General features: G+C 71.6%; 106 protein-coding genes and 2 pseudogenes (1 of these 108 running past the window's edge). 53 read left to right on the top strand and 55 right to left on the bottom strand.

Going from position 1 to position 115,343, the window contains the following annotated elements:
• On the top strand, positions 1 to 35 hold the final stretch of the coding sequence (locus tag LV78_RS27035; RefSeq protein WP_253848461.1) for a hypothetical protein. It extends 310 nt beyond the left edge of the window; only the last 35 of its 345 coding nucleotides appear in the window; its start codon lies beyond the left edge, outside the window; its stop codon occupies positions 33 to 35.
• A gap of 389 nt (positions 36 to 424) precedes the next feature.
• On the opposite strand, the gene LV78_RS27030 is transcribed toward LV78_RS27035, so the two are convergent.
• Entirely contained in the window at positions 425 to 1,327 is a 903-nt protein-coding gene (locus LV78_RS27030) for a hypothetical protein (RefSeq protein ID WP_253848460.1), read from the bottom strand.
• Between the two features lie 59 nt (positions 1,328 to 1,386).
• Positions 1,387 to 2,025 (bottom strand): hypothetical protein, encoded by a 639-nt coding sequence (locus LV78_RS27025; RefSeq protein ID WP_253848459.1) that lies wholly within the window; start codon positions 2,023 to 2,025, stop codon positions 1,387 to 1,389.
• A gap of 106 nt (positions 2,026 to 2,131) precedes the next feature.
• Here LV78_RS27025 and LV78_RS27020 point away from each other — a divergent pair, with 106 nt between their 5' ends.
• The 6 genes from LV78_RS27020 (at position 2,132) to LV78_RS26995 (ending at position 8,560) form a co-directional block, all read left to right on the top strand.
• The gene (locus LV78_RS27020) at positions 2,132 to 3,079 is read left to right on the top strand and encodes a hypothetical protein (protein ID WP_253848458.1); all 948 of its coding nucleotides are present in this window, start codon (positions 2,132 to 2,134) and stop codon (positions 3,077 to 3,079) included.
• Between the two features lie 127 nt (positions 3,080 to 3,206).
• The gene (locus tag LV78_RS41770; RefSeq protein ID WP_253848457.1) at positions 3,207 to 4,061 is read left to right on the top strand and encodes a DddA-like double-stranded DNA deaminase toxin; all 855 of its coding nucleotides are present in this window, start codon (positions 3,207 to 3,209) and stop codon (positions 4,059 to 4,061) included.
• A gap of 36 nt (positions 4,062 to 4,097) precedes the next feature.
• Positions 4,098 to 4,550: an Imm1 family immunity protein gene (locus LV78_RS27010; protein ID WP_253848456.1), complete on the top strand. Its 453-nt coding sequence runs from the start codon at positions 4,098 to 4,100 to the stop codon at positions 4,548 to 4,550.
• Between the two features lie 206 nt (positions 4,551 to 4,756).
• Positions 4,757 to 5,983, top strand: coding sequence for a hypothetical protein (locus LV78_RS27005; RefSeq protein ID WP_253848455.1), 1,227 nt, complete (start codon positions 4,757 to 4,759; stop codon positions 5,981 to 5,983).
• Positions 5,984 to 6,122: 139 nt separating this feature from the next.
• A complete protein-coding gene (locus LV78_RS27000) occupies positions 6,123 to 7,409 on the top strand; it encodes a hypothetical protein (protein ID WP_253848454.1) in 1,287 nt (428 codons plus the stop codon).
• The gene (locus tag LV78_RS26995; protein ID WP_253848453.1) at positions 7,406 to 8,560 is read left to right on the top strand and encodes a hypothetical protein; all 1,155 of its coding nucleotides are present in this window, start codon (positions 7,406 to 7,408) and stop codon (positions 8,558 to 8,560) included. Before LV78_RS27000 ends, LV78_RS26995 begins: the two co-directional genes overlap by 4 nt.
• A 422-nt stretch (positions 8,561 to 8,982) precedes the next feature.
• Here the strand turns inward: LV78_RS26995 and LV78_RS26990 are convergent, their stop codons facing one another.
• Entirely contained in the window at positions 8,983 to 9,198 is a 216-nt protein-coding gene (locus LV78_RS26990; protein WP_253848452.1) for a hypothetical protein, read from the bottom strand.
• Between the two features lie 211 nt (positions 9,199 to 9,409).
• A complete protein-coding gene (locus LV78_RS26985) occupies positions 9,410 to 9,559 on the bottom strand; it encodes a hypothetical protein (RefSeq protein ID WP_253848451.1) in 150 nt (49 codons plus the stop codon).
• Between the two features lie 270 nt (positions 9,560 to 9,829).
• On the opposite strand from LV78_RS26985, the gene LV78_RS26980 reads away from it, so the two are divergent.
• Both LV78_RS26980 and LV78_RS26975 read left to right on the top strand, forming a co-directional pair.
• Complete coding sequence (locus LV78_RS26980; RefSeq protein ID WP_253848450.1) at positions 9,830 to 10,165, top strand: hypothetical protein; 336 nt, start codon at positions 9,830 to 9,832, stop codon at positions 10,163 to 10,165.
• 76 nt (positions 10,166 to 10,241) lie between these two features.
• Complete coding sequence (locus tag LV78_RS26975; RefSeq protein ID WP_253848449.1) at positions 10,242 to 10,526, top strand: hypothetical protein; 285 nt, start codon at positions 10,242 to 10,244, stop codon at positions 10,524 to 10,526.
• Between the two features lie 88 nt (positions 10,527 to 10,614).
• On the opposite strand, the gene LV78_RS26970 is transcribed toward LV78_RS26975, so the two are convergent.
• Complete coding sequence (locus LV78_RS26970) at positions 10,615 to 11,349, bottom strand: YfbU family protein (protein ID WP_253848448.1); 735 nt, start codon at positions 11,347 to 11,349, stop codon at positions 10,615 to 10,617.
• Between the two features lie 480 nt (positions 11,350 to 11,829).
• On the opposite strand from LV78_RS26970, the gene LV78_RS26965 reads away from it, so the two are divergent.
• Entirely contained in the window at positions 11,830 to 13,077 is a 1,248-nt protein-coding gene (locus LV78_RS26965; protein ID WP_253848447.1) for a hypothetical protein, read from the top strand.
• 30 nt (positions 13,078 to 13,107) lie between these two features.
• Here the strand turns inward: LV78_RS26965 and LV78_RS26960 are convergent, their stop codons facing one another.
• Positions 13,108 to 13,812: a hypothetical protein gene (locus LV78_RS26960; RefSeq protein WP_253848446.1), complete on the bottom strand. Its 705-nt coding sequence runs from the start codon at positions 13,810 to 13,812 to the stop codon at positions 13,108 to 13,110.
• A 196-nt stretch (positions 13,813 to 14,008) separates the two neighbouring features.
• Between LV78_RS26960 and LV78_RS26955 the strand changes: the two genes are divergently transcribed.
• From LV78_RS26955 to LV78_RS26945, 3 genes and pseudogenes are all read left to right on the top strand, one after another.
• Positions 14,009 to 14,821, top strand: coding sequence for a hypothetical protein (locus tag LV78_RS26955; RefSeq protein ID WP_253848445.1), 813 nt, complete (start codon positions 14,009 to 14,011; stop codon positions 14,819 to 14,821).
• A gap of 18 nt (positions 14,822 to 14,839) precedes the next feature.
• Positions 14,840 to 15,187 carry a hypothetical protein gene (locus LV78_RS26950; protein WP_253848444.1) on the top strand — a complete coding sequence of 116 codons (348 nt, stop codon included), beginning with the start codon at positions 14,840 to 14,842 and terminating at the stop codon, positions 15,185 to 15,187.
• A 308-nt stretch (positions 15,188 to 15,495) separates the two neighbouring features.
• A pseudogene (locus tag LV78_RS26945) lies at positions 15,496 to 16,517 on the top strand (IS5 family transposase).
• 61 nt (positions 16,518 to 16,578) lie between these two features.
• Here the strand turns inward: LV78_RS26945 and LV78_RS26940 are convergent.
• Together LV78_RS26940 and LV78_RS26935 are read right to left on the bottom strand one after the other, a co-directional pair.
• Positions 16,579 to 17,220 (bottom strand): annotated as a pseudogene (locus LV78_RS26940) (hypothetical protein); the annotation flags it as partial.
• A 96-nt stretch (positions 17,221 to 17,316) separates the two neighbouring features.
• A complete protein-coding gene (locus tag LV78_RS26935; RefSeq protein ID WP_253848442.1) occupies positions 17,317 to 17,463 on the bottom strand; it encodes a hypothetical protein in 147 nt (48 codons plus the stop codon).
• A gap of 297 nt (positions 17,464 to 17,760) precedes the next feature.
• Here LV78_RS26935 and LV78_RS26930 point away from each other — a divergent pair, with 297 nt between their 5' ends.
• The 3 genes from LV78_RS26930 (at position 17,761) to LV78_RS26920 (ending at position 20,945) form a co-directional block, all read left to right on the top strand.
• Positions 17,761 to 18,321 carry a hypothetical protein gene (locus LV78_RS26930; protein WP_253848441.1) on the top strand — a complete coding sequence of 187 codons (561 nt, stop codon included), beginning with the start codon at positions 17,761 to 17,763 and terminating at the stop codon, positions 18,319 to 18,321.
• 320 nt (positions 18,322 to 18,641) lie between these two features.
• Entirely contained in the window at positions 18,642 to 18,890 is a 249-nt protein-coding gene (locus LV78_RS26925) for a hypothetical protein (RefSeq protein ID WP_253848440.1), read from the top strand.
• A gap of 330 nt (positions 18,891 to 19,220) precedes the next feature.
• Positions 19,221 to 20,945 (top strand): hypothetical protein, encoded by a 1,725-nt coding sequence (locus LV78_RS26920; RefSeq protein WP_253848439.1) that lies wholly within the window; start codon positions 19,221 to 19,223, stop codon positions 20,943 to 20,945.
• Positions 20,946 to 21,138: 193 nt separating this feature from the next.
• Here LV78_RS26920 and LV78_RS26915 read toward each other — a convergent pair whose 3' ends face one another.
• Positions 21,139 to 21,903, bottom strand: coding sequence for a hypothetical protein (locus LV78_RS26915; RefSeq protein ID WP_253848438.1), 765 nt, complete (start codon positions 21,901 to 21,903; stop codon positions 21,139 to 21,141).
• 266 nt (positions 21,904 to 22,169) lie between these two features.
• Here LV78_RS26915 and LV78_RS26910 point away from each other — a divergent pair, with 266 nt between their 5' ends.
• On the top strand, positions 22,170 to 23,330 hold the full coding sequence (locus LV78_RS26910) for a helix-turn-helix domain-containing protein (protein WP_253848437.1): 1,161 nt from the start codon (positions 22,170 to 22,172) through the stop codon (positions 23,328 to 23,330).
• Positions 23,331 to 23,506: 176 nt separating this feature from the next.
• On the opposite strand, the gene LV78_RS26905 is transcribed toward LV78_RS26910, so the two are convergent.
• Complete coding sequence (locus LV78_RS26905; protein ID WP_253848436.1) at positions 23,507 to 24,886, bottom strand: hypothetical protein; 1,380 nt, start codon at positions 24,884 to 24,886, stop codon at positions 23,507 to 23,509.
• A 243-nt stretch (positions 24,887 to 25,129) separates the two neighbouring features.
• On the opposite strand from LV78_RS26905, the gene LV78_RS26900 reads away from it, so the two are divergent.
• The 3 genes from LV78_RS26900 to LV78_RS26890 are packed head-to-tail and all read left to right on the top strand — an operon-like array spanning position 25,130 to position 26,272.
• On the top strand, positions 25,130 to 25,783 hold the full coding sequence (locus LV78_RS26900) for a hypothetical protein (protein WP_253848435.1): 654 nt from the start codon (positions 25,130 to 25,132) through the stop codon (positions 25,781 to 25,783).
• Between the two features lie 48 nt (positions 25,784 to 25,831).
• Complete coding sequence (locus LV78_RS26895) at positions 25,832 to 25,969, top strand: hypothetical protein (protein ID WP_253848434.1); 138 nt, start codon at positions 25,832 to 25,834, stop codon at positions 25,967 to 25,969.
• A 51-nt stretch (positions 25,970 to 26,020) separates the two neighbouring features.
• A complete protein-coding gene (locus LV78_RS26890; RefSeq protein ID WP_253848433.1) occupies positions 26,021 to 26,272 on the top strand; it encodes a hypothetical protein in 252 nt (83 codons plus the stop codon).
• A gap of 73 nt (positions 26,273 to 26,345) precedes the next feature.
• Here the strand turns inward: LV78_RS26890 and LV78_RS26885 are convergent, their stop codons facing one another.
• The 7 genes from LV78_RS26885 to LV78_RS26855 form a co-directional block, all read right to left on the bottom strand.
• Positions 26,346 to 28,238 (bottom strand): pentapeptide repeat-containing protein, encoded by a 1,893-nt coding sequence (locus LV78_RS26885; protein WP_253848432.1) that lies wholly within the window; start codon positions 28,236 to 28,238, stop codon positions 26,346 to 26,348.
• Between the two features lie 76 nt (positions 28,239 to 28,314).
• Positions 28,315 to 29,730, bottom strand: a complete 1,416-nt coding sequence (locus tag LV78_RS26880) for a hypothetical protein (RefSeq protein ID WP_253848431.1) — start codon at positions 29,728 to 29,730, stop codon at positions 28,315 to 28,317.
• A gap of 211 nt (positions 29,731 to 29,941) precedes the next feature.
• Positions 29,942 to 31,279 carry a hypothetical protein gene (locus LV78_RS26875; protein WP_253848430.1) on the bottom strand — a complete coding sequence of 446 codons (1,338 nt, stop codon included), beginning with the start codon at positions 31,277 to 31,279 and terminating at the stop codon, positions 29,942 to 29,944.
• Entirely contained in the window at positions 31,243 to 31,680 is a 438-nt protein-coding gene (locus LV78_RS26870; RefSeq protein ID WP_253848429.1) for a hypothetical protein, read from the bottom strand. Before LV78_RS26870 ends, LV78_RS26875 begins: the two co-directional genes overlap by 37 nt.
• Positions 31,681 to 31,915: 235 nt before the next feature.
• Positions 31,916 to 32,890 (bottom strand): hypothetical protein, encoded by a 975-nt coding sequence (locus LV78_RS26865; RefSeq protein ID WP_253848428.1) that lies wholly within the window; start codon positions 32,888 to 32,890, stop codon positions 31,916 to 31,918.
• Between the two features lie 467 nt (positions 32,891 to 33,357).
• A complete protein-coding gene (locus tag LV78_RS26860) occupies positions 33,358 to 33,738 on the bottom strand; it encodes a DUF6283 family protein (RefSeq protein ID WP_253848427.1) in 381 nt (126 codons plus the stop codon).
• A gap of 140 nt (positions 33,739 to 33,878) precedes the next feature.
• A complete protein-coding gene (locus LV78_RS26855; protein WP_253848426.1) occupies positions 33,879 to 34,382 on the bottom strand; it encodes a M48 family metalloprotease in 504 nt (167 codons plus the stop codon).
• Positions 34,383 to 34,483: 101 nt separating this feature from the next.
• On the opposite strand from LV78_RS26855, the gene LV78_RS41035 reads away from it, so the two are divergent.
• From LV78_RS41035 to LV78_RS26845, 3 genes are all read left to right on the top strand, one after another.
• Positions 34,484 to 34,609: a hypothetical protein gene (locus LV78_RS41035; protein WP_301307426.1), complete on the top strand. Its 126-nt coding sequence runs from the start codon at positions 34,484 to 34,486 to the stop codon at positions 34,607 to 34,609.
• A gap of 384 nt (positions 34,610 to 34,993) precedes the next feature.
• Positions 34,994 to 37,885, top strand: coding sequence for a DUF4365 domain-containing protein (locus LV78_RS26850; RefSeq protein ID WP_301307425.1), 2,892 nt, complete (start codon positions 34,994 to 34,996; stop codon positions 37,883 to 37,885).
• Between the two features lie 413 nt (positions 37,886 to 38,298).
• On the top strand, positions 38,299 to 39,885 hold the full coding sequence (locus LV78_RS26845) for a hypothetical protein (protein WP_253848424.1): 1,587 nt from the start codon (positions 38,299 to 38,301) through the stop codon (positions 39,883 to 39,885).
• 177 nt (positions 39,886 to 40,062) lie between these two features.
• On the opposite strand, the gene LV78_RS26840 is transcribed toward LV78_RS26845, so the two are convergent.
• The 14 genes from LV78_RS26840 to LV78_RS26775 form a co-directional block, all read right to left on the bottom strand.
• The gene (locus tag LV78_RS26840; RefSeq protein ID WP_253848423.1) at positions 40,063 to 41,847 is read right to left on the bottom strand and encodes a hypothetical protein; all 1,785 of its coding nucleotides are present in this window, start codon (positions 41,845 to 41,847) and stop codon (positions 40,063 to 40,065) included.
• A gap of 1,097 nt (positions 41,848 to 42,944) precedes the next feature.
• A complete protein-coding gene (locus LV78_RS26835) occupies positions 42,945 to 43,481 on the bottom strand; it encodes a hypothetical protein (protein ID WP_253848422.1) in 537 nt (178 codons plus the stop codon).
• 179 nt (positions 43,482 to 43,660) lie between these two features.
• Positions 43,661 to 44,071: an Imm1 family immunity protein gene (locus LV78_RS26830; protein WP_253848624.1), complete on the bottom strand. Its 411-nt coding sequence runs from the start codon at positions 44,069 to 44,071 to the stop codon at positions 43,661 to 43,663.
• Between the two features lie 2 nt (positions 44,072 to 44,073).
• Complete coding sequence (locus LV78_RS26825) at positions 44,074 to 44,799, bottom strand: DddA-like double-stranded DNA deaminase toxin (protein ID WP_253848421.1); 726 nt, start codon at positions 44,797 to 44,799, stop codon at positions 44,074 to 44,076.
• Between the two features lie 1,016 nt (positions 44,800 to 45,815).
• On the bottom strand, positions 45,816 to 46,526 hold the full coding sequence (locus tag LV78_RS26820) for a hypothetical protein (RefSeq protein WP_253848420.1): 711 nt from the start codon (positions 46,524 to 46,526) through the stop codon (positions 45,816 to 45,818).
• Between the two features lie 78 nt (positions 46,527 to 46,604).
• On the bottom strand, positions 46,605 to 47,393 hold the full coding sequence (locus LV78_RS26815) for a hypothetical protein (protein ID WP_253848419.1): 789 nt from the start codon (positions 47,391 to 47,393) through the stop codon (positions 46,605 to 46,607).
• A 129-nt stretch (positions 47,394 to 47,522) separates the two neighbouring features.
• Complete coding sequence (locus tag LV78_RS26810; protein WP_253848418.1) at positions 47,523 to 47,843, bottom strand: hypothetical protein; 321 nt, start codon at positions 47,841 to 47,843, stop codon at positions 47,523 to 47,525.
• A 159-nt stretch (positions 47,844 to 48,002) separates the two neighbouring features.
• A complete protein-coding gene (locus tag LV78_RS26805) occupies positions 48,003 to 48,518 on the bottom strand; it encodes a hypothetical protein (RefSeq protein WP_253848417.1) in 516 nt (171 codons plus the stop codon).
• Positions 48,519 to 49,591: 1,073 nt separating this feature from the next.
• Positions 49,592 to 50,056 carry a hypothetical protein gene (locus tag LV78_RS26800; protein WP_253848416.1) on the bottom strand — a complete coding sequence of 155 codons (465 nt, stop codon included), beginning with the start codon at positions 50,054 to 50,056 and terminating at the stop codon, positions 49,592 to 49,594.
• 137 nt (positions 50,057 to 50,193) lie between these two features.
• Positions 50,194 to 50,790, bottom strand: a complete 597-nt coding sequence (locus LV78_RS26795; protein ID WP_253848415.1) for a hypothetical protein — start codon at positions 50,788 to 50,790, stop codon at positions 50,194 to 50,196.
• Positions 50,787 to 51,107 (bottom strand): hypothetical protein, encoded by a 321-nt coding sequence (locus tag LV78_RS26790; RefSeq protein ID WP_253848414.1) that lies wholly within the window; start codon positions 51,105 to 51,107, stop codon positions 50,787 to 50,789. The genes LV78_RS26795 and LV78_RS26790 overlap by 4 nt, the downstream gene beginning before the upstream one ends.
• On the bottom strand, positions 51,104 to 51,409 hold the full coding sequence (locus tag LV78_RS26785) for a hypothetical protein (protein ID WP_253848413.1): 306 nt from the start codon (positions 51,407 to 51,409) through the stop codon (positions 51,104 to 51,106). Before LV78_RS26785 ends, LV78_RS26790 begins: the two co-directional genes overlap by 4 nt.
• A 313-nt stretch (positions 51,410 to 51,722) precedes the next feature.
• A complete protein-coding gene (locus LV78_RS26780; protein ID WP_253848412.1) occupies positions 51,723 to 52,667 on the bottom strand; it encodes a PP2C family protein-serine/threonine phosphatase in 945 nt (314 codons plus the stop codon).
• A gap of 352 nt (positions 52,668 to 53,019) precedes the next feature.
• Positions 53,020 to 53,178 (bottom strand): hypothetical protein, encoded by a 159-nt coding sequence (locus tag LV78_RS26775; protein WP_253848411.1) that lies wholly within the window; start codon positions 53,176 to 53,178, stop codon positions 53,020 to 53,022.
• 588 nt (positions 53,179 to 53,766) lie between these two features.
• Here LV78_RS26775 and LV78_RS26770 point away from each other — a divergent pair.
• Positions 53,767 to 53,904 carry a hypothetical protein gene (locus LV78_RS26770; protein ID WP_253848410.1) on the top strand — a complete coding sequence of 46 codons (138 nt, stop codon included), beginning with the start codon at positions 53,767 to 53,769 and terminating at the stop codon, positions 53,902 to 53,904.
• Positions 53,905 to 53,925: 21 nt separating this feature from the next.
• Positions 53,926 to 55,443 carry a hypothetical protein gene (locus LV78_RS26765; protein ID WP_253848409.1) on the top strand — a complete coding sequence of 506 codons (1,518 nt, stop codon included), beginning with the start codon at positions 53,926 to 53,928 and terminating at the stop codon, positions 55,441 to 55,443.
• Between the two features lie 246 nt (positions 55,444 to 55,689).
• On the opposite strand, the gene LV78_RS26760 is transcribed toward LV78_RS26765, so the two are convergent.
• From LV78_RS26760 to LV78_RS26730, 7 genes are all read right to left on the bottom strand, one after another.
• A complete protein-coding gene (locus LV78_RS26760) occupies positions 55,690 to 56,073 on the bottom strand; it encodes a hypothetical protein (protein ID WP_253848408.1) in 384 nt (127 codons plus the stop codon).
• Positions 56,074 to 56,244: 171 nt separating this feature from the next.
• Positions 56,245 to 56,550, bottom strand: a complete 306-nt coding sequence (locus LV78_RS26755) for a hypothetical protein (protein ID WP_253848407.1) — start codon at positions 56,548 to 56,550, stop codon at positions 56,245 to 56,247.
• On the bottom strand, positions 56,547 to 56,960 hold the full coding sequence (locus LV78_RS26750) for a hypothetical protein (protein ID WP_253848406.1): 414 nt from the start codon (positions 56,958 to 56,960) through the stop codon (positions 56,547 to 56,549). Before LV78_RS26750 ends, LV78_RS26755 begins: the two co-directional genes overlap by 4 nt.
• Positions 56,957 to 57,286: a hypothetical protein gene (locus LV78_RS26745; RefSeq protein ID WP_253848405.1), complete on the bottom strand. Its 330-nt coding sequence runs from the start codon at positions 57,284 to 57,286 to the stop codon at positions 56,957 to 56,959. Before LV78_RS26745 ends, LV78_RS26750 begins: the two co-directional genes overlap by 4 nt.
• Positions 57,287 to 57,394: 108 nt before the next feature.
• On the bottom strand, positions 57,395 to 58,045 hold the full coding sequence (locus tag LV78_RS26740; protein ID WP_253848404.1) for a hypothetical protein: 651 nt from the start codon (positions 58,043 to 58,045) through the stop codon (positions 57,395 to 57,397).
• Between the two features lie 137 nt (positions 58,046 to 58,182).
• Complete coding sequence (locus LV78_RS26735) at positions 58,183 to 58,689, bottom strand: BAR domain-containing protein (RefSeq protein ID WP_253848403.1); 507 nt, start codon at positions 58,687 to 58,689, stop codon at positions 58,183 to 58,185.
• A gap of 878 nt (positions 58,690 to 59,567) precedes the next feature.
• Complete coding sequence (locus LV78_RS26730; RefSeq protein WP_253848402.1) at positions 59,568 to 60,929, bottom strand: ApeA N-terminal domain 1-containing protein; 1,362 nt, start codon at positions 60,927 to 60,929, stop codon at positions 59,568 to 59,570.
• A gap of 128 nt (positions 60,930 to 61,057) precedes the next feature.
• Here LV78_RS26730 and LV78_RS26725 point away from each other — a divergent pair, with 128 nt between their 5' ends.
• The 14 genes from LV78_RS26725 to LV78_RS26660 all read left to right on the top strand — a co-directional run bounded on the left by LV78_RS26725 (position 61,058) and on the right by LV78_RS26660 (position 77,944).
• Positions 61,058 to 62,275 carry a helix-turn-helix domain-containing protein gene (locus LV78_RS26725; RefSeq protein WP_253848401.1) on the top strand — a complete coding sequence of 406 codons (1,218 nt, stop codon included), beginning with the start codon at positions 61,058 to 61,060 and terminating at the stop codon, positions 62,273 to 62,275.
• A gap of 61 nt (positions 62,276 to 62,336) precedes the next feature.
• Entirely contained in the window at positions 62,337 to 62,885 is a 549-nt protein-coding gene (locus LV78_RS26720) for a hypothetical protein (protein ID WP_253848400.1), read from the top strand.
• A 202-nt stretch (positions 62,886 to 63,087) separates the two neighbouring features.
• A complete protein-coding gene (locus tag LV78_RS26715; protein WP_253848399.1) occupies positions 63,088 to 64,719 on the top strand; it encodes a helix-turn-helix domain-containing protein in 1,632 nt (543 codons plus the stop codon).
• 281 nt (positions 64,720 to 65,000) lie between these two features.
• A complete protein-coding gene (locus LV78_RS26710) occupies positions 65,001 to 66,275 on the top strand; it encodes an aminotransferase class I/II-fold pyridoxal phosphate-dependent enzyme (RefSeq protein WP_253848398.1) in 1,275 nt (424 codons plus the stop codon).
• A gap of 54 nt (positions 66,276 to 66,329) precedes the next feature.
• On the top strand, positions 66,330 to 68,666 hold the full coding sequence (locus tag LV78_RS26705; protein ID WP_253848397.1) for a hypothetical protein: 2,337 nt from the start codon (positions 66,330 to 66,332) through the stop codon (positions 68,664 to 68,666).
• Positions 68,667 to 68,816: 150 nt separating this feature from the next.
• Entirely contained in the window at positions 68,817 to 69,047 is a 231-nt protein-coding gene (locus LV78_RS26700; RefSeq protein ID WP_372494999.1) for a helix-turn-helix domain-containing protein, read from the top strand.
• Between the two features lie 136 nt (positions 69,048 to 69,183).
• Positions 69,184 to 69,993 (top strand): HAD family hydrolase, encoded by an 810-nt coding sequence (locus tag LV78_RS26695; protein ID WP_253848396.1) that lies wholly within the window; start codon positions 69,184 to 69,186, stop codon positions 69,991 to 69,993.
• Positions 69,981 to 70,850 carry a hypothetical protein gene (locus tag LV78_RS26690; protein WP_253848395.1) on the top strand — a complete coding sequence of 290 codons (870 nt, stop codon included), beginning with the start codon at positions 69,981 to 69,983 and terminating at the stop codon, positions 70,848 to 70,850. The genes LV78_RS26695 and LV78_RS26690 overlap by 13 nt, the downstream gene beginning before the upstream one ends.
• 61 nt (positions 70,851 to 70,911) lie before the next feature.
• Positions 70,912 to 71,946, top strand: coding sequence for an alpha/beta fold hydrolase (locus tag LV78_RS26685; RefSeq protein ID WP_301307424.1), 1,035 nt, complete (start codon positions 70,912 to 70,914; stop codon positions 71,944 to 71,946).
• Positions 71,947 to 72,061: 115 nt separating this feature from the next.
• The gene (locus LV78_RS26680) at positions 72,062 to 73,306 is read left to right on the top strand and encodes a hypothetical protein (RefSeq protein ID WP_253848394.1); all 1,245 of its coding nucleotides are present in this window, start codon (positions 72,062 to 72,064) and stop codon (positions 73,304 to 73,306) included.
• Complete coding sequence (locus LV78_RS26675) at positions 73,303 to 74,451, top strand: hypothetical protein (RefSeq protein ID WP_253848629.1); 1,149 nt, start codon at positions 73,303 to 73,305, stop codon at positions 74,449 to 74,451. The genes LV78_RS26680 and LV78_RS26675 overlap by 4 nt, the downstream gene beginning before the upstream one ends.
• A 95-nt stretch (positions 74,452 to 74,546) precedes the next feature.
• On the top strand, positions 74,547 to 75,677 hold the full coding sequence (locus LV78_RS26670) for a hypothetical protein (RefSeq protein WP_253848393.1): 1,131 nt from the start codon (positions 74,547 to 74,549) through the stop codon (positions 75,675 to 75,677).
• Positions 75,678 to 75,692: 15 nt separating this feature from the next.
• Positions 75,693 to 76,148 carry a hypothetical protein gene (locus tag LV78_RS26665; protein ID WP_253848392.1) on the top strand — a complete coding sequence of 152 codons (456 nt, stop codon included), beginning with the start codon at positions 75,693 to 75,695 and terminating at the stop codon, positions 76,146 to 76,148.
• A gap of 707 nt (positions 76,149 to 76,855) precedes the next feature.
• A complete protein-coding gene (locus LV78_RS26660) occupies positions 76,856 to 77,944 on the top strand; it encodes a hypothetical protein (RefSeq protein WP_253848391.1) in 1,089 nt (362 codons plus the stop codon).
• A gap of 805 nt (positions 77,945 to 78,749) precedes the next feature.
• Here the strand turns inward: LV78_RS26660 and LV78_RS26655 are convergent.
• Entirely contained in the window at positions 78,750 to 79,337 is a 588-nt protein-coding gene (locus tag LV78_RS26655; RefSeq protein ID WP_253848390.1) for a helix-turn-helix domain-containing protein, read from the bottom strand.
• A gap of 701 nt (positions 79,338 to 80,038) precedes the next feature.
• Here LV78_RS26655 and LV78_RS26650 point away from each other — a divergent pair.
• Positions 80,039 to 80,947, top strand: coding sequence for a hypothetical protein (locus tag LV78_RS26650; protein WP_253848389.1), 909 nt, complete (start codon positions 80,039 to 80,041; stop codon positions 80,945 to 80,947).
• Between the two features lie 178 nt (positions 80,948 to 81,125).
• On the opposite strand, the gene LV78_RS26645 is transcribed toward LV78_RS26650, so the two are convergent.
• Positions 81,126 to 82,400 carry a hypothetical protein gene (locus LV78_RS26645; RefSeq protein ID WP_253848388.1) on the bottom strand — a complete coding sequence of 425 codons (1,275 nt, stop codon included), beginning with the start codon at positions 82,398 to 82,400 and terminating at the stop codon, positions 81,126 to 81,128.
• A gap of 301 nt (positions 82,401 to 82,701) precedes the next feature.
• Between LV78_RS26645 and LV78_RS26640 the strand changes: the two genes are divergently transcribed.
• The 7 genes from LV78_RS26640 to LV78_RS26610 all read left to right on the top strand — a co-directional run bounded on the left by LV78_RS26640 (position 82,702) and on the right by LV78_RS26610 (position 88,347).
• Positions 82,702 to 83,208 (top strand): HEPN domain-containing protein, encoded by a 507-nt coding sequence (locus tag LV78_RS26640; RefSeq protein WP_253848387.1) that lies wholly within the window; start codon positions 82,702 to 82,704, stop codon positions 83,206 to 83,208.
• Between the two features lie 113 nt (positions 83,209 to 83,321).
• Complete coding sequence (locus tag LV78_RS26635) at positions 83,322 to 85,940, top strand: DEAD/DEAH box helicase (RefSeq protein WP_253848386.1); 2,619 nt, start codon at positions 83,322 to 83,324, stop codon at positions 85,938 to 85,940.
• An 89-nt stretch (positions 85,941 to 86,029) separates the two neighbouring features.
• A complete protein-coding gene (locus LV78_RS26630) occupies positions 86,030 to 86,596 on the top strand; it encodes a GNAT family N-acetyltransferase (protein ID WP_253848385.1) in 567 nt (188 codons plus the stop codon).
• Between the two features lie 105 nt (positions 86,597 to 86,701).
• Positions 86,702 to 87,031, top strand: coding sequence for a PadR family transcriptional regulator (locus LV78_RS26625; protein WP_253848384.1), 330 nt, complete (start codon positions 86,702 to 86,704; stop codon positions 87,029 to 87,031).
• Positions 87,032 to 87,046: 15 nt separating this feature from the next.
• The gene (locus tag LV78_RS26620) at positions 87,047 to 87,493 is read left to right on the top strand and encodes a hypothetical protein (RefSeq protein ID WP_253848383.1); all 447 of its coding nucleotides are present in this window, start codon (positions 87,047 to 87,049) and stop codon (positions 87,491 to 87,493) included.
• 38 nt (positions 87,494 to 87,531) lie between these two features.
• Complete coding sequence (locus LV78_RS26615) at positions 87,532 to 87,777, top strand: hypothetical protein (protein WP_253848382.1); 246 nt, start codon at positions 87,532 to 87,534, stop codon at positions 87,775 to 87,777.
• A 417-nt stretch (positions 87,778 to 88,194) separates the two neighbouring features.
• Positions 88,195 to 88,347: a hypothetical protein gene (locus LV78_RS26610; protein ID WP_253848381.1), complete on the top strand. Its 153-nt coding sequence runs from the start codon at positions 88,195 to 88,197 to the stop codon at positions 88,345 to 88,347.
• A 151-nt stretch (positions 88,348 to 88,498) separates the two neighbouring features.
• On the opposite strand, the gene LV78_RS26605 is transcribed toward LV78_RS26610, so the two are convergent.
• Together LV78_RS26605 and LV78_RS26600 are read right to left on the bottom strand one after the other, a co-directional pair.
• Positions 88,499 to 89,695 (bottom strand): restriction endonuclease, encoded by a 1,197-nt coding sequence (locus LV78_RS26605; protein ID WP_253848380.1) that lies wholly within the window; start codon positions 89,693 to 89,695, stop codon positions 88,499 to 88,501.
• Positions 89,696 to 89,938: 243 nt separating this feature from the next.
• The gene (locus LV78_RS26600) at positions 89,939 to 90,490 is read right to left on the bottom strand and encodes a hypothetical protein (RefSeq protein ID WP_253848379.1); all 552 of its coding nucleotides are present in this window, start codon (positions 90,488 to 90,490) and stop codon (positions 89,939 to 89,941) included.
• A gap of 479 nt (positions 90,491 to 90,969) precedes the next feature.
• Between LV78_RS26600 and LV78_RS26595 the strand changes: the two genes are divergently transcribed.
• Entirely contained in the window at positions 90,970 to 92,934 is a 1,965-nt protein-coding gene (locus LV78_RS26595) for a hypothetical protein (RefSeq protein WP_253848378.1), read from the top strand.
• 51 nt (positions 92,935 to 92,985) lie between these two features.
• On the opposite strand, the gene LV78_RS26590 is transcribed toward LV78_RS26595, so the two are convergent.
• Positions 92,986 to 93,456 (bottom strand): hypothetical protein, encoded by a 471-nt coding sequence (locus LV78_RS26590; RefSeq protein ID WP_253848377.1) that lies wholly within the window; start codon positions 93,454 to 93,456, stop codon positions 92,986 to 92,988.
• A gap of 680 nt (positions 93,457 to 94,136) precedes the next feature.
• Between LV78_RS26590 and LV78_RS41765 the strand changes: the two genes are divergently transcribed.
• On the top strand, positions 94,137 to 94,613 hold the full coding sequence (locus LV78_RS41765; RefSeq protein ID WP_253848376.1) for an NUDIX domain-containing protein: 477 nt from the start codon (positions 94,137 to 94,139) through the stop codon (positions 94,611 to 94,613).
• Here the strand turns inward: LV78_RS41765 and LV78_RS26580 are convergent.
• From LV78_RS26580 to LV78_RS26555, 6 genes are all read right to left on the bottom strand, one after another.
• Complete coding sequence (locus tag LV78_RS26580; protein WP_253848375.1) at positions 94,592 to 95,443, bottom strand: hypothetical protein; 852 nt, start codon at positions 95,441 to 95,443, stop codon at positions 94,592 to 94,594. The two genes, LV78_RS41765 and LV78_RS26580, sit on opposite strands and share 22 nt — an antisense overlap.
• Positions 95,430 to 95,801 (bottom strand): hypothetical protein, encoded by a 372-nt coding sequence (locus LV78_RS26575; protein ID WP_253848374.1) that lies wholly within the window; start codon positions 95,799 to 95,801, stop codon positions 95,430 to 95,432. The genes LV78_RS26580 and LV78_RS26575 overlap by 14 nt, the downstream gene beginning before the upstream one ends.
• Positions 95,802 to 95,865: 64 nt before the next feature.
• Positions 95,866 to 96,873: an NAD(P)H-dependent glycerol-3-phosphate dehydrogenase gene (locus LV78_RS26570; protein ID WP_253848373.1), complete on the bottom strand. Its 1,008-nt coding sequence runs from the start codon at positions 96,871 to 96,873 to the stop codon at positions 95,866 to 95,868.
• Positions 96,870 to 97,841, bottom strand: coding sequence for a class I SAM-dependent methyltransferase (locus LV78_RS26565; protein WP_253848372.1), 972 nt, complete (start codon positions 97,839 to 97,841; stop codon positions 96,870 to 96,872). The genes LV78_RS26570 and LV78_RS26565 overlap by 4 nt, the downstream gene beginning before the upstream one ends.
• Entirely contained in the window at positions 97,838 to 99,007 is a 1,170-nt protein-coding gene (locus LV78_RS26560; protein ID WP_253848371.1) for a YcaO-like family protein, read from the bottom strand. The genes LV78_RS26565 and LV78_RS26560 overlap by 4 nt, the downstream gene beginning before the upstream one ends.
• Positions 98,997 to 100,259, bottom strand: a complete 1,263-nt coding sequence (locus LV78_RS26555; RefSeq protein ID WP_253848370.1) for a TfuA-like protein — start codon at positions 100,257 to 100,259, stop codon at positions 98,997 to 98,999. The genes LV78_RS26560 and LV78_RS26555 overlap by 11 nt, the downstream gene beginning before the upstream one ends.
• A 498-nt stretch (positions 100,260 to 100,757) precedes the next feature.
• Here LV78_RS26555 and LV78_RS26550 point away from each other — a divergent pair, with 498 nt between their 5' ends.
• The 3 genes from LV78_RS26550 (at position 100,758) to LV78_RS26540 (ending at position 106,078) form a co-directional block, all read left to right on the top strand.
• Entirely contained in the window at positions 100,758 to 102,203 is a 1,446-nt protein-coding gene (locus LV78_RS26550) for an NsdA family TPR-like regulatory protein (protein WP_253848369.1), read from the top strand.
• A 66-nt stretch (positions 102,204 to 102,269) separates the two neighbouring features.
• Positions 102,270 to 103,295: an NsdA family TPR-like regulatory protein gene (locus LV78_RS26545; protein WP_253848368.1), complete on the top strand. Its 1,026-nt coding sequence runs from the start codon at positions 102,270 to 102,272 to the stop codon at positions 103,293 to 103,295.
• A 2,279-nt stretch (positions 103,296 to 105,574) separates the two neighbouring features.
• Positions 105,575 to 106,078 (top strand): helix-turn-helix transcriptional regulator, encoded by a 504-nt coding sequence (locus LV78_RS26540; protein WP_253848367.1) that lies wholly within the window; start codon positions 105,575 to 105,577, stop codon positions 106,076 to 106,078.
• Between the two features lie 609 nt (positions 106,079 to 106,687).
• On the opposite strand, the gene LV78_RS26535 is transcribed toward LV78_RS26540, so the two are convergent.
• A complete protein-coding gene (locus LV78_RS26535) occupies positions 106,688 to 107,218 on the bottom strand; it encodes a hypothetical protein (protein WP_253848366.1) in 531 nt (176 codons plus the stop codon).
• 698 nt (positions 107,219 to 107,916) lie between these two features.
• On the opposite strand from LV78_RS26535, the gene LV78_RS26530 reads away from it, so the two are divergent.
• The gene (locus LV78_RS26530) at positions 107,917 to 108,945 is read left to right on the top strand and encodes an AcrVA2 family anti-CRISPR protein (protein ID WP_253848365.1); all 1,029 of its coding nucleotides are present in this window, start codon (positions 107,917 to 107,919) and stop codon (positions 108,943 to 108,945) included.
• Between the two features lie 254 nt (positions 108,946 to 109,199).
• On the opposite strand, the gene LV78_RS26525 is transcribed toward LV78_RS26530, so the two are convergent.
• From LV78_RS26525 to LV78_RS26505, 5 genes are all read right to left on the bottom strand, one after another.
• Positions 109,200 to 109,736: a hypothetical protein gene (locus LV78_RS26525; protein ID WP_253848364.1), complete on the bottom strand. Its 537-nt coding sequence runs from the start codon at positions 109,734 to 109,736 to the stop codon at positions 109,200 to 109,202.
• Between the two features lie 28 nt (positions 109,737 to 109,764).
• Positions 109,765 to 110,094: a hypothetical protein gene (locus LV78_RS26520; RefSeq protein ID WP_253848363.1), complete on the bottom strand. Its 330-nt coding sequence runs from the start codon at positions 110,092 to 110,094 to the stop codon at positions 109,765 to 109,767.
• Between the two features lie 490 nt (positions 110,095 to 110,584).
• The gene (locus LV78_RS26515; protein ID WP_253848362.1) at positions 110,585 to 110,809 is read right to left on the bottom strand and encodes a hypothetical protein; all 225 of its coding nucleotides are present in this window, start codon (positions 110,807 to 110,809) and stop codon (positions 110,585 to 110,587) included.
• 2,097 nt (positions 110,810 to 112,906) lie between these two features.
• The gene (locus LV78_RS26510; RefSeq protein ID WP_253848361.1) at positions 112,907 to 114,256 is read right to left on the bottom strand and encodes a hypothetical protein; all 1,350 of its coding nucleotides are present in this window, start codon (positions 114,254 to 114,256) and stop codon (positions 112,907 to 112,909) included.
• Between the two features lie 15 nt (positions 114,257 to 114,271).
• Positions 114,272 to 114,688 carry a hypothetical protein gene (locus LV78_RS26505; RefSeq protein ID WP_253848360.1) on the bottom strand — a complete coding sequence of 139 codons (417 nt, stop codon included), beginning with the start codon at positions 114,686 to 114,688 and terminating at the stop codon, positions 114,272 to 114,274.
• Positions 114,689 to 115,343: the final 655 nt, after the last annotated feature.

Raw genomic sequence — 115,343 nt, 5'->3', positions numbered from 1 at the left:
GGCTCTGGAATCGGAGGCCGCCAACGACGAAGTGACCACATCGCCGCGCCCGCCGGGCTGGCTACCCGGTCGGTCGTGCTTGCCGACGTGACGGGCGATCACTGCGGCACTGCGCGTGCGACCACGCATACGGGCACACAGCCGGCACCTCCTGGGGGCCGTCGCTCAGGCGATGGCGCAGAACCCGATGATGGCACAGCCCAGTGTTTGCACAGCGGAGGAACAGGGCACATCGGGTCTGTCCGCGCAACAGAATCGACTGACCCCGCAGGCATTGGCACGGCCTCGCATACCGCCTCAATCCCTGTCCACCGATACCCATGACGGTGTCGAACCTCCCTCTCGACGAGGTAGCAGGCTGCCGCTCGGAGCGCACTGGTCACGATGTCGACAGCCAACCTTCGAGCGCCCCCGGAAATGCTGACTAGTCGCGGGGACGACGCGGTTGCGCGGCCTCGAACACTCGCACCCTGTGCTGCGCGACGAAGACACCCAGCTGGGCAATGCCGCGTGCGTCCTCGTGGTCGGCGCTGTCAACCGCCTCCTGCTGTTGCCGTAGGCGTTCCCGCGCGATCGGCAGCTCCCGCCCGGCGCTGGACAACACCTCGTCCAGGTCCTCTCCCATGCTGTAGGCGGCCTCACGGACGGCGGCGCGCAGCGGCGGAAGCGGCCGTTCGGGATCGAGCAGCGGCAGCAGGCGCTCGTCCATCCAGTCGCGTAGGTCTGCGGTCTCACCCTCGTTGGTGACCTGCAGGTAGCCGTGGTGGCGCTCCACCATTTGCTCTAGGTCGTTGAAAGCGAACAACGCGCCCGGCACCTCGGTATAGGACAACAACACAGCCCCACTGGGCACCTCGAGGACGCAGGCCCTGAGCAGCCCGGTGGGCTCCACGAGCGGGAAGACGCGCCCTGTGTTCTCTTTCATGGCCTGGCGGGCTTCGTCCGCAGTCAGGTGCAGGCTCGGCAGGGCACAGGAGAGAGCAGCGGAGGCATCCCTTCTGAGTCGGGTGTCCTGTGGGGTGGTCACCGAGCACATCAGGCTGCCAGCCAGCTCGCGCCCGTACAGGAGGCCGAGGTGTCTGGAGTCGACCAGATCGAAAACGCGCTGGTCGCCGGGAACCCCCTCCACGGGGATGATCATGCCGTCGTACATCGCGGTGACGGCATCCCGGTTGGGGTAGTAGGCCTGCCCTTGCGGCTTGTCCTGTTTTCCCCAGGTGAGCACCACTCCGTACCCGGTCTCCACGCCGTAGGCGATCGGTACCTGCGTCGGTTGCCGGAACGCGGACATCATCAGGGTCATAAACGGCGTGCCGCCAGGTCGCATGCCGGTGAGCCTAGGGAACACGCCGCGTCGTCGGGCACGACCCGCACGACCAGCGGCGCTTACTGTTGCGAAACGTGGCTGGCGCGCACGTCCGTGACGGCGTCGTCGAGCAGGGGCAAGGCATCGACGACCGTCGCCGATGCCGGGGCCAGCCGTTCGCTCAGCAACCCCACTGCGCTCTCCAGGCCGTCCAGGTCGAGTGGAACCCGCCGGGTGCGGCCGTTGTGGCCGTGCAGGACGTCCACGGCCTCCGCCCCGTCGTAGGCGACCAGGGTCGGCAGCGGGGAGCGCCAGGTCAGCAGCACCCGGCCTTCGGGCAGTAGTATCCCGACGGCGACCTGCCCGGTACCCGACAGGCCCGACACGTCCTCTGCGCGTCGTAGTGCGAACATCTCGGCGGTTCCCGCTGCCAGGACCGTGGTGGCCGCAGCGGTCGCGGCCCGCAGCGCGGGCAGCCCACGACGCAGCAGCAGACGCGCCTGCCCAAGCCTAGGGGCGGCCTCGCCCGTGCCCGCGATGTCGGTGAGGTGGTGCCGGCCGGTACGCGCCTGAGTGGCACCGGCTTGCCCGTGCAGGGCGTCGACCGCCTCCAGGCTGGCGTACCAGCCGGTCGTGGACGTTTCCCCGGCCCAGGTCACTACCACCCCGCTGGGCGTGTGCAGGCAGTAGGCGGCGTCGCGGACCTGGTCTGTGCGCATTTCCAGCGCGCTTATCATCGAGCCCTCCGGATCGGAAATACCCCAGACTTTCCTGGGACCTGTTGGATAGTCGTCGCCACAAGGCCGTACAGGCAAGGGGCAGCTCGTGGATTTGTATTGCGCACTGATAAATCTCGAAAACGGGGCGCTGGTCAGGGGAGCTGATGACGGCGATGCGTGCCAGGCCCGTTGGTACGACTTCAGCCGTCTGCGCCGACTGTTCACCACCGCCGCGGATCAGCCTCCGCACCTGATCGCGCTCAATGAGGCGAAGGAGTACCACACCCATGGGCGGCACGCGCTCAACCACGCAGCCGAGGTGCTGAGCACCACCCTGGGGCGTCGCTATGTCGGCCTGGCTGGCTCTCTGAGCATCGGGCCGTTCGGGCCGGTGCTGTTCTACGACGCGACCGAGCTGGTCCTGGACTATTGGGGCGACACCCACGAGTCGGTGCCGCTGGACAAGCGCAACCTCGCACGCCTGCACGTGTACGGCCAGCGTGGCACGGATTTCGAGATCATGCTCGACCACTGGCCGTTCTGGTCCGGCTCGGCCCGGTTGGAGCGTGCCCGGTACCTCTCGGGTGCCGGGACCTCCGCGACGCCGCGGATGCTGGTGGGGGACAACAACGAGACCGCGTCCGGCCCCCACCTGCCCCAGCGGGACTGGTACGCCGAGGGCGTCAGACACCGTCACCACAAGGGAAAATTCGTCGACGGCCGGTGGCAGGCGCACACCGATGCCCTGGACTGCTTGATCGGTGCCTGGCGCGGTGGCTGCGACGGCTACCGAGAGGAGTCGGAAGCGGGTTTCTACGCCGCCGAGGAAGCCGCCGGCGTCACCGGCTCGCACGCCGAAGCCGCGCTCCGAGCCACCGTCAACATCGGCATAGACAAAGGCGGTCCGTTGCTGATCGACTGGGCGCTGCACAACACGGCCTGGCGCGGTGGGGTAGTGCCCGGCTCGGTGCGTGTGGAGATCCCGCCCGACGACCGGCCATTCGACTCCGACCACCGCCGCAAGACCTGGACGATGCAGCTCGATCGCGGGTAACCAGTCCTGATGTGCTGGGCATTTCTGTCACCCCGTCGTGGCAACCCAGGGTGGCAGACCTTGCGTCGTTGAGCCAGGCAGGCTGCACCTCGGAACGGCAACGACGAGCAAGGGGGACGCGGCGCCGGTGGTCTCGATCGGGAACGTCCACGCCGAACTCGACCAGGTCCTGGTGGACCTAGTCGAGCTCGGAGCCCACCTGCACAGGGCGACGCAGTGGTGGGAGGAAGCAGCCGAACTGCTGCGGCACGCCCTGGACGGCAGCGTCGATCCCGAGGCCACAGCGCTGCTGGAGGGCCTGCACCCGGCGCTGGAGGAGGCATTCGCCGCCACGCTCGCCAACTGCGGCGCGCTGAGCGCGGCCCTCGCCGCGATCATCGAGCGCGAACGCACACCCATCGGCACCGGCCCGACCACGCCCGGCGCCCCTGCGGCCGCGCCAGCCCCGCCCCACCCGACCACCCTCCCCGCCGACCTCATGGCGCGCGGCCGCGACCCGCGGTGGGCCGCGCGTCAGCAGGCGCTGCTCGCCGACCGGCCCGGCGGTGCCGGGGCCACCACCGGGCTGCTGCACACCACCGGCGGCGACGGGCTCTACCTGACCAGCGGCGGCTTCCGCCTGCCCGCCCCCACCCCGCGACAGCGCGCGGCGCGACGCGCGGCCGAGACGGCGGAGGAGCGGGCCGAACGCGACCGGATGGAGCGCGCCGACCTGGTGCTGCGCACCACCGGGCACTACCCGTGGCCGCCGCAGACCGCCACCCGCACCAGGGTCGTCGACCACGTGGAGGTCAAAGCGGCCACGCTGATGGCCGAGACCGGCCTGACCTACGGCGTTTTGTTAATAAATAACGAACTGTGCGACGGGCCCGACGGCTGTTGGCGCGCCGTGCGGGCCCTGCTGCCGCTAGGGTCGACGCTGGTCGTGTGGGAGCGCGGCAACACCACGCCGGTGGTCATCGACGGCGCCGCCACCCCCTGACCGGCAGCCGGAACACGACCGGGAAGGAACCGGGACATGACGACGCATCACGCGGTGGCCACCGTGGTCTCGGCGCTGCTGGACAACCGCTGGCACTACGCCCGCACCCCGCACCAGGTCGACGCGCTCGTCGACGACCTCGTGCGCGAGGGCCTCCCGCACCGGGGCGCCCAGCTCTACCTCGCCGAGCAGCCCGTGGACCGCCACTCGGACCCGAGCACCCGCCTGGTCGTCTCCGTCGACCCCACCCTGGGGGTGGGCGCGGTGTCCTTCCACGACTACCGGTCCGACGGTGGGGCCTGGGACAGCTTGGCCGCCACCCCGCCGGAACCCGGCGCGCCCCCCCTGGTCTACGACCCGCACGGCGGCGCAGGCTACCGACCCTCCAGCCTGCTGCCCGTGGAGCAGGTCGAACGGGCGGTGCGGGAGTTCCTGACCGATGGCGAGCGCCCGTCCTGCCTGGGCTGGCAGCAGGCCGAGGTCGTCTGACCATTCCGGGTCGGCAGCGGATGGAAGTGCGGGTTCCTGGCTTCCGCTTGGTCGTCGGTGAATGCCCGCAACAGCGCATCCCGAGGGGCCTGATCGGGGTGGTGTGGGCGTGTCCGGTTGGCGGCCGGGCCCCGATGGGGTGTGATCTCACCTCGTCCGAGGTGCCGACCGGTTGAAGCGGCGCCCGCGATCTCCCTGGAGCGCCCATGTCGTTCGCCCAGTCCCCTGCCGCCGTGGTGGAGCACCGCTTGCAGCCGGTCGTCGTCGTGGACGAGGACGTTCCGGGACCGATAGCGGAGTTCGGCCGCGCCTACTGGCGGGTAAGCGGGGTGAGCCTGCTGGAGGGCGTGCGGTGGCTGCACCGGGCACGCGAGCTGGCCCTGCCGGTCCCCGGCAAGCCCGAGCACGTCGCCGGGCTGGCCGTCCGCGCCACCGCCCCGCCGCAGCACCGGTGCGCCGAGTGCAGCGGGCCTCTGGTGCTCACCAGCCGGACGGCCTACCAGCGGGCGGTCCTCGGGACCCCGGTCACCTGTCGCGACTGCGCCCCCCGCTTCGGGCAGTTGGTGCGGCGGGTGCGGGAGCGCCTGCCCGACCTCGCCGGACCCACCGCGGCGGCACCCCCGGCGGACCCGAACCGCGCGCTGCTGCACCGTCACTACCCGTTGACGTTCACCCCCGACGCGCCGATACCCGCGGCGGACATCCGGTACGAGCTGCTGGTGCTGGGGATGCTGCGCCACAGCACCCCGCTGCCCTCCCGGCTGCTGCCCGCCGCGGGCTGGCCGATGCCAGTCGCGCCGAGCGCCCTGGCCCCGCTGTGGCTGTCCCTCGCGCGCCGGGACGGGCTGCTGCGCGTGCACCCCGACAGCAGCCTCAAGGCATTCCACGCACCAGGAGCGGGCGGACGGCCGGAGGTGTACGACGTGATGCTCGCCGAGCACTACGCGCCCTTCGGTCGAGACCTGGCCGATGCCGCGGCCACCACCGCGCGGCTGCTGACCGCGCGCTTGCGCGAGGCCGACGGCACACCAGCCTTCCGCGAGGCGATGCGGGAACTGCTGGAGCACGAGTGCCTGGACTACGCCCATGCGCTGCTGCCCGCCCCGTGGCCAGACGGGCTGGGGCTGCGCATCCGGGCCGCCCTCTCCCCGGTGCTGGAGCGCACTACCCTCGGCCACGCCTGCGCGGCGCTGTGGCAGGCCGGCACCGCCGTCAGGGACCACCTGCTCACCGAGGTGCCGGACCGGTTCGCGCCCGACCCGCTGGGCTGGGAGGCGGGGATGCGCCGCCTGGAACGGGCCGCCGACATCGCCACCCCCGGCGGGGGGCTGAAGCCCTTCGAGCAGCTGCGCGGCCACCCGCTGTCCGCGGCCACCCACGCGCTGGCGGAACTGCGCGGCGTGCCCGCGCTGCGGCTGGGCGTCGACGCCTGAGCGTCCATACCGGACACCTGGACAGCGACACGGACGTGGTGTCCTTCCAGGTTTCGGCAACACGGTCGCCTTCATCACCGATGAAGGGGTGTGGCTCGGGATACTCCGGCGTCAACGACGATCGAGTTCAGGGGTGGGCATGGACGAAAACAAGCGGGGGCGCTGGCTCAGCGCGATTGGCAAGCACATCGCGAGGTACCAGCAGGATGGTCAGGCGACCTACGTCCACGCCTCGCTGCGCACCTCTCAGGAGATCGACCTGCTGCTGCGCCTGCGCCGTCAGGATCGTGTCCCTGGGAACAGGGTCGAGCAGTTGGCCCGCGACTGCGGCCTGCCCCGGCCCGAGTGGCGTGACGTTCTCGCCGCCCAGGAGGAGGCGGGGCTGCTGGATGCGAGCGTGCGCGAGGACGGGGGCATCGACTCGGTGGTCGAGCGGATCTTCACCGAGCAGGCGGTCTACGAGTACGCCGCCCGCCGATTCGAGCAGCGCTACCCCGAGCCTGCCGAACGGGCCCTCGTGCCGCTGATGGACCTGCTTTCCCGCCTGCCTCTGGACGACGGCCAGATCATCGACCGCCTGACCCCCATGGGCTTCGCCGAGGCCGAGGTGGTGGAGGTTATCGCGCTGGCCGTGTCCTTCGGGCTGGCGCGCCGCAGGGACGTGCCCGAGTTCGGCGTCTCCCTGCTCTACAACGAGTACCTCTACTCGCACAAGCTCGACGCCGTGCAGCAGACCCTGGCGGGGCTGGGCGACCGCGACACCAACTCCATGCTGGCCCTGATGGAGGAGGTCGGCCAGGAGCAGGGCCTGCCCCTGGAAAGGCTCACCGCGGCGCCGCCCCACCTGGTCAAGATGGCGGCCACCATCGGGTTGCTCGACGCGATCTCCGTGCACACCTCGACCGGCCAGAGCAAGGCGTTCGCGTTCTCCCCCCAGTTCCACGGTCTGAACCTCGGCCAGGCCAACCCCGAGCTGGCGGGCATCTCCGACCAGGTCAAGCTGATGGTCGCCTCCATGCAGTACGGGGTGCGCTACAGCGACTGGAACCTCTACTCGCCAGCGGCGTTCCTGACCAAGCTGATCAACACCGGTGAGGCAGGGGGCAACGGGGTCACGCCGATCGGGCGGGACTACGTGCTGGTGGAGAAGTACGGAATCCTGAAGACGGAGCGCACCTACGGCGACCGGTACCGCTTCAAGCTGGTCAAGAAGGACATCGTCGTGGCCGCCCGCGACGCCCTGGAGAAGGGCTGGATGGGCGGTGGCGCATCCGGGGGCGTGCGCCAGATCGAGCAGAAGTCCTACCGCTCACCCGAGGCGGTGCGCCTGAAGCTGGCCGAGACGCCCAACTACAACCCCCTGTACGAGAATCAGTACCTGGCGGCCATCCGCCAGCGGACCAGCAGCGGATTGTGGGTGGCATGAGCGGCAAGAGCGGGCGCGCGGCCAACGAGACCGGGGCGCTGTGGGAGTACCGGTTGGCCCGGCTGCGGTTCTTCCAGGGGTACCTCGTCCGCCGGTCGATCGACATCTGGCCCGAAGGCCCCCAGGCTCAGGGCGGCCAGTTGGGCGAGCTGGACGTGGTGGCCACCGCCCTGGACCCCACGGCCCGGCGTCGCACCGAGCTGATCGAGGCCAAGAGCGGCAGGGTCAAGGAGGTCGAGCGCATCCTGTGGATGCACGGCCTGGGCGCCTACACCAGGGCGCAGGAGGTCACCCTGGCCAAGGCGCGGCTGGACCAGCGGGTACGACCGGTGGCCCGACGTGTCAAGGTCAACCTGCTCGACGAGGCCGCGGTCGACGCGGCGGAGAAGGCCCTGGGCATCGGGCCCGACGAGTGGGTCGGCCACGCCGACCCCGACCTCGGCGAAGGGCCGCTCAAGGCGGCCCGGTCGCACCTGGGCTCCAGCGAACCACTCAAGCGCGCCGGGAAGTTCCTGTTCGGCAGCTTCTGGACCACCGCGACGTTCGCCCGCATCCGGCAGTTGCACACCCTGACCGGTCTGCTGCGCGAGCACCACGCCGAGGTCGACCCCGCCGCGCTGGTGCTGGCCTGCGGCGAGGTCGTCGCGCTCACCGCCCTGACCACCTGGGAGATCACCCACTGGCGCGGGCAGTACGAGCCCGTCGAGTTCGGGAAGTTCGCCGTCGACCAGCTCAACGGGGGCCTGGCCAGCACCGACCAGTTGCACGGGCTGCTGGAGGCCATCGACACGATGAACCACGACTTCGTCGAGAAGCTACACGAGGAGTACACCGCGGCCGGGGTCGCCCGGCTCGCCCACCGCATCCCCAGGCTCCAGCACGAGATGCTGCGCCCGCCGGAATGGGCCGAGGCGTTCATGGACCTGACCGAACGGCTGCAGGAACGCGGCGGCCTGGCGATGCACGTGCTGCGCGCCCTGGACCTCCGGGTCGTCGCCCGGCTGGGCAGCACCCGCGACACCGGCAGGATCACCAGGGTGTGGGACGGGGACCGTCAGAGCGTGGAGGACACCGCCGACCTGGTCGAGCGGTTCTGCACGTCGGTGTGGGGGCTGCCCGCGCACGGGCTCCAACCGGTGCCCTCGGTCTAGGACCCCCTCGGCGTGGCCGCCGCCTCGACCACTACATGAGTCGGGGCGGCGGTTCAGCGGGCCTGGAGCGAGGCGGACCAGTCCGCGCACGTGGCGGCCAGGGCGTCGAGCGCGTCCGCGTGGGCGCGGCCCGCGCCGTCCGCGTCGGCGTAGACCTCGATCGCCATCGTGAACGCGATGACGGACCGCGTGAGGGCGCCGAGGCCGCGGTGGGCGACAGCGAGGTTGTGCAGCGCGTACCCGCGGCCCTGCGGGTGCGGCAGCCGCTCCCGGCGCTCCAGCTCCTCGCGGGCGGCCTCCAGCGCCGCGGGCCAGTCCCGCAGGGCGGCGTGGGCGCGGGAACGGTTGCCGTGGTGCAGCGCCCACTCGTGGTCGTCCTCGCCGTCGATGTGGACGGCGGCCTCGTGCAGCGCGCGCAGCTCCTAGACGTGCTGGCCTTGGGCGCGCAGGGCCAGCGCGCGGCCCGCGGCCTGCTCGTGCAGGTACCAGCGGTCCCTGCCGGAAAGCGCGACGGCCGCGACGAAGCAGGCCTGCGCGTCGGCCCAGCGCCGCTGGTGCAGGCAGGTGTGGGCGATCCGCCAGGTCAGGTACGCCTCGTAGGCCAGGTCCCCGGCCACGCGGGCGGAGTCCAGGCCCATCCACTCCGACGCCGAGCGCGCGGGCAGCAGGTGCTCGCCGACTGGGCGTAGTGCCGCGCGCCAGCGCGATCACCGTGGCGTGATCGTCGGCGTCCCACGCGGCCCGCTGCGCGGCGGGCAGCCGTTCGGGCAGCCCGGCCAGTACCACCAGCGCGCCGGCCCGGTCCATCCGCTCCTGTCCCGGTTCCGGTTCGGGCAGCGCGGGCAGCGGCTACCGGACGGGGTGCAGCGCCTGGTCGGCGCGCACGGCCAGCAGCCCGAGCGCCACCTGCTCGGCCCGTGTGCCGGGATCGCCGCCGGGCAGCGGCGGGCGCTCGGGCCTGAGCCGCTCCAGACCGGCTCGGACCTGCGACACGGTCACGGTTGTCCTCCAACGGGACGTGGGGGGCCTCCCGGTTCTACCGGCGTCGGCGGTGCCGGGAGACCGCAGGAGTGCAGTTTCGACGCGATCTGCGCTACTGCTCCCACTGCGCGTGCCCGGAGGCGGAGGCGCCGGTATCGGCGGGTACGGGTCCGAGTTCCGCCGCGAGGTCCCCTCCGAGCGCGGCCCGCCGCGGGCGGCCCCCTGATCCGTGCCGGACCCCGACAAACCACCTGGTTGGGAAACGGCTGGTCACGGCACTGTCAGAGCATGATCTACAGCGGCGGTGACGGTCTTCGCGGTGGCGGGTGGGGGCTCTACCTGGCGGCGCTGCGGATGATCGCCGACGCCGGGTGCGAGGGACTGGACGCGACCTGGGTGGGGTGCGCGCTGGTGCTGCTGGCAGCGCGGTACGCGGTGGGGCCGTGCCCGCGCGGCCGCCTGGCCGTACGGGTGGCCGCGGTGGTGTGGGACGCGGCGCTGTTGCATTGGGCGCCGCAGGCGCACCGACAGATCGAGGCGGCCGCGTGCGCGGCGGAGCTGGCCCGGATCGCGATCGGGTGCGGTCGCGGTGAACCGGGGGAGGACGGGCGCGGTACCCGATAGCGTTGCGGGCTGAGCGGTGGGTGCCCCCGCGCCTGGCGTCGTCGGATCGACCCGGAAGACCAGGAGGGGAAGCGCGGTGGACGAGGGGACCCAGGAGAGCGGGTGCGTCGGCCTGGACCGGCACGACCTGTGCCCGGACGCCGAGTGCTGCGAGTGCTGCGGCCGCACCTCGATGTTGCGCGCCACCACCTTCGGCACGAGTCTGGGGGTGTTCTGCGCGAGCGTGTGCGCCACGTGCCTTGTCGCGGGCCGCTCCCCGCGGTGGGGCGTGACGCGGGTCGTGGAGCGCGTGCTCGACCACTGCACGCACCTGGGCATCACGGTCGATCAGATGGCCGTCCTGCGCGCAGAGTGGGCCTGACTACCCCGCGCACCGGGCCCGTGCCGGTGCGCTCGCGGTGTCCGGCTCGACCTCCCCCCGGTCCGGAGCGGTCCCCGGTGGCCGCGTCCTACCCGGCCGCGACGGCGATCTCCCTCAGCTCCTCGACGGTGAACTCGTAGAGCCTGCTGCTCTGCCGGTGGGTGACTCGGCGGCGTTCCGTGACGATCTTGTAGGTGTCCAGCATCGCCTGGTACCGCCCGAGCCTGGGGGAGTGGGAGTTGCCCCGGTCGTGCCGGGCGACCTGGTCTGCCAGGGGCTTGCCCCACAGGCCGCCGGCGAGCAGGTGACGCACGTAGCCGGCCATCCGCCCCTCCCGAGGGACCTGGTAGTCGAAGCCGCCGAACTCCAGGACATCCCTGGTCTCCTCGTCGAGGTCGGCCGCGTCCTCGCCCAGGCGCGTGACCGCGTGGTGTAGCTGCTCGAACATCCCCAGGATCTCCTCGACCAGGACGCACTCGGCCAGGGGAAGTTCCTCGCGGATGCCCGTGAACTCCTCGCCGTAGGCGCCGACGAACCCCTGCTGCAACGCCTCTGCCCTGTGACGATGCTCGTCGGCATCCTCGGGAGCGAGGTGTCCCAGGACCTGGTGCAGCAGTGCGAGCGTGTGCCGCTGCACCACCGTCAGGTACTCGGGCACGGCGGTGGCGTCCGTGCCGGGCGCGGTGGCGGGTCGGTCGCCCAGCGCGACCGCCACCGCCTCCCGCAGCAGCTCGCTCACCTTCGTTCCACGCTGCTGGGCCAGCCGGTCCAGCCGCGCGCGCGTGCCCGCGTCCAGGCGCAGCGACAGGGAATCCGACGCCATCACACACCTCCGTATTACCGTACTACGATTTGCAGTACAGTAATACAACTGCGGTGTTCACGCTGGTCGAACCACCTGAGGGTCACTCCTGCGGGTGGCGCTTTCCCTGCCGCGCGACCTGCCCCCGCCCTTGGCCGGTCCCGGTCCCGGTCGTGGGCAACAGCGGAAGCGGAAGGCCACGCACGCGGCAGGACCGGCGTTCCGCTGCGCTTCCAGTCGACGGCGACCGCTGCGGGGCGTCGCCGGGAGCCCTGGGCGGGGTACCTGTGTGGGACGGGCCGCGCGGGTGGCCCGCTCACCCGCGCGGGGCTTGGTATCCACAGATCCTCCACGCGCCGCGATCGCCGATGTACGACCGGTTGGGCTGCCGGGGTGCTCTGCGCTCAAGCCGCTTCCGCTCGGCAGCCGGTCCCCGGCAGGCTTCGGCGCTGCACGGCTGCGGGACAGGGCCCGCAGCCGCAGAAGAACGGACGGAATTCCTTGCGAGGAAAGAAGAACACGCACATCGCGAGTGTCCTGCTCGGCGCGCTCGCGCTGCTGGGCTCCACCACGACCGCCGCCAGCACCACCGAGGTGGCGGTCGGGCGGGCCGCCGAGCTGCTGCCGCCGGTCGAGGCCGTGGCCGAGCGGCCGGTGGAGGTGGCGACCGCCCCGACCAAGGCCGCGGGCGCCACGTGCGCCGACCACGGCGACGGCACCAGATCCTGCGTGGACTACACGCCGGGCAACACCGGCTCCGCAGCTCCGGTGGGGGCCGAGTCGACCTGGTGCGACGCGTTCGCCGCCGGGAACTACTGGCTGACCCGGTTCGAGGGCTGCGTGCACGGCGGGGTCTACACCTACACGCTGTTCAGCAGCGGTGGTGCCGTGATCGGCACGGCCAGCTTCTCCTACCAGCAGGAGACCGCGCTCAACGCCACCAACCTCGGCTGGAGCGACGAGACGGAGCTGACCCCGACCGCGGTGAGCCCGTCGCTGACCGGGCTGACCGTGACCGCGATCGCCGGGTGCCTGGGGTGCAGCGTGGCCGCGAACTCCACCTGGGGCGACCTGGTCGTGCAGGGCGACACGATCTACGGCGGCGCGGACTTCACCGCCAACCCCGGCACGAACGGCGCGCTCTACGTCTCGACCAACTACAGCATGACCTTCCTGATGCCCGGCGCCAGCCCTTCCAGCCCGCTGGTGATCCCCGGCCCGCCGACCCTGCGCTGCGACAGCCAGGTCGGGGCCAGCGCGGGCTGCGCGTTCACCGCGGCCACGCCGGTCCTGCAGTACTCGCTCTCGGACCCGACCGTGGCGCAGGCCGCCGTCGCCTACCGGTGGGCGCAGCTGAACCTGAGCACCGGCTGGGGCCTGGCGGGCAACCCGCTGCACCGAGAGGCCGACCCGGCCACGCAGATCGCCAACCGCGCGGCCACCTGCGACAGCACCTTCGTGCGCAGCACCGTCTACAACACCCCGGACAGCTGCGACGAGTTCGCCTTCGCCGCCTCGAAGGAGTCCCCCGCCCTGAAGGGGTGGGCGGGCAGCAGCTGCGCCGAGGTCTACCCGTACAAGATGGGCACGAGCTGGTACGTGTCGGTGATCTCCGCGGGCACCAACCCGTGCGTGCGCGCCCACGTGCTGACCGCCGTCAATACCGCCGCCGGGGCCAAGATCGGCCACTTCGTGGTCAACGGGCGCGTCCTGGACAACGACCCCTACCTGGTCAACATCGCCCCCTGAGCTTCCACGGTCGGCTCCCGCGCGCGCGGGTCAGCGCGGGAGCCGACCGACCGCGTGCCCCGGCCCCACCGCCCCGCCCCGCACCGGGCGCCGGGCGGCCTCGACCTCGTCGTCACCGGCAGGGAACACCGGCACCGCCGTGCCAGCCATGCTGGGTGCGGGGCCGGGCGCGTGCTCGAACGGGCGGGTGGCCACCCGCACCGGCAGCAGCACGGCGTCCGGGGACAGCGCGTCCAGCTCCACCCCGGCCACCTCCAGCACCACCCGCAGCCCGCTGACGCTGCTCAACACCTGGGCGCCGCCGTTGTCCTGAAGCGCCCGCAGCACCCGCTGCGGCGCGGCCCCGGAGACCTGGGCGCGCTGGGTGGAGGCCGAGGCGGCGACCACGCCGTCGACGGCGTGCAGCAGCTGGGCCTGTGCCGGGGTCCCGGCCAGCGCGAGCATCCACCCGTCCCCGGCGGTCACCGCGCACGCCACTTCCGGCCGCACGCCCTCGCAGCTCCAGCTCTCCCACACCACCAGCGGCCCCGGCCCGCCGCCGGGCTGCTCCAGCCGCTGGACCCCCAACCGCGCCCACCCAGGGGGCTCCTCCTGCCCGGCCCAGGCCAGCCAGTCCGGCCGGAGCAGCTCCGGCCCGGTCTGCGCCGCCTGGCTGCCCCACTCGGCGAGCAGCCGCTCCAGCGGCACCCCGCCCACCACCGAGGCCGCCACGTGGTCGACCAGCCTCAACGACACCGGGACACCGCCTCTCGCGCTCGACGTCGCGTCACCGGCTCGTCCGGGAGCACGTCAACGCCGAGAGGACCACATAGCGCTCGTGTCACGCCATCCCCCTGTCCGGTGCGATCGCCGCACCGCTTGCGGCTCCGAACACACCGACCACCGGGCGGGTACCGCCGGAATGGTTGGGGGCTGCGGTAGAACAGCGCTCGTGGAGGACAGGAGCGAGGTAGTCAACGGCACGTTCACGGTGTTCGCCGAGGCATCGGACGACCTGGATCGTTGGCGGGTACGCGCACAGCAGCCAGAGCAGCCCGAGTCCGGCAGCGATCTGGCCCAGGACGATGCGGCTTTCCCACACCAGTTGATCAGCCAAACCGTGCACACCAGTTTGGTCTCCGCCGGCGAGCACCTGCGCTTGATCTGCGACGGATTGAAATGCGGCAACATCTACAACATGAGCCAGTACAGCGCGGCACGCACCGCCATCGTCGGCGCGACCCAGGCTGTCTGGATTCTGGCTCCGGACGATCCGGCAACCCGGCGCGAACGCGGGCACACTGTGATCACCGAAACCTACGTTCAACTGCGGAAATACCACGAACTGACTCTGCGGCAAGCACGACAGCTCCAGCTTTCTCAGGAAGCCCAGGACCGGGTACGCGAGCAGATCGAGTGGGTGCGATCCCGTGAGGACGCCGTACGGGCGCTCCGGATCTCCAAGGCGGAACTGAACGGTGCGGCGTTCATCGAATCAGCCGCGCCAGTGATCTTCCCCGGCGACGAGTTCCGCCAGGCAGGCTTGAGGCGGTCGTGGAACGTCCTCTCCTCCGATGCGCACGTGCTGATGTGGAGCTTGGCGATGAGGTCGACTTCCCTGTCCCCACCTGACAGGCGTTCGGGGCTGTCGACCGGGGTGGCCAACGGGCAAGCGATTGGTGGGCTCGCTGGTTGGTTCAGCCTCGCCATGCTCAGCCTGCGCCGTGGGTGGAGCTTGTTCGATCGCCGCTGCGAGGGCCGCTGATCAGGGCAGGGGGCCGAGTTGCGCCTGCTCCACGACCACGACCACGCCCCGGCCCTCGGTGTGGAGGGGCTGCGCGCCCAGCCCGTGCCGCTGACCGCCGACACCCTCGACGAGGCACTGCGCGCGCTCGTGCCGGACGTCGCCGCCGCGCACCTCCCCCCGACTGAGGTCGAGGCCGCGCTCTCCCAGCTGGTGGAGGCGGCCCGGCCGGTGGTCGCACTGGCGGACCTGCTGGCCTCCGCCGAGGCCGAGGTGGTCGACGCCCGCGAGATCCACGGGCGCGGCCGGGCGCGCACCTGGCCGCCCGCGCCCGGACAGACCCCGATCCAGCTGTGGCTGCTGGACACACGACCCACCGCAACCTGATGCGACAACCACATGCGAACTGCGACTTTTGTAGTGGTGCTGTCCTAGGCCACAGGGGATGATCGCCCTGTGCGGTAACCCTGTCGCGCTCGTGGCGAGTGAGCGGGGAAGCGGGGAGGGGACAGGGGTGGTAGCCCGTCCCCTCCCCGGCACGGAACGGGGCGCGTGGACGGTGCACTCCCAGGGCGGGGCGCGCTGGGCTTGGGCGAGATCCGGAGTGTCCGGCAGTTCGGTGGCCCCGCCCGTCCTAGGAGCTGTTTGAAGTTCGGATCTAGGTGGGCCGGGGGTGTGCTGGTAGAACACGGGATGTGGCGCGTTTCGATCTGACCGATGCCGAGTGGGCGTTGATCGAGCCGCATGTGCCGGTGGCGGCCACCGGACCGCTGCCGCGTGGGGTGCGGGAGCGGTTCAACGGGATCCTGTGGCGGTTCCGCACCGGGTCGGGCTGGCGGGACGTGCCCGAGCGGTACGGGCCCTGGTCCACCGTCTACTCCCGCTTCAACGCCTGGGCCAGGGCCGGGGTGTTCCAGACGCTGATGGAGGCGCTGATCGCCGAGGCCGCCGCCCGAGGCGAGGTCGGGTTGGAACTGGTCAGCGTGGACTCCACGATCGTGCGTGCGCACCACGAATCGGCCGGGCTCGCGGTCGCGGGGGAGACCCTGGACGCGCTGGAACAGGCGCTGACCGAGGAAAAAGGGGCTGCGTTGCCCACCCGGCAGAGCGTGCTGCGGGTGATGCGTCGCGGTCCGCACCGGCCGAGGCCGACGCGGGCACGTCCGCCGGTCGGGACCGTGCCGCCCTCCGGCGGCGACGGAAGGAGCGGGCGAGAGCGGCCGGGCTCGGCCGGTCCCGGGGCGGGCTGAGCAGCAGGGTCCACACCGCGGTCGACGCCGCCGGGTTGCCGTTGGCGTTCGTGCTCACCCCCGGCCAGGCCGCGGACAGCCCACAGTTCAGGACGGTGCTCGACCGGATCCGGGTTCCCGGCCCGACCGGCCGACCCCGCACCCGTCCGGGCGCGGTGGCCGCGGACAAGGCGTACTCCTCCAAGGCCAACCGGGCCTACCTGCGTCGTCGCCGGATCACCGCGGTGATCCCGGAGAAGACCGACCAGCAGGCCAACCGGAAGAGGAAAGGCTCGGCGGGAGGGCGGCCGGTGTCCTTCGATCCCACACGCTACCGGCGGCGCAACACCGTCGAACGCTGCTTCCAGAAGATCAAGACATGGCGAGGTCTGGCCACCCGCTACGACAAGACACCGCACAGCTACGAGGCCGGACTGCACCTACGAGGAGCGATCATGTGGTTGAAGACCCTCACCTCAACCACATGATCCGAACCTCAAACAGCTCCTAGTCCGTCGCCGCGTCCGCGTCGCGGCGCTTGACGATTCGCTAGACACCGCCGTGCGAGAGCCCCACCAGGGCTGCGATCTCCCGACTGGACTCCCCCCATCCCGCCAGGCGACGCACCAGGGCGTTGCGGCGCCGCTCCAGCTCGCGGTGCCGGTCGGCGACCTCGGACAACTCCTCGGCCACCCGCTCGCGTAGCACGTCGCGTTGCGCACGCAGGCGCTCCTCGCCGTCCAGGATGAGCACGGCGTCCTGCCGCACGCGTTCCTCCTCGGCGGCGGCGATCTCCCGCAGCTGCTCGTCGGTGGTGTCCGCGGTCAACTGCTCGGGCACAATGTCGTACCACTCGACCGCGTCCACCGCCCTGACCAGCTCGGCGTCGCCGCAGTAGGAGTCGATGACCTCGCCGATCTCCTTCTCGGCGCGTTCGGCGTCCTCGTCGAGGACGGCGACGTTGCTGCCCCGACTGACGTCGGGCTCCATCTCCGCGCCCGCCAGGAGGCGCTCGGCCAGGGGTGCGATCTCGTGCAGCAACTCGTTCGCGGCGCGGGCGCTCAGGCAGGGGATGTCCCACTGGCGCAGCACGCCCCGCGTCACCGACTCGTGGAGGTGCCCCCAGCCGACCTCGTCGCTCCTGACGGCCTGCAACATCGCGTTGTCCAGATCGAGCTCCACGTACCGGGGGGTCGGTCTCGTACGGACACCTCTTCGGCCAGGTCGCGGCCGAAGGCCAGGGCGGCGGGCGCGGTGGCGTCGGGGCCGGGTCCGGGCCCAGCGCGTTCAGCCGGGCCAGCAACGACTGCCAGGCGCGGGTGAGGGGGCGAACGGGTCCAGGTCCAGGCGGTGCACGGACTCAGGCAGGTGGACGGGGGCCTGGCGCAGCACCTGCCGGACGCGCTGGTCGGTCAGGCGGGCGGTGGCGGTCACGTGGACCAGACAGGCCACGGTGGCCGGATGGGTGTGCAGGCGGGCCGGTCCCAGGTCCAGGACGGCGTCGATGCAGGGGCCGGCCTGGTACCGGATGCGAGCCTGACCGCCAGCAGCGGTGAAGAGCAGGGACGGTCCGCCCCGCCGACCCGCTCACGATGGCGAGGCGCCTAACATGGACGGGCCCGCGTGGTCGCCGCGCCACGCGGGGGAACCGTGTTCCCCGCCGTCGCGGGGGTGAGAACGCCCCGCCGCGCTCCGGCGTCGGGGTTTCGCCCGCGACCACCGGAGACCCCCGTGGACCTGCCCTACCGGATGACCTACGAGCAGTTCATGCGCGAGCACGACCGCGACCCCGACGAGCACCGGGCGCTGTTCGAGCGGGCCTGCCGCGAGGGCGTGCCGGTACGCAACACCGTGTGGAAGAAGCCCTCCGACTTCCTGGAAAGCAACCGGCGCGACGACCCGCCGCAGTACATCACCAGTCACCTGCGCCTGTGGTGGAACCTGGAGGTCGTCCGGGCTCTGCGGGATTTCCTGGCCGGATGGGTCGCCCCCGGCGGCCAGGAGCCCAAGCAGGAGAACCTCGTCCTTCTCAGGCGCCGCATGAACAACCCGGGGACGCTGCGTCAGCTGCTGGAGACGATCGCGAACCGGGAGTCCCGTCTGCACGGCCGCCGCCGAGCGCCAGGCGGACTCGCCCTGCACCCCTTGCTGGACGACCCGCTGCTGCTGCACGCCCAAGACCTGCTCGCGAAGCCTGGGACGACCTCGGCAGAGCAGTTCGTCGACCAGCTCGCCGGTGCGATGGCCGGTCACGAGGTGCTGGTCGCGCTCTATCAGTCGCCGCAGACGTAGAGGGTGCGCCCGGACACGGGGTGCGTGCTTCCTGGGCCCGGCCGGTCCGGCCTTCGCGCTCTGCCCCGCCTCCGGGACCCGCTGCTCCTCACGGCAAGAGGCACCCCCGCCTACCTCCGTGGTTCGGCGAGGGCATCGGGCTTTCCCGCTGCGATCGAGAGGATGCTTTCACGCCTCCGGGGAGAAGGCCCGAGGACGACCTGGCGCAGACCACCCGGTACCGCTACGGCAGACGTGACCGGCCCTCGACGGACGCGCACACCGACTAGAACAGACTGTGGAAACGCGACCGGAACGACGAACTGTTCACCTCGCTGCGCGTGCATCTGCTGCTGGTGGCGCTGGCGCACACGCCCGCCCCGGCCAAGGCCGCGCCGTACGTCGGGCTCACCGCCGCCCACGTCTACGGCCCGATGCAGTGGGACGAGCCGCTGCGGACAGCGGTAGAGCACAGGCTGTCGATCTACTGTCCGGCCAAGCGCACGGGCCGGTGCGGTAACCAGAGCGGGTACCGCAAGGCCCTGGGCCAGCCGGGCGGCCGGGGCGGCGAGGAAGCCGTCCGGGGGTGATGACATCCAGGCCCCGCCTCCTGATCTGGCCTGCAGTCCCGCACGTGCACGAGGGGGCACCCCCGCCGCATTCCCAGTTCCGGTCTCGGCCGCAGCGGGTCCGGCACCGATGAACGGGCGTGCGCGGGATTGTCGGTAGCCTGCTCTAGAGTGCATTCGTCGCGCCGTGCACGCGCCGCACCCCCCGAGTGGGGGTGACCACTTCCCCGCCTTCTGCGGGGGCCGCGTCAGCAGCACGACCACCGTGGTCGTGAGGATTCCAACGCCCTGAGGGCGCATTGCCCCTTGCGCGCTGCCTGCCCGGCCCCGAGTCGAAGGAGCTGTCCGCCCATGCCCCGCAGCATCGTCAACCAGCACGCAGGCACGTGCCGCCTGTGCGATCAGGACGTACCCGCTGAAACCGGGCTCGCCGTCAAGGGCGACGAGCCGTGCTCGACCTGGCAGGTCGAGCACGCCGGGAGCTGCCCGCCCCACCGGCACAATCCCGACAGCGCGCCGACCTGGGAGATCAGCGGCGGCGAGGGCTACGGCCGCCAGCCGTTCACTCCCGGCGCGTCCCAGCGCGAGCAGTGGTGGACCCGAGGCGGCGGCCCCGGCCCGGACGCGGTGCCCGGCGGCGAGGTCGTCGACGAGAGCCGCGACGGCAACCGGCAGGTCTGCGGCGTGGTCACCGTGGTCACCGCACGCCAGCGCCACTATGCCGAGGACGGCATGAGCTTCGGCGTGGGCGACGAGGAGGGACACATCTACTGGGCGCGCGTGCGCGCGGCCACCGAGACGGAGGCGGCACCGGTGCTGGAGGCCGAGGTTCGCCAGGCGAGGCGCAGGGAACTGGACGCCCGGCGCAGGCGGCTGCTGGACTGGTCGGTCGGCGGCGCACCGGACGCGTGGCGGCCGGGACGCGGCACCCCGGAGCTGGAAGGGCTGCGCGCGCTGCCGCAGGTCCCGCTGCGCCCCTACGACCAGCGCCCTCTGTACGGCGACGAGCTGCTGCTCGACGAGCCCGGCGGGTGGCTGTGGACCGTGGTGCACAACGGCTCCGACGGCGCGGACTTCTCGGCAAACAACATCGGCGGTCACATCGCCACCCGCCACCCGCTCACCGACGAGCGGCGCAGACTGGTGGCGGACCTGGGCGCCGAGTACGGCTCGGCGTACGAGTGGGACCGCGCGGGCGTCCCCGACCCGGCCGCCTGGGTCCTGGCGGAGGCGGACGTGCTGCCCCATGAGGTCACCGCCCCCCACTGCGCGGTGACGATCACCGACGTGTCGGACGCGCGCGCCTACCTCGCCCGCACGCCGCGCCAGTGGGCGCAGGCGGGCTGGGAGCTGCTGAGCGGTCGGCGCTGGCCCGCGACCCAGGCGGCGGAACTGGCCGACGCCGGGATCGGCCACGCCCAGGCCGAGCGGCTGCGCGCGGCGGGGGTCGCCACCGTGCAGCAGATGCTGGCGGACGGGCCGCCTCGCGTGCCCGACGTCGCGGGCCGCTTCGTGCTGAGCGAGTGCACCATCGGAGCGCGCGTGCAGGTCACCGACGACCCGCAGGAGGCCCGCAGGCAACTGGAGCGCGATCCGGGTGCCCGCGCGCACCCGCCCCACGTCCCCGGCGTCACCGCCACGCACGTGCGCACCTCCGTCGGCGTCCAGTGGCAGCTGTGGTCGGACGGCGCCCTGTCGATCGGCCACTGGCTCCAATCGGGCGAGGGCGGCCGCGAGCGACCGGTCTCGCTGTCCCCGGCCGCCGAGACGGTGCTCGACCTGGTCGTCGCGGCCGGCAACCCCGAGGTGCGCGACCGGGCGGTGTGGCATCCACTGCTCACCGCGACCGGACACCGGGCGATGCGGGTGGACGGGCGCGAGAGGACCGGTGGCGAGCTCGAGCTGGTGCGCCACGAGGTCACCCTGGCCGACGGCACGGTCCGCCTGCTGTGGGAGGTGGCCACCTGGTGGTCCCAGCGCGGCGAGGACGGCGACGAGGAGCGGATCAGCTGGATCAGCGCCGACGAGGCGACGGCCCGGATGCGCCTGCTGGGGCACCCGCCCCGGCGGGGATGACCGGCCTGCCCTGCCGGACCGCCACCCGATGCGGCCGACCGGGGCGCCGTGTCGGGTGGCGGCGCAGCAGGCAGGGGCCCGGTCGGGGCGCTACCCCTGCGGCGAACGCGCTCTCGGCGCCGTGCGCTGCCTCCGGTCGTCGCCGAGGCCGGAGCGCCCGCAGTGGCGCGCGAGGGTGGTAACGCCCATGCCGTCAGCCTTGGTGCCGGGACCTTTCCGCGCGCTGCGTGGGGGTCCCCTCGGGTTCGTCATCGGGAGCGCCCTGCACCCTGGCGGGGGCGCGCAGGGCATCCTTGATGTGTTGGTCGATCTCCGCCGTGGGCCGCCAGTCGGAGGCGGTGGCCTCGCGCGGGTCCAGGGAGCCCACCCGCACCCAGTGCCTGCCGCCCAGGTCGCTCCAGTGCACCTCGGCGCGCACCGCGGCGGGATCGTCGTCGAGCTCCCGGAGCACGTGCGTTATCACAGCGATCTTCACGTCCTGCTCACGGGGCTTGGGCCAGGGGGCGGTCCAGCTCTGACCGGGCAGCAGCATGTCCAGTTGCCGCACGGGAATCCCCGCGTCGTCGGCGGTGAGCACACCGGCTTGACTGTGCAGTGCGGGCACCACCAGCCGGGTGACCGGCTCCGGGCCGTGGTTGGTCACCACCACCCCCTCCGCACGGAAGCTCGTGGTGACCAGGAACGCGCGCGAGCGCGCCGCGTCCCGCTCCCGCCGGTCGCCGTCGCGCCGATCACGGGAGGCGATCCCCAGCGCCACCGCCACCGCGGCGAACGCGCCCAGGCCGCCCACCCACTGGCCCAGCGCGGCCCACCCGTCCGCGTCGAACGGCCACTCGACCAGGATCGCTGCGGCGATCCCCAGCACCAGGGCCAGCGTCACCAGGAACACGGCGGTCCCGCCGAGCACGGCTCCCCAGGGGGTGCCCGCCGCTTCCCCGTTCTTCCTCGGCTTGCGCATGGCGCACAGCATCGCCCATCCCCAAGGCGGCCGTGCCACCACACCCCTTTCGGCGAAGCAGGAGTGGTGAGGTGACAGGGGTGTCATGAGGTTTCCCGGTCGGCGAGGACCGCGCCCCGCTCTTGCGGTCGAGCTCTCTTTGTCAATCCAATGGTTGACAAAAAAGTCAATCTGGTGATTGACATCGCGCCCGACGGTTGTCAACCTTACGGTTGACAATACGGGTGGTTCGGCGAGGCGATGGCCACGACACGGAGGTGCGCCGCATGAGCGAGCAGGGGGATGCCACCGGCAGGAGCGGGGTTCCGCTTCCCGAAGGCTGGTACGACGAGCCCGCGGAGACGAGGGCGATGTACGAGGGGATCGACGATGACGAGGCGGCCGAGATCGAGCGGGTGCTGCGCGGGCGGAACCCGGTCGAGATTGCGCTGAACGACGTGGGCAGTGTGCTGCTGGGACGCATCGTCGACCCTGTGGAGCGGTACCGGGCGGCGGCACGGGTCGCCGACGGGCTCCCGGCGACCCTGGAGAAGGTGCGCGCGCTGTCGGTCATGCAACTGCTCCACGACAGCGATCCCCGGCTGAGCGTGGCACAGGCGGCCGAGCGGCTCGGGATCACCCGCCAGCGCGCCTACGTGCTACTCAACGACAACGGATACGACAGCCCCCGACAGGCTGGCCGGGACCCGGACCGGTTCCAAGACGACCCCGGCTACCGGCTCGGGGTCTTCCTCGGAGTCGCGGACGCGCTGGCCGCCGCACTGGACCCCGGCAGGAGGAAGTGGATCGACACCGAGATCGACAAGCTGACCACCAACGTGTACGTCAGGCCACGAAGCGTGTTCGCGTCCGTGTCGGCCGCGCTGCAGCGGCACCTGAACCGGCAGCGGTCGACAGACAAAACCCTGGACCTGTGCAAGGAGTTGGAGCACGCCACGGCCGACGTGGGCGAGCTACCGACGACCTTGACCCCGGAACAGCAGATGAGACTGCTGATCATGCGTTCGCAGACCAGGGCGCGCCTGACAAGCCGGCGAGGTCCCGCATCCGCACCGACCCCCGCCGAGCAGGCGAAGGCCCAGGCGCTCTTCGCCGCGGCGGGCGTGGACGCCGAGATGGCCGAGGCGATCACCACCGTGCTCGACCTGTTGGCGCTGGAGCTCAACACCAACGGCGGCGGGGTCATGGGCCAGAGCACCGTGAACATCCTGAACGCGCTCAAATGGCTGATCGCCGCCCCGGACGACGACTACCCGCGGAGCGACACCGACAGCAGGGCGGCCCAGATGGCCAGGATCATCCGCGAGGACCTGCCCGGGATGCCCGTGGGCAACAAGCTCAAGACCCACCCCGCAGGGGAGGCGGTACTGCGCCTACGGGAGATCGCCCGCCGACGGCAAGTCCCGCCGGAGCACGGGACGGCGTGAGCTGCCCCCGGCCCGGCGCCGGAACGCGGGACGACGCGAGCAACGCCCCCGGCCCGGCTGCGGGCCGGGGGCGCACCGCAGCCAAGCCGCGCAGCGTGGTGGTGTGCCTGTGGCGTCGACCGGACCGGTCAGACGAAGGTCTCCTCCGGCTCAGTGGCGGGCGGCTCCGGCAGGGTTTACCCGTTGGCCTGCAACGTCTCCGCCAGCGCGGCGTAGAAGGTGCAGTAAGGGGTCTCGTCCCCGTCCAGCGGGAGCGCGGTCAGGAACTGCCCGAACACCTCGATCCGCGCACGCCCCAGATGTTCGGTGGCGTGGAACAGGGACACGGCTGCGGCCGGCGCGGTGTCGGCGTTGTAGCACTGGTCGTTCCCGCTCCATGCCTGGAGCGCGCTGCGCAGGAGATCGAGGTCCAGGAACCGGGCGTGCGCGATCAGGGCGTGCTCGGCACTGGCGCCGGTATCCCAGTTCTGCGCCTCGCGCAGCGTGGTGAGCACTGCTGGCAGGAAAAAGCGGGCCGGCCGCTGGGTGGCCGCCCGCATCTTCTGCTGGTCGGTGAGCGCGTTGAACTTGATCTCCAGCACGGGAAGCCGTTCCCGCGCCTGCTCACTACCGACCAACGCGCGCAGCACGGCCACCATGCGCAACAGGCCGGCCGCAGCACGGTCTCCAAGATCGATTTGCCTCACATCCAAGCCGTCTACCAGCATGGTCAGGTGTTCGTGCTGATCTTGGGGCAGTGTGTCCCAGAAGAAGTCCTGGTCCCCTAGACGGGCCAGCGCGCGCAGCTTCTGGTTCGCGCTGAGTTGGGCGAACCTGCCCATGCCCTTGGCCGCCGCCTCGCGGGCCCTCTCCCGGTCCCGCGAGGCGAGAAGCACCAGCACCTTGGCCATCCGGTCGGCGCACTGGTCCGCTGGAAGCCAGCCGTCTGTGGGCAGTTCCAGCAGGGCGTGCTTGGCGGCCACCTCGAAAATCTGCGCCCGGGTCCTGGGGCGGAGCCGGTCGTGGAAGGTGGTCAGCAGGTGCGGCTCGGACAGGACGAAGCGCGGGTCGCACACGTAGTCGATGAACCGGCCGAACAGACGCTTGCCCCCCAGCGGCGGGTGGGTCAGCAGCAGGGTCAGCGCGGTGACCAGGTGGGCTCGTGCCGTCTCGGCGGTGGGCTCGTAGACCTCGTCCTCGTGGTGCAGGGAGGTGTGCACGCACCGGTTGCGGTCATGCCGGACGCGGTCGAGGTCGATCATACTGGTCTTCTCGACCAGGTCGAACTTCTCAGCCTCGCGCAGCAGGCGTGACTCGATGGTCTGGATGGCCGAAATCTCGCTGTTCAGGCGAGCCTGCTGGGCTTGCCGTAGTTCCGTGCGAAACGTGTTGGCGTCGCCGTCGCCTTCCTCGGCCAGCCACACGATCTTGTCGGTGATGTCGGTGATTATCGCTGTCCACACCGACACGATTGCTGCCCGGTTGACTCCGGCGCTGTAGCAGCGCCAGGCGTCGTCGACGAGCTGCCGCACCTTCGGGTTGGCCACTTGGCCGATCAGGCTCTCCACATCGCGCACATCCGCCATCCTGCCCGGCTGCGCACCCGGCCGGTTCTAGAGTGCGATCGTCGCGTCACGCCGATGCCGGGCGCGCGCCGGATCGTTCCCCGCCTCTTGCGGGGGTGAGCACCACTTCCCTGCCTTCTGCGGGGTCCGAGTCAACAGCACGACCGCCGTGGTCGTGAGTACTCCAATACCCCCGAGGGCGTTGCCGCTCTTGCGCGCGCCCGTCCGGACGCCGAGCCGAAGAAGCTGTCCACCATGTCTCGCCGCATCGTCAACCGGTACGCGGGCTTGTGCCGCCTGTACCACCAGGACGTGCCCGCCAGCACCGGGATCGCCGTCAAGGACGACGAGCCGCACGCGCCCTGGCAGGTCGAGCACGCCGAGGACTGCCCACCGAACCCGCACAACCCCGACGACACACCGACCTGGGACATCGACGGCGGCGAGGGCTACGGCCGCGAGCCGTTCATCTCCGGCGCGTCCCGGCGCGAGCAGTGGTGGACCGGCCGGGGCGGCCCCGGCCCGGACGCGGTGCCCGGCGGCCTGTTCCTCGACGAGGACCGTGACGAGGACCGGCGGGTCTTCGGCGTGGTCACCATGGTCACCGCGCACGCGCGGTACTACTCCGAGGAGGGCATGAGTTTCGGCGTGGGCGACGAGGAGGGCTACTACTACTACTACTCGGCGCGCGTGCGCGCGGCCACCGAGCAGGAGGCGGCGCCAGTCCTGGAGGCCGAGGCCCGCCACAAGGCGCGCAGTGACCTGGAGACCCGGCGCAAGAGCCTGCTGCGCTGGATGGTCGGCGACGTCGCGGACGCGCGGCACCCCGAGCGCGGAGCCCCGGAACTGGAGTCGCTGCACGCGCTGCCGCAGGTGCCGCTTCGCCCCTACGACCAGCCCGTCCTGTAGAAGGACGAGCTGCTGCTGGACGAGACCGGCGGGCTGCTGTGGACCGCGGTGCACAACGGCCTGGACGGCGACGACTTCTCGGCCAACAACACCCCCGGCCACATCGCCACCTGCCACCCGCTCACCGACGAGCGCCGCTGGCTGGTGGCCGACCTGCGCGCCGAGTACGGCTCGACGCACGAGTAGTCCCGTACGAAGATCCCTGCGGAAGCCGCGCGCGTCCTCGCGGAGGCAGGCGTGCTGCCCCACCACGTCACCGACCACAAGTGCGCGGTGACGATCACCGACGTGCCGGACGCGCGCGCCTACCACACCAGCATCCCGCGGCAGTGGGCGCGGGCGGGCTGGGAGTGGCCCAAGGGGCGGCGCTGGCCTGCGGCCCAGGCCGCGCGGCTGGCCGACGCCGGGATCGGCCACGCCCGCGCCGAGCAGTTGCGCGCGGCCGGGGCCGTCACTGTGGAGCAGGTGCTGGCGGTCATGCGGACCTGACCATCCGGATCAGCCTCGAGGAGGCGGCCTGACATCACCCGGCACCGCGCGGGTGCCACGCGCCTCGCTGAGGTCAGGGCCGCTCCTCGGGGAACACCGCCGGGACCGGCAGCAATCTGGCCCCGGTATCCACGACGTGCTCGGAGTCGACAGTCCACCCGACAGGCCACGAGCAGTCATCCCACCCCGACGACGGCACTCGCGCGCACGCGCCTGCCATCCCTGCCGGGAGGGCAAAAAAGGTTTCCCAGAACTGAACTTCCCTAACGAACTGGGCTTTTTGGAACCGGGCGTCCCCGTCGAACCGGGCCTCATCGAATGAGGCGTCCCCGCTAAACTGGGCCATATCGAATGAGGCGCCCCCGTCGAATCGAGCCTTTTGGAATCGTGCCTTATGGAACCGGTCATTATGGAACCGGGAATGCCCGCTGAACCGGGCCTTGTGAAACGAGGCGTGCCCGCTGAACCAAGTCCCGTGAAACGAGGCGTCTTCGTCGAACCGGGCCCCGTGAAACGAGGCGTCCCCGCCGAACTGGGCCTTGTAGAATGAGGAGTTCCCGCCGAACTGGGCGCTGAGGAACAAGGCGTTTTCATCGAACCGGGCCTTGTCGAATGAGGAATTCCCGCCGAACCGGGTGCCGAGGAACAAGGCGTCCCAGTCAAACCGGGACTTGCCGAATGAGGCGTGCCCACCGAACCGGGCCATACTGAACGAGGCGTGACCACCGAACCGGACCTCATCGAACCAGGCGTCCCCACCGAACCGTACCTTGTGGAACCCGGCGTGCCCGTCAAACCTGACCCTGGGAAACGAGGTATCCCCATCGAACCGGGCCGTATCGAATGAGGCGTGACCGCCGAACTGGGCCGTATCGAATGAGGCGTCCCCGCCGAAGCGGGCCGTATCGAATGAGGCGTGACCGCCGAACTGGGCCGTATCGAATGAGGCGTCCCCGCCGAAGCGGGCCTCACGGAACCAGGCGTCCCCGCCGAAGCGGGCCTCACGGAACCAGGCGTCCCCGCCGAACCGGGCCTCACGGAACCAGGCGTCCCCGCCGAACCGGGCCTCATCGAACCAGGCGTCCCCGCCGAACCGGGCCCCGTCAAATCCGGTGTCCCCGTAGAAGGTGGTGTTGTTGAAATAGGCGTTGCGCAAGCGGCAGCCGGAGAGATCGACGTCGATGAGGGCGGCGTCGCGTAGGTCGAGGTCGATGTCGTACCAGTAGGTGGGGTTGCGTCGCCACCAAGAGCCCGGTCGCAGGTGGGCGACGAGGATGCGCTGGGCGGTCAGGCGCACCTCCCGTTCCTCGCGGCGGGCCCGCTCGTCGGTGGTCGAACGGGCCGGTACCGCGATACCGGAACGGGTCGCGGTGGCGGCGCGTCGGGCGGCATTGCCGCGTTGGGCGCCGCGCAGCCCGCCCAGCCGGGGCACGCCCGGCTTGTCTGGCGGTGGGGTGTATGGGTTGCGTAGGTAGGAGCAGATCAGGTCGACCACGGTCTGGCGCTGGTCGGGGTTGGTCTGGGCGGCACGTTCCAGGGCGTGCAGGGCCCCGGTGCGGGTGACGGCCTTGTCGCTGCCCAGTAGTTCCACGGCCTTGAGGTGCAGGTCGGACAGACGGCGTTCGGCGGCGTCGTGCTCGGTGGCCCACTGGCGGCGCCGGGCCAGCACCAGGGTGGCGATGGCCCCGGTCCCACCGCCCAGCGCCAGCGCGGTGCGGATTACCTCCAGGCGTTCCTGCGCGGTGGCGGGGGTGAGCACTCCGAGCATGACGACCAGAGCGAGGGCGGTGACGACTAGCACTGGTAGCACGATCACCAGGATCGCCCCCGTCCACGACCCGCCCTTCCTACGCCGACGCCCCCGGCGCAGGCGGGCGGGCGATCGTAAGCGGAGACCGGGGACGGCCTGGGCCAGGCGACGCAACATGTGGAGAAGGCGCACGTCTACCGTCATCCCGATGTCCATGCGGACCGTTACCCCGACGGCGGTGCCCGCCGGGCCGGGGAGGTGCGGCACCAGGGCGGTGCCGACTGGACCGATCTCAGGCCGGGTTCTCTTCGGGTCCTGCGGCGGATGGTGCCGGCGGGGTGTACTCGTTGGTCTGCAACGTCTCTGCCAACGCGGTGTAGTCGCTCTCGTCCGAGTGCAGTGAAAGCGCGGTCAGGAACTCACCGAACACCTCAATCCGTTCTCTACCCAGGTGTTCGGTCGCGTGGAACAGCTGCACTGCGGTAACCCGCATGTATCTACCGTTGAGGCACTCGTAGTTCCCACCCCATGCCTGGAGCGCGCGGCGCAGGGTATCGAGGTCTAGGAACTGCGCGTGCTCGGCCAGCGCTTTCCCGGCTTTGCCGCCGACGAACCCGCTGGTCGCCTTCTGCAGTGTGGCAAGCACCACCGGCACGAAGTAGCGGGCCGGTCGCAGGATGGCCGCCGACATCTTTAGATGGGTGTCGAGCAGGTTGAACCTGTTCTCCAGTTCGGGAAGCTGCTCACGTGCCTGCTCACTGCCGACCAGCGAGAGCAATGAGAGCAACTCGAACATCGCCCTGGTGACCTGGTCCCCAGGCCGGATCTTGTGCACGCCCTGGTTGGCCACCAGTGCCTTGAGGTACTCGTGCTGATCCCCCTGCAGGCTGTCCCAGAAGAAGTCCCCGTCGCCCAGACGGATCAACGTCCGCAGTTTCTGCTCCGCGTCGAGTCCGGCGAACCTGTCCATGACCTTGGCCACCGCCTCGCGGACCGCCGCCCGGTCGCGTGAGGCGAAAAGCACCAGAATCTTGGCCATCCGGTCGGCGCACTCGATGTCCGGCAGCCGTCCTTCGGCAGGCAGTTCGAGCAGGGCGTGCTTGGCGGCTAATTTGATCAATCCCAACCGGCCCTTGGAACGAATCCGGTCGTGGAAGGAGGCCAGGATGTGTTCCCTGGACAGGACGAAGTGCGGGTCGCAGACGTAGGCGAGGAACCTGTCGCGCAGGCGGGAGTCCCCCAAAGGGGGATGGTTCAGCAGCAGGGTCAGTGCGGTGACCAGGTGGGCGCGGGCGTTCTCCTCGCCGGGTTCATAGGGCTCGTCGCTGCTGTTCAGGGAGGTGTGCACACACAGGTTACGGTCCTCGCGGATACGGTTGAGCCCGCGCTCGCCGATCCGGTCGAGCAGTTCGAACTTCACCGCCGTCTCCAGCAGGCCCTGCTCGATTTTCTGCATGGCGACGACTCCGTCTTTGGTCAGCCCGGACTGCTGGACCCGGCGTAAATTCTCACGGAACTTCTGCGCTTCTGAGTCGCCTTCCTCTGCCAGCCACACGATCTTGCCGATGATGTCGTCGTTCACCGCCGTCCACGTCGAGATGACGGCCGCCCGGTGGACCCCGGCCTGGTAGCAACGCCAGGCGTCCCGGGTCAGCTTCCGGACCTGCGGGTTGGGCACTTGGTCGATCAAGCTCTCAACATCGCGCACGTCCACCATCCTGCCCGGCGCACACTTCGGTGGGCAGAGCGCCGGTGTGCAGGGCGTCAAGGTTCACCCGCGCGTACATGCGCGTCGTCGACGAGGTCACCGGGCCCCTGGTCCTGGTCACCACCACCCGCCGCGACTCAGTGGCGGCCGAGCAGGAGTCGCGACAGTTCGGCGTAGCCCGCGCCACAGGCCACCGGCAGCGTCGTCACCATCAGGATCGGCAACAGCTGCCGTGCGCGGCGGAACCGCTGGTCGTCCAGCAGTTAGCGCCGTTCGAGACCGTATTCACCGTGAATACCGATGAAAAACCCAGTTCACGGCGTCGCATGGGAGGCTGCGGGCAGCGGTGAGCCGTTTCCGGTTCCAGGGCGCCTTTGGAACCGCTGCGCGGCGTCCAGCGGGTCAGGTGGCCGTCGTGGTCGCCGGTGTGGACGTGCCCGACCACGAAGTGCAGCGGCCCGGTCAGGGCCGTGAACTGCTCCGGGGTGAGCAGGTCCCAGGCCAGCACCGCCTGGACGGCCTCGTTGGCCGCGTCCCCGACCGCATCCCCGCTGCGGGACCGGGTGGCGAACACGGGGTTGTCAGTGACCGTCGTGTACGCGAACTCGCGGGCGGTGCCCAAGGCGCTGGCCCTCCCTCCCGCCACCGCCGCCTCCCAGGCGATGTGAACGGGGTTGCGCTGGTCCGACCAGGGAATCGCCCACGGTGCGTCCGGGGCGCTCCAGTGCCGTTTGTGCTTGGCCAGGCTCTTGGCCCAGGACGCGTTCCCGGCCAGCTCCGCGGCGCTGTTCGCGCGCTCCCGCGTCCTGTCCCTGGCGGCCCGGAGCGTGGCGGTGGCCTCGTCCAGCAGCCTGTCCCAGGTCTCGTCGCTGGTGGACCGGTCGGTGGCCAGGGCCGCTTCCACGATGTCGCGTAACTCGAGCGGCAAGTACTCCCACTCCCGCGCCCAGCGTGCGTCGCCGGCCGTGCGGGCCGCGCCATTGGCCAGGCGGCGGGCCTTCACGGCCGCCTCCCGGTGGGGAGCGAGCGCGTGCCACGCGCTGGCGACGTAGGTGAAGTCGGCGTCGGTCATGTCGGCCAGCCGGTCGCACAGGGCCAGCACGTGCTGGCCCTGCGGGCCCAGCGCCAGGTGCGCGGGCATCTCGCGCACCACCCGCAGCGCTGGCACACGCCGCTGGTAAGGGCCGGCGAAGTCGTACGGGCCGGCGGGAGCGGGGACGACCTCGCCGACCGGGACGACCTGCAACACCCGGCACGGCCGCGTCGGCGCGCCCTCCGTCGCGCCCGGCGCGGTCGCCACCACCAGGTACCCCGCCCCGGGACCGGGACCGGGACCGGGACCGGGGCCGGGGCCGGTCGCGGCGGGGGCGGGGCGCACCACCTCCCCGGTGGCCAGCGCGGTGCCGTAGTCGATCGTCCCGGTCGGCACGTCCAGGCCGTCGGGGCGCGCCGTGACGTAGTAGGAGGTCTCCGACGCCTGCGGTTCGGGGGGTAACCGGGGCCGGAACGCGATCATCGCCCGGTCCAGGTACTCGTCTTGGGCGCGCACCAGCCGGGCGGCCTCCTCGGGGAAGTCCAGCGGCGCGAAGCCCGCCGGGCCGCCGTCGGCGGGTTGGTGCGCCCGAGGGGACAGGTAGTGCCACCCCGCGCCACGAGCTGCTTGTCGCCCCGGCCCGGCCCGCAGACGTCCGGGACGGTGAACCCGGCGAAGTTGCTGGTGAAACCGGCCTCCCGCGCCCCGTTCAGGACCTCGGCCAGCTTCTGGCAAGAGGTGATCAGCCGCTGTTGCAGCGGGCGCAGATCGTCGAGCTGCCACGTGGGTTCGAGGGAGCGCAGGAAATGGTCGGGGAGTGGCCGCCACAGCCCGTTCATCTCACTGACGACGGAACGCACGTCCCAGTAGCCGGCGTTCACCAGGCGGAAGATCCGGGTCTGCTCGCGCTTGTTCACCAGCGGCCTCCTTCGGTGTCGGGTCGGTCGTCGACCGAGCCTCGGACGCGCCCGTCCCGGCGGCGTCGCCACGTCGCGGCACCGCCCGCCCCTTTTCCGGGGCCTGGCGGACAGCGGGGAATGGCGTGTCCGGGTCGTGCCGATGCCCCCGCGTGTGCGGGGATGTCGTCCGCCGCCCGCCCACGGGGTGCGAACCACCAAGCCGGACCACTCCCGCCCAGGCGGGAAACCCACGCTAGCGACGCGCCGCCCGCCGCAGGTCCTCGCGGGCCCGGACCAGCACCCCCAGGGCGTCCGTCAGGATCAGGCGCCGCTGCTCGAAGGCGTGGTGGACGCTGGCGTCGGCGAGGACGTCGAGCAGGGTGTCGTCGGTGTCGGCGGTCACCGCCGCCGCCAGCCGCTCGGGGGTCCACCACTGCCGCGCGGGCAGCAGCGCGCCCGGCACGAACCCCTCGGCGATCATCCGGACGATCTCGTCCTCGGCCGCCTCGGCGTCGAGCAGCACCCGCTCCCCGTCGCCGGTGGCGCCGGCGACCACCCGCTGCGCCACCGGCGCCAGCCGCTCCAGCAGGGTGTTGACCGGGATCGGGTGCGCCGGTCCCGGCAGCGGGTAGCGGCGCACCGCACCGACCGCCCCTACCTCCCCGGCGACGGCGGTGATTGTCATCGCCGTCGGCGAGAGCTCCACGTGGCACGGCGCGGGCTCGTCCCGCCCGGCGTCCAGGCGCACCAGGGCGTCCGGGCGGTCGCGCTCCAGCCACACCGCCCGCACCCGTCCCGGCGTCGGGACCGGTGGCCGCGGGTAGGTCAGGGGCCGCCCGCCGTCCACCGCGAACTGCGCCGCCTGGCAGCCGAGTCCGGCCCGCTCCGCGTCCAGAGCGGCCACCTGCTCGACGGTCAGCGCCCGCACCCCGGCGATCGCGGCGATGATCCTGGCCGACACCAGCACGCCCGCCAGCGCCCGGTCCTCGATCAGGCACTCGTGCAGGGGCACCCCGGCCCACCGCCAGCGCAGGTACTCGGCCTGTCCGGCGAACTCGCGTTCGGCCGCCTCGGTCGTGCCGCCTGCCCGCGCGGCCCTGCGGGCGTGGCCCAGGATCTCAGTGCGCAGGTCCGCGACCGCGTCCCGGCGGTACTGGGCGCGACTGGGCTCGCTCCAGGACTGCTCCACCCGCCGCAGCAGCCCGAGCAGGCGCTCCCGCTCACGCACGACGGCCTGCTCGGCGGCTTGCGCGTCCCGCAGTGCCCGCTCGTCGGTGAGTCAGAAAAACTACTTGAAGCCGTGAAGGTCTATCAGGCTGGCGCTGCCAGGGGCGACGGCGCGGCGCTGCATAACTTTCATGTCCTGACGGCTTGCCTGGGCCGACTGGCACAGGAACAGGAGGCGTCCCGGCGCTCTGCTCGGGCCGAGCCGGAGTAGCCAGCCCGGAGCGCTTTCTTCAGGTGGCAAGGGCCTGTCGATGTCGTCCGCCGCATGTCCGGGCAGCCCTTCCCGCAGCAAGTTCCGACTCGGCCCCTGCGGACCTCAGCGCACCCAAGCGGTGGTGTTCCGGAAACTCGGGCTGTTCGGCCAAACCGGTTCCGTAACCGCAGCATCCGCTCTCTGACACGGTGGTAGAGCAGGGATTCTGCTCGACCTGCGGCTCATCACGTTGTGCGGCTGCATCTCCGGCTCGGTCATTGTGGCGGAGCTTCTGTCCGGGGCGCGGTCTGGTGGCGGACGACGTCGTCCCAGGTCCTGTGCAGCGGAGGCCAGTTGTCTCCGGCTTCCAGGGCGCTGTCGGGGAGGCGGCCTTGGACGAGGGCAAGTCGGATGCCGATGTGGTCGGCGCCGAACTGCGCCAGCCAACCCGCGCAGGCCAGGTCGTTGTCCGTGCCCGGTTCTCCCTTGTGGCAGCCGAACAGCGGATCGCCGGGCATCGGCTGCCTGCCGGTCTTCAGGTCGCGCACAGTACTGGTCAGGTCCGCCCACCGCTCGGCGCTAAACTTCGCCTTGGGGTTGTTGCTGTTGTCGGCGCGGATCGGGCACGGACCGCAGGGGAACTCTCGGTGCGGCATCAGGTGCCCTCCGGCGGACGGAGTTGCGTCGCATCGCTCAGCATCGATCGTCATGGCAGTAAGCCCTCTCTTCGAAGTGAAACCCTCTTATTGATCATCGGTGTCCTCGATGGGCGAGCTGGCGTGTCACCTGGGCCAGCTTAGGCAGTCCGGCTTCGTGGAGTGTGGTTGCCAACTCGTTGGCGGTGAGGACGTCGTCGGCGAGCCGGGCTTCGATCTGGCGAGTCGGCGCGGGTTCCGCTGGCCGGTTGTGTCGGTTCACGCGTCGCTGTGCCGGTGACGACGCAGGGCCGGGCTGCCACCGTCGACGGCATGATCATCCCCGCCACCGTCAGCGCGCTGCCGACCCAGTGCGTCGTCAACGACGAGCCCTTGCTGGTGGTGATCTGGACGGTATGCGCGACCGAGGGCAGCCGGAGCATCACGCCGAACGTCCACCACAGTGACTTGGTCAGGTAGGTGATGTGGATGTTCTGCCCGTGCACGTGTGCTAGCTCGTGCAGCACCACCGCGTCGAACCGGGCCAGGTAGGTGCTGAACAGGCGCAGCAGTCCCGCGTCCACGGCGACGCACGGCCGTCGGAACGCGGCGAACGCCAACGCGTCCCCCTGCTGCCGCGCTCCCAATAAGGAGAGCAGGCGCACCCGCGGGCCCGCCTGTTCGCCCAGTTCCCGTATAGGTGCTCGGCCGGTTCGTTGCTCTCGCGCAGTGGGATCGGGCCCTGTCTCGCAGGAATGCCTGGCTGGTGGCGTCGAAGAACAACGACTTCTCCAAGGCCGGGGTGCGCGCCGCGTTCTCGGACATCGAACGGGTCAACCCGTCGGCGGCCGTGCACTCTCCCTCTGCCAGCGGTGCGCCAGTACACCAGTGAGGACGCGGGCAGCGGTGCCGGGTAGACCGCAGGGGCCGAAAGCACACGATGTGGTGACGTCGTGAACCGTGCCAGCTACTGGCCCGTCGATACCGGTATCCGGGAGCGGTGCTGTTTGCGCGGTGATGGATTCTCCGCACCAAGCACCTGGGACTAATACCGCCACCCAGGCGACAGACACTGCCGCTAGTATGCTCCGCCGGGCGACGGGCACCGTCGAGTCTAGTTGGCCTGGTCAACTTCGACACCCGAAAGTCGGGCCTGAGGCCCGAGGACTGGCATGAGTCGGACAACAGGAGTCGATCACACGGCGATATTTTACTATGCCGACCGGCCCGGTCATCGAAATCGCACGGCTGTTTGTTACCGGCATGAGGTGACCCGATGTGGTGCATCAAGGGGGACGGGTGCTCGGCAGAGTCGACCAGTGGCACGTTCCTTCCTGGATTGTTGTGGTGTTTTTCATCCGCGTCACCGCTAGTAGTGTCTAATGCAGGAGTGCGACAGCCTACGAGCAAGCAAACGGCGGAGTTGGGGGAACACGCGGTCAAGGGCATGTTCCTGACCCTGGGCTGGGGAACCGCCAGCGCCCCGGAACACGATGTGGGCACCGACCTGTGGGTTATGGTGCGCGCCGAGTTGTTCGACCTCGGACTGATGCTGGGCGCCCAGGTCAAGACCGGTCCCAGCTACTTCAGCGAGCCTGAGTGCGACGAGGCCGGGGAGATCGTCGGCTGGTGGTTCCGCGACAGCGACCGCAGGCACGTCGACTACTGGCTCACGCACGTGCTGCCGCACCTGCTTGTTTTGCACGACCTGGACACGGGTGTCTCCTATTGGGTCCAGGTCACCGAGGAGGCGGTGGTGTCCACCGGCAAGGGGGCGAAGATCCTCGTGCCCCGTGCCAGCACCCTCGATCTAGAGCACCGCGACGCCCTGCGCACGGTGGCGGCCACCGTGCGCCGGCCCGCACGATGGGAGGGCAGCGCCTGGTCCGGTGCCGCATCGATCCTGCCGCGGGATCTGCTGCGGTACGCGCTGATCACCCCTCGTCTGGTCGCTCCGCACCGCAACGCGGGCCCGGCCGAGCCGATCGGTCCGGCGCAGGCCGTGGCCTTGATCGTGGAAGCGCGCCAGCATGAACTTGAAGGGTTCATCAGGCGCCATCCGGAGGTTCCGGACTTCGGGAAGATGGCGGACTCCCCGGAGTGGGGGTGGCGGTTCGCCGCCGCCGTGGACGCTCACGTACGGGGCGGTGGCTGGGAGGCCCTGATCGCCTGCATCGGTACCGCGGCCACGCCGTACGAACGGTCGGCCGCCGCGGCCGCCGCTGCGGCGGCGCTTGTGGAACGGGCCCAGCCCGAGCGGGCTCTGCGTGTGCTGGACGAGGCGCTGGCCCATGACGACAACGCGCCGGTCGACCGGGCTTGGCTGACCGTGCAGCGCGCCAGGGCCAGGCTTGAGCTGGGGAGCCAGGACCAGGCGCGTGAGGACGCGGTCAGCGTCCAGAGCATCGGCGTGGGCAACAGCGAGGACGTGACGGCGACGGCGATCGCCGGTGCGGCCACCCAGATGGTGTTCAGACTCGCGGACTGGAGCGGCAAGGACGTCGCGGGGGTGATCAGCGGCTTGGACACCTTCTCGGTGTGGTGGCGGTCCCAGCGCGTCTCGTCCGGGGCGGCCGCCGTGATCGACCGCGAGTTCACCGCGTGGAGTCGTGACCGGTCCCTGACCTTCCATGCCGAGGACGTGCCGCACAACCGTCTGCTGGCCGCTGCCCTGATGGCAAGCCATGCCGGTGACCATTCGGCCTGGCGGCTGCACGCGAGCCAGAACGCCAGGCAGCAACTGCTGCAGGTGGAGCACACCACCGATCCGGACCGGGTGGGCGAACTGCTCGACATCCTGCGGTTCGCCGGTGACGACAAGACCCTCGGCCTGGCCGCCAGGAGACTGGTCACCGACGGGCCGGCCCAGGCCGTCAGCGCCGCTGCGGCGCGGATCGACTTCGCGGCTTTGACCCACACCACCTCGCTGGCCTCGTTGATGCTGCTGCGGCGCGGTGGCGACGTGCTGGACGGTGACACGGCTTCCCGGGCTGTGCGCTGGTTGCTGCGGACCATGGCCGCTCCCAGGGACCCCTCCGCCGCAGCGCTCCTGGGGGTATCGGCGGACAAGCTGGTCGACGCGCTCGCCGGTGTCGTGCCCGCCGCCCCGCTCGCGGACCAGCAGGCCGTCCTGGAGCAGGTCGTGTCCCTGCCCCCTCAACACGACGCCTTCATGGTCGGCTCCTGTGTGCGGCTGGTCCGCGCGCTGCCGGTCTCCGTGTGGACCGGGGAGTCGGCCGCGCGTGCCACCGCGGGTGCGGCTGGACACGACGAGGAGTTGCGTCTGGCGTTGTTGTCCGCCGCCGCGCCGCTGGACGAGGCCGCCGGGGAGCAGTTGCTCACCGAGATCAGGCAGAAGCAGTCCCTGGATGCGCTGGTTGCCCTGAACCCCGGAGCAGGGCTGCCGGATGAGGTGGCAGCAGAGCTGATCGGCATGTCCGCCCGCCGAGTGCTCGGTGTGGTAGGTGACGCCGCCCCGAACAGCTTCATCGAGTATGTGCATGATGTCGGTCGGATTCTGGCGGTGCTGAACCTGAAGTACCCGGCCTTCGCCGACTGGGAGCCGATCTACGCACTGCTCGCCGAACCGTTGGTGGTCGCCAAATACAAGGCGGGAACCTGCTTCGTCCTGGCGGGCAACATCAGCCGACTATCCGAGGAGGTCCGGGGCCGCCTGGCAGGCATTGTGGGGATGTTGCTCGACCAGCCCGCCAACCCGATGGAGCAGATGCTGGGCAAGCCCGACCTTCTAGGCCCGGCGGCCCGGCTGGCCACCGCTCTGGGACAGCACTTCGAGGTTCCCGCTAACTTGGGCTTCCGCCTGCTGAGCGGCACTACCGAGCATCGGGTGTGGGCCGCCCTTCTCGCCGAGATTCTCTCTCCCTCCACGGCGGTGGGGATGTTGGCGGCGCTCGCCCAGGACATCGAACCCCAGGTCCGTGCCCACGCGGCTGCCGCGCTGACACGGCTGGCGGCCTCGGGGGCCAGTGATCCCTTGATCGAGGACGTTCTACGGTGCTGCCTGGCCGACAGCGGGACCTTCGTTCATCGGGCGATGGCCGACGCGCTGGCCGGTGCCTCCCCCGACACTGCCGCGCTTGAGGAGGTCAGGCGGGAGTTGGCCGAGAGCAGGTCGGCCGAGGTACGGGCCATGATCAGTTCGGGCTGACAGCCGGACCGTTTCCACCTCTGCGTGTCAAGATCGACAATCCTCAGGATTGCACAGCGGAGGGAAACGGACTCGCGCCCGTGGCGCAGACACGTCGTCAATCCGAGGACAATCGACGTCAATGCAGAAAATAAACGGAAATTCCTATGAGTGTCGAAGATCCATTCAGTTTCATCCCCTCGGGGAAACGGTGGTGGAGTAGCGGTTACTCGTCGTTGCCGGACTGTCCGCGACAGGTCGCGGACCGGCTCACTGGTGCACGTCGGCTGGGGCTGTTGGCTTCCGAGGCACCGTCGGGTGGCCAGGTGGCGCACCGTTGGTGGGTGCGTTACCTGGGCCCGTCGGGGGAGCCCGTGCGTGTCCTGGTGGACGTGCGGCCTGAATACCTCTCCCCGGTGTCGGGGCGGTGGCAGGTGTCGGTGCTCGCCGTCCCGGTAGCCGGTGGGAGTTGGCACAGTTTCATCCACGGTTCGCCGCACGCCGCGTGCCGCCTGGACGTGCTCGATCTTGTCGATGTCGTCACCGGCCTGCGGTTCGGCGTGGTCAACGAGTTACAAGCCGATCAGGTCGAGAGCCTGCTCGACGCGGTGAAGTCGGATCGTGCCGTCACTCCGGTGCTCTTCGCGGCCAAGATGTCGAAGGTGGCGCCGTTCTTGAGGATCGGGCAGCTCGCGGGCGCGGTGAACGCGACCTCGGGCTCGCTGATCACGGCGGCCGTGCACGGCGAGGCCCTGCGCAGGCTCAACGAGTCGTTGCCGAGTGATTCCCGGCTTGCCACGGGGAACGTGCGGTCGCTGCATGTCGGCGCCACCGGGTTGTTCGCCAGCACCAGTGCCCGGATCACCTCCGGGAACGCCGACAAGGCCGCGTTCCTGCTGGCCACCTGTCAGCAGGTGCGTGCGGCCCAACTGGAGGTCTGCCTCCGCCCCGCGTGTGAACGCGGCCTGCTGGAGGAGATGACCCTCCTGCTGCACACCCCTCCGGTCGACGCCGCAGTCGAGGAGAGGGTGCTGGGCCAGGACGCGCGGTACGCGGCGGCGGGTGAGGCGTTCACGAGGGCGGTGGATCTCGTCCGGGAGGAGTCCACGGCCGGTGCCCGTCAGGAGATCGAGCGCCTGGCCAGGGACAACCACCGTGTGGTGACGCAGTACGAGCGGGAACGCGACCGTGTCGACGGGTTGACCCGTCAGGTGCAGGTGCGCGACGAGACGATCGCGCGTCTGCGGGCCGAGCTAGACAACCTGACGCGACGGCGCGCGTTCCTGGTACGCGCGCTCGCGAGCACCCGCACTCGACACCCCGGCTCCTCCTCGGAGCACTTCGACTCCGTGGAGCAGATGCGTCGACAGTTGCTGCGGCGCGCCGAACAGGCCGAGGCCGGTCGCGACGAAGCCTACGCCGCGATGGACACGCTGGGCGCCGAACTCGACGACGCGCTGCGCCGCGCCGCGCACCTGGCCGCGCGTGCGCGCGACGACAGCGGCACCGCGCCCGTAGCGTCCGAGTCGCAACCGGTGTTCAACTCGTGGTCAGAGCTGCTGGCGGCCGGGCGGCGGCTGCCCCGCTTGTGGCTGGCTCCGACTTTGGGGCGGACCACGGCCAGGCTGGAGGCACGGCCTTCCTGGTTGCAACGCACCTGGTCCACGATGGTGGCGCTGCACGACTACGCTGAGGCCAAGGCGGCAGGCGCGACGGGGAACTTCCACACCTACCTGTCCCACCCCGGAACACCGGGGCGACGCATCGCCCGCTCGTCTTACTCGCCCGCCGAGCCCGAGAGCGTGCTGGTCAACACCGCCTGGCGAACGGAGCGGCTGTTCCCGGTGCCGGAAACCGTCGACGCCAGCGGGGCGGTGTTGATGGTCGAACACGTGCGCATCGGCAACGGTCCACCACACCCGCGGCTCTACTTCCTCGACAACACCTGCAGGCCCGGCTCCTCGGAGGGGCGGATCCTCGTCGGGTACCTCGGCGGGCACCTGCGCAACTCCCTGTCCTGACCTCTGTGGTCGAGCAGCAACGACCTACGCCTTCAGCAGGGGCATGTCCAGGGGCGGTTCATGAGGTGCGGCGCGCGGCCGCACGCGGTGAACGTGATGGTTCATGGGGAGCACCGGATCAGGCACCGCTTTCCCTCCGACCCCGCTGGCCAAACCAGGTCGGTGGTCTTCAGGTTTCTAGTCCAAGCCGTGGACGCAGCGGGCGAGGTCGTGGACCTTGGCGGCCTGACGGTGCAGGGCCCGCTGGTACTCGACCGCCTCCTCGCTGTCGTCGGCCATCAATCGTGCGCCCAGGCCGATGATGTGCGCGCTGCTCAAGCAGGCCACGTCGAGCGTGAGCCCGAGCATCTCCGGACTGAGTTCGTTGGTCGCCGTGGGTCCGCGGAAGCGGAGGCTGTGCAGGTGTCCCAGGGTGGTGCTGTGAGTAATCTGGCTGAGCAGCGAGTAGGCCACTTCGAGCCATCCCGGCTCCGGGTAGGGCGCCCCCATCTGCCGGAGCATCCCGTCGATCCCCGGCAGCTTCTTGGCACCTTTGGCGATCTCATCCTGGGGTGTGATGACGTGGACATTGTCGGGCATGGCGAAGATACGTTCCGCGTCGGCCCTGCGCAGGCCGCTGCCAGTGAGGGTGTCGATGGTTTTCCTGCGTCGGGCGCGGGAGTCGTCGAAGTACTGCTTTGCTCGTGCGGCGAACACCTCGGGGCCGTCGCCGGTCGAGTAGCGCCAGGTGATACGGGCGGCTTCCTCCATGAGCATCCGCGCGGCGAAGGGGGCGATCATCTCCGAGCCGGGTTTGTCGTAGGTCTCGGTCACCGCTTGGAGGTTGGAGTGGCCTCCGTAGTAGGTCAGTGCGATGTGCAGAGCCGGCTGCTCGGAGTCCTGCGCTCTGGTGAACCACCGGCTTCCGGTCAGATTGTGGTACTCCTCGACGGCGGCGCTCATCGCGTGGACGGAGTTGACGTCGGGTAGCAGTTCACCGGTGTCGAGCACGACACCGGGACGCAGCAGTGGGAGAGGCTTCTTCGTGCCCTTTCCCTTGTTCTTGGTCTGCGGGACAGGGCGCTTCTCGGTGTCCAGGTTGTGGATCGGGGTGGCCGCTGCAGTGACGTCCGCAGTCAGCTCGACAGCACGTTCCAGGAACGGCTCTCTGGGCACGTCGGCGGGCCAGGCTTGCGGCAGGGACGCAGCGGTGCCGAGCAGCACGGCGACTGTTCCCGCAGCGGCCACCTGCATGAACAGGGCTTCGTGGTCCGCGCGCAGGTCGCATCCCGCCACCCCGTCTTGGGCCAGGCTGCTCAACATGCCCAGGTGATTACCGTGTCCAGCGTGAGCCAGGACCATCACGGCACCGCGCAGGCCCGACATGTCCAGCAGCGTGCGTGTCCTGCGCAGCAGTTTGGCGTGGTCCGCCTCAGCGTCAGTCGCGCCCTGGGCTGCTGTGCGGTAAGCGAGGAAGTCGTCGATCAGTTCGCGCTCGCCCGGTATCTCCGGCGCGTCCATCCAGCTCAGCGATCGACCGGTCAGGTCGGCGACATCCGGCAGCGGCATCAGCCAGCGGGTCAGGTTGCCCACGCTGGTCTTAGTCTGTTCGATCCTGATGCACAGGCGGTTGCGTTCGTCGCGCAGTTCGCCCAACAGGGCACGACGCCGGTCGGGATCATCTCCGACCCACAGCCACCGCAGCCCGTCGTGGAACAGGTTGCGGGCGATCGCCCCGAGCACCGTGCCGCCGAAACCGGCTCCGATCATCGACTCGGCGCAGGCGTAACGCTGTCGGGCCAACAGGAATGCCACTCCGGCAAGGAAACGGTCGCCGGAGACTTCCAGGTCGTAGTCGACGGGCAGGCTGTCCAGGTGCAGACGCAAGGCGCGCGTGGCCGTGCGCAGCCTCAGGGACGCAGGGGTGGCCGTGCGTCCGTCGGGCCGCCTGTCCAGGGAGAACTCCTCATCGCTCTCGCTCATCCGGTCTCTGCTCCGTTCCCGTTCACTTGCGGACCTTCAGGCACACGTTGTGGCATCGTGCCTGCTGTCCTGCTCGGTGGCGACCCGAACTCGGCGGCGTCATCGCGGTCCTACCGGGGGTGGGCTGACGCCGAGCGCCTTTCCCGGAGGACGCCGGGTTGCCTGTCGGCAGGTTGGGGTGGCTGGTGGTCAGCCTGATCGCCCATGCTGGCGGCTCCGTCTCGTCTTTCCCCGGCGTTCCCAGCGGGTGCCAACCGTGTCGGGCGGTGGGGGGAGGTGTCTGTAGAGGTCGCTTCGACGTTCACGGCGGCGGTACCCGACTGGTTTTCCAAGCCCTCCGGGCTCGTCCTGTCACTCGCACTTAGCCTGTGAACACGCAACCGTCCGACAAGCAGCTAAGAGCACAGGGGGGTGTTCGCCCGTCGGGAGATCGCCGACCGGGTAGGTTGTGGGCCGGTCCCCGGCCGGTGCGGGCGTGCTCCCCAGCCTGTTCCCGTCACCAGGCCGGGGCCCCTCGCTGCCCGGCCACCATCACGGACAACCCGGTCCGGTCACCGCCCGCGCGCCGCCCAGGCGTGCTGTGGTGGGTGTGGGCACGATGCGCCGCTGGCCACGGCACAGGCACACCAGTCGGCACCCGGTTGGCCAAGGGTGCTGGATCGGCTTGCGCACGGACGGCACCCTTCCGGGGATGACGCGGCAGGCCCATGCGGTAGGCATTTCCTCGCCAGTTGCCGCCTCCCCCCCACTGCGTACCCAGGAGACACGATCGGGTGGTGTGTCGGCTGTGGCAGTGTTGACGGGCTGTTTTCGTCGGGGGTGGGTGTTGCAGTGTGGGCATGAACACTGCGCACGACATGCATGAGAGCCTGTTCCTGCTGGAGCGGGCTGGCCGGGACACCCTGGCAGAGCTGGCTCTGAAGGTACGGGAAGACGCCGAGGCGCGCGGGGTGACGGTATTGCCTGTGGCCTCCTTACCCGGTGAGGCCGTGGAGCTGTCCGGAGAGCTCACGCACGAGCAGGTCCTCGACGCCGCCCAGCAGGACGGGGCGCGCCTGCTGTACGTGCAGTTGGAGCGGGTCGACGCCGACGAAGCGCTATCCACGATCAGAAACATGGGAGAGCCGGGTCTGCGGGAGCGGCTGATCAAGGCCGTGACCGGGGTCGAGGGGTGGTGCTCCCGTCTGGAGGTCGGGTTCGTCTGCGATGGGGTGGTACACGTGCACGGCGTCGATGCCGACTGGGCGCGTGCCCTGCGCAAGCTCGAAGACCTGCCCTGCCGCCGCAGGTACTTGGGAGACCAGGACGAGGACGACATGCCCACGGCCCCGATGCCTCAGCAGGAGGTGCAGAAGTTGGCCGAGGTGCTGGCCGCCGATCCCGGTTTCCGCCGCGCCGCCTTCGCGGGCAGGGCCGCAGCGGCCAGGCAGGTGCCCGATCTGGCGCACTTGGCGAGCAATCGTGACGGGGGTTGGACGCTGACGCGGATCGTCGGTGTGGCATCGGAAGCGGTGCGCGAGCAGACCGAGGTGGTGGAGGAAGAACTGCTGGGCCGTCGGGTGGAGCTGGCGGCCCCGCTGGCCGCGGACACCGGCTACACCCTGATCAGGACCGCGGATGAGCGCTGCCGCCACGCCACGGAGTGGATGCTCGCCCACAGCCGGGGGTCTGCGGCTGTCGAAGGGCTGGATCAAGGAACTCGTCGCCCTGACCGGTGCCCCTTCCACACGACGTGGGGGTCACGGCGACCAGGACACGCTGATCTGAGCCCACGCGGCACGGGATGCGGGAGGGGGCGTCGCCGCGCTGGGGGTCAGGTGGTCTGCACCCAGTTCCCGGCGTCGGGCCGTCGCCCTTCGTGCGTGAGAAGCCCGTGCAATGCGGCGCGGACCGCGTCCAGCGGCACCTCGGCGTCGGGCGGCAGTTCCACCGGGGTGCCGAAATGCACCGCCAGCACAGGTCCCCCCGTGGAACTGCCGTTTGTCAGGTACCAGGTTCCCTCGGCGCAGCTGTAGCGCGCCACGCCCACACCGCGTGCCACGTCGGCGCCGATCAGCAGTTCATGGTCCGGCTCGTCGTCCTCGCCTGCCAGGGCGTAGGCGGTGGCTGCGGTGACGGTGCCCGGCGCGTGCGACGCCAACTCCTGCACGAAGGCGTCTACCTGCTCACGGGAGTCCAGTCGCTTCTCCGGCCGGTCGTTGTGCCATGCCACTTCCAGCACCATCGTCACAGCGGTTCCCTCCCGGAGTAGGCGCACTGCCCGCCGGGCCAGTGCACCGTGAGTCGCTGTCCCGGTCCCAGCACCCTGGGAAGCACGCGGTCGCAGCTGAACCTGCCCCGTCGGCAGGGCTCGTTGTTGACCGCCAACGTAGCGCGAGCCAGGCCTTCGGACCGCACTCGCGCGGCGACCTGCACCTCCACATGATCGGCCACGGCCAGTGTGCCGTGGGGCGGAGAGATCCCCAGGTGCCGCAGGACGTCCACGGCCTGTTCCCGCGCCTGCCCCCGACCGCTGTGCACCGGTCCCCGCACCGTCCGGTCCTGGTCGAGCCACAGGCCGCTGGTGCGGTCGGTCGGTGAGGAACGCACCGGCAATCTGCGCAGCAACGCCTCTGGTGTGACATCGGGCAGGTCCGAGACCGCAGGGACTGGGGATGTCCGACCGGCCGAGGTGGCTGGGGCGGTTGCCGGATCGCCCTCCAGTCGGTTCGCCGCGACGGTGGCCTCGCGTTGGATGGTGTTGAGCCGCGTCTGGATCTCCTCGATGCCCTCGGCAGCCTGTCGGAACCACTCGGACACCTGGAAAAACTCGTCCTGGCCGGACCCGCGCGCCACCACGTCGATCAGGTCTCGCGCTTCCTGGGCGGCGTCCAGCGCCGCCGCCAACTGCGCGAACGGGAGGTCCTCGATCACTTGGCGCAACGCCGCGACGACCTCGCCGATGCTCGCCATCAGCGGATTCCTGGTACGAGGACGATTTCGCCGCCTGCCCACCCCCACCTTTGTTCCACCACTGGACCCTATAGCGGGCCGCCGACAGTTCCAGTGGTGACCACTCTCGTGGGCCATGCGGGGAAGCCGCCTAGGACCGGTTCACCGCTCTGAAGGGTGTGCGTCGCGACGTGCACCGAGTTCAGCGGGCCTGGGGTGGGGCCCGCCATGTCGCTGGCGGGCCCCGGCCACTCGGCCCGAGCACATCCACGACGCGCTCACCGAAAGCCCGGCACGTGGACGGCATCCCGGCAGGAGGGCTCCAGCCCTACGGGGAAATCTCGCCGTCGCCAGAGGAGGAAGGAATTTTCGACATGACCGTGATTGCCCCCTGGGGCACATGAGGCAGTCCAGGCACTGGTCGGCTACCTCTGGAACGACGCGACTATCTGGACCAGCCACCCCGTGGGCGCGAGCACCACTTTTTCCTGTCGCCGTCCAGGGGTGCGGACTGGCTCGTGGAGACCGGTCACGAGGACACGGCTGCCCATGCCATCGATCCCGGCGAGGCCAAGATGACGCACGCGAGCCCGTCGCGGTCTCGACAAGGACTACCTTGGCTGGATCGAGTGGGACCTGGAAGGGGTCGCGCACCCGTGTCAGGCCGCCGAAGCCCTGTGGCGATCGGCTCGGGAGAGCACGGGCCCGGTCTCGGAACGCAGCCCACACTGGTCGACCCACGCTATCGCCGAGCCCTCAGCTTTCGCCCTGGCCTCGATCGCCGGATACCCCTCGTCCGGTCACGCGCGCATCGCAGTGGGCTGCCCATAAGCCCTCCGAGCCGGACGCTGCGGAGTGAACCCGTGTCGACGCAGCCACAACCCACGCCCTGCTCGGTCTTGTCCACGCCCACAACCGGGCAGATCAACTCGACCACCGCCGAGCGGATCCACAGCGGGCCACCGATCGGCAGTTCCTCGGACATGGTGAGCGGGCGCTCGCGCAGCACGCCTGACCGGGGCTGTATCGCATGTCAGTCAGGCCGCGTCGTCAACTCCGGTCACTACTGGAGCTGTCAGGTCGACACACCACCCAGGGCCGAACTCCTGCGCCTGCTTCGTGGGCGTCCGGTCGGGGTCCGTGGGCGTCCAGCCGGACGCCCACGGGTCCAGACCACGCCAGTACGCGGCGCTGAGCGCGGTGTCGATCTCCCACTCGCCCCCCTCCTGGATGAACGGGTGGTCCTCGTCGCCGCACGCCCACAACGACTCGCCGTGGTCGAACACCTCCAGCACCCACAGGCAATCGCGCAGCTCTCCGGACACGGTGACGTGGGTGGCGTCCAGGAAGTGTCGTTGGATTAGCGCCACCGCGTGGCTCCAGTAGAACCGCGCCGAGGTGACCTGGCGCGTGGCCCAGAACAGCGCCTGGCCCAGGTCCGTGTGGTAGGTGCTGTCGGTGTGGAGGGGCAGGCCGGTGTGCGGGGCGACAGGCGGGGTGGCGATCCACCCGATCCCGGTGCCGGGCAGCCTCGTCACCAGCGCGGGGTGGGCGCGCCGCCCCGAGGCGGCCACCACGTACACCTCCTCGCCGATGTCCGGTGCGCCCCGGTAGGCGATGACCTTCGGCAACGCGATCAGGTGCAGGGGGCGGGCGGGGGTGGACTCGCGCAGCTCCCGCAGTTGGGCCGGGGTGGGGGTTGGCGGGTCAAACGCCGTGCCGAACACGCTGTTCTTGAAGTCGATCACGGGTGTCTCCTTGCGTCATGGGGTGGGGCAGGTGTTGCCGGAAGCCACTGCGGCACCACCCGTCGGACGGGATCGGGGCTACTCCTCCTCGTCGTCCCGCATGGGGCTGCTGGCGGCGCAGCGCGCGCCGCAGCACGCGTGTTCGTCGCGCAGTTCGCTGACGGTCAGGGGGCGTGAGGAGTACGGGCACCAGTCGCCGATGTCGTTGCTGTGCTGGTTCCACACCGGGCGGGGATCGGACTCGGGCGGTGCGATGGCCACCGGCTGGTCCAGGTCCACCAGCCAGACGGTGGCAGGCATGCCGTGGCTGGCCACGGGCGTCCAGCCGGAGGCGGTCGGGTCCACGCCCGCGCCCTCGGCGCTGCTCAGCAGCGTGTTCGCGTCACGCTCGACGTCGATGCCGGGGCCGTGGGTGTCGCCGCGCCGCCAGAGCGTGCGCCGGTAAGTCACCTCCCCGGCGTAGACCCGGTTCAGCACCGTCAGCCGATCCTCCCGCGTGGAGAGCACCACGTGCGTGGCGCCGGGCCAGTGCCTGCGGATGAAGGCCACGGCCCGTGCCCACCGGTACTCGGGCCGGGCCAGGACCTCGGCCAGCCAACGGCATGCTCCGGGCAGGTCCTCCTGCTCGACGCGGTCGCGCTCGGCCGGGATCTCGTCGGTGACGGGGTCGGCGGGGCCGGTGACGGTCCATCCGCCGCTGCTTCCCGGTGTGCAGACCAGCAGTGCCGGGAAGAGCCTGGCCTCGCGTTCCAGGAACAGGCAGTACACCTCGAAGCCGCCGGTCCCCGTGGCCTTGTAGCCCCAGATGTCGGCGGCCAGTCGCACGGGGTGTTCCGGTGTGGAGGCGTCGCACAGGTCCCAGAGCACGGGCTCGGGGACCTGTGTGACGCAGGGCCGGGGAGTATGGGGCGCGGTCACGGTTTTCGCCTTTCGCGTGTCGTGGGGCGGGAGTCGGTGGTGGTGCCTGCGACTGCTCGGGCACCACCACCGGGCTGGTCAGTGCCCGTGGGCGAGCAGGGTGCGGGCGCAGCGGGTCACCGCGTGCCCCAAGGTCTCCAGGGTCACGGTGGTGCCCTCAGGCAGGGCGTCCATCCGACGCATAACGGCTTCCTTCAGACCCGGCACTCGTTCGGCCGCCTCTTTGATGAGCACGCGCACGGCCATCGCGAACGCCTCTCGGCTGGGGGGCTTGCCGTTGCCCAGCATCAGCAGCGCGGCGGGATCTTTCGCCACGAGCATGTCAAGGCCGTACAGCATGTTGTGGATCTCGAACGAAGCGGCCAACTCCCGCATCGACTCCTCTGCGTCGGTGCTCACGGGTCCTCCTTGTGGGTTGTCGTGGGATGGATGGGCGCGGTGGTGCTGCCGCACAGTTGTCCCGGCGCCACCACGCGGCGTCGACGAAGCGGTGACGAGGGCAGGTCAGGCGTTCCCGGCCCGATGCACGCGGCGGGCCGTCGGCCGGGCGCGCGTGGTTCAGCTGCGGTCCTCCACGCGGCCGGGGAGACGGACGTCGATGCCGCAGGCCTGACACAGGAACCTGTCGTGTTCGTGATCGCAGCTGTCCAACCCGCCGTAGATGCTGCCCTCGGTCACGTGCAACGGGTTGTGCCGCACGGCCACGTCGCGCTCGACGATCCGATCGGCGCTGCCGCACACCGGGCAGACCAGGTGCTCGTCGACGATGCGGGCCATCGGCTTGAGGTGCAGCGCGACGTGGGCGGCGACCTGCGGGCTCAGACCGGCCGCGCGCCACTCGCGCCAGCCAGGGTGGCCCAGGTCGTCCGGGAACATCCCGGTCAGGCTGGCGAAGTACCTGCCCGTGTCGACCAGCCAGAGCGCCAGGTCGTGGTCCTCGCCCGCGATGAGGCGTGCCTGTCGCCCCAGGTCGTCATCGTGCTCCAGGAAGTGGCGCATCCCGTGTGCCTCGCTGTAGTTCAGCGAGTCCCAGGTCCGAGTCGTCGCCTGCTGTTCGGGTGTCGTCTGGCCCATCGTCTCGCTCCTCGGCAGATGGTCGGCGTGGACGGGCGCACTCCCCAGCAGGCCGCCGGGTGGGCGGTCAGGGCTCGGCGAAGCCGACCGCGCAGCGGCTGTGGCCTTGACCGCCACCCGGCGGCCTGCTGGAGTCGGCGCGCGGCGCGCCACCTGACGGGAGGCGCGCTGGCCCCGCAGGACAGCTGGTCGGTGCCACCGCACCGATCGGGCGTGGTGGGCGCACCAGTCGGACATGGCAAGCAGCCCGGTCAGGGGTTTCTGCAGATAGCCAGGCAGGCGCCCCCTCGGTCCGGTTTCCGTCCCGGAAGGAGGGGGTGCCCGCGTTGACGGGCGCGAGCGCCAGGGCGGTGAGGGCACGACCGCGGAAGTCCTCGGGCGTGGCGTCGCTGAACAACTCATCGCTCTCATAGCCCAGGGCGTGCAGCGACCGCGCAGCGGCGTCGGCCTTGTCGGCCGGGCCTGGGGCTGGCTGGTATCCGGTGGGCCACATGCGGCGCGGCCGGATCATCGACGGCGTCACGTCGACACTGTTTAGGACGATGGTCGTCGGCCTGGACATGCAGGAAGCCCAGGTGGCGACGGTGCCTGTTCCGGCTGAAGGGGATGGCGGCCTAAGCGGCGGCCTGCGGCCTCCGTTCCGCGTGAGAGCGGAAGGGCAGGCCGCCGACCTGCGGTTCACCGAGTGGACGCGGACAAGTGCCGTAGAAGTAGCAGTCTGGTGCTGGCTACCTGGATTTGAGGCGGAGCGCCGATTTAGGGGTGGGGAAGGGCTGTGGATGACCTGGCCGCTGCTGCCGGACTCCGGCCCGGCATCTGAGGGGGAACTGGTCAGCGATCCGGCAGTTACTGGACTGCCCAGGTCCACCGCGCGTAGTAGCTGCAGCCCACTGCAAGTCCCCCTTGTTCCTGCCCGGATGCGCGACCAGTGTGGTGCCGGATGCCGCCGTTGTCCTGCGGAAGCCGGTCAGCGCCGCAGTGGCGCGCCCGGCGCGAAGCCGCATGTGGTTCGTGACCAGTCATTGCCTCGCGCGCAACCCGCTACGCCACGATGCCCCTTCTCGGACACGCGTTCACGCTATCGGCGTGGCCAGGGTCCAGAGAGCGGGGAGGATGCCTTCGGGCCGGTTCGTGGCGTAGACCAGCGGCCAGGGACGGCCATTGACCAGAATCTGCTCCCGAACGACCTGGCGTTCGGTCGGCTGCTCGATGCTCAGCGCGGGGCAACGCGCCATGGACAGGTCCACGCACCGCCGGTGCAGGGCGCTGGACATCAGCACCAAGCCTCCCGCGTCGACTAGCAGCCAGGCCTGGTGCTCCAGCCGCAGCCCGCACACCTGGCACAACCACTGCGTCTGGCACTGCTCCAGCCGAAGGGCGTCAACGTGTCGCCACCACGCCCGCCCGGCCGCCACCGGGGTCAGGTAGGTGTGCGGCAGCCCGTCGTAGAGCGGCCTGGGCCAGCCCGCGCCCGGCGCGGGCGCGTCCCTGCCCGCCGCGACCAGCCTGCGGTGCACCGACCACACCGACAGCGACATTCCCCACATGCTGCACTGGTCGTTGCCACACGCCACCCAGTCATCCTGCTCCTGCAGCGCTTGGCCGCAGGTCGGGCACGGCAGCGACTTGCCTGGGTCCGGTACCAACCCTTCGATGCTCGCGCTGATCCCGCGGGTCACCGTTCTGTCCCCGGTGTGTCCGCCTGCCGGTGGCGTAGCGCCGCGAGCTGGGCGACGAACTCCTCGGTCAACTGGTGGATCTTCCTCTCGTGCGGTCCGTGCGGGTCCAACCATGGCCTGTCGTGGACGCGGAGCCACTCCAGCGCCTCGTGGACCGCCTCGCCGACGGCCATCCGCGCGAAGTGCTCCAACCACTGCTCGACCGGGGCGTCGTCTTCGAGCACGTCGCCGCCGTACCACTCACCCACCACCGTCGCGCCGGGTGTGTAGGCATCGGGCATGTCCTCACCGAGCATCCGGTCGCGCTCGAAGACACGGGGCTGCTCTTCACATGCGAAGGTCAGCTGGTACTTCACCGTCGCGACGGCCTGCGCGAACCCTGTGCTCTCGGTATCCTGCCCCGGATCGGCGGACTGCGTCGAAAGGGTGGGCACGCTTTCGCGCGGTGTCACTGGGCTTTGGTGGTCGGGCGCAGGTCGCATCGCGTCGGCGGCCACCTGCGGTACTGCCCGCAGGACGACGTTCGGTGTCGTCGTGGGCGCGAACGCCCTGTCCTGCTTGTGGGTGGTGGGCGTTCGTTCCTCCCGGATCATGTGTTCTCCCTAGGTGCGCCCGTGTTGGGGTGGTGGTTGAGGTGGTTGGTCAGGTCGGCTAAGGCAGCGTCGAGCAGCGGGGAGTCCGCCCAAGCCAGGTAGGCGCGTCCGTGCGGCAACTTGTTCAGCTCGTGTCGCTCGTAGAGCTGTCGCGCCTTGTCGGTCGGGGTCTGTCCGTCCTGCTGCAACAACCCCAGTTCACGGGCCACCGCCATATGCTGCCCGACACCCAGCAGCGACCCGAAATGCATGGTCGGGTCACCTTCGACCGCACCTTTGACCAAGGCGATGATGAACACGTCCGGTGGCCAGGTCATACCGACACCACCACGTCTGCGACGTGGTCGAGCGCGTTGAACACGGCGGCGGACTCGGCGTGGTCATCGTGCTGGAAGTGCATGCTGCGATGGTGGGGCCACTGGTGGGCGGTGACCGCACGCAGTGCCCTGCTAGCAGGCACACCCGCACGCCGGAGCCACTCGGGCATGCTGGCCAGCGGTGCCTGCTCTGCGGCCTCGCGCAGCACTGTGGCGGCCCGCTCCAGCTCTTTGACTGCCTCGATGAGGTGACCGGCCAGTCGCCTGCCAGTGTCCTCCGGTACGTACTCGTGCCACTCCATCAGACCTCCCTTTATCAGTTCTCGGCTTCCACCGAAGCAAGGGGCACAACGGTTGCGCTCTTCTGCCCCCTCGAAGGCGATATCACATTCTCAGGCTTCACGGCACGATGTGGCGGAGCACTAGCTTGCCCCAAGACGCTACGCAGCCTTTCCGCTAGCGCTCGGTCGATGCCCGCCTCCAGGGCGTGCTCGGCTGACAGCGGAGGGGCATCGCGACTTGTCGGAGTGAGATCCCTGTTGTGTGCCAGGGCTCATTCAGGCGGACGAACGCCGCGAAGCCGGACATGTCCGGCTTCGCGGCAAGAGGGACAGGTCAGTGCCTGGACACTAAGTCGATCACCATCGCGGTGGCGTTGTCCGCGTGCAGATGTTCTGTGCTCCGCTCGACCAGCAGCTGCGCACAAGCCTGCGGGTCGACCACATCGGTACACAGGGACTTGAGGCCCTGCTGTTTCGCGAGATCGCCGATCCCGTCACTGGCCAGGATGAGCCTGCCGGTGCCGGTCGTGACAGTGGCGTTGCCGTGGGGGAGGCGGTCGGCGGTGCCCACGGTGGTCAGCACGATGTTGTCGTGCTGGGAGGCATGGAATTCCGGCCACCCGAGCTCGTGCAACTGCTGCCCTTCGGTGTGTGGGGTGGTCAACCGGGTGACCCCGGTGGAATTGACCAGCCACGCGACGCAGTCACCGACCCAGACCAGATCCCAGGTGATGTCTTGTCCGGTCGCTGTCGGACGGCTGACCGCGAGCACCATGACCGTATCGCCATCGTAGACCAGGTCAGCCTCGGTCAGGATGTCCCGTGCGTTCATCAGGCCGGTCACCGCGTACGAGTCCGGGGCCTCCAGAGCGCAGGCCACAGCGGCGGTCGCCGCCACAGCCGCAGCCCTCGCCGCGTGCGGGCGTTGACCGATGCCATCGGCGACAGCGAACGCTGCCATCCCCGTGTCATCGTCTACAGCGCAGGCGTAGGAGTCGGCATTGCACTGCCGAGATCCGATGGAGGTGTGAATGCCAACCCTGTGGACGGGGAGGCCTGAGTCGCGCTCCAAGTGGTCGAGCGCGTTGGTCAAGGATGACGCGTCAGCGACAACCATGTTCCAGCCGCAGGAGCAACGAAGCAGCACCTCCTGCTCCTCTTGAGTGCTAAACACACGCTGGAATTCAAAGCCGCTGAGGCTGGCGGCAGGCTGTAGTTGCACTTTGTGCAGAATCCCCCACTTTTCAGTGAGCGTGATCGTGCGGGGCGCATCGGGCATGGGTTCGGCTCTCCGTCCGGTGTGGGACGTGGACGGGCGGTGCGCAGCACGCTGCGGCCGGGGCCCGCAGGGGCGGCGGGGGTTCCGCCGGGGCCTGTCCGACACTCATCAACCAACCAGCGCTGTCGGCCCCGGCGGTTCATCGCCGCGTACCCCGACCGCAGTGTGCTCACCTTGCGCCGCTCCACGCCCCACCGGCCGAGCAGAACGGACCAGTAGAACGTCGCGGCTAACTCTTGGTGCGGAGGTGGCGGAGTTTGACGCGTGCGTTGTCGGTGGTGAACCGCCAGCGGACCTGGCGTTGCAGCGGGTTGGCCGGGGTGCTCCAGTGCGGTGTGCGGTTGGCCTGGGTTCAGGCGTACGCGGCGACCTGGGCGAGGCATGGGTTGGACAGCGACGGCGGGCCGGGGACCGGCACCGGGTTGGAGGCGGTGGCGCCGGGCATCAGGAATACCATCGTGTAGCCAGTGGTCACCAGGACGAGCCCGCCCCAGGTCGAGTTGCCCGCCACGGTGCAGCCGGTGGCGGGTGACCGAGTAGGTGCCCGCGCCCAGCCCGTCGGACCAGCTCGAACGCGCGGCCGCCACCGGCCAACAGAAGCCTGCTGGCGGCGAGCGGCCCGTCGCCCAGCACACGACCGGACCGGTGCCCGCCGACACCAAGAGCCGGACCGCGCCCCGTGCCGAGGAGGCCCGTCAGCGCGCCGCCCGACTCGCCGAACAGCAACAACGTACCCATCAACAGCGTCCGGACCAGGCCCCACGCCGCCCCGCTCCGGGACGGGGCCCGTGTCCCGGCTACTGACACGTCGAGCACGCCGCAGCGCGCGAAACGCGCATCGTTTTCGAGGAGGAATCCGCAGGGCCGAGGGAGTGACCACGCCTCCACGTGGTCGGCAATCCCCACTGGTGTGGGGATGTTTCTGCGTTCCCGTTCCGGCGCGCTCGTCCAGATATCACCCACCACGTGCAGGCGAGACCCCAGTTCTCCCCACAGACCGCAACAGGAGCACCCGCCGGGGTGACGCATTTTCACGGTGTGCACGCCGAACCGGTGCGCCGTGCGTGGCAGAGCCTCGGACGGCGGCAGGATGACGACCGTGCGGATCCCCTGGGACGAACTGGCCGAATCACCGAAGAAAGCCGAGCAGCTGTTCGACTTGCTCATGCACGCGGAGTACGGCGACCGGGTGCGCACGATCAACGGCTCCGGAGGCGATGGTGGCCGCGACGCCTAAATCGAGGACATCCACTGCGCGATGGAGTTCAAGAGCTGGACGAAGCTGGGCAAGTCCCAGCGCGCGCAGGTCGTCCACTCCCTTAAGCAGCTCGTCGGAACCGAGACCTCCTCGTGGGTGCTCGTTGCGCCGGTGCACGCGACCCCAGGGGACTTGCAGTGGTTCAACAGCTTGAAAGGGCGCTATCGCAACTCGTTCGAGATGGTGTTCCGCGATGTGCGCTGGTTGGAGCTCAAGCTCGCCGAGCGGCCCGACATCGCCCGGTACATGTTGACCACCCCACACCAGGAGGTGATCGACATGCAGCGCGAACTCTGCCAGGAACAGGCTGGCTTGGTCGGTGGGGTTCCGGACCTGCCCAAGCGCCTGGACGTTCTGCGTAGCCGGTCCGACGAGTTTTCACCGGTCTGGGGCTTGGACTTTGCCTCCCGCGGCGGTCAGAACTCGGTGTTCGTGCACCTCAAGCAAGCCAGCCCGCCCCAGCGCATCGAGATCCACCTCGGAGTCGTCGACGATGACCCGGCGGGGCCTGCCGTGACTGAAGCCGTCGCCGCCGCGCTGCACTATGGCAGTGGCACGGTCATCGAGCCCGGCTACATCAACCGCGTCGACAACGAGGCGATCACCGCGCTGAACCTCCCGTGGGAACAGATGGGGATGGTGCTTCCCGAGCAGCGCGTCACCGCGGGGTTCCCGCGTGCGGCCACGCTGCGCGCCCGCCCCATCGATGGCACGATAGGGCGCCCGCTGCACCTGACCCTGCACTACGCCATCGAGGGCTCTCTCGGCATGCATGTGCACGGCACCGACTCGACCGGCGTGCTGCGGCTGCGCCTGCGGATCGATCGCCCCGTCCCGGAGCGGGGCTCAAACGTCGGCATGCTGCTGCAGTACGGCCCCAAGGACGAGCAGCACGCCGCCTCGGTCGACCCCGAGGCGCTGTTGCGCACCGTTACCGTCCTCGACTCCCTGGACCAGGCGCCCCGTATGGTCCTGGTGCTGGGCACCGAGCAGATCGACCTCGATGCCCAGACCCGCGACCCCACCGGGGCCTTCGCCCCGATCGCCCGCATCTTGCAGGACTTCGTCTTCGTCCGTGATGAACTCGACGTGGTGCTTCCGCTGCCCGCCCGCTGGTCACGCCGCGACGAACGCAACATCGCCATCCTGGCTGGCCTGCTTCGCGGTGACGAGGTCTCCATGCCGCTGAGCACCACGGTGTGCCACCAGATCGGCACCGCCGAGGAAGCACGGCTCTACATGGACCTCCTCGAGACCGGTCACGGCGGGCGGATCGACTTTCAGATGGTCGGTCTGACCCTGCCCGTCGGAGAGGTGCTGGTACCGGTGGACCCGCTCTACGTCGCGTTCTCCCGAGCACGGATCACCAACGCCGCCGAAGTCGCCGAAGCCTTGGCCGCCGAGGAGCAGATCGTGCCGGTCGACATCGGCCCGGCTCCCGACTCAGCCGTCCTGGGACGCAGAACGTCGTTCCCAGGTCCCGATCTGGACGACGAGGCGGAGATGCCCTCGCTCTAAACCGGTCAGTGCCTTCCGCCTCTCGTCGCCGCGCCGGAAGGACAGCGGGGCGGTGGGCGTGTTCGTCCCGCCCTCGGCGGTGCGGTCGTCGGCGTCGGTCGCGTCGGCGGTGTCGGGCTCAGGGGTTGCTGATCACTCAGCGTTCCGCGGGTGACGTGGCGAATTCTCGGCAGGCCCGCCCCGGCCGGGTCGGTGATCTCGGCGGGGGCGGGCGCGTCGGGCGAGCCGAGGGGACTTGCCCGCTGGTCAGTGGAAGGGGCGTGCCTCGAACGGGTGCCCATGCGTGTTGGTCCAGTGCTCCCGCCCCGTCGGCTGCCTGTCGGCGCGCCACTGGTCGCTCCAGGAGTTCATGGCGTGGTGGCCGCCGGGTGCCTGCGCCGGGCGCAGGATCGCCTCCGGCCAGAACTGCTCCAGCGGCACCTCGTAGCCCGACTCGGCCATGATCCTCACCCCCGGCCGCTCCAGCAGGGCACGCCATGCCGCGCAGTCCACCAGCCCCTCGTCCGGGTGGGCGCGGAACAGGAACTCCCAGTGCGCCGATGCGCAGCCGATGTGCAGTCCCGTCTCGTGCCCGGCCCACCGCTCCACCGCCGCCAAACCCGTGTCCACCGCGTAGTAGCTGTAGCCCATCGTCCGCCGCTCCTCTGTGTCCTGTGTCCAATGTCGGTGTCGTGCCTCGCCTGCGTCACCGCCCCGACCGCAGCTGGCCCCTCGGCACTCCTGCGCCGGTTGGCGGGCCGGGTTCTTCAAGCGTGCGCGCCGTCGCCGCGCACCGCACGTCCGCTCACGCACGGGCGTGGTTCACGCGCTCTCCTGGGGTGTGCTCGCCTCGGTGTCCGCTAGGTCGGCCAGAGCGGCGTCGACCAGTGGGTGCTCCCTCCACGCCAGGTAGGCGCGTCCCGGCGGGAGCGCGTGCAGCCGGTGCCGGTCGTAGAGCGCCCGCGCCTTGGCGGTCGGGGTCTGTCCGTCCTGCTCCAGCAGTCCCGCCGCGCGGGCCACCGCGAGATGCTGCTCGAGGCCGCCCAGGGAGCCGAAGTGCCGGGTGGTGTCGCCTTCCACCGCGCCCTTGACCAGGGCGATGGTGAACAGGTCCGGTGGCCGCGTCATCCCGATGCACGTCCGCCGTCGCGGGCGAGCGCGGTGAACGCGGCCGCGGCCTGGGCATGGTCGGCGCCCTGGAAGTGCGTGCCGTGCTGGTCGACCAGCAGGTAGGCGCGGACCGCGGTGGACCAGGTCAGCAACAGGACGCCGGCCTGGGCCACGACGATCCTGTCCCGCCGGTCGGCCAACCCGCGGAGCACCAGCAGCTTGGCCTGCTCGGCGGTCAGCTCCGGCGGGACCTCCCGGCGGGGTGCGGGGTGGAGCAGTCCGGCGTCGGCCAGGGCCCGCGCCGCCTCGCGCGCGGTGTGCTCGCCCAGGCCACGCGGGCCGTACCGGGTGTTGTCGACCTCGCGGGTGCGCAGCACGTGCTCGACCATCGCGAGCACGTCCTCGCCGACCTCGTGCGTCACGCTCACGCTCGCCCTCCCGCCGTGTCCGGGTCGTGCGGTGCGGACGTGGCGCCGCCTGCTGCCGGGGACAGCTCCAGTTCCCGGTCGCAGTTCGCCGCGCTCTCGGCGATCGCGCCCTGCGGCAGGTTGCCGAGCGCGACGGTGACCGCGCGCAGCGCTCCACCGGCCAGCACGCCCGCGTGCCGGGGCCCCGCGGGCGTGCCGACCAACGGCACCTGCCGCGCGGCCTCGCGCAGCGCGGCGGCGGCCCGCTCCAGCTCCTCGGCCGCCTCGGTGAGATGACCGGCCAGTCGACCACCGGTGCCCTGCAGCACGTGCTCGCGCCACTCCATGAGACCTCCCCTTCGTCCGTTCCCCGCCCGCCCCGAACGGGAGCGGGCTGGCTTGCTCTCCTCACCGCCCCCGTTCGGGGCGGTGTCACTGCCCAGGGCCCGCCGGTGTCAGCGCGGCCGAGCCCCGACCTGCGTCAGGACGGTGCGCAGGCTCTCCGGTAGCGCCCGGCCGACGTCGGGCTCCACGGCGTGTTCGGGCACGCCCCGCTCCAGAAGTCGCCGCCCGACCGCGTGGTCGGCCGACAGCAGGGGGACGGGATGGCCCATCTCGGCGTAGGCGTCCTGCCGCCACCCACGGGTGAACGCGATGCCCAGGTAGGCGCTGCCGGGCGGGGTCCAGGTCGGGTCCAGGGCCTGCCGCCCGCCGGGACGGGCGCACCAGGCGTGCTCGGTGGCAAGCCACGCGGGCGAGCCCGGGTCGGCGAACCCCTCGACGTAGAGCAGGCCCGTGCCGCAGGTGTTGGAGTGGGCGGTGGCGTAGCAGGTGCCGGGCTCGCCGTACTCCAGGTCATCGCTTTCCCCGCGGGTCGGGGTGAACAGGCGACCGTGGGCCAACAGCACCGAGAACCACCACAGGTGCGCGCGCGTGGAGCGCTCCTGGCCGACGTCCAGCGCGTGGTTGTGCACGGCCATGCGCGCGCTGGCGCACAGCCACACCAGCAGCCCGCGTTCGGCCGAGGTCGTGTCGGGAGCGTCGTGCTCGTCGAGCGCGAACACCGTCCCCGCGGGGCGGGCCAGGCCGGTCGGTGGGCGCGTCATGGACAACTCCTCGAGGGGCGGGCGCGGCGGCGCGCTGTCGGCTCGCCACGCGAACGTCCGGACGCGGCGGGGCGGCCGGTGCCGGGCTGATGGCTGGTCATGGCCGCAGGTCGCGACGCCGGTCAGGGGGACGCGGGTCAGGGTAGGGGCGGGGTGTGGCTTTCGTGGTCCCCGGCAGGCGGGGAGAGCAGGTCGACGAGGGTGCCGATCCTGCGCAGGGCGACCGGGGAGGGGGCGGCACCGGCACGCACCGACTCGGCCAGCGCGCCCAGCGCCGCCGTCGCGGCGCGCTCGACCGGCCGCTCGGCGGCGGCCGAGGGCAGGCCCCGCATCCGGTCGGCCAGCAGCTCCCGCACCTTGCTGCTTGCGGCACGCTCGGCGGCGACGGCCTCCAGGTCCCGCACGCGCCGATCCAGGGCCTCGCGGAGGCGGTCCATGCGCTCCTCGACGTCGGCCAGGGCGGGCAGGCGCAGCTCGGTCAGGCCGATCTCCTCCATCCGCGCCAGCAACTCCAGGGCGTCGGCCATCGCCGCGACCTGGGGGTCGTCGACAGCGGACGAGGTGCGCACGGCCTCCACGTTCGCGTGGAAGCGGCGCAGAGCCTGCTGCTGTACGGGGTGCATCGGCACCGTCATGACGGTCATCCTTCCTCGGGGACGGGGTCAGTCGACAGGGCGGCACTGCTCGAGCAGAGCAGCGAGCCAGGTGCGCAGGCGTCGCCGCCCGCCTCTCGCTCGATCGGGCGCTCCTCCAGCAGCGCCCAGACCAGGTTCCCAGCGCCCTCGCCCCCGTCGAGGACGGCCGCCCGGCCAGCCGTGTCCGGGGCCCCGACCGGCCGGGCGGCCGTCCTCGACGGGGGCGCACAGCGAGGGCAGTTGGTAGTAGAAGCCGTGGTCGGCGAGGTCGGGCTCCTGGCCGCAGGCCGACGCGTGGTGCGGCTGTGCAGCCAGCCGCAGTCGGGGCGTGTTCTTCATCGGCAGGTCCTGCCTTGCCGGTGGTCGGACCGGTCGGTGACAGCTCTTCGTGTCGGTTCGCGCCCTCAGCGGCGCTGTCCTCGGCCAAGGCCAGGAAGTATTGAAGCCTGCCGGTCCAAAAGCCAAGAAGAAGTCCAGGTTTGTGGACGCTGGACGGGCACGACTACCCCGGAGCCACCCGCTCGCAGGGCTGGCCGCCCCTGGCTGTTCCCGCCCTCGCCGGTCGCTGAACCCTGCCCCCAGCCTTGACGGACGAGCGGCTGCGTGAGTTCTTGCAGCGCCCCCCTCAGGTCCTCCCTCCCGTCGGGGCGGGCCGCGTCTGCGGCACTGCGCGACCGTGGCACACCACCTGGCGGCTCTGCGCGCCCAGCACGATGCCGACGCCGCACTACCAGGGGATCGGCGTGGCGACGCGGAGGAACACCAGAGGTCGCAGTGACGCGCGACCTACAGCACGCGCCAGATCCCCTGCTCGATGCTGGCGCGCAGTACCGTGCTGGGCACGCCCAGCTCGCGCAGGGCGATGCCGGTGGCCAGGGTGTGGGCCATCAGCACCACGGTGGTGATCTGCAGAGGTGTGGGGATCGGGAGTTTGCCGTGGGCGACCCTGTTGCGCACGGTGCCCATCGCCCCCCCCAGGCGGAGTCGTGGACGGCCTCGCCTTGCAGGATCAGCTCCTTGGGCAGGGGAGTGGCCTTGCGGGCGAGCACGGTGCTCAGCTCGGGGTCCACGTTGGCCTCGGCCAGCCGCTTGTAGCGGCGGGCCAGCGTGTCCCCGTCGGTGGGAGCCAGGCGGCCCTCCAGGAAGTCCATGTCCTCCTGGGGGAAGGATGCCCGTTCGCCGAGCTGTCCCAGCAGATCCCAGACGCGGGTGAGCACTTCCGTGCGGCGCTTTTCGTCCTTGCCTGCCTTGGGCTTGCCGTGGCGATCGTCGTGGAACGCCTCAAGCGCGGGCAACACGTGCATCAGGCGCCCGCGGTGGTCGATGTCGGGGTGGGTGCGCCGTAGCTTCAGGTAGTCGCCCAGGTGGATGTGGGTGCTGGTCAGCGTCTTCCATCCGTCGAGCACCGTGCCCAGGTCCGCTCCGCCGGGCCCGAGGGGGATCAGGCTCGTGGCGGTGTCGCTGATCCGCTTGTCGGGGTCCGGGTCCGCGGAGGTGTAGCCCTGCTGGAGCTGGATCTCCCGGCAGAACACCTGCGTCGACAGGGCCTGGAGGCTGCTGGCCTCGGAGGCTGAGGTGCCCTCGCCGGTCGTGCCCACCAGCAGCCACGCCACCTGCTGGGGCTGACCGGTGGCCAGGGTGGTCAGCTCGGCGAGCGGTACCACGTACTGCTCCAGCCACTGCTCGACGCTGCGGGCCGCGCCCCGCACGCGCACCACGGGCGACGCGGTGAGGGTCAGCGCGTGGTGGTTGTGGTAGTCGGTCGTCGGGATGAACCGCAGCATCAGTTCGTCGTCGCCGCGCTGCCAGCACTGGGTGGTTGCGGGGGACCAGCGCGCGGAGAACGTCTGGCCGCTGTCCAGCGGCGGCATCGGGATGCTGATCTCGTCCAGGGGCAGCACGCCGGACAGTTCGGTGAGGCCGCCCACCTGGAACTCGATCACGTCGAACAGCAGATCCTGCGGCACCTCGTGGCCTACCAGCGCGTAGCGGGCCAGCAGTTCGGTGGTGTTGGGGAAGCCGTGCGCGATCCTCACCTGCTCCAGCACGACCTGCCGCCCGGAGCGCAGCGTTCCGCGCACGACCTCCTCGAGGTGGTGGCCGCGCGGGTACTCGCTGCCGGGCGCCTGGTACAGCACGCACGTGGGAGTGTGCCCGGCCCGCAGGCGTGCGGCTCCGGGATGATCGTGCCCGTTCAGCGTCCACGAGCCCTGGACCTCTTCCTCTGCTGCCCACAGCCGTCGCGTCACGAGGCACAGCCTGGCAGAGCGCCCGTTTGGCGGCCTGCCGGACGGCGGGTCCGCCGGATGCCCCGTGTGGCGCAGGGACTGGCGGTTACCTTGGAATAGGTTCGGCGTTCGGCGACCGGGAGGTACTGGTGACCGAGAGCGGCATGACCCTCGGGGACAAGATCAAGTGGCTGCGTGCCGCACAGGGGCTGGGCCAGAAGGTGGTGGCCGATCAGGCCGGGTGCGGCCAGGGGACGCTGTCCAAGCTCGAACGCGGCCGGTTGGCCTCGCCCGGCCGCGCGCTGCTGGAGAACGTCGCCCGCGCGCTCTCGGTGCAGGTGGAGGACCTGGTGGACCGGCCCTGGCAGCGCGATCCCAACCCGGCGGCGCGCGCCGGGCTGATCGCGGTGGAGACCGCGTTGGAGGCGTACGAGCTGGGCGACGACCCCGGCGGCGAGGTGCGGCCGTGGTTGGCGATCCAGGCCGACCTGGACGCGCTGGTGCAGATGCGGCACGTGCACGCCGACTACGTCGCCCAGGGGCGGCTGGTGCCGGGGCTGTTGCGGGAGCTGCACGCGGCGTACGTCCGCCTGCCCGCCCGCCGCACCGAGGTCCTGGTGGGGTTGATCGGGGTGCTGTCCTCGGCGGCGTGGGTGTGCAAGCGGGTTGGCGGCCCGGCGCGCGGGTGGACCGCGATCGCCGTGCGCGAGGTGCGGCGCTGCGCCCAGGAGCTGGAGCAGCCGCAGTGGCTGGGGTACGCGGCGTGGCTGCGCGCCGACGGCATCGGCGCGGCGAACCGGGGCGCGCAGTACGAGCACGTCGTGGCCAGCGTCGACCGGCTCTCCGCCGCGATGGACGACGGCGAGGTGACCGAGATGGTCGGGATGCTGCACCTGTCCGCGGCCCTGGCCTCGGCCTCCTCCGGCAACCGGGACGGGGCCGAGACGCACCTGGCCGAGGCGGCCGCCCTGGCCGGGCGGCAGGGCGGCACCGGCACGTTCGGCCACCTGTGGTTCGGCCCGGCCAACGTGGGGATCTGGACCACCAGCATCGAACTGGAGCTGGGGGAGATCGGCGCTGCGCTGCGCGCCGCGCGCGGGGTGGACCTGTCGACCATCCCGAGCGCGAACCGCGCGGCCGAGTTCCAGATCGAGGTGGGCCGGACCCTGATCAAGGCGGGGCGCCCGCAGCAGGGACTGGAGCGGCTGCTGGCCGCCGAGCAGCTGGCGCCACAGCGGCTGCGCCACGACGTGCTCGCCCGCGAGGCGATCGCCGGGAGCGGCCGGGCGATGGTCCGCTCTGCTCTGGGTAGGGACATGAGGTCCCTGGTGCGGCGAATGGGGATGGAGCTTCCCCGGATCGGGTGAAACCTTCCGGATATTCCTCTCGGGAATATTCTGCGTTCGCGCCGGTCATAGCCTCGCCGGCGTGAATGGAAGGCGGAAGGGCGAGACGGTGGCGTGGGGGCGCTGCGCGCCACCGTCGCCCGGTGGTGCGGCGGTGCTCGGCCGCGGCGGACGGCGGTCGGGCACCGCCACACCCCGTTCGGGGGTCGACATCGATCCGCCCACGCGGCCCTACCTGCGCCACGTGCGGCAGGTCCTGGCCTCGGCCAGGCCGTGCGAGGGCGTGCACTGGCACGGCCGCGTCGCCGACCGGTGGGGACCGCACGCGTCCGGCCCGCCGGGGTGGGGCGAGCGGGTGGACCGGGTGCTGTGGACCCCGGACGAGCTCGCGGCGTGGATCACCGGGATGTCCTCGGGGCGCGCGTGGGCGCTGTGGGCGCCGGGCGTGCGGAAGTGGCTGGCCACCGCCGACCCGCGCGCCGAGATCCTGGCGCACGCTGGCGCCGGGCGCGGGGTGCCGGTGACCGCCGCGGGCGTGGACGCGCTGGGGTACCGGTGCTGGAGCGCGGAGGCGATCCCGCTCGCGCACTGCCCGCGCTGTAACGCCGCCCGCCCCGCGCCCCCCTCCTAGCGGCAGAGCACGCTCCCCGCGCGGCCACGACGGCACCGTCGGCGCGGGGAGCCGCCAGGCCGGACGCGGGCCCGCCGACCGGGCCGGGCGGGCCGCACCCCCGCAGAAGCGTCCGGCCGCCGGGTCCCGACGCCGCAGGCCAATGCGGCGTCGGGACCCCCTTTCCTCACCCTCGATCCGGAGCTGAAGTCCTATGTCGACAGTGGCCTTACCGATGTCTATTCGCCGAAGCGAACACCAGGGTGGGGGTGGTGTCTCGGCGACTGCGACGGGGGCCGCGCTGCCGGCCACTACCGCCATCCCGCACGAGCTGGAGCGGCGGCTGGCCGAGCGCTGGGCACGCCCGGCGGTGCCCATCCCAGGCGGCGCCACCGCGCCGGGCGCGGTGTCCTGGCCGCGCCTTGCTGTGGTCGTGGCCGCGCCGGGCACGGTGGCGGTCCCGGTCGACGTCGACCCGCTGTCGCCCGTCGCGCCGGCCTGGGCGCGCACACCGGATCCCGACCGGACCACGCGGGTTCTCCGGGTGGGCCGCCGGGCGGATGTCCGGCGTTATCCGTACGGAGCAGCACCGGGCGGTTACCGTGGATGCATGGGCTCCTCGGGTGGCGCGCGGCAGCGGCCGACCTCCGCTGAGATCGGTGCGAACGCGCGTGCGATCCGCCTGCGCCGCGGAAAGAGCCTGCAGGCCGTCGCGGGACTGACGGGGATCTCGAAGGGGTACCTGTCCATGCTCGAACGCGGAGAGCGCGATTTCGTGCGCCGCGGTCTGCTGGAGGACCTCGCCCACGCGCTTGCCTGTTCGGTGTCGGACCTGACCGGTCAGCCCTACCTGCCCGGTGACCACGCCAGCGCGGAGGCGCTGTCGACGCTGCCGGGCATCTCCGTGGCGCTCTACGACGTGACCCTGGACGACGTCCCGGACATCGCCGCGCGCCCGCTTCCCGAGCTGGTGGCGTTGGCCGGCAACGCCAACGAGCACGCCGCGCACAGCCGCTACGTCGACGCGGGCCGCGACCTCGGCGCTCTGCTCACCGAACTGCACATTCACGCTGTGACCGGACGAGGAAAGGCCCGTCGTGCCGCGCTCGCCGCGCTCGCCGAGGCGTCCGTGGTGGCCTGCGCGGTGGCGCGCAGTTTGGGGAACGCGGACTTGGCGATCACCGCCGCGACACGAGGGCAGGAAGCGGCGGCCAGGCTGGGCTCTCCGGCGCTGATGGGTTTCACGGCGATGAACGCCGCCGGGGCGCTGAGCCGGCTCGGCGCGCGGCGGCGGGCGGAGCTGGTCGCGGGTACGGCCTTGCGGCAGGTGTCCGCCCTGGCCGATCCGACCGCGGCGGACACCGCGGCGGCCGAGGCGGCGGGCATGTTGCACCTGGCGAGCGCGCAGCTGGCCGCGAAGTCCGGACGGCCGCGGGACACGGCGGCCCATCTCGCGGAGGCCGCCGACCTGGCCGAGCGCACCGGGGAGCGGAACACGCTGCAGTACTCGTTCGGGCCCGCGAACGTGCGGGCGTGGACCCTGTCGACGGCGGTGGAGGCGGGAGAGGGTCTTGCTGTCGCGGAACGGATCGTGAAGGTGCCCGGCTACGCCGACGCGCTGGTCGCCGCCGATCGACGCGCCGCGCTGCACTTCGACCTGGCGCGGGCTTTCGCCCAGGAGGGCGGTGGTCGCGATCTGGAGGCGTTGCGACACCTGGACACCGCCGACAAGGTCGCGCCCCTGCGCGTGCGCAACGATCCCGTGGCGCTGGCGCTGGTCGGGGTTCTGACACGGCGGGCCAGACGACGGGTGTGGGAGCTGGACTCGCTCAAGAACCGGTTCGGAGTGCGCTGAGGGGGGTTCACCACCGGTGAACCCCTGAGCCGCGCGGCGGCTTAGCGTCCTGACCATGGTCGTCGTGCGCCTGGCGCTTCTTGTACCGCCGGGCCGCGGACGGGCTGTGCGCTCTGGAGCGCTGAAGCCACCGGGAGTGCTCTGCGTCCGCCTTGCCCGGAAGGACGCCCTGGGCGAGGGGAGCGGTTCGACCGGACGCCGCCCGCCGGTGGGTGAAGGCGGGCGTCCCCCGTAGAGGCGCCGGAACCCCCCTTTCTTCCTCGATCTGGAGCTGAAACCTCGTGTCGACAGCGACCCCACCCACGCCTATTTGCCAAAGCGAACACATTGACGGTGTCTCGGCGAGCGCAGCCCGCGCCGCGCTGCTGGCCACCACCGCCACCCCGCGCGAACTGGAGGAACGGCTGGCCGCGCACTGGGCGCGGGAGGCGGTGCTGGCCCCGAGCGGCACCGTGGCGATGAGCGCCGCGCTGGGCGCGGCGGGTGTGGGGCGCGGCCACGAGGTGCTGGTGGGCGCGGTGTCCTGGCCGCGCCTGGCCCCGGCGGTGGCCGCGCTGGGCGCGGTGGCGGTCCCGGTCGACGTCGACCCGCTGTCGCTGACGCTCTCGCCCGCCGCGCTGGACTGGGCGCGCACCCCGGCCACGCGCGCGGTGGTGCTCACCCACCACGCGGGTCACCCCGCGGACCTGGACCGGCTGGAGCGGCTGGCCCGCCGGTGGGGGTCGGTGCCGGTGGTGGAGGACCTGGCCCACGGCATCGGCGGGACCTGGGGGCGCACGCGCGTCGGCGGCCTCCCGTCGGCTACGGCGGCGGTGTTGTCCTTCGATGCCGGGTCGCTGCTGCCGGGGGTGCGCGGCGGCGCGGTGCTGTCGCGCACCGGGCACCACGCCGAGCAGGTGCGCGCCCTGCTGGCCGAGCAGCGCGCCCGCACCCTGGCCTTGGAGCACCCCGACGGTCCGGAGGCGGTGCGGGAGCTGGCGGCCGGGCCGCACCTGGGGCCGAGTGGTGCGGCGCTGGTGCTGGCCGCGCTCGGGGAGTACTCCGCGCGCTGGACGGTGCGGCACCGGGGCCGCGTCGACCTGCTCGCCGCGCTCGCCGGGCGCCACGACGGCCTGGCGGTGCCCGTGCGCGCGCAGGTGGCGATGCACGACCACCACGCGCTGCTGCTGCGGGTGCCGCCGGAGGCGGCCGAGGCGGGGGTGCGCGCCGCGACGTTGGCCGCCGCGCTGACCGCCGCCGGGGTGCCCGCCCACCCGGCGGTGCGGCCCTGGCGGGAGCAGCCGCTCCCGCCGGTGGCGGCCGAGCGGCTGGCCGGGGTGCGCACGCCGGTGGCGGACCTGCTGGCCACGTCGCTGGTGGCGGTGCCGCACACGGTGCTGGAGGACCCGGCGCGGGCCGCGCTGCTGCCCGCCGCGCTGGACGCGCTGGGCACCGAGGCCGCCGTCGAGCGCCTGGTCGCCGACCAGCACGACCTCGCGCGCCGCGCCCCGACCGGCGACCTCGACCCCACCGCGCCCGGCCCGACCGCCGGGTGCCTGCCGGTCCGTGTGCCCTGACCGCCCGCTGACCACCCTCCCCGCCCCTGTTCCCCACCGTCCGGAGAGGACGCCATGTCGTTGACCGACCACCCCCGCGCCTGCGACCTGCCGGTGTGGCTGCCGCCGCTGGCCGCGCTGCGCCACCCGATCTCCGGGCAGGCCCTGGCGCTGCTGCTGGAGACCACCGTCGAGCGGGCGCGCGAGGCCGCCGTCGACGCGATCGCCCGAGGCCACCTGGTCACGGCCAGGGTCCCGCCGCCGCAGTCCCTGCCGCTGTCGGGACCGGCGCCCACCCACTACCGGGCCACCGGCCTGCCCGACCCCGGTCGGGCGGGAGCGGCGGTCGGGGAGGTGCTCGAGCGGCACCGCGAGGCGCTGACCCGGCTGGTGGCGGGTCTGCACGAGCACGGGGTGCGGGCGGCGGACCAGCTGGAGCCGCCCGCGCAGCGCTACCTGCTGCTGGAGACCGCCCCCGTGCCCGGCCACTCCTCGCCGCAGGCCGCGCACGTCTGGCTGGTGCACCACCTGCACGACCTGCTCCACGCGCAGCGCCTGGCCCACGCGCTCGGGTTGGACGGGCCGGTGTGGGAACTGGGCGCGGCGCTGTGGCGCACCCTCGATCGGCTGGGCCTGCACGAGGAGCAGCTGGCCGTGCAGCGACTGGCCGTCACCGCCGCGGCTGCGGCGGGCAGCGGCTACGCCGCGGCCGCGGCCGCGCGCGCCGCGGTGGCCGCGGCGGCGTTGGGGGAGGGCGCCGACGCGCTGGAACTGGCCGAACAGACCCGGCGGCACGCCGTCGAGCCCAGGGAGATCGCCGCCGCGCACGCCGCGCTGGGCCACGCCCTGCTGGCCACGCCCGTCGACCACCCCGACCGCGGCGCCCGTGCCCGTGACAGCTTCGGCCGGGCGATCGAGACGGAGCGGCGCCGGGGCGCGCCCGAGGCCGCGCTCGGCGCGCTGACCGCCGCGCTGGCGCGCACCTGGCTCACCGACCCCGACCCCGAGGCCGAGGCGCGCGCGGCCGGGCTGGCGCGGGAGGCGCTGGCCCTGCTCGACGGCCCCGAGCACGACCTGGTCCCGCCCGCGCAGCACGCCGAGGACTACGCCGCGGCGGCGCTCGCCCTGGCCGACGCGGCCGGCGCGCACGCCGCCCACCCGGCGCTGGTGCGCGCGGTGCGGCTGCTGGACCCGGTGCTGCACCACCGGCTGTGGCGGCGGGTCGGCACCCTGCTCGCCCCCACCCCCGTCCCGACCCCGCCGGAGCAGACGATGGACCAGGACGCCGACACCGTGTTCACCGCGCTCGGGCTGCTGGCGCCGCACGAGGCCCCGGTGGGGGCCGACGCGCTCATGGTGCTGCTGACCGCCTACGGCACGGCCGACGACGGGCTTCCCGAGCGCCTGGTGGCCACCGGCGTGCTGGAGCGGTGCGTGGACGCGGCGGGCGGCCCGCGCTACCGGTCCGCGCCCGGCGGCGCGGACCGCGAGGAGCTGCTGCGCCGGGCCGCGGGCCTGCCCGCGGTGCCGCGGGTGGTGCGGGCGGTGATGCAGCACCACCGGGCGCACGCCGCCGGCGCGGCCCAGGTCCTGGCCCCCGGCGCGCGCCTGTTCGCCGACCAGCAGGTCCTGGCCGCCGCCCCGACGCCCACCGCGGCCGCCGCGGCGGCCTGGTACGGGCGCGAGGCGCGGGCGCTGCTGACCGCCCAGCAGGCGGCCTGCGCGCTGGCGGCCGCAGGGCCCGACGTGGCGCTGTGCGCGCTGGTGGTGGAGCTGGCCGCGCTGACCCACCGGGCCGCCTACCTGGCGGGTGAGGACGAGCGGGACGAGCGGATGCAGCGGGCGGCGGCCAGGGCCGCCGGGCTGATCGGCCACCCCTACCTCCCGGCGGCCTGGGCGCGGGTGGCCGGCGCCCAGCACCGCCAGGGCCGGGACTGCGGCGCGGCGGCGCGCGCGGCGGTCCGGGCCGCGGGGCAGGACCTCTGGTCGCGGGCCGCCGCGCACACCGCGCGGGGCCACCACCACGTCCACGACGGCGAGCACAGGCAGGCGCGCGCGCGTTTCGGGCTGGCCCTGGAGGCCGACCAGGCGCGCTCGGCGCACCCGGTGGTGCTGGCCGTCCGGCACACCGCCATCGCCGCCACCTGGCTGTCCGAGCGGCCGCATGAGGCGCTGGGGCAGGCGCGGACCGCGCTGGCGCTGATCGGTCCCGAGCCCGCGTGGGTCGTCGAGCACGCCGAGGCCGTGCTGGTGGCCGCCCGCGCGCTCGCGGCGCTGGGCCACGGGCAGGAGGCGGCCGAGACGCTGCGCCAGGCCACCGGGCGCCTGGACCCCGAGGTGCACCCGCGCCACCTGGCCGACCTGCACACCGCGCTCGGCGAGCTCGACGGGCGGACCCGCCGACAGCCCTGACCCGCCCCGCCACCGGCGCACGCGCGCGCCGCCGCGCGCTTCCGGCCGCCGTCCACTCCGGACAGTACGCCGAGCCCGGCCAGTCGTCCGTCATCGCCTTGTCCCGCAACACATCCAGCCCGCACCGACCGACCACACGGGAGTCGTCGCATGACCCAGAGAGCACTGCCCTCGCTGTCCCAGGGGACCCGGATCACCGGGAGAGCCAGGGGCACCCTCGCCGCGACCCTGCGCGAGCACTACGAGAAGGGCGCCAGCATCCGCGCGCTCGCCGCGCAGATGGGCCGCTCCTACGGGTTCGTGCACCGACTCCTGAGCGAGGACGGAGTGCAACTGCGCGGGCGGGGCGGCGCGACCCAGGGGAAGAAGGCCCGGCGGTGACGTCCCCGGCCCCGACGGGCGCGCCGCGCGGACGCGGACCGCCGCCCGCCCCGCCCTTCACCTCCTCCACTTCCCCTCCGGTTGCAGCACCCCGCCCGACGCCCGCCCGTACCGCGCGACCGCCCGAGGACACCCCATGCCCCGACACCGCTCCCGCTCCCCCCTCCAAGCCGGCCCCGACCGGCCCCGCGGGTCCACGATCACCCGCATCGCCACCGGCAAGCGGGCGCTGCTGGTCGACCTGGACGGCACCCTGGTCGACAACGCGGCCGTCACCGGCCGCGCGCTCGCCGCCGCGTTCACCGCGCTCGACCTGCCCGGCGAACCGCCCGAGCAGCAGTTCCGGGCCCTGTCCGGCACGGCGTTGCCGCAGATCCTGGCCCGCCTGGGCCTGCCGCCCGAGCTGGAGCGGCCCTACCGCGAGGCCACCGTCGCCCTGATCGGGCAGGGCGCGGTCCGGGTGTGCGCGGGCATGGACACGGTGCTGCGCGCCCAGCGCGCGCAGGGCATGGCCGTGGCCGTGGTGACCAACAAGGACCGGAGCAGGGCGGAGTTGGTGCTGGAGCGCACCGGGCTCGCCGCGCTGGTGGACGAGCTGCTCGCCCCGACCGGCGCGCTCGCGCCCAAACCCGCGCCGGACATGCTCACCGCGGCGTGCGCGCGCCTGGACGTGGACCCGTCCCAGGCGGTGATGCTCGGTGATTCCACTGTGGACATCGCGGCGGCGCGGGCCGCCGGGATGGACTCCATCGCCTGCGGGTGGGGCGCGGCCGCCATCGGCGAGCTGGTCGTGGCCGGTCCCCGCTGGATGGCGCACACCGTGGCCGACCTCGGCACTTTGTTCGCCAGCAGGATCGAGGGCCCCTGGGCGGCGACCCCCGGCCTGCGGGTCGCGGGCCGGGGGAGCGGCGCGGCGCCCGCCGACCTCGGGCGGTGGCCGCGGTGACCGGGCGCGGGCCGGGGCCGGGTCCGGGGTGCCGCATCCGCGCGGGCCGCCCGGCGGCGGTGCCGGCCGCGCGCGTGCTCCTGGCGGGCGCGCTGCTGCTGGGCGCGGCCACCACGCTGTCGGCCGCGACGACGCCGCCGGTGCGCCCGTCCCCGCCAGCCCTACCCGGCGACACCGCCGCGCAGTGGGGGGCGGTGCCGGAGTACGGGGTCGGCGCGGCCCTGGCGGCGGCGTTCGCGCTGCTGCTGCTCGGCGCGCTCACCCCGCGCGGGCGCGCCGCGCTGCACCCGCCCGCGCACCCGGCCGCCCGCCGCGCCCTGGCCGGATACCTGTGGACCACCGGGCCCGCGCTGCTGGCCGCCACCGCCGCGCTGCCGCCCACCGGCAAGACGGTGGCGGCGGACTCCGCCGTGCCGGGATCGGTGGGACTGCCGCTGGCCCTGTCCGGCGCGTTCCTGCCGGTCGCGGCGGCCGCGGCCGTGCTGCTGCTCGCCGCGCCGCCGCACCGACGGGCGGGGCCGCGGTCCTGCGGCTGGTGGGCGGGAGCGGGGGCGCTGGCCGCGCACCTGGCCGCCAGCACGGACCGGGGCTTGCCGCTCGCGCTGGCGGCCACCGCGGCGATGGCGCCCGCGCTGTGGCTGTGGCGGCGCACGGGCGATGTCACCGGCCTGCTGGGCGGGGCGCTGCTGCACGCCGCGATCGCGCACCTGGCGGACCGGGTGGCGTCCGCGCCGCTGTCGGGCGTGGTCGCGCTGCTCGCGCTCGGCCTTGCCGGGTGGACCGCCTGGCCACCACCGGCCCCACCGCGACCCCGCCGCACACCCGACCCGTCGCAGGCGACGACGCCGCCCCCGTGATCCCCCCCGGCGGCGACCCCCGCCCCGGACACGACCCCCTACGAGAGGACATCGCACGACGATGAGCAGCAGACACGGCACGACGGCGGTGGCGCTGGCCAGTGCGACGGCCGCGGCGGCGATCGCCGCGCGCAGGATGGCCGAGACCGCGCTGCGCCGGTGGCGGGAGCCGGTGCCCGGCCGCCTGCTCCAGGTCGACGGGCGCGCCGCGCACGTGCTGGAGCACGGCGAGGGCGCCCCCAGGGTGGTGGTGCTGCCCGCACTGGGTGCTCCCGCGCTGGAGTGGGCCCGATTCCAGGAGCAGTTGGCGGCGCGCTGCGCGGTCGAGGTGGTCGTGGACGACCGCTGCGGCCTGTGGAGCGCCCCGGCCCCGCGCGGACCGCTGCCCACCACCCCGCACCACCTAGCCGCGCGCCTGTGGGCGGTGCTGGACGCGCTGGACGGACAGCAGCAGGAGGAGACCGGGGCCGGGCCGGAGCCGGTGATCCTGCTCGGGCACTCCACCGGCGGCCTGATCGCCCGCATGGCCGCCGCCCAGCGCCCCGACCGGGTCGCCGCCCTGGTCCTGGCCGACACCACCCTGGAGGACCACCCCCTGGCCATGCGTTCCCTGGACCCCACGGCGGGCAGGCACTGGCGCACCGCGGCCGACTTCGCGCTCAGAGGGCTGGGACCCAGCCGCCTGCGCGCGGCCCGTACCGGCAGCACCCCGCTGACCGGCCCGAGGAAGGAACTGATCGAACCGAAGTGGGCCGAGCAGTACGTCGCGCGTTTCCGCAGCGCGCGCTACTGGCTGGGCGCGGCGCGGGAGAGGGCGGGCCTGGCGCGGGGCGGCGACGAGGTGCGCGCCACCGCCTGCCCGGACGTGCCCACGACGCTGCTGGTGGCCACCGGCCCCCACTGGGCTGGCAGGGAGAGCGCGGCGATCTGGCTCGGGCAGCAGCGGGAGCTGTGCCGCCGCCACCCCAACGCCACGCTCGTGCAGGTCCCCGCCGATCACCACCTGCACCACAGCCCGGAGGGGACGACGGCGCTGCTGGACGCCGTGTCCGCGCACGTGGACCGCGTCCGGGCCGCGCACCCCGCACGGACGTGACCCCCGGCGCGCCCGCGCGCCCCCGATGACCGCCGCCCCCGCCCGAGCGTGATCGACACGCGCACGGGCGGAGGCGGCTCCACCCTTCCCCACCGTTCCCCCCAGAAAGGGCGTCATGTCCCTGACCGCCCCCCTGCCGGTGCGAGTGCAGCCCCTGGAGCTGCTGCACTCCCCGGTCTCCGACACCACCCTGTCGCTGCTGCGCGAGAGCACCCCGGAGCAGGCCCGCGCCGACGCCGCCCGCTGGATCGCCGCCGGGCACCTGGTGGCGTCCCGGTGCCCGAACCGCGACCCGTTGCCGGACACCCTCGCCGCCGAGGCGCCCGTCTACTACCGGCTTGCCGGTCGCGCCGAGGGCATAGACGGGGACCGGTCGGCGCTGGAGCTGCTGGCCGACCGCGCCCGCCACCACAAGGCCCCGCTGACCAGGCTGGTCATCGCGCTGACCGAGCGCGCGGTGCAGGCGTCGGACCTGCTGGAGCCGCCCGCCGACCGCCACCTGCTCGACCAGCAGGAGCAGCCGGGGCCGTTCGCCTCGGCGCGGCAGGCGCACGCCTGGCTGGTGCGGCACTGCCACGAGCTGGTGTGGACCCAGCGCGTGGCGCACGCGCTGTCGATGGGCACGCAGGTGTGGGAGCTGGGGGCGGCGCTGTGGCGCACCCTGGAGCGGCTCGGGCACCCGCGCGCCCAGCTGGAGACGCAGTGGCTGGCCTGGACCGCCGCCGAGCACAAGCGGCAGCCCTACGCGGCGGTGGGCGCCGCGCGGGCCGCGATCGCCGCCGCCGACCTGGGCGAGCCGACCTCGGCGCTGCGCCTGGCCGAGCACGCCCGCACCCTGGCCGTCCAGCCGCGCGAGAGGGCGCTGGCGCACCTGGCGCTCGCGCACGCGCTCGCCGCGAACACCAGGGGTGGGCCCGGCACGCTCGCTCGGGCGCTCGGGCACGCGGAGACGGCGATCGCGCTGGAGCGGCGCCGGGGGGCGATCGAGCCGGTGATCGGCGCGCTGACCGCCGTGCTGGCGCGCCTGGAACTGACCGGCGCCCACCCGGACGGGCGGACGCCCGCGGAGGGGGCGCGGCGGGCCGCCGGGTACGCGCGCGAAGCGCTGACCCTGCTCGACCCCGACCCCGACCAGCGGCCGCCGGTCGTGGACGACGGCGGGCTGCCCGGCGGGCACGGCGAGGCGTACGCCGACGCCGCCGTGGCGCTCGCCGACGCGGTCGGGGTCCAGGGCGCGCACCCGGCGCTCACGCGCGCGGCCCGGCTGCTGGACCCGGTACTGCACCACCGCAGGCGGCGACGCGTGGTCGAGCTGCTGGACAGCGTCGACGGCCCGGCGTCCTCGCGGGGGTCGCTGTGATCCGACTGACCGAGTCCACCCAGGACACGCTGGCCCTGCTGACGCCGCATCCGCAGACCAGCCTGGCGCAGACCAGCCTGGTCGCGCTGGTCTCCGGGGCGGGCGGGGACGCCCAGGCCCTGGTGCGGCGCCTGGTGGACGACGGGCTGATCCGGTGCGTGCCCCAGCACGGGGCGCCGCGCTACCGGCCCGCCGTCCACACCACCACGCCCCGCCGAGACCTGGTGGAGCGGGCGGGCGACGACCCCGCGACGCTGGTGATGGTGCTCGCGGTGCTGGAGCGGCACCGCCAGGACGCCGCAGGCGCGGCCCGCGCCCTGGCGGTACGCGACCCGCACGAGCGCTCGGGCCTGGACGAGCCGGTCACGGCGGGCGCGTCCGCGTGGACCCCGCGCCAGGCCGCGCGCTGGCTGCGGCACGAGCACGCCGCGCTGCCGGCCGCCCACCAGACGGCCTACGAGCTGGGCGTGGACCAGCGCGACGAGCCGCACCCGCGGCTGGCCGCGCTGGTGGTCGAGCTGGCCGCGCTCACCTGGCACGGCCTGCACCTGGCCGGGGAGCAGCAGGCGCTGCTGTCGATGCAGCGCGCCGCCGCGCTCACCGCCGAACGCACCGGCCACGGCCACACCGGCACGGCCTGGGCGCGGGTGGCCGACGCCCGCCGCGCACTGGGGCTGGACTGCGGCCCCGCCGCGCGCAGGGCCTTGGCGTGCGCCGGGGACCAGCGGTCGGTGGCGCACGCGCACGCGGCGATGGGCCACCACCACGCCGCACGCGGCCGGGACGAGCGAGCACGTCGGGAGCACGGGCTGGCGCTGGCCGTCGACCAGGCCCGACAGGCGCCCTCCTGGCTGCTGGGCGCCCGCCGCACCGCCATCGCCGCCACCTGGCTGCCCGCCCGGCCGCAGACGGCCCTGGACGAGGCACTGGAGGCGCTCACGCTGATCGGTGACGGCCCCGAGACGGCGGTCGAACACGCGCAGGCGGTGCTGGTGGCCGCCCACGCCCAGGCCCGACTGGGCCGCACCGGGCTGGCCACCGCCGTGCTGCGCGCCGCCGCGCAGCGCCTGGACCCGCAAGTGCACCCCCGCCGCCTCGCCGAGCTGGACACCGCCCTGACCGACCTCACCACCCCCACGCCCTGACCGGCCCCCGCCCGGCCCGACCGGAGGCCGCGCCCCTGGGCGCGGCCTCCCCTCCCTCCCCGCCCTTGTCCCCGACCGATCGCGAGAGCGTCGCCATGACCACCACCGACACCTCACCCACCCCCGCCGCGGCCGGGCAGAAGACGCCGCCGCCGGTGCCCGGCTCCGTCGACCCGCAGGAGCTGCTGGCCTGGCTGGAGCAGGAGGCGCGCCGCAGCACCACCGTCCACGACCAGGCGCCCGCGACCTGGCCGTTGCTGCTCGACCAGGTGATGAGCGCCCGCGACCTGCACGCCCTGGGCCTACCGGCCACCCGGCGCCGCGCCCGCAACCGGCACTGGGTCCAGCACCACCGCAGCACCCTGGCCGCCGCCGTCCACGGGCAGCTGGCCCACCGGCCCGAGACCGCCGCGCGGATGACCGCGGCCGTGCTGCTGCTGGCCCCCACCGGCCTGCCGCAGGAGCTGCGCTGGTGCCGGGAGCTGACCGCCCCGGTCCTGGACCGGGCCGTCGAGCACACGCTGTGGCGCGAGGTCGCGGTACTCACCGAGCTGACGCTGTGCCGGGGCATCCCCGCGGGCCAGGCCCAGCACCGGCACGCCCACGAGCGCCAGCGGCACGCGCTGGCCCTGCTCACCGCACACCCCGACGATCCCCACGCCACCTGGCCCCGACGCTGGTCCACCGCCTCCCACTGGCGGCGCGCCCGACGCCACCACCGGGCCGGACAACCCGAACACGCCCGCCAGGTGCTGCTGGAGCTCGACATCCTGCTGGAAGGGCGGCCGGTCGGCGCCGCGCACATCTTGCCCACGCCCCGCGCGCCGCTGTGCCCGCGCCGGGCGGCGGTGTGGACGGCGCTGGCCGAACTGCACCTGGAGGACGGGGACACCGGCGCCGCGGTGCGCCTGGCCACGGCTGCGGTGATGTCCCACGACGCCCACGAGCAGAACGCGCCACTGCCCGACCGGATCGCGGCGCTGATGGTCCTGGCCTACGCGCAAGCCCTGCGCACCGGCCCGGAAGCCGCCCGCAGCCCGTGGCAGCGGGCCCGCGCCCTGGCCACCGCCGCCAGCACCGCGGCCCTACCGGCAGCCGACCGGACCGAGCTGCACCAGCAGCGCCCCCACCTGGGCGAGCTGCCCTCCTGCGACCCGCACGCCTCCCTGATCGGCCGCTACCGACTACTCGACCTGCCGCGCACGCATCCCGCCCGAACACGCTGACGATTGCGAGCACCGATGAACACCCCCACGATCCCGTTACGCCCCACCCACACCGACCCCGACCCGGCCGGGCGCATGGGGGGCGCCCGCCCGACCGGCGACCGGGACGCCGAACTGGCCGCCCTGCTGCGCCGCGCGACCGCCCAGCACCGCGACGGCCAAGGCCACCGGGCGGCCACGCTGACCCTGGCCGAAGCCGCCGCGCTCGCCAGCGGCCTGGGGCGGGCACACCTGTATCTGGTGCGCCTGACCCACGCCTGCCTGGAAAACGACCTCGGCCGCATCCTGGTCGAGAACGGCGACAAGCACCTGCCGCTGCCGCTGCGCGAGCTGCTGGTCGAGCTGACCACCTGCGCGGGCTGCCCGCCGCGCTGCTCCGGCTGCACCCAGAAGACCCTGCGCACAAAACTGATCATCGCCGCGGCCACACCCACCGCCCCGGCGGGCACAACCGCAGGCGCGCTGTCGTGACCGGTGCCGGCGCGCCGACCCGCACGGGACGGCACACCCACGCGCGCGTTCACGGCCGTCGACCTGCCCGACGCCCCGCCGACCGAGCGCTTGCGGGCGCTGTCCGGGCCACCGGACGCCGACAGGCCAGCCGCGCTGGAAGCGTCCTGCCTGGCGGCCGCCGAGCGGGTGCGCCTGGTCGCCCGGCCCCGGCACGCGGGAGCTACCGGACGCGCCGCACGCCTACGGGATCGACAACGCCATCGTCACCGGCAAGGACGAGGTCCGCGCGCGCGCGGTGCCGGAACACACCGGCCCGACCCCGCCGGCGCAGCCGCTGGTCACCCCGGCCTGCGAAGCGGCCGCACTCGCGCCAGAGCCGCTGTGCCGGGCGTGCCGAGCGCCGGGCCGCACCCCCGACCGGGTCGTGATGGTCGGCGACTCGGCCGCCCTATGCCGCTGCTGTCTGTCGAGCACGATCTCGGACGCCGCCTGCTGCGACAGGGGTGCCCGACGAAACTCTGCACCCCCTGGCGGGACGCCCACTGCCCGCGACCGGCACGCACGCTGCCGCCCAGCCGCGCTGACCAGAGGCATCGCCGTCCTGTCGCGCGTATAGCAGCTGAAACTGAAAGTCTGCCGGTGTACACCGCCACACCGATCCTCGCCTCACGGCTTCTCCAAGTGGCCTGCCAGCCGCGGTTGTCTCGACGGCTAACCTTCCTTGTGTGGCAGACGACGAGCGCGAGACCCCGCAGGCGACCGAGAAAGTTCCGGCGAGCGCTAAAATTCGGCAGTTTACTCCAGAGGAGCAGGAAGAACTTCGCAGGAGCCTGGATCGGGTCCAGCAGTACCTAAGTCGAACGGCTGCCTCGATGCCCATTGACAATGAGGCATTGGCAACCTTTGCTAGAACGCAACAAATGGTCGCAGAGAGTCTTGTCGCGCCTCTTCGTGTGGCGCAGAATGCGATGCGGAATCATATTTCTGCTATCATCGACAGCGACCTCCTGAAGGCGAGTGCACTTCTGCAGTCAAACCTTAAGTGCGTTTCAGAACAGTTGATCAAAAATGTGGATTTCCGCATCGCTGGCGTGACAACGCAGGCCCTTTCGAGCTTTGCCAAGCAATATGTCGACTTTCTGGCAAATATGCAAGTATCGCTTGCGCGGGTTGAATTTTCATTTTACCCGCAGAACCTTCAGGGAATTGAGAACCTGAAGTTCGAGCAGGTCGAAGTTGTCGTCATGGCTGACGGAATCCCGCTTTACGGAATTCCGCGCGCCTCCACGGCTGAAGAACTGATCCTTGCTGGCAGTGCGAGCAAGCGTAGAATGCTTCTTGAAAAGCACTGGAAAAGCATCTCAGAGGACTGTCGCGAACTGGCAAAAGCTTGCACGACGGCATTCGCCGCTCCATACGTTCCGTTTGTTTTCGCCGCACTCGACGCCCTCGATGCAGGCCACGTCGCTGCTGCGCAGGCGCTGGCGAGTTCTCTCGTCGACACCCTCGTCGTCGTTCACTTCGGAGAAGATCGCAAAAAATACACCCCCGATCGAAGCGGAAAGCGCACTGCGGGCGCCTACGGCGACCTCGAAATTCGAGAATTCATGGCATTCGCCCCTCTCTGGCAAGCTTACCAGCAATTTTTCGCAAAAGATGGAGACCCTGTGCCGGAGGTCTATAATCGTCACGCAACAGCGCATACCGTTAGCTCGCGTCAGTACAATATGTGCAACGCCGTACAGGCATTGATGTTCGTCTGCTCTATGTTGGTTTACTTGGATTTCGAGAACTCGCAGATCCGGGTAGCCTAAAGTCGATTTTGTCCAGTGGCAGCATGAACTGGACGATTCAGGCGGGCCGATGGAGTCGACTTCCTGTCATGCCTCTCCTCGTTCTGCCGGCTCGGAGTGGTCGGTGATGGCGACGTGCAGGGGCTCCGGAGGACTGCAAGCGAGCGAGCGCGGTCGGTGAAACCCGCGCGTAGCGAGCCAGGGAGGCCACGCTGGTGTAGCCGGAGTACGCCAGCAAGGCTGAGGTGTTCGTGCCGGGTGAGCGTGGAGTGCCAGTCGGTGCAGCTCCCACGGCCCTGGCGGGTGTCTGGGCGAAGCACTCCGTGGCCCGCCGGTAGGACAGCCTTGCCAGCCCGCTGTCCGGGTCCACGTCGCCTGGAAGCAGGGCGACGCGGGCCCGGCGCGTGGTGAGGAACACCAGGCCTGTGCGGCGCTCGCCGAGCAGGCGGGGCGCAGGTGGGCCGTCGCGGTCCGTCGCACGATCATGTCGGCCGCACCGCCTTTGCGTCCCACCCTGGCGCGCCGGTTGCGCAGGTCCAACTCCTCCACGTCCAGGCCCAAGATCTCCTCGGCGCGGGCGGCGGTCTCGTGAAGCATCCGCCACAGCGTCCGCTCCCCGCAGCGGCAGATGGGAGCGGACCAGCAAGGACTCCACATGCCCACGATCCAGCGCCCGAGCCCGGTCCGGTGCCGCACCCGACGTGGCGGGTTCCCGGCGAGCCACCCCCCTGGTCCCGTCACCACCCCGCCGTCGAGCACAGCCCGCCCAGCCGGGCGTTCGCCATCGCGGGCGTAGCCCCGCCCCGTCGGGACGAGAACCAAGAAGTCACCCGGTCCAGCGTCGTCCCCTCGTCCAGTACCACCAGCGGCGTGCGCCCGCCGACCTCGGCGACCAGCGCGCGCACCGCGACGCCGTAAGAGCATGCGGTGTTCGGGGTGTCGACCTCGCGTAGAACCACAGTCCACGACCGCGACCGACACACGCAGCCGTCGCTCTGCTGCGGTGACGGGGACCGGCGTGCCCGGTCCAACCGATGAGCGCGTTTCGCGCCCGCTGCCGGTCCGCGTAGACCAGGTGCAACTGGCCACCGAGCCTGCGACGGACCCGCGCGGCGACGGCACGGTGGTAGGCGGCGGGAAACCCGAGATCGTCGGCGACGCCGGCATCGACGCGCGGGATCTCCAGGACGGGCCAGTCCCCGGCCGGAAGGCTGTCGGGCTTCGCGGCCGCGCCGGTCTCCGCAGCGTCCCACTCGGCGATCCGGGTCAGCAGGGTGACGACGTCGGCGCGCAGCGGGATCGCGCCGCCCTGCCAGCGGCGGACGGTCCGCTGGTCAACGTGGACGGCGGTCGCCAGCCACTGCGCCGACAGGCCCAGCGACTCGCGGAGCACCTTGAACTCGGCGGGGGTCACGCGCTTCCCTTCGGGGAGAGTGAGGTGGGACGGGGATCGCGCCCCGCCTCGCGGTGGGGCAGAACGGGCGCAGGATCGCCCCGGCGTGCTCGGCGATCCAGGCCGGGGTTAGGTCCACATGCGAGGCGACGATGCCGACGTGTCGCCAGGGGCGCGCGGTCGCTCGTCGCGTACACGGTGTAGTCGTCCATCGCGGGGTTGCCCCGCAGGGCAGGGGGGCAGCAGGGCTGGCACCGCAGCCGCGCCGCGCACCTCCCGTTCGACGGCGGGCGGCAGCACCAACCGCGCATCCGCACGCAGGTCCACCCCCGCCTCCCGGCCGGGGGACGTGGCGTACTCGTCCAGGACCTCGGCGATGTCCGCCGCGCGCAGGACCGCGCGCTGGTGGCCCAGCGGGTCCGTGTCGGTCGCGGTTGCACCCAGCCCTTTCGCCGGACAGCTGCCGGACGGCCCCGCCGTTACTGCTGCGCCACATGCCGCCAACGAGCCCACCGTGCCCGCACCGCCTGAGACGTGGTGCCCACTCGTGGCCCCGCAAGCCAGCACGCCGATACCCCTGCCCTAGAGGGTGACGGTTTAGCGTGTCGGGCTAAACGGAGGAACACACGTTCGATACCTTCCGCGCGTAAAGCCGTTTCCGTAGGCCGCTGAGCCGATTGTGTTCGACGCAGCCGTCCTGAACAGGAAAGGACGACAACTTCATGATCAACATCGAAAAGCACGCACAGGGACTTCTGGAGCGCTTAGGGCAAGGCGACGCCAGCGTCGCCGACTACCTCGAGCAGAACCGGATCGACATCGAGAACGGCAATCTGATCGTCGAGTACCTCGTCGTTCAAGGCTTGGCCAACGACTACTCGACTTCGGAGGGTGCCGACTGCCGTCTGACCGGGCCCGGCATGGTTGAAGCGCAGCGACTTATCGCCCAGCGCAACAGCCCGGCCCGCCGCATCGGTGCCCTGCGGACCGGCATGCTCGCCTGGCTCGACGCCAACCCCCGCGTCCCGAACTGGAAGCCGTTCCTCAACACGGAGGCGATGAGCCACCCCGGCAAGGACTTCACCCCCGACGAAGTGGACAAGGAGATCGCCTACCTCCACGAACACGGGTTGTTCGAAGGTCAGGTCCCCGCAGCGGGCGTCCGGAAAGTCCTGAACCCTCGCATCACCAGCAAAGGCCGGGACTGCCTCCTCCACCACGAAGGCGACGTGCGCAGCTACCTCGACCGCAACAGCGGGGCCACCACCAACCACACCACCCACAACAACACCAACATCACGATGACCGACAGCGTCGGCAACATCGTCAACTCCAGCACCAACGTCCGGCAGAACATCAACTCCGACCTCGACGTCGCCGCCGTCCTCAAGTTCGCCGGCGCCGTCAGCCAGGCCCTCCCCGTGCTCAACCTGGACCAGGACACCCAGCGCACCGCGGACGTCCAAGCCCAGGAGCTCCACGAGGAGGCCAGCGCTGCGAGCCCTGACCCCAGCCGGATGCGCACCATGATCAGATCCCTGCTGGAGACCCTGAAGACGGGCGCGAACACGGCCATCCTCGAGTTCGTCACCGGACTGGGCATGCAGGCCCTTGAAGCCCTTCCGCGCTGACACGCGGACCGCGCCCGGTTCGCGCGGCCAGAGCATCAGCGCCGTTCCCCGCGGGTGAACACCGCGAACCCGGTCCCCGTCGCCGGATGCCTCCGGCTTCCACCTGGCAATCCCCTCCGCCCTCGTCCCCGCAGAGTTTGATCTTGGTAGTGGGAAAGGGCCCCGGAGGGCCCTTCTCTCAGCCTTGCTGGTCCGGCAGGCCGAAGTCGGGCGATGCGGCAACGCGGCTTGCCCGCAAGACCTGGGCGAGCACCGAGAGTGCCTCAAAGACACCGAGGGTCTCGCCGAGGAACTCGAGGTAGGTCATCCCGGCGGGGTCCTTGTCGCTGACCACACGGCCCGTCTGGAGGTCGTGGTGCGCGGTGGCGTGCCCGATCGTGTTGCGCCGGCGGTTGTTGAGCAGGACCGCGAGCGACTCCCAGCCTGGAACCTGAGCTACGTACGCGATCTTGTGCGCGTTCGCCAGATCGTCGAACTTCTTGAGGCTCTTGGGGCGCCTGTTCACTGGCACGATCTCAGGCTCGGGATGAACGTCCCCGAAGTCATCGGGGTTGCCGCGCTTCACCGTGTTCTGGGCCGCCACCAACGGCCACAGGCACTTGCAGGCAAGCTCGAATCCCTGCTGGTAAAGGTCCCTCACCGTCGAGAACTCGTCACGGAAGAGCACCAGTTCGTCGAAGGCTTCTTTCTCCTTCGGCCCGATGAACCTGCCTATCAGGCCCATCTCCCACGACTCGTGCCGCTCCACGAAGCGGTTGAGCTCGGTGAACAGGTTTCGCTCCAAGGCGTCAAGCTCCTGTCCTCGACGCCGGAAGGCCTTGAGGTGGTCCAGGTGCCGATCCATCGCGGCGGTGTGCTTCCGTCGGAAGCGGCTGATCACCGTGGAACCGCACGTCCCCGTGTTCCCCGTGATCATCGTCGTGGCCGTCCCCAGCGCTTGGTACGCGACCGTGGTCCGCTCGTGGCTCGTGCTCGGCTTCCACCCGAGTCCGAGATGCCGCTGTGCGATACGGGTGAACATCTCGGCATTGCCCTGCAGGTAGTACTGGAACAACATCCTGACCTTGGGCCACAGGAGCTGGCCAGCTTCGAGTGACTGGTGCCGCTCTTCCCGGAACTTACCGAAGACGTCGTTACCGAGGATCTGCACGAGGGTGATCGTGGGGAAAGCCCCTGCGGGAGCGAACGAGTCCGCGTCGTAGAGCGACGGCACGAACGGGTTGATGGTCACCACCGGCACGCCATCCGGCTCGGCGTTCTGGCCGCTCAGTACCTCGGCGCCGACGGTGATCTGGTGATTCGAGAGCTCAGTGCCCGACATCGATCCTTGGATCGGCAGGCGGCATAGCGGGCACGGGAGGTAGAAACTCGTGCCGCGAGTCGGTTCAACTCCGAGCCGCAAGACGAACATTTCCTCGCAGCCGGGACATTTGAGGTGATAGCGAGAGATCACGGGGGCCAGGTTATCCGGCGGCCATGTTCCTACCACTCGAAGTTGGCGGCTATCCGGAGAAGTTGTGGATCCGAAGCGTCCGTGAACCAGAACGCACGACGTTGGTGCGGCAGTTGCCGCACCAACGTCACCATGACCAGGCTCGCCGCCCAGGCCGGCGCAACCCGAAGCCGATACACATCTGTCGATCACTCACCGTGACAACCGCAGGGAACTTGCGACAGTTGAATACGCGACCTCACCAGTCCCGAACCTCGATATGCGCTGGCGCGGCGGCACCCGCCGAGGACAATGACCGCCCATGACGTACCGCAGCCCGTTCGGCGACATGAACACCAGCTACCACAACGACGGGGACGCCCTGTGCCTGTCCCGCACGCACTGCGCCGACCCCGTCGAGGACACCCTCGCCGAGTTCCACCAAGCTGCGGTCGCCGCCATCGTCAACCGGGTGCCGCAACCGGCGTTCTTCCTCGCCCGCCAGCTCGCACAGCTCGGCCTGAAAGCATTGCACGACGACACCTTCCCGGTCACCCACAGCCTGACCACACTGCTGGACGAACTCGCCCGGCGCGGTGACGAGCTGCTCGCCGAGGGGACCGAGCAGAACCTGGTGGTCGCGTTCGTCCGCGATCTCGACCACTACGACGCGGTCGGCGACCAGGGCAGGTACCCGACCACCCGCACCGGCGACCCGGCCCTGGCCACCGTCTGCTGCGCGGCCCCTGCCCTGCTGCGCGAGCACGTCGACCGCCTCTACGGCTACGTCCAGCGCAGGCTGACCGCGCTCGCCGCGGCCCCGGCCTGACAGGGGCTGGCACCGTCGTACACGCTTGGGGCCTAGCCGAACTCCGGATCTGTCGCTGAAATAGCCGCACGATCGCGGGCCGCAGGCCCTGACACTCGAGGGACAGCAACGACATGGCATTCAAGCGCTCCAGCGGCACGTCCGCGATCCCGAACGACCCCGTCCAGCTCTACCGCAAGCTCGCCGAGACCAACGACGGGCCCGAGTCCTTATGGTTCCACCAGGGAACCGTGCTGAAGGACTGGCACAAGAACCACGCCACCGGTCACGACGTCGCGATCGAACTGCCGACCGGCGCGGGCAAAACCCTGGTCGGCGGACTTATCGGCGACTACCGGCGCCGCGCCTTCCGTGAACGGGTGGCCTACCTGTGCCCGACCCGGCAACTGGCTCGGCAGACGGCGGACAAGCTCACCGAGTACGGCATCCCCAACGTGCTGCTCATCGGCAAGGTACGGAAGTGGAACAAGGCCGACCGCGCCCGCTACACCGCGGCGAACGCGATCGCCGTGAGCGTCTACCACCACGTGTTCAACTCCAACCCCGCCCTCGACGACGCGCAACTGCTGCTGCTCGACGACGCGCACGCGGCCGAGACTGCCGTCGCCAGCCCTTGGAGCCTGAAGATCGACCGGGCCAACGAGGACAGCGCCTACTTCGATGTGCTCTCGGCGCTGGCAGGCGCACTGGACCCGCTGGTCCTGGCCCGGCTCCGCAGGGACACCACCGACAGCCAGTACCGCAACACCGTCTACCTGGCCTCCCCGCTCGGCGTCGCCACCCAGGCCACGCACCTCGAGCAGACGCTCGACGCGGCCGTCGACGCCGACAAGATCAGCGAAGCGGGCGCGTACGCGCTGGAGTTCCTGCGCGGCAACCTCGACAAGTGTCTGGTCTACCTGTCCCACCGCAGTCTGCTGATCCGGCCGCTGATCCCGCCGACGCTGGTCCACCCCGCCTTCGACAACCCCGCCCGTCGGATCTACATGAGTGCGACGCTAGGGGCCGGGGGCGAGCTGGAACGGATCTTCGGCAGGCGCAAGATCACCCGCATCCCGATCCCCGAGGGCTGGGAGAAGCAGGGCACCGGTCGCCGGCTCTTCTGCTTTCCGCAACTGACCAGTGACCTGGCCGCCGACCCGGACAAGGTCGACACCTGGATCGCCGACGTCGTCGCCGAGCACGGCCGCGCCGTCGTCATGACCCCGGACACCCGCACCGCCGACGCCTTCGCCGACACCTGTCTGCCCGAGAAGCACGAGGTGTTCCGGGCCGACGACGTCGAGGACGACCTGGCGGTCTTCACCGACGAGCCCGCCGCCGCGTTGGTGCTGAACAACCGCTACGACGGCATCGACCTGCCCGACGACGACTGCCGCCTGGTGGTGCTGGCCGGGCTGCCCGCCCGCGGCGACCTGCAGGAGCGGTTCCTGCACGGCTCACTCGGCGCGATCGAGGTCCTGCAGGAACGCATCCGTGCCCGCATCATGCAGGGTGCCGGTCGTGCGACCCGCAACGCCAAGGACTTCGCCGCGGTGCTCGTGCTCGACGACGAACTCGTCTCCTACGTCACCCGCCGCGACGTCCAGGAGGCCATGCACCCGGAGATCCACGCCGAGTTGGAGTTCGGCTACCGGCACAGCATCGACCACACCTCGGCCGAGATGCGGGAGAACCTGCGGATCTTCGCCGAGCACGGGGCCGAGTGGCGGGAGGTCGATCAGGACATCGTCGACGATCGCGAACAGTACGAACGCGTCGACGCGCCCGGCACCGCCGAGCTTCAGCGCGCGGTCAGCCACGAGGTCGTCGCGTGCGAGGCGATCTGGCAGGGGGAGTGGTCACGGGCCCTGGACTGCATCCGTGAGGTGCTCGACGCCCTGCGGGGTGGCCGGGCGCCGCAGCGCTACGCCGCGTTGTGGAACTACCTGGCGTCCTGCATCGCGCACCGCCTCGCCCGACAGGCCGCAGATCCTGTCCTGGGGGCTGCGGCGACGAAGTTCTACGGTGCGGCCCGCGCGGCCGGACGGGGCACGACCTGGCTGTCCAACCTGGCCGCGCCCGTCGAGAGCGGCACCGTACCGGAGGAACCTGCGCTCGACCCGCTCGACGAGCAGGCGATGGCCGGTGTGCTGGCCAACGCGGCCCGGCTGGCCAAGCCGACCGTGTTCGACACCGAGGTCCGGAAAGCCCGCGCCGCGTTGCTGGCCACGCCGCACAAGCCCTACGAGGCCGCCCTGGTCGTCCTCGGCAGGCTTGCCGGCGCGGTGCCGAGCGAGGGCGACGGCAACAACCAGGCCGCGCCGGACGCCATCTGGGTCTTCGGCAGCACCATGTGGGTGGCCTGGGAAGCCAAGAGCGAAGCCGGGGAGGGCGGCGAACTCGGTGCCGAGGACGTCCGGCAGGCAGGCGGGCACCTGCGGTTCACCGCCAAGAGCCGTGCCGAGGCAGCGCCTGGAGATTCCCCCACGCTGCTGATGACTCCGCAGGCCAGGGTTCACCCGAGCGCGCACGCCGTGGCCGAGAGCCATGTGTACCTGCTGCGGCCGGACGCCGTCATCGACCTGTTCGACCGGATCGTCCGAGCGTGGCGCACCGCCCGGACCCGCGACCTGGATTCCCTCACGCCCGCCGACCTCGCCGCCGTCTTCGCGGTCGAAGGCGCGCTTCCGTCGCAGTGGCTGCCCCGGCTGCGCACCGTGCCGCTGCGGCAGGACCAGGACGTCGAGTAACCCGCGCCCGCCCCGGCGGTCGTCTTCGCGCCGGGACACCGTCGTCGACGCGGCAGGCCAGCCGGGCGGCGGTACCGGATACTGGGCGGATGATCAGTGAAGCCCGTACCGACGCGGAGCGGCAGGAAGCTCTCGACCTGTTCCTCAGCGTCTTCGACGACATCGCGGCGACCGCGGTGCCGATGACCGACATGGACGAGGTGTACGCGCCGATCGTCGCCTGCTACCGCGAGAACGGGCGTCTTGTGGGGGCCGCGCTCACCTGCCGCGACCAGATCGTGGCGACCGCGTTGACTGCGGCGAGGTACGGGATGCCGCTTCCCCTTGGTGACGACTACACCACGGTCAAGGACAAGCACAGCAACCTCGACCTCATCGCGGTGCTTCCCGAGGCGCGTGATCGGGGTATCGGCGCTGAGCTGATCGCCTACCTGGAGGAGAGGCTGCGGGCGCGCGGGGTCCGCGTCTGGTTCGGGGTCGCCACACCTGACCTGGAGTTGGAGCGGCTGATGAAGTTCTACTCCGCCCACGGGTTCGTCACGCTCGAACCGGGTCAGGCGTTGCCCAGGCTGCTCGGCAAGGAGTGGCAGGTGCCGGGGGACCCGCACGTCGGGTTCGGCTTCTACAAGCAGCTGTCCCCGAAGTCGAAGGCATGAGGCTGTCACCGACAAACCGCGCGGACTTGACGGGGAGGCACAGCCTGCTCAGGCGCATGTCTAGCTAGCTAGCGCTCCGAAGTCTAGTTAGCTAGAGTTGTGGCCATGGCCGGACCACGGATGACGCCGCAGACGATCGCGGTGCTGCGCGTGCTGCTGGAGGACCCGGCAGTGCCGCGCTACGGACTCGACATCGCCCGCCAGGCCGGGATCATGACCGGCACCCTGCATCCGATCCTCAACCGCCTCGAGCAGGCCGGACTGGTCGAGAGCTTTTGGGAAGACCCCGCCGACCACGAAGACCGAGGCCGTCCCCGCCGCCGCTACTACCGCTTCGCCGGCCACGGAGCCATCACCGCCTACCAGGCCGTCGTCCGAGCCGAAGCCACCATGACCGGCAGCCTCCCGACGCTGCGTCCCCAACCCGGACACTGAAGGGAGGAACGGATCATGAAACGAGGAATCAAAGGCGTCGTGCCGTCGGTCACGCAGGCCGGCGGTAAACGCATGATCGCCACCAGCGTCGCGGTCATAACCTGCTCCATTCTCGTCTGGATCGCTATCGGCGATATCGGCATAATTGCGACGATCTTCGGCATTGTTCTGGGCTTGGTGAGTGTCACCGGCATGGTGCTCGGCGGTTTGATCTACCTGACTGGTCCCGTTGCCGAGGTAACCCCTAGGTGCCCCTCTCGCAGCATCCGAGCCGCTGTCTGCTTGCTGCCCGCGCAGGTCAAGGACAGGTACTTAGAGGAGTGGGCTGGCTGGATGCTCGACCTGCGAGTTGACGGCACACCCCGTCTTCGGCGGTGGAGCGAACTGCTCAAAATCGTGCTGATCGCCGCCCCTAAAATCGCAATCGCTAGACGATTCGGCGCAGGCCGGGCGGTAGACTGATGAGAGGCCCGTCGGCCAGGACCGTCAAAACCATCGGCATGACCGGTGGCGCTGGCGGCATGGTGGCCGCAGCCCTCGCGGCGGGATGGGTCGGCGCCGCCCTGCTGATCATCGCCATCCTCGCCCCGACCATCGCGATCTGCTGGGTCCTCGCCGACCACGACCGCCCGCAACGACTCGCCCTGCTCGTCACCACCTGGCGCCACGGCACCACACCACCTCCAGGCGCGACGACTGCCACGAAGCCTCGGCGCGCGATCACCGAGCCACCCGCCGCAGGCTGACCTCCGACACCTCGGACAGGGGGCCGGAGCGTCGAACTCGGCTTCCAGTTGAGGGCTACCAACATCGGCCACGCCGACCTTGCACCGCCCGCCGCACCACAGCCCGGGCAGGTCCGCGAGGCTCGGCGGCTCGGCGTGCTCGCGCTGACCACCGCGTAGCCAGCCTACGACGCCGACCGGCAGCCCCTGGCCCACGCGCTGTGCCTGGCCGGGCACCTGACCGGCGACCACGCGCTCGCCGTCGACGCGCTCAGCCACCTCAGCGCCAGGCCACCGTCCTGAACCGGCCCCGCGACGCCATCGCCATCGCCATCGTCCACGCCCGCCACGCCCACCCCCAGGTCGCCGGGCGCTGCGCGATACGCGCCTGACCTCGCTGCTGGCGCTGCTCGAGGCCCGCGGCCACACCCTCCCCCGATGACGCGCGCGGCGACCGACTGCCTGCGCCGCGCCGACACCACCATCGCGCGTGAGGGCGAGACTGCCCAGGACTACCGGTGGATCGGCTCGCTCGCCCCGCTCGTGGTGGCTGCTGTTGATCGAGGCTTGGCGGCTCTACGACCGTCGTAGCCGGCGGCGGTGAGTACCCAGGTGCAGGACCATCGCCGAACACAGACTGCCAACTCACGATCGGACTCGCGATGGTTGAATGCGCGTTCTCATCAATCTATCCCGCCGGCGATGACAGGTAAGGAGCGGTGGAAGTTCTTTTTGAATATCCTCAGTCTGCGTCGTCGAAATAGCGCGGTTTTTTGTCCCAAACCTGGTAGAACCGACCGTCGTCACCGTGGTACTCGTCTCCGCCTCCGCTCTTTGAGCGGCGGGCGGTCCAGGAGTGCTCTGCTGTGGGCGTCCCGCCTGGCAGGTCGGGGGTTTCGGTGCCGACCATGGGGTCGGCATGCGACCGGACCCGAAGGGCATTGAGTGGAATCAGGCGAGCAGCCAACGGCGTCTCCGCGACTACAGCAGCCCATTTCCAGTTGGTCATCCCGACGCCGACGGCGGCGACAATGATTTTTGCCTTCTTGGGGGTCCACGATGCCGCTTGTCGACGAAGCGCGTCGGGGCTGGGGAGCAGTCCGCGACACCATTCAGCGACTTGCTGGCCGTCGGCGAGGTCGAGCGGGATCGAACCGACGTTGGCTTGGGCGAACTTCCTGGCCGATGGCAGGAAGCTGCTGGAGGTGACGAACAGGCTTCGAGCGGCGCCTTCGGCGTGGGCCACGCCGAGGATCGACGAGACCAGTTGAATGTCGATCTTTTTCTTGTACCGCTTCACCTGGACAACCGTCAGTCGCTCGCCGTAGACGGGGTGCTCCGTGAGGCGGATGTCGACGCCGCCGTCGTTGCCTCCCTTGCCGAGCACGGTGGTGTAGTTCTGGGCCTCGAATACGGAGGCGCATAGGTTTTCAAAGCCACGCCAATCCAGATCGCCGAGGTGTTGCGGATGGCGCCCGAAGTGCTCGAAAACGGTGTGATAAATTGTCGTGTAGTCGGGTGTCACGAGGTGTGCGTTCCACTCGAAAGCCTGCAGCGTGGTCAGCCGGTCACGCAACCCCGCGCTCGACGGTGCATCGTCGGGGACGCTGATTTCGTGCACACCATGGGACCTGGTCTCGACGTGAAGGCCGTGCGCCTCCAGCCACCCCCAAAAGTCGCCTTCACCCTCCGTGAGAACCCGGTCCTCGACCCCGTAGTCGCCGTTCAGCATAATCGCCGCCACCGGCCAGTCCGCAGGAGGAAGTGAAAGGAAATCTTGGTAGGTCGTGAAGGAGACCTGCTCAAGACTGTCCGCCCAGCCGTGCTCCGTCAGCCAGGCACGCACCATGTCGCCGATGGCGGCGGCCAGAGCCTGCTGACCGCCAGCGTTCAAGACGGCCAGCAGGCGTGTCGGGCTGGAAGTCTCCTCGGCGGCCATAGAGGTGATCTCACCAACGACCCGAGAGCAGACGTCTCCAGTGTCAGCCATTCCGTCCCCCTTGCCTCTTGAGGTGGGGAAGATCGTAGGACGGCAGCTCGATCAGCGCCGTCACGCGGCACAACCTCACGATCCTGTCGTCACACACTGTCACTGTGACCGCGAACCTGCGACAGTGGGATGCGCGGCCTCACCGGTCGGCGATCCTTGGGCGTCGGCGTGGCGGTGACAGGCGCCAGCGGTTCAGTGCGCCTCCGCAGGGGTGTCCGCGTGCCCCTGCCAGGGGTCGTGGTCCTGTCCGGGGGTGGTGGCGCGCAGTTCGCCGCACCCGGTGCAGTGAATGACCTGGGTGTCCAGCGGCGGGTGGTGCAGTTCCGGCCGGTCCGGGTACCGCTCGCGCAGCAGCGCGCGCCACTGTGCCGGTGGCGCGGGTTCTATCCGCACCCGGCAGCGGTGCCGGTCCGGGCACTGAGCGGCCTGCGCGGCGTGCTTACCGACCCGGCAGAGCAGAGCCATGCAGGCGTGCCACTCGTGGTCCCCGCCGCGGGGGACCTGGCTGGCCGCGCGCAGTGCCCACAGCGCCCGCCTGGCCTGCCAGGCCGCCGGGGCCGCCCGGTGCCCGTCCACGTCCTCCACGGTCATGTAGCGCACCGTGTCGGCGGCGAACCCCAGGTTCCGGTTGTCGATCACGTCGGCCACGGCCGAGGCCAGGAACCGCACGCCGGGCCGGGTGGCGACGGCGGCCAGCGCGTTCGCCACCGCGGACAGCACATCCCCCTCGTACTGGAGGCCCACCCGGTCGCAGACAGGTCGTCGGGCGCCTCGTAGTCCACCACCGATTGCAGGTGCTCGGCGTCCTCGACCAGCCCGGCCCGGCGCAACGCGCGCGCCAGCGCGGCGTCGGCCGCGCCTTGGTCCCAGACGCTCTTGCGCGCCGCCACGGGCGGGGCGCCGCTTCGGCGCAGGGCGTCGGTGTAGCGGTGGGTGCCCGCGCGTGTTAGGGCGCGGGCCCTGCGGGTGGCGGTGCTCTGCTTGCGGGGCATCGCTCGTGCTTTCCCGGACATCCCGCGCCTGTCCGCGGCACGGCGGAACCAGGGGACGCGGGCCCCTAGAGACCTTGACCGATGGGGCCTGCCGGGCGCGGGCTGGGTCGACCTCGGTGGGCGGCGTGCGCGTCCGGCCGCAGGTGGCGACTGTAACCTGGCCGCTTTCCACTGCCGACACACGACATGCCGCACGCGCGATGCCCATCAGGGTGACAGGGGAGGATTTTCATGCCCGACACCGACGTCGTCGTCCCCCGCGATGCCGGGGCGCGGTGGTGGAGCACGGGGGTCTCGCCGGAGCCGGACCTGCCCGAGCGGGTCGCGTCCCTGTTGGCCGCCGAGGACCGCGGCACGCAGGTGCTCGCCCACACCAGGGTGCCCGGCGCCCCGGACGCCCACCGCTGGTGGGGGTGCCCCCGCGGGCAGGGGCACGCCGTCGCGGTGCGCACGGTGGTGGACGTGCGCCCGGAACCGTGCGCGGGTCCCGGCCGGTGGTGGCGGCTGTCGGTGCTGGCCTGCCCGTCGTCCGGGGCCCGGTGGGACGTCCTGCGGCACGGGGCCCCGTACCGGGACTATGGCCTGGCCGGTCTCAAGGTCGTCGACGCCGTCGCGGGCCTGGGCTACACCGGGATCACCGTGTTCGAGGGGGACGAGGGGCAGGAGCTGGTGCGGCGGCTGGCCTCGGATCGCGCCGCCGCGGTGCTGCTGCTCGCCCTCAAACCGGGCAGCCGCGCCGAGCTGTGCTCCGGCGGGTTCTTTCCGGAGATCGCCTCGCGTCTGCAGGGCGTGGTGAGCGTCGTCGCCGTCCACGGCGGTGCCCTGCACAGGCTCAACCGCGCGCTGCCCTCGACCGCCAGGCTGGTCGTGGGCAGCGCGCGCGGCCTCTACCACGACGGACAGGGGTTGCGGGCCGGCGCGACGATCCGGATCCCCTCAGACCCGCGCGCCGACCTCTCCTGGACGGTCGCGCTCGGCGAGGCGATCCTGCTGCTCCAGCGCAAGCGGCTGGACGCGTTCGACGAGACCGGGCACGCGCACGCGCCCGACCTGCTGGAGGAGATGACCGCCGTGCTGCACCACCCCTTCCCGGTGGACACCCCGCAGGGGATGCGGAGCCCGGACCGGGACGAGCTCCGCGCGTGGGCGGGCACGGGCACGCGGTGGCGGCAAGACCTCTTCGGCGGCCTCCCCGCGGCCCCCACACCCGAGAAGAGCGAGCGGCGCGGGCACGGCGTCCTCGACAACCTTGTCGCGGACCGGGCTCGCGGGAGGGACGAGCCCGGCGATGAGGATGGGGCCGCGCCGCAGGAGGGCCGGGAGCACGGGCACGGGTGGCTGGCCGACCTGACCGACCGCCTGGAGCGGCAGCGGGCCGAGACCGCTCAGGTACGTGCCCAGCGGGACAACCTGGCGCGGCGACGGGAACTGCTGGTGCGCGCGCTCGCGGACGCACGGGCCCGACAGGCCGGTCGCCCCTCACCGGACGTCGCCGCCTGGCGCGAGGAACGGTTGCTGCTGCGCGGGCGCGCCGAGCGGGCGGAGGCCGAACGCGACGCCGCGCACACTGACGTCGACGCCCTGGGCGCCGAGTTGGACGCGGCGCTGCGCCGGATCGAGTACCTGACCGCGCGGGCACACGAGCGCGGCGACACCGCCGTGTCGTCCGGGCCGGGCCTGGGCCCGGAGCTGGAGCCGGTGTTCACCACCTGGCGGGACCTGCTGCGTGAGGGGCGCGAGCGGCTGGGCGAGCGGGTGTGGCTGTCCCCCCTGCTGGAGGAGAGCACCGCGACCCTGGCGGCGCGGCCGCCGTGGCTGCGCCGCGCCTGGAGCGTGCTGGTGGCGCTGTACGACTACGCCGGGCTCCGGGCCGCCGCCGACGGGCAGGCCCCGGCGAACCTGCACGCCTACCTCGAGCGGCCCGAACGCTGGCCCGGACGCCGCTACCCCCGCACGATCCACGCCCCCACCGAGTCCCGCACCGTGCTCGACAACCCCGCCTGGCGCGCCGAGCGCCTGTTCCCGGTCCCCGACGAGGACGACACGCAGAAGATGGTGCTGATGCTCGAACACGTCCGCATCGGCGACCGGGAAGGACACCCGCGTCTTCACCTGCACGACGACACCGCGCCCACGCGCACCGGCACAATCTACGTGGGCTACCTGGGAAAACACCTCACGAACTCCAGGACGTGAGACCCACAAGGCCCTACGCCCTGCAGTGGCCTGCACGTGCCCTGCGGCACCTTAACTAGTCATGACGTAGTGGTCCATTCCCTGGGTCCAGGGGCCGATCATCCACAGGTCGGGTCCGATCCGGGGCGAGTTGTTCCACACCCGGTCGCGCCAGGCCGGTGGCCAGCGGGTCGTGCTGGAACAGCGAACCCCCTCTAACGGCACGCCCTCCAGGTCGACGTCCTCCAGGTCGGCGTCCGTCACGTCCGCGACCGCTTCCATGAGCTCGACCGCTTTCAGATGATCATTCTCGTCCAGGCCCTTTGTGGCCCGATCGGCCGCCAGGGCATTGATGTAGTCGATTCGAACCTGTGACACCACGTCGTCGATCCGGCTGGGGAGAGTTCGGGCTCGAGTACGTGCGGAATCGAGATCGAGGGCGCGGGCGAGGGCGCGGTCGAGATCGAGGGGACCAGCGCGGCCGCAACCCCTTCCCTGCGGCGCACGCGCGAGGTCTGCCCGACAGCAGGCGGCGTGGCGCACCGGTGACGGGCTACTGCGGCCTTGTGGCCCTGGCCCGCTCGAGCGCCGCCGGCGCCGCCCTCGCGACGGCCGGGTCGGTCGGTCGGAGTGGTCACGATGCCGACGCGGCCGATCGGGGCCGCGCTCCCAGCGGGCGCCGGGTGGGCGCGGATCGCGCTCGTCGCGCCGGTGCTGCCGCTGATGCGGCGGGCCCGGCCCGCCGCTGCGGGCGACGTCGCGGCGCGCGCCGCGGAGGTGTTGCCGGTGGTGCGCTTGCCTCTGCCGGTCACCGACCAGGCCCTGGTGACGGTGGTACCGACCCCGCCCTTTGGCCCGGTCCTCCGGTCCTCCGGTCCAGGGTGCCGGTGTTGGACCTGGCCCCGCGCCGGGGCGACCGCGACGACACGGCCGTGCGGTGGCGTGAGACCCGACTCGCGTTGGACCTGCTCACCCTGGTGCCGGGGGAGCTGGAGGCTTCGCTGTCGTGTCCGCCCGTGCGCCTGGCCGGCCCGGCTGTGTGCTCCGGTGCCGCCGCGCGTCCGGCGGCGTGCGCTGCGGAGGCGACCGGCGATGCGGCCAACGCGGGCATCCCGGCCAGCCGCGCCTGCACGGAAGCACCACCCTCGACCGGCTGGCCGTGGACTACGGGTGCGGGAGCGGCCGCCCCACCCGTAAGGGTTGCTCGTCGCTACCCTGCCGCGGTGACCGACATCGTGCGCCGCTCGGCGCGGGCGCTGCTGTTCGACGCCGACGGGCGCCTGGTGCTGATCCGCCGGACCCGCCCCGGCCAGGCCCCGTACTGGGTGCTCGCCGGGGGCGGGGTCGAGCCGGGCGACGCCGACCACCGCGCCACCGTGGCGCGCGAGCTTCTCGAGGAGTTGGGCGCGGTCGCCGTGGTGGGCGAGCAGGTGTGGCTGGCCACCGACCCGACCGAGGGCGGGGCGTGCGTGGCGCACGTCCACCTGGCCCGGCTGGTCACGATGGATTTCGCCGCGCGCACCGGCGACGAGCCCACCCACCCCTCCTACGGGCTGTTCGAGCCGGACGTGGTGCCGCTGGACGGGCTGGAGGGCCTGGACTTGCGCCCGGTGGGACTGGCGGAGTTCGTGGTGCGCAACGCGCTGGTGCTCGGCGTGGACGCCGCCGCGCTGCCAGATCAGGGCGTGAACGCGAGGTAGGAGCCGAGGGTGATCCCGGTGAAGGTGATCATGTGGCGGGGTTTGAGGCAGGTGAACACCGCGTGCATCACGACCCCGGCCGCCACCGCCCAGGGCGCGGTCTGGGGCAGCAATAGCGCCGGGGGCAGCGCGATCTCCACGACGATCGCGGCCATCGAGGCCGCGCGCCACAGTCGAACGTCGCGTTCGCCCAACCCGCCCGCGTGGCGTAGGACCAGGGTGGGGATGAGGTTCTGGTGTGGGGGCAGCAGGTGCGCGACCTCGCGGTGGACGTGGAAGGTCTGGGCCAGGAGCAGGCCGCTGCGGAACTGGGGCGAGCAGATCTTCTGGTAGGCGGAGTTCCAGTACAGGTCGGTGGTGACCAGCACGATCAGGCACTGTGCCCACGTGTTCGCCGTCCCGGTGCCGGGGGAGGGGAGCGGGCTGTGGCCGAGGTCGCCCGCCGTCAGCAGGCAGGCGCCGAGCAGCAGGCTGTAGCGCACGGCGGCCGGGGCGCGCAGGTAGCCGGTCTCCATGGCCAGCCCGGCCATCGCCACCACCAGCGCCGCCTTCGGGGCCAGTCCGGTGGCGAGGGCGAGCGCGGCGGCCAGGCGCGCCAGGAGCATCGGCCGGTACGACACGAGCAGCAGCCGGGCCCGTACGGGTCCGAGCCTGCGCTGCACCAGCCCGGCCTCCAGCGAGCCGGGGACGAGCCTGCTCCACCCGCCCCACCCCAGGGCCAGGGCGAAGCGGAGGGCCAGGACGGTGCCGAAGACCAGGCGGAACAGTTGCACCCGGCCGGTGCGCACGGGGTGGTCGAACCCGGCGGCCAGCGCCTCAACCCACCACACGGCTGTCCCTGACCTCGATGGGCCGCTCGCCCGCGCCCGAGAGGACGCGGCCGTGGCCGTCGACGCGCTCGTAGGGGCCGGTCGTGCTGGTCAGGTGGGTCAGCAGGGCCTGTAATCGGGTGGGGTGCAGGGCGACGGTGCCCTCGGGCAGGTGGGCGTAGACGTTGACCGGCTCGACCCGGCCGTTGTCGCGGCGGTGGCCGGTGAGGGTGGTCAGGGTGAAGGTGGAGCGGCAGAACATCGTCCACCGCGCCCAGCGCGTCCACCGGGACCGGCCGGGCAGGAACCCGCCGAGCATCCAGGCGGCCACGGCCGCGGTCAGCACGAGTTGGAGCGTCGGTGGCGCGGGTGAGGGCATGGCGAAGCGACCTCCCGGTCTCGGAGGATGCGGTACTCGGGCGGGGCGGGGGTGGCGCGGGGTCTCAGCGTTCCGGGCGGGTGGGGCGTCCCATCAGCGCGTGGGCGGCCTGGGGCGCGGTGAGGTGCCCGTCGAGCAGGGCGACCACCGTGGCGGTGATCGGCAGGTCGACGCCGTGCGCGTGGGCGAGGTCGAGCACGGCGCGGGCGGTCTTGACGCCCTCGGTGGTCTGGCGGGTGGCGATCGCGGCCTGCTCGGGGCTCAGGCCGCGGCCGAGGTGCTGGCCGAAGGTGCGGTTGCGCGAGAGCGGCGAGGTGCAGGTGGCCACCAGGTCCCCGAGCCCTGCCAGGCCGGCCAGGGTGGCAGGGGCTGCGCCCAGGGCCGTGGCCAGTCGGGTGGTCTCGGCCAGGCCGCGGGTGATCAGCAGCGCGGCGGTGTTGTGGCCCATGCCCTGCCCGGTGGCGATGCCCACGGCCAGGGCGATGACGTTCTTCATCGCCCCGCTGATCTCCGCACCCAGCACGTCGGTGCTGGTGTAGGGGCGGAAATAGGGGCCGTGGATCGCGGCCTGCACATAGCGGGCCACGGTCTCGTCCGGGCAGGCGACGGCGGTGGCGGCGGGCTGTTCGTCGACCAGCTCGCGGGCCAGGTTCGGGCCGGAGATCACCGCGACCCGGTCGGCGGGCAGACCGGTCGTCTCGGAGATGACCTGGCTGGCCCGCAGCCCGGTGGACAGCTCGATGCCCTTCATCAGCGACACCACGACCACCTCCGGCGGCAGCAGCGGCTTCCAGGCGGCCAGGTTCTCGCGCAGGTGCTGGGTGGGGATGGACAGCACCAGCAGATCCGCCCCGTCCAGCGCGTCGGCCGGGTCGGTGGTGGCGCGCACCCGGTCGGGCAGGACCACGTCCGGGAAGTAGGAGGGGTTGTGGCGGCCGAGGTTGATCGCCTCGGCCACCGCGGGGCGGCGGGCGTGCAGGACGACGTCGGTCCCGGCATCGCCCAGGATCTTGGACATCGCGGTGCCCCACGACCCGGCGGAGAGCACCGCCGCACGCACTGGCCGGTTCACGTGCAGTTCCTCTCACCGTGTGGATGCCGGTGGTCGGAGCGGTGGACCGGCGGGGCGATTCTAGCCGCGCCCACCTGCCCGACCTGCAATGACGCCCCGAGCGGGTGGTGCAGGGTGAGCAGGACCGCGCGGCGGCCGGGCAGGCGGGGCAGGGTGCGGCGGGCCTCGGTGAGCATCGCCTCGGCCGCCTCGTCACCGAGTGCGGTACGCAACCGGGGCTCGGCGGCGATCCACGACCGGTACAGGCGCTGCCACATCGCAGGCTCGCCGGGCCGTTCGTCCACCTGCTCCAGCACCAGTCCCACCTGCTCGGCCTGGCGGGCCCAGTCGGGGGCGCTGTCGTGGCGGGTGGCCCTGGTGACGACCAGCCTGGCGCCGGGGGCGAGCAGCCTGGCCAGCTCGCGCAACGCCGCCGCCCGATCGCCGGTGGCGCCGAGAGCGTCCACGCACACCACCGCCTGGGCGCAGCCGTCGTCCAGGCCGGTGGAGCGCAGGTCCGCGACACGGAACCCGGCCGCCTCGCCCAGGCCGAACGCGGTGCGGCGTGTGGTCGCGGCGGCTACTGCGACCGGGGACAGGTCCAGCCCGAGCAGACGCGCGCCCAGGGCGCGGGCCAGCCACAGGCCGATGCCGCCGGTGCCGCACCCGGCGTCGACCAAAAGCCCGCCGGGCCGCATCCGCAGCCGGGCGACCAACAGACCCAGCAGCGGCCAGTCGCACGAGCTCGCAGCGTCCACTTCGTGCGGGTGGTCCCGGCCCATCGCCTCGGCGTAGAGCTCGGCGACCAGGCCGGTGCGGGCACGCGCGCCGTGCAGCCGGTCGAACGCCCGAGCGCGCGCCGCCACGTCGACGGGTGTGGCGACGGGTGCGGCGACACCGCCTACCTGCGACTTCTCCGTAAATCCCCTGGTCGTGGGTGGCGGGTCGTCGCCGCGCCCGCGCGGGTGGTGGGCGTGGTCGGCGGTCATCGGGGGACCGTCCTGGTGACTCGTGAGCGGGTGCCGGGGCAGATGACCTGGACGGTGTGCACCGGCTCGCCGGGCAGTGTCAGGTCCAGCGCCACCGGCTGGTGGCCGGTGACCGCGCGCACCCGCTCTGCCACCTCGCCCACCCGCGCGGCGAACCCACCCCGCGGCGGATCGCACCCGCCGATGGCCCGCGCCCAGTCCACCCGCGCGCCCGGCACCGCGGGCGGGGTCGGCCGGGTGGGGGCGTCGAGCGGGCCGTAGTCGCCGGGCAGGTCGTCGCGGGTGCCGGCCAGCACGGTCAGCCGCGACTGCGCGGCCTCGGTCAACGCCCTGGTCAGCGCGATCTGCGGGTCGCCGTGGCAGCCCGCGCCGGCGAAGAGCGCCGGGTGGTCCTCCGACCACAGGCACGCCAGGACCACCGGCAGCCTGTACGGGCCCGTCACCGCGCTCGCCTCCACCGAGAACCGCGCGGCGGCGATCAGGTCGAGCACCTCCCGCCCCGGCCCGGCGGGCACGGTATTCAGGTCGACGGGGGTGCGGGCGGCGGCACGGGTGAGGGTGTCGCGGTGCAGCACGTCGCGTTCGACGACCTCGTACAGGGCGTGCAGCAGCGCCTCCTCGCGGCTTGAGCCGCAGGCAAGGCCGGTGCTGGTGGCGCGCAGCAGGTCCGGCGTCCACGCCGGGCGCGCTGTGCGGCGGCGCACCAGGTCCACCGGCAGCAGCACCGCCTGCCCGTCGCACAACCCGACCCCGGCCATCCAGTCCCACACCACCCCGGCCAGTACCTGCCCAGGTAGGTCGCGGCGCAGCGGCAGCGCGGCCAGCGGGCAGTCGGGGGCGATCTCGCGTGCCGGGCCGCGCGCGAACACCGGCGGGGGTTGTTCGACGTGCCACAGCTCGATCGCCTCGGCCACCGCCGACACCTTGGCCAGCAGGTCGGTGATCCCCTTGCCCTGGGAGGTGGACAGGGTCGTCGCCGCCGGGCGCACCGCGGTCCACACCGGCAGGCCCAGGCTGTCCAGGCCGGTCAGCCGCGCCACGCGCGTGATGCCGTAGTCGCCCAGCCGGGGCTCCAGCAGGTCCCAGCTCTCCTGCGGGGTGCGGGCGCGCTCGGCGCCCGGCAACGCCAGCACCGGGTCGTCGCCGATCGCCGTCTCACCGGCCACGGTGGGCCACCTCCTCGCGTCGGGCGGACAGGTCGTGCAGCAGGCCGGGCACCAGGCGCCGCGCCGCCCGCACGGCCCGCTCCCCGGTGCCCAGGCCGCGCGCGGCAGCCGCGGTGTCGAGTTCGTGTTCGCCGCAGCGCCACAGCGCGGGCAGCACCTCGCGGGCCCGCCGCTCCCACGCCCCGGAAAACCAGAAACCCGGTTCGGCGCGCGCGGCCTGGTCCAGGACCTTGAGGTGGCGGGCCAGCGCGGTCCGGTCCTGCGCGCTCTCCCCGGCAAGCAGCAGCCGCACCGTGTCCTCGCGGCGCAGGTCCAGCGGCGGCGTGAACACCACGTCGGCGGCCAGGCCCGAGCATCCGGCACGCTCCAGCCGCACGGCCAGTGCGACACCCGGCTCACCGTCGTCGCCGTGGGTGGTGCTCAGGTGCTCCAGGTAGGCGCCCCACCGGACCGGGAAATCGGGGTCGAACAGCTGCTGGTAGAGCAGCCGGTCCGCGGTGGGCAGCTCCACCCCGTCGACCCGGTCGCGGGCGAAGGCGTTGGACCAGACCCGGTAATAGGGGCTGTCCCAGGCCCGCGGGACGAGGGCGGGCTCCGGGCGCGGGACGCGGTCGTCCAGGGCGGTGCGCAGGGCCAGCAGCGCGTCGGCGCGCTTGAGGTCACCGAAATGCCGGTTCCGTGCACGCTGGCGCGCCAGCCAGTCGGCGAACCCCTGCTCCCCGTGCCTGCGGCACACGGCCCGCACGGCGGCGGTGGTGCGCTGCGGGTAGTACACCGCCCGCCAAGCCGCCAGCAGCGCGGCGGCCCGCGCGGTGTCGAGCACCCCGCGCGTACACGCCAACTCCAGCACCCGGCGCAGGTTCACCAGCGGCCAGGTCAACGCCTGCCAGTCACCATCCGGTGCCTGCCCGACGGCGACCTCGTCGTCGCCGACCAGGTCCCCGGCGGCGTAGGCGGCAAACACCTCGCCCACCCCCACCATCCCGAAGGGCGCCAGCTCGGCGGCGCGCAACGCGCCGATGCTGGCCGCCCCCACCACGCGCACACCCCGGCCCAGCACAGCCAGGATCTCCTTGTGCCGCACGGCGGGCTGCTGGTGGTACACCCCGTCGATCAGCACCACCGTGTCGCCGGGGCCGATCTCCGGGTCGAACAGGTCGCCGTGCCGGGCCGGGGGCAGCACGCGCACACCGGGCGCGGCCAGCAACGGGTGGGACCGCTCCAGCGTCGGTCCGACGAACACGTGGTGCACGCGATGCCTCCACACGGTCGACGTGGCGGGCGAGGGCCGCCCCACCCTCGCGGTTCACCCGGCGGGGCGGGGCGGCCTCCGAGCCGATGTGCGCTACCGGCCTACGGCTCGTCCTGCTCGACGTCCTCGGCCATCGCCGAGTCGGACGCGTACTGCGCACCGTCGGCGGGCGTGATCGGCAGCAGGCCGAGGACGTTGTCGGACTTCGACGTCAACTCCATGCTCATCTCCTCGTTTCTCCTCGGGAACCTGGGTCGGCGCCGACCGGCGCCGCCTGGTCCCCAGTCCACCGCCCACCCCCACGCCCCGGCCACCCTCCCGAGGTGGTGAGTGGTGACGAACCCGCAGGTGAGGGTGTCGAACCGGACGGGTGCGGCGGGCGGGGGTGTCGACTTCCGGGGCGGCCCGCCGAAGTCGACACCCCCACGGCGCGATCGGCCCCCTTCACACACCCCGAAGCCGCTACGTTCTGTCACAACCGGGGAGAGGGGGTGGGCGATGACGGGGACGGGGACACGGGGCGGGCGCAACGAGCGCCTGGCCGCCTGCCTGGACGAGTTGGGCTGGACGCCGGGCCGCCTGGCCAGGGAACTCAACACGCTGCTGGGCGCGCGGCAGGTGGCCCGCTCCACCGTCGTCGGGTGGATCGGCCACGGCCGATTACCCCACGACCCGCTGCCCACCGTCACCGCGCACCTGCTCGCCGAGGCCACCGGCCGCCCCCTCGATGCGGCCGACCTGTGGGGACCGCGCGCCCGCCCCTCACCCACCTGGACCCGCGCCGACGCGGGCCTGCCCCCACCGCACGCCCCCAGGGCTACCGTGGAGACGGCGGCACAGTGGGCAGGCCGGAACGGGGACGAGATGAACCTCAGCCGCAGGACCCTCCTGGCCATCAGCGGCCCCGCCCTCATCAGCGCCGCCTTCGCCGACACCACCCCACCCCCACCCGCCGCCAGCACCCCGGTCACGCCGCCCGGCCCGGCGGACGCCGAGCGCGTCACCCCCGCGCTCGCCGACTTCTTCGCCGGCACGGTCACGAACCTGCGCGACCTGGACGACGACGAGGGCGGCGGCGCCCTGCCCCACGCCCGCGCCCAGTTCGCGCTCCTGGCCGACCACGTGCGCCGCGACCACTACACCGACACCGCCACCCGCAGGCGCACCGTGCACCTGTGGGCGCAGATGGCCGCCACCGTCGGCTGGATGGCCATGGACGCCGGCCACCACGGCCTGGCCCAGCGCTACTTTCTCACCGGACTGCGCGCCGCCCACCACGCCGCCGACCCCGCCCTGGGCTCGCACCTCTACGGCTGCCTGGCCTACCAGGCCATCGCCCGCGACCGACTCCGCGACGCCCTCGCGATGGCCAACGCCGCCATCACCACCGCCCGCACCGCCCCACCGGCCACCAAGGCGTTGGCCGCAGCCCGCCACGCCCACGTCCACGCCGCCCTCGGCGACCTGCACGGCCTGCACCGCTCCACCGACGAGGTCCACACCCACCTCGAGCACCCCGACGCGCTCACCACCCGCCCGCCGTGGCTGTACTGGATGACGAACCTGCGCGTGGTCACCGGCCAAAACCTGATCACCGCCGGATTCGCCGACCACACCCCCGACCGCCGCCGCACCGAACTACTCACCCAGGCCACCCCGCTCCTCAGCGGCTGGCTCGGATCCCACGCCGAACACACCGCGGATCGCGACGGGCTGCTCCACGGTGCCTGGCTCGCCCGCTCCTACCTGCGCCAAGACCGACTCGACCCCGCCCTGGCCACCACCAGGTCCCTGATTCCCCACATCACCGGCATCCGCTCCACCTGGAACCACCGGGTCCTGCACGCCCTCGCCACCGACCTCGACACCCACCACCTGCACGGCCACACCGCCGCCCGCCAGGCCCGCGACGCCCTGCGCGCAGCACTACCACCCACCAGGTAGACGCGCGCCGGCGAAGACCGCGCCCGAGGAACCCCGATCCGCCCACCCGGCTCCCGGAGGTCACCCGTGCCCACCCGACGCACCCTGCTCGCGGCCTCCGGCGCCGTCCTGCTGCACGCCGCGACCGGCGAAGGCATCACCGGCCCGATCGCCCGCCAGGCCAGCGAGCACGGCCGCCTGACCCCCGACCTGCTCGACGCGGTGGAACACGCGGCCACCACCGCCCGCCACCTGGATGAACGGCACGGCGGCGGGGCCGCCCTGACCTGGGTCGGCGACCAGATCACCACGCTGCTGCACCTGCTCGACACCACCTCCTACGACCTGCACCAGGCCCGCCGTCTCCACACCGCGCTCGCCCAACTCGCCCAGACCGCCGGGTTCATGGCCCACGACGACGCCCACGACGGCCCCGCCCGACGCTGGTACCTCATCGCCCACCGCGCCGCCCACGCCGCCCAGGACCACGCCCTGGCCGCCAGCGTGCTCGCCCTGATGTCCAACCAGGCCACCGCCCGCGGCGACCACCCCACCGCCCTCGCACTGGCCCAGGCCGCCGACCGGGCCGCCCGCACCGCGCCGGGCCTCGTGCGCGCCCTGGTCCGGGCCCGCGGCGGCCTGGCCCACGCCGCCGCCGGCGACACCCACGCAGCCCTGACCGCCCACGAGCAGGCCCACGCGCTGCTGGAGGCCGACGAACCCGCGCCCGACTGGGCCGACTACGTCGACGACGTCGAGATCGACGCGATCGCCGGACGCGGCCTGGTCGCCCTCGGGCGCACCCACCGCCCCGACACCGCAACCCTCCTGGCGAGGGCCGTCCCGCTGCTGTCCCCGCGCGCCTACACCGACGACCACGACGTGCACCAGCGTTCCGCCCTGTGTCACGGCGCCTGGCTCGGCCTGGCCCACGCCCGTGCCAGCGAACCCGAACAGGCCGCCGAAGAGGTCCGCCGCGCGCTGCGCCGCCTGCCCGAGGTCCACTCCACCCGCACCCTGGGCCTGCTGGCAGCGCTGCGCACCCAACTGGTCGCCACACCGACACCGCAGGTCAACAAGGCAGTGCAGGAACTGGACCGCCACCTCGCCTGAACCAACCGACCTCGCCCAAGCCACAGGGTGCTTGCGGGGGCGAGGGGCAGGAACGCGCGCATCCCCCTCTTATGCGCAACGACCGCCTCCGCCCCGCCGCCCGTCCCCTTCTTATGCGCGCACAACCCGCCACCCCGCCGCACCGGCTCTCCTGCCCCATCCGATCAGGAGGAGCAAGAGCCCAGCCCGCAGCCCTGACGCAGGGACATCCCCCTCTTATGCGCTACGCCCCAGAGCGACTCCCAACCCCGGCGCACACGCGTTCACCACTACCCCAGGGCATCGTGACCAGGCAAGACCTTGTGGGCTACTACGAACCGGAGGAGAAGAAACCCTTCGCGTCTCGCCACGCGCCTGCGGCTGTAAAGAGCCAATCGAAGACGTCGCCTGCTCCATCAGCTACGACAGCGACCGGTCCGGGGCGCTGAAGGTGGTGACTCACGGCGCCGTCGAGATCGGCCTCGACCCCGCCGCGGTGCACCAGTTGTACGCGACGGGCATCCTCTGGGGTGAGGCAGCGGCGCAGGCGTCGATCGCAGCGGCCATCCGCCGAGGAAGCCTCCAGCATGCCCGCGACCTCGTGCGCTCGGTGGCTGTTCCCGGTCATCAGGTCACCGCCCTGCGCACCGTGGCTTCGGCTCTGGCGGACGCCGGAGCATCAAGGGTGCCGGGGACCTCGCTCTCACGATCGAGCAACCGGGCGCACGGGCAACGTTGACGGCGTCCATCGCCCGCGTCGCCGTCCTCGGCGGGGCAGACGACACGGCAGCCGATCTGCTCGACCAGGCCCGCGCCGAAACCCGGACCGTGACGATCGCTGTCGAACGTGCTCGGGGCTCTTGCAGCTCTGGGCGAAGCGCAGTGCGCAGTCGGCGATCGTCCCGGCGCGATCGCGTCGATCGCAGGTGCACGCGAGACGGCCGAACTCGCTGGCTGCGACTTCGGCGGACCTCGATACACCCAGGCCGTCGTCGCGACAACGGCGGAAAAGTCGGGATGCCCGAAACAGCGGAGTCGATCGCGACAACTCTCGACGATTACTTCGTCACACGCGACGGGGGAGCACCTTGGCCGGGTCCGTCGCCGGAAGTGGCGACTACGCTCGTGTCCGGCAACTCGCCGCGCAGCGCGGCCAGGACGAGCATGCGTCGATAGTGGCCCGTGCCGCAGTCGCGGCAGCGACCCAAGGATACCTCGAAATCGCGGTCGAGTTGCTGGCGGAGTCGGAACGCATCCCAGCCACGACCTGCGATGCTGCCCTACAGGACAGGGTGATGGTGGACGCCGCGCAGGCACTTGCCCCCATCGGTGCCTGCGATCACGCGCATACTGTCGCGTCCTCGATCACAGGCAGCCTATATCAGGTATGGGCCTTTCCGGCCCTGTGTGTCGATCCTGATGCGGATCGACACACACGCGCCGTTGGGCGACTGTTCCGGTTCGCGTCGTGACACCTTTCGGCACGCGAACTCATCTGAGTGAACAGTGCACTTGTTGAAGTGGTAATACACGAACTTTCCGTGTTGCCTGAGAGGGCTCGCTCGAATGCCGACCTGTGATGGTCGTGGAATGCATCTATTGGGGTTGGTTGTGGCCATTCGGGCCCGCCTCGGGATTTTCGGTTCGATCAGGTGGTGCCGCGGTGAACACGGCCGCCGATGGAGCGCTACGGCGGTAACGGCCAACCGTGCGCGGTGCCCGGCTTTGCCGGGCAGGTCGACCGTGCCCAGCGATCCCGGGCACGGTCGTGCGCGGCGCCACCGGAGAGGCGCTCTCAGCGGTCCACGGTGCCAGCCGGGCCTACGGGATAGGGCGGGATAGGACGTAACGGGCGGCACAGCTGTGCCGGGGCTGGAGTGGCGCGGCTGTGCCACCCCAGCCCCGGCACAGCCGTGACACCGGTGGCAACCTGCCGGGGGCGGCAATCTGCCGGGGGTGTGGACAACCGACGATCAAGGCGGGATGTCCCGATCCATCAGGCATGCCGCGGCGCTATGGTCCTGGTTTCATTCCTCGAAATGCCGGCGTGATTTGCCGAGTCGGTCGCGCATTTCATTCCTTGGAAAATTTGACTTCCGTCGTGGTCGGTGTGACGATGCCCGAGCGTGGCCAACCGGGGGGCGGTAAATCGGATGATCGGGTCAGAGCGACTCAATTTCGCGATGAAGACGGCCGTGTGGCGTCCCCTGTGTGCTCGAATCGAGTCGATGACGATGGCGGAATGCGTGCCGCAGAATGACGGTGGATCCGCTGGCGGCGCGACGTCCCGGTGAGGTCGCATGAGCATTCGCGTGATGACCTGGGTGTGGGAGCACGCCGAGGTCGCGGGTACGGACCTGCTGCTGTTGTTGGCCATCGCCGACGCCGCCGACGATCAGGGAAGCAACGCCTGGCCGTCGGTGGCGGATCTGGCCCGCAAGACCAGGCTCGACGAGCGCACGGTGCAACGTCGACTCAAAAGACTGCACAGCCGCGGCGACATCGCGATCGAGCAGGGCGGCGGACGGCGGCGCAACAGATACGCCGTCCTTCGATTCCCGAAACCCGTCCCGCAACAGACACCATGGTCCCGCAGCACACCTGCACCGCAGGCCGTCCGCAGGGCAACGCCAACTCGATCGCCTCAGCCGGGGCCTTGGCACGCGCGGCAACCTGCGGGTGCCGACTGGCCTGAATGGTGTGGCAGTTGCGACGGCCCGGCGCCACACGAGCGCTACGTCGAGGACGACAGCGGAGCGCTCGTGCCCTGCCCACGCTGCCGTCCCAAGGGACCTGCCGGTTAGCGCCGAACCTTCCCGAAGCGATGGGAAAACGCTCGATAATCCCGTTGGACCAGCAACAACAGGTTCAGGATGTCGCCGCGACTCACCGCTGGCCGCGCTGAAGTCGGATGCTAAGGCGGCGACGCGTACAGCGCCGTCGTGACGACTGTCGACGAAGGCCAAAGATCCCGCCTCCTGCAGGGCCACGATGTCGTGTTCCTTGACCAGGGTCAGCACGCCGGGCTCGGCCGCGTCCTCCCGGTCCCACTTGACCTGTCCCTCGGTGTGGGTGCCGAGCGTGTTCCAGGTCGCGTACGTGTGCGCCTGGCGGGCCGACGGCGTTGCGATGGCCACACCGTGACAGGACAGGGCGAGCGCGAGGCAGCAGAGCGTGCTCGCGAGTGTTCGGGGCGATCCCATGGCGTTCCTGCGGTTGTTCCCGGCCTGCGGCGCCGCAGACCGGCAGTGCTGCCCGAGACCGAGGGAACCAAGCAGACCGGGAATGTCGTGCGTGGTGTGACGGGCGGGTCGGTGCAGGCCGCGCGCTGGTGGGCCAGGAAGCGACCGCAGCCCAGGCATCCACGTTCCCGGTCCGGCGGTCGGTGACCATCGGACCGGGGACGTTCGGGGTCAGTGCGCGAGTTCGGGGGCGAGGGCGGCGGCCAGGGCCGGGGCGGGGACCCAGCCTCCCTGCTCCGCCGGGATCTGCACCTCGCGCAGCGGGTCGGTGAGCAGTTCCTCGGTTGTGGCGGGGTAGAGGCGCAGTGTGGTGGAGCCGGGGACGATCGGCACGAGCACTTCGCCCGCGCGCAGGCACATCGCCCGCCGGGCCGCGATGCGCTGCTCGTGCGCCACCGCCTCGTCGGCCTCCTGGCCCTCGCCGGGCTGGGCGGTCGCGGTCTCGGTGTGGGCGCGGGCGACCACTGCGTGCACGCCGTGTCCGGCCAGCAGGGCGGCGACGGCGATGGCGAGGCGGTCGCTGATCACCAGCAGGCGGGCGTGGCGGGTGATGCGGGTCAGCCGCTCGCCCGGCGCGAGCACCACCCGCGCCCCCGCCTCGTCCACCAGCGGTGCTGGTGGGGCGCCGAGGGCGTCCCACCAGGCGCGGGCATCCGTTTCGGCGCGGACGGGGTCGACGGCGGTAGGCGCAGCGGTGGACATGAACACTCCTCGGGCGGTAGCGGCGGGCGGATCATACGCCCCTACGATTCGCCCGCCCACCTGCGCGAAAACGATTTCGCCCCTATTCTGGCGCGCCACGGCCATCGGGTCGTCCGGGGCGTCCACGAAGGCGGGCGAGCCCACCCGTCAGAGCCGTCTCCCGGTGGCCGCAGGCAGGCCACCGGGGACGGCCTGGTGCTGGTGGTCAGCGTCGTTGCCGGTCGGCCTGGACGGTCACCGCGAGGTGTCAGGCGGTGTCGGCCGCGTCCTGCAGCCAGCGGCGGCCGGGCCGTCGTGCCCGACGCAGGCCCGGCCGCCACCAACGGACAGCCCTCCTGAGCCCGCCGACGCGAGGGGCGGGCCCGGACCCTGTCGACCAGGGGGAGGCCATTACGCGCGGGCGGGGGCGCGTCGTTGCCGACCTCGAGCGCGACACCGGCCCGGCCTCGTAGAAGACGTCCGCGGCCCTGGGCGCGCCAGCTGGCGACGCCCCGTCCGCCCCCGCACGTCAACACGATCGGGTGACAGCGAGGACGCCGTGAAACGGCGACCTCCCGTCCCCCGATGGGGGTGCGGATCGTGCGTCGTGGCGACCGCCGCCTGGCACCGGTCCCAGCCCCTGTCGGGCGCGCGTCGGGCACGACCGCCCGGACGGCGGGCACGGGCTATTCCGAGCAGTGCGACAGGGGGAGAGCGGGATGCTGGGATCGCAGGACATCCTCGTGGCCGAGCGCGTGGTCAGGGCCCTGGACGGCCAGGAGCAGCGGTTACGGGAGGCGCAGCTGTGGCCGCAGGTGACCGCCCTGGCCTGCGGGGAGCTGCCCGCGCTTCCCGTGGGCGACCGGCTGCAGCAGGCCTGCGGCAGCGCTGCGGTGGCGCTGCGGTGGCGTCGGGACGGGCGGGTGGTGTGCTCGATGCACCCGGAGTTGACCGCGCAGATCACCGCATCGACCTCGGAGCGGTTCTCCGGCGCGGTGTTCGCCCGCCTGCCCTACGCCAACCCGCTGGTCGTGTTCCCCGCGCCGATCCCGGTCACCGCGCCCACCGGCGAGCCGGCGCGCGTGCTCGGCTTCCACCTCTACGGCGGCACCCAGGCGCCGGGTGAGCAGGGGCGGCGGCTGTGCGGCACGCACGATCCGGCGCTGCGGTCGCTGGGGATCATGGCCGTCTGCGAGATCCTGGACTCGCGCGGCGGGGTGGTCGACGTCGACCTCACCAAGATCTCGGTACCGGCGGTGGGCCGGTTCACCATCGCCGAGGCCACCGAGGCGACGCTGCGCACCTACCAGGTCGACCCGAGGTCGGCCCCGCTGTCACGGGATCGGCGCTCGGAGTGGGTCACCACGATGACCGGGCTGGCGTTGAACGTGCTGCTCTACCTGTGCAGCCGCACCCCCGACCTGGAGGAGGTCGGCGCCCGCTCACGCAAGACCGGTAAGGCGAAGTCCGTACGGGCCCGGAAGGACGCCCGGCCCCGCATGGTCAGGGTGGGCTGGCGGCTGGGCCCGGCCCTGACCCGCGCCCTCGCCGAGCGTGAGCGGCGCGGTCCCACGTCGGGCACCGGCCCGGCGCAGTCGCCCCAGCACCGCCGCTGCCACTTCAAGACGGTGTGGACCGGTCCCGGCCGGGAGGTGCCCGACGTGGCGTTCGTGCTGCCCTACTGGACCCACCGGGAACTGCTCGACACCGACACCGCCATCACGGTCATCCCCGTCACTGCCGACTAAGCCCCGGATCGGCGTGCCACCCGCCGGAGGGCGTCCGCCGCACGTGGTCGGTGCGCCTACCGCGGCCCTGCCGCAGGTCCCATCACCGCAGGAACGGGCCCGGCCCCGCCAGCGCGGGAGGGACCGTAACGCGCGGACGGTGTCGCGTCGATCTTCGTGGTGACGGCAGGTCCGGCGTGCTCGCCCCCCGACACGCCGGGCCTGCGTCCCGACCACCCGAACGACCACCAACCCCCGGCGGGGGCGGGCGGCGGTCAGTCGGGGGTGTCGTGGCCGGTGCGCTGGTGGATCGCGTACGCCCGCAGCGCCTCGTGCACCACCCACAGCAGCGCGCCCACCGCCGAGACCCCGGCCAGGACGGCGCTGCCCTCGGCCGCCCGGTTCAGCAGGGCGTTCTGCAGGGCGAGCAGGAACACGTGCGCGCCCACGACGAGGAACGTCACAGCGGGGCCGTCCGGCCAGTTGCGGGCCTGGCACCAGTGGTAGGCGTAGCGGGGCAGGCAGGCCGCGGCGATCGTGGCGCCGGTGAGCGTCAGCGCAGCGAACACCGGCACCGGGCGGGTCAGCCCCGAGGAGATCCCTGCCCCGCCCAGGGCGCCCGCCCAGGCCAGCGCGGTGGCCACGATCGTCGCCACGGCCAGCGCGGCCGCGCCCAGGCGCGCCGGGCCGGGCAGGAACGGGAACAGCAGGACCGTCAGCCGCCGCGCGGCCTCGCGCACGCCCTCGCCGCGGCGGGGCTTGTCGGGGCGGGCGGCCTTGTCGGACAGGGTCATGGCGGTGTCGCTCTCCATCCACTGGTCGCATGCGGGAGAGCCCGGTCTAGCAAGGTCTCGACCGTTCCCAGGGCTCCCCGGTGGTGCCGTACCCGAACGGACGCCACCGCGCGGGAGCGCGGCATCGGCGACACGCGACCTGGGCGCTGCGGTGATCGGTGGCATGCCCAGGCGGTGCTGCGGACGATGCACCCGTTGGGGCAAGGGCATGATCGCCGGGTAAGGCGGCCAGCGGGTCGAGGATGCGCACCCAGTTCTCGAGCAGCCGCTGCGCGGTGTCGGCAGCACTGCACAGCTCGGCGAGCTCGTCCCCGAACCCGGTGCGGGTGTGGTGCAGCAGCGCGAGCTCGTCCTCGGTTGCGGTCCCGGCCAGCACGCCGATGAGGGTCCGGAAAACTCCGCCGCCAGCTCGCCGCAGAGCCCGGCGTGCTCACGCGCCGCTGCAGTTGCCGCCGGGCCGCGTCCACGCAGTCGAGCACCGACCTCAGCGACACCGCCCGCCCACCGCCCTCTTCGACACCGTCGGGGCGACGGTCCTGGGAGCGGACCCGTCGTTCAACGCCGTGATGCGGTCACCGCTGCAGCCATCCGGGAGAAATCCTGCGACGCGAGACAGCAGGGGGACTGGAAGCGGAACCAGGGGGTTGCCCATGGCCTCGACCTCGACACGGAAAGGCGGCCACGATCCCCACGAACGGGGGCCAAAGGGCTGTGATCAGCGGTTTCACGTCTACGAGGCCAGTGCGACGGCCGGGGTAAACCGTAGCACCGTGCTACGGTTTACCCCGGCAGGATGAGCAGGCACCATAGGTGCGCCAACACCTGCGGGTCCCGCCCATCCGTCTCTTAACAACCGGTCCTGTACCTCACCCGCGGTCAGCGAAGTGCAGAAGTACACGGACCAGCAAGGAGAGCAGCCCGGTGGCCGACAGGAACTCGTCGGCCACCGGGTCGTTCTCCATCAGGAGCAGCACACCCTCGACGACGAAAACGACCAGCGGTCGGGCCTCGGCGAAGCGTCGTTCCCACCTGCCGTCCTTCTCCGGTCGATCATCGGGTGTGTCGTCCGTACCGCTTTCGGAGCGGGTCATCACATATCCCCTTGGGCATTGGGCCCTTGTCCTGGTGACGTGGGCTCGCTCAAGGTGTCCATCCAGTACGGGCGGACACGGCTTGCGCCGCACCAGCCCAGCCCTGTTACCAGCCCTTGCTTGCGCAAGGGGCGCGGCGACACATGGGGCCGGATCGGGCGTCAACTCCGCCTTCAGGGGTTCTCGACGCTCACTCCAATCGCGACAGGGAACACCTTAGCCCATATCCGAGGCAGCGTGACAACCCGGCCGGGAGAAGCGGCCACGTTCTGCCGAAAATCGTCGACACAAGACCACCCGAAAGTGTCACCCCCTCCGTGCAACTAGCCTGAACTGGGGTTATGTAGCCACGACTTTCCCGGATAGCGAATTCGCGAAACCGAGGATCGTGACCGTCAACAGCCGGAAGAAGAACCGCGAGATCCAGCGTTAGAACATGCAGGAACTTACCGCCAACGGCGTGGGGCAACTAGAAGTAGACGGTAATGCACACACAGGAGTTCATCATCGTGTGGAGGATCGCGGCCCCCAACACGATGGCCGTCGTAGCAAGTGGCGCGGTACCCGATCGCGTGGCCGTTCACATGGGGTGTGATGCGACAGTTTCGGCGCAGTGCTCCGGGATCGACCGGACCGACCGACGTGCTGCCGTCCGTGAACGCGATCCGCTCCCGCTGGCCCCTGTCGCCTGCACCCGGTGGTTGCCGGGCCCACCAGCCCTGTCCCTAGCCGGGCACCTGCCTGTTTGTCGACGTCGACGCGTACCGCACCTGGCAGGGCCCTACGGGGCGTCGTCGTACGCGACCGGTGACGTCTGAACCTGCCCCTGGAGGCAGAGATCCTTCCCGTTGCGTCTTCGTCGATGCCCGCGCCCGACGCCGCACAGTGGAGGGACGGCACAGCAGCCCGTTTTCGGAGGCCGCCGAGGTCGGTTGCCCTGAAGCCGCTCGGTACAAGCAGCCCGAGATAGGGCCAGTACCTCGACGCTGAGCGTCAAGGGCCGGGATGTGGCCAGCCCCTGTTCGCAGCACCCAGGGGTCGACCGGTCACGGCCCTGTGGCGAGGCTGCGCCCGACAGCCTGTCTGCCGTCCTCACCCACCAGTGGTGTGGCGTCGAGCTTCCCTCGGTCTCGTGCCCCCGGCGAGGAACGCTTGTCCATATTCACCGCCCGTCCGACAGGTACAGCCGATCACCTGGTGCAGACTGCGGGATTTCTACTGGTCAGGGCCGCCCGTAAGGAGTTCTCGGTGGAGACCTCGGTGCGGTTGGCCGCGTTGGACAGCGTTCCGCACGAGGTGGTGCTGGCCCCGGAGAACCCACCACGCCTACCAGCACACCTACTTGCACGCGCTGGGCGAAGGGGCGTGGGCGGGTTGATCAAGGGCTACTACCGGGCGTTCCTGGAATCACTGTCGCAGGCCACCGCCACCGCCACCGCCTACCCCGTGGAGGCCTACCCCCAGCAGCAGGCGTCGCCGGGGTTCCGGGCGGAGTTCCTGCGCACGCTGGAGCGGCTGTGGCCGGATCCGCTGGTGGATGGCACCCCGCACGGGGTGGTGCACATGCGGGGTGCCCACACCGACATCGACGCCAACGTCGACCGCGCCTGGCTCGCCCAGGGCTGCGTCCACCGCGCCGAACACCACCTGGCCGCCCACCTCGCCCAGGCAGGCACGCCACCCCGCGACCACGCCTGTTCGCCACCGAACTGGCCCACACCAGACTGCGCGCCCACGACGTCCCCGGCGCCTGCGCCGCGGCCCGCTCCGCATTGGACTCGATCGGACGCACCGCCTCCCCGCGGGTGCGCACCCGCCTGCAACGGGCGGTCACCGGCCTGCGGGAGCGCCACACCGACCACCGGGGGCACTGCGCCCTGCACACCGCCTGACACCGCACCCGCGCCACCACACCCACACCACCGAGAGGCAGAATGCACCGGAGGGACTTCCTGCGGGGCGGCGCGCTCGCCGCCACCGTGCTCGCCGAGCCCGCCGCGCTCGCCCTGCCCCCATCCCACCACCGCAACCACCGCAGCCGGACGGGCGCCGAGCAGGAGGGCGGACGCGAAATGGCTGGACGGCGAGCTCGCGCACCTACGGCGGGTGGACCAGCAGGACGGGTCCCGGCTCGTGCACGACCGCGTGGCCGCGTTCGTGCACGACAACATCCGCCTGGCCACCTGCGCCGGACACGACGCCGAGCTGCCCTGCCGGGTGTGCTCGCTGCTGGCCCAAGCCCTGGGCCTGGCCCGGCACGGCGGCGACCGGGCTTACGCGGCCAACCTGCTCCCCCACACCGCCCGCCTGACCATTACCCAGGGCGAGCGTCTGCCCGCCGGGCAGGCCGTCGACCACGCCCGGCACGCCGTCGGGCTGGCCCGCATCGGCCACACCGCCGCAGGCGCCCAGGCCACTCCTGGCCTGCGTGCCCTGCTGCACCTGACCACCGCCCGCGGCCACGCCCTGCTCGGCGACCGCACCGAGGCCGGCCACGACCCGGAGGAGAACCTTCGTGGCCGTTGCAAGCGGCTGCTTCTCCACAGGCGACAGGCGTGTGGAGGGAGGTTGCACCGAGACCGGGCCAGGAGTTGCTTCCCCTGCGGCACTGGGAGCGGGATCGCTCTGGTGGATCACAGTCGAGGGAAGAGAGCGCAGTTGGAGCCATTTATTGCGCCATAGTTGCAGCTCGACATCACCCTCGATCTTGCAGCCGCGCAGGTACGCCTCGAGGGTGGTCCACTTCGGAGGCAGCCGTATGCCAGTGGCGATGCGCTGGGCACTGGACTTGGACACCGTAGGGGTCCTGTACCTGCCCCGGCTTTTGTTATCGTCGCTGATGCTTTCGCTGTTCAGAGCTATCGCGCCGTAGGACAGACCAGAGACGTCGCGCAACTGCCGCAGCGCGGCGACGTAATCAGCCTCGGTACCTGCGGTCAGTGCCCGGTTCAGCGGAGTGTCACGCACCCCATCCAATGACGCTGTCGAAACATCCTCGTCATCAGCCGTTCGACGGGCAGGTGAGCCGAAGGACAGAGGGCTGTCGGTTGCGTACGTTGCGGGGTTTGCGGCGTAGAGCATCGTCGCTCGTCGGCGTGGGGGGCGCGGCTTTCCGCTGGTGGCATGGCTGCGTGCGAGCTCGCTTGCCTTGTCGGTATGGGTCCGGTGTACAGCCCTCCACAGATTCTCCCAGGCACGCATGGCCTCAGGGCTGCTCTCGCCGGTCGCGATGAGCACCGCCTCGACCACGTGCCAGCCCGGCAGCGTTCCGCTGTTGATCAGAAAGTTCTTGAACAGCGTCTCGGAACGGCCGGTACGCCGGACCATCTCCGTAACCGTGAGGGGGATGCCCCCTCGGTGCAGCAGACGCAGCAGCTCGGCCCGGAAGGCCGCCACCGTGGTGACGGCCTTCCGGGAGTCGAGCAGCGAGGCCGGTGATGTCGACATCGCGGTCATTGTCGTTCAGACGCGTCGGCGGCGTCGCACGACCGCCCCGCCCCGCGACAGGGCCTTCAACGCTGCAGGCCGAGGCTGACGGGGAGTTACCGCACCCGTCGTCGCCAGCCGCACATCGGCGCCGAGCAGATTGGGGACCAGTCCGGAGGTAACCCACCCGGCCGCGCCGACGACGCCCAGCGCGGCGAACGGGTCCATGCCGAAGCGCTGCAACACCACAAGCACGATGACCACCAACACGCACACCGCGCCGTTGGTCTTTAAACGGGCGCCCTGCGGCGATGAGCCACAGGGACGGCCAGGACCCGTGAGTCCAGGCAATGAGAACGTGATCATCTTTTTCGCTTCCATTAGATCTGAAAGAGATCGTCCTAGGCCGGACGAGCTATCGCCCTGCAGCGGACCCGAAGAGTCGCGCTTCACCGGATGCATCGGATGTGCCGTCCGACGCGATGAAGTGCCCCCGTGAGAGGTCCGACGCCAAACATCATCCAGTCGTAGCCGCCAACTGCCCAACCTAGGTCGTCCCAAAAGGCCATTTAGTGACTTGCATCACGTGAGCTTTGCGGGTGTGTTGATCAACGACTGTGCGGCTCAGTTGCCGCTTTGCCTTGTCAGGAGGCTTCTGAGTCGTCCCAAAACCAGTTTGAGTCATGTGCATCAATTACTGATCCCACCCCAAGGTGTGGGCGCACGGCGGTCGAGTCCTCGATTCGATGCCGGTCGGGCACCTCTTCCACTAGGCCGGACGAGCGCCCACACGTGGTGGGATCCCCTGTGCCGGGGGATCCCACCACGAACAGAATCACTCCCGCAGGAAGATCACCCGGTCTCTCGACACCACTAACAAAGCCGATGCCAGCCAGGCACAGCCTTCGCAGACGAGTGCCACAGACCGCCAGCCCTACCACCAAGCGCCTGTCGGTCGTCGGCGGACTGCCGATGTACGAGACCGCCTTGCAGGAACGCCACGCAAGGTGCACCTAGTGCTGCATCTCGGAACGTTGACCCGCTAATCGGCCCGGTTGGCTGACGGTCCAGGCTGGTCCTCCCATGTCGAGCGGGAGGTGGTTGTGGG

This window comes from Actinosynnema pretiosum, assembly GCF_024171695.1.
Classification (GTDB): Bacteria; Actinomycetota; Actinomycetes; order Mycobacteriales; family Pseudonocardiaceae; genus Actinosynnema; species Actinosynnema pretiosum.
The sequence above is the reverse complement of the archived record's forward strand: the minus strand, read 5'-3'. Positions and strand labels throughout refer to the sequence as shown.

Coding starts and splice junctions, on each gene's coding strand:
- LV78_RS26795 (WP_253848415.1), bottom strand. CDS start 50,790: ATGATCCGGGAGGAACGAACGCCCACCACCCACAAGCAGGACAGGGCG.
- LV78_RS26990 (WP_253848452.1), bottom strand. CDS start 9,198: ATGGGCCTGGACTCCGCCCGCGTGGCCGGGGACCTGGCCTACGAGGCG.
- LV78_RS26915 (WP_253848438.1), bottom strand. CDS start 21,903: ATGCGCAAGCCGAGGAAGAACGGGGAAGCGGCGGGCACCCCCTGGGGA.
- LV78_RS26760 (WP_253848408.1), bottom strand. CDS start 56,073: ATGGGCTACAGCTACTACGCGGTGGACACGGGTTTGGCGGCGGTGGAG.
- LV78_RS26625 (WP_253848384.1), top strand. CDS start 86,702: ATGGCCGGACCACGGATGACGCCGCAGACGATCGCGGTGCTGCGCGTG.
- LV78_RS26735 (WP_253848403.1), bottom strand. CDS start 58,689: ATGACCGTCATGACGGTGCCGATGCACCCCGTACAGCAGCAGGCTCTG.
- LV78_RS26765 (WP_253848409.1), top strand. CDS start 53,926: ATGGAGTTCAAGAGCTGGACGAAGCTGGGCAAGTCCCAGCGCGCGCAG.
- LV78_RS26785 (WP_253848413.1), bottom strand. CDS start 51,409: ATGGAGTGGCACGAGTACGTACCGGAGGACACTGGCAGGCGACTGGCC.
- LV78_RS26565 (WP_253848372.1), bottom strand. CDS start 97,841: ATGACCGCCGACCACGCCCACCACCCGCGCGGGCGCGGCGACGACCCG.
- LV78_RS27025 (WP_253848459.1), bottom strand. CDS start 2,025: ATGCGCACAGACCAGGTCCGCGACGCCGCCTACTGCCTGCACACGCCC.
- LV78_RS26705 (WP_253848397.1), top strand. CDS start 66,330: ATGTCGTTGACCGACCACCCCCGCGCCTGCGACCTGCCGGTGTGGCTG.
- LV78_RS26680 (WP_253848394.1), top strand. CDS start 72,062: ATGTCCCTGACCGCCCCCCTGCCGGTGCGAGTGCAGCCCCTGGAGCTG.
- LV78_RS26650 (WP_253848389.1), top strand. CDS start 80,039: ATGATCAACATCGAAAAGCACGCACAGGGACTTCTGGAGCGCTTAGGG.
- LV78_RS26535 (WP_253848366.1), bottom strand. CDS start 107,218: ATGTCCACCGCTGCGCCTACCGCCGTCGACCCCGTCCGCGCCGAAACG.
- LV78_RS26755 (WP_253848407.1), bottom strand. CDS start 56,550: ATGACGCGGCCACCGGACCTGTTCACCATCGCCCTGGTCAAGGGCGCG.
- LV78_RS26980 (WP_253848450.1), top strand. CDS start 9,830: ATGATCTACAGCGGCGGTGACGGTCTTCGCGGTGGCGGGTGGGGGCTC.
- LV78_RS26540 (WP_253848367.1), top strand. CDS start 105,575: ATGAGCATTCGCGTGATGACCTGGGTGTGGGAGCACGCCGAGGTCGCG.
- LV78_RS26800 (WP_253848416.1), bottom strand. CDS start 50,056: ATGTCGCTGTCGGTGTGGTCGGTGCACCGCAGGCTGGTCGCGGCGGGC.
- LV78_RS26620 (WP_253848383.1), top strand. CDS start 87,047: ATGAAACGAGGAATCAAAGGCGTCGTGCCGTCGGTCACGCAGGCCGGC.
- LV78_RS26700 (WP_372494999.1), top strand. CDS start 68,817: ATGACCCAGAGAGCACTGCCCTCGCTGTCCCAGGGGACCCGGATCACC.
- LV78_RS26860 (WP_253848427.1), bottom strand. CDS start 33,738: ATGCCGCACCGAGAGTTCCCCTGCGGTCCGTGCCCGATCCGCGCCGAC.
- LV78_RS26830 (WP_253848624.1), bottom strand. CDS start 44,071: ATGGTGCTGGAAGTGGCATGGCACAACGACCGGCCGGAGAAGCGACTG.
- LV78_RS26640 (WP_253848387.1), top strand. CDS start 82,702: ATGACGTACCGCAGCCCGTTCGGCGACATGAACACCAGCTACCACAAC.
- LV78_RS26670 (WP_253848393.1), top strand. CDS start 74,547: ATGACCACCACCGACACCTCACCCACCCCCGCCGCGGCCGGGCAGAAG.
- LV78_RS26885 (WP_253848432.1), bottom strand. CDS start 28,238: ATGGACATCGGGATGACGGTAGACGTGCGCCTTCTCCACATGTTGCGT.
- LV78_RS26515 (WP_253848362.1), bottom strand. CDS start 110,809: ATGACCCGCTCCGAAAGCGGTACGGACGACACACCCGATGATCGACCG.
- LV78_RS26530 (WP_253848365.1), top strand. CDS start 107,917: ATGCTGGGATCGCAGGACATCCTCGTGGCCGAGCGCGTGGTCAGGGCC.
- LV78_RS26900 (WP_253848435.1), top strand. CDS start 25,130: ATGTCTCGCCGCATCGTCAACCGGTACGCGGGCTTGTGCCGCCTGTAC.
- LV78_RS26970 (WP_253848448.1), bottom strand. CDS start 11,349: ATGGCGTCGGATTCCCTGTCGCTGCGCCTGGACGCGGGCACGCGCGCG.
- LV78_RS26910 (WP_253848437.1), top strand. CDS start 22,170: ATGAGCGAGCAGGGGGATGCCACCGGCAGGAGCGGGGTTCCGCTTCCC.
- LV78_RS26920 (WP_253848439.1), top strand. CDS start 19,221: ATGCCCCGCAGCATCGTCAACCAGCACGCAGGCACGTGCCGCCTGTGC.
- LV78_RS26525 (WP_253848364.1), bottom strand. CDS start 109,736: ATGGAGAGCGACACCGCCATGACCCTGTCCGACAAGGCCGCCCGCCCC.
- LV78_RS26595 (WP_253848378.1), top strand. CDS start 90,970: ATGCCCGACACCGACGTCGTCGTCCCCCGCGATGCCGGGGCGCGGTGG.
- LV78_RS26825 (WP_253848421.1), bottom strand. CDS start 44,799: ATGGCGAGCATCGGCGAGGTCGTCGCGGCGTTGCGCCAAGTGATCGAG.
- LV78_RS26575 (WP_253848374.1), bottom strand. CDS start 95,801: ATGCCCTCACCCGCGCCACCGACGCTCCAACTCGTGCTGACCGCGGCC.
- LV78_RS26610 (WP_253848381.1), top strand. CDS start 88,195: ATGACGCGCGCGGCGACCGACTGCCTGCGCCGCGCCGACACCACCATC.
- LV78_RS27010 (WP_253848456.1), top strand. CDS start 4,098: ATGACGACGCATCACGCGGTGGCCACCGTGGTCTCGGCGCTGCTGGAC.
- LV78_RS26685 (WP_301307424.1), top strand. CDS start 70,912: ATGAGCAGCAGACACGGCACGACGGCGGTGGCGCTGGCCAGTGCGACG.
- LV78_RS26550 (WP_253848369.1), top strand. CDS start 100,758: ATGACGGGGACGGGGACACGGGGCGGGCGCAACGAGCGCCTGGCCGCC.
- LV78_RS26635 (WP_253848386.1), top strand. CDS start 83,322: ATGGCATTCAAGCGCTCCAGCGGCACGTCCGCGATCCCGAACGACCCC.
- LV78_RS26630 (WP_253848385.1), top strand. CDS start 86,030: ATGATCAGTGAAGCCCGTACCGACGCGGAGCGGCAGGAAGCTCTCGAC.
- LV78_RS26805 (WP_253848417.1), bottom strand. CDS start 48,518: ATGGGCCAGACGACACCCGAACAGCAGGCGACGACTCGGACCTGGGAC.
- LV78_RS26605 (WP_253848380.1), bottom strand. CDS start 89,695: ATGGCCGCCGAGGAGACTTCCAGCCCGACACGCCTGCTGGCCGTCTTG.
- LV78_RS26790 (WP_253848414.1), bottom strand. CDS start 51,107: ATGACCTGGCCACCGGACGTGTTCATCATCGCCTTGGTCAAAGGTGCG.
- LV78_RS26745 (WP_253848405.1), bottom strand. CDS start 57,286: ATGGAGTGGCGCGAGCACGTGCTGCAGGGCACCGGTGGTCGACTGGCC.
- LV78_RS27005 (WP_253848455.1), top strand. CDS start 4,757: ATGTCGTTCGCCCAGTCCCCTGCCGCCGTGGTGGAGCACCGCTTGCAG.
- LV78_RS27030 (WP_253848460.1), bottom strand. CDS start 1,327: ATGCGACCTGGCGGCACGCCGTTTATGACCCTGATGATGTCCGCGTTC.
- LV78_RS26740 (WP_253848404.1), bottom strand. CDS start 58,045: ATGACGCGCCCACCGACCGGCCTGGCCCGCCCCGCGGGGACGGTGTTC.
- LV78_RS26840 (WP_253848423.1), bottom strand. CDS start 41,847: ATGAGCGAGAGCGATGAGGAGTTCTCCCTGGACAGGCGGCCCGACGGA.
- LV78_RS27000 (WP_253848454.1), top strand. CDS start 6,123: ATGGACGAAAACAAGCGGGGGCGCTGGCTCAGCGCGATTGGCAAGCAC.
- LV78_RS26510 (WP_253848361.1), bottom strand. CDS start 114,256: ATGTCGACATCACCGGCCTCGCTGCTCGACTCCCGGAAGGCCGTCACC.
- LV78_RS26665 (WP_253848392.1), top strand. CDS start 75,693: ATGAACACCCCCACGATCCCGTTACGCCCCACCCACACCGACCCCGAC.
- LV78_RS26995 (WP_253848453.1), top strand. CDS start 7,406: ATGAGCGGCAAGAGCGGGCGCGCGGCCAACGAGACCGGGGCGCTGTGG.
- LV78_RS26780 (WP_253848412.1), bottom strand. CDS start 52,667: ATGCCCGATGCGCCCCGCACGATCACGCTCACTGAAAAGTGGGGGATT.
- LV78_RS26615 (WP_253848382.1), top strand. CDS start 87,532: ATGACCGGTGGCGCTGGCGGCATGGTGGCCGCAGCCCTCGCGGCGGGA.
- LV78_RS26695 (WP_253848396.1), top strand. CDS start 69,184: ATGCCCCGACACCGCTCCCGCTCCCCCCTCCAAGCCGGCCCCGACCGG.
- LV78_RS26850 (WP_301307425.1), top strand. CDS start 34,994: ATGTGGTGCATCAAGGGGGACGGGTGCTCGGCAGAGTCGACCAGTGGC.